The following is a 115343-nucleotide window of genomic DNA, read 5'->3' as shown; positions in this document are numbered from 1 at the left end:
CCAGCAACCGCGCGCCCAGCCGCCCAACCAACCCAACGGCCTGCACCTCAGCCAACCAAACCACCACCGCCAGCATCTGACCGTGATGGCGATGGCGTGGCCGATGCCAACGATCCCTGCCCTGATACCAATGGCCCGAACAATGGCTGCCCGCCGCCACCACCTGATCGCGATGGTGATGGCGTGGTCGATGTCAACGATCCTTGCCCTGATACCAATGGCCCGAATAATGGCTGCCCTGCGCCAGTCGAACCAACTGCACCACCAGCAGTCGCTGATAGCGATGGCGATACAATTCCCGATGATCGTGATGCCTGCCCGAATGAGCCAGGCGATCCCTCGCGCAATGGTTGTCCAAAGCCAGTGGAAGCACCACCAACCAATACGCCACGGCCAACCGAGAGGCCCACCGATGTGCCGAAGCCAACCAAGATTGTTGAAACACCAAAACCAACTGTAAAGCCACCTGTAACGGCTCCATAAACAAGAGGCAAAATACGGTATAATCGTGCGCGTAGCGTTTCGCAACTTCAACCCACCTCGTGCTACGCGCCAAGATTACGCTTTGCTATAATCCTGAAGTCAGATCTCCCACCGCCCTCGCTCGTTGATAGAAGAGGGATCGGGGTGAGGAGCGCTTAAATATCCCAATTAAAAACAACGAGGCAAGCTATGTTTCCAAATGGCATGATGCTAAATGAAACCTATGAAATTCGTGAGCGGATTGGCCATGGCGGCGGTGGCGCGGTCTATGCCGCCTATGATATTAAGTTGCGCAAATTGGTCGCGATTAAATATCTGCACCTTGAGGGCGACCATGCGATCAAGGCGTTTGGCCACGAAGCCAGTTTACTGGCCAATTTGCATCACCCCAGCTTGCCCAAGGTCTATTTGCACTTTAGCACCAACGATGGCCAATTTTTGGTGATGGATTTGATTGATGGCAACGATTTAAGCACCTTGCTTGAGCGCCAAGGCGGCCCGCTGCCGGTCGATCAAGTACTTGGCTGGGCTGATCAACTGTTGAGTGTTTTGACCTATCTGCATAGCTACTATCGCCAGCCAATTGTCCACCGCGATATTAAGCCAGCCAATATTAAAATTACAACCCGTGGCGAATTGAAATTGTTGGATTTTGGCTTGGCAAAGGCCGAAATTTTTACCAATATGCGCAGTGCGATGCATAGCGTTCATGGCTATACCTTGACCTACGCGCCGCCTGAGCAGATTAATCAAGAAGGAACTGACCCACGTAGCGATTTATATTCGTTGGGCGCAACGCTGTATCATTTATTAACAGGGCGCACGCCAACCGATGGCGATGGCAAAACCGCCGATGCTTTGGCGCGAACCTTGGCGCTTGCCAAACGCAAGCCCGACCCAATAATTGCGCCAAAATTGCTTAATCCTGCGATTCCTGCGCATGTCAATCAGGCAATTATGCGCTCGCTGGAAATTGATGCTGATGATCGGTTTGCTTCTGCCGAGGAATTTCGCCAAATCTTGGCCCAACCTTATACGCCAATCAACCCTGCCCAAACCCAAATTTTGCCAACCACTATTGGCTCACGAGCAATCACTGGGCCGCCTAAACAAGCGTCAATTCGCGAAAGTAGCCAGCCGCAAGCACCAATCAGCACGCCAAAAAGCAACTATCCAGCCCAACCAGCACTTGAGCCAAGTGTGCAAGCCCAGCCAAAAGCGAGCGCTAAACGCTTTCTGCCATTGCTGTTGGGATTACTGTTGGTGGCGGCTGGCGGCGGCTGGTGGCTGAGCCGTGATGAGCAAACGCCAATCGTTACGGTTAGTCAGGCTACCAACACGGTTGTGGCAGCCCAACCAAGCCAAAGTCTGGCCACCACAACAACCGGCATAAATGTTGCTGATCAGCCAACTATCACGTTGGGCGTGGCCACAAGCGCGACAACCAGCCTTGCAGAAGATGTGGCAACCGCAACCGAGCCTGCGCAGCTAACCACTGCTGCGGTGCAGCCAACTAACGAGCCAGCAACGGCCCGTCCTGTGGTGCAGCCAACCAATCGGCCTGCGACGGCCCGCCCTGCGCCGACCAATCCGCCAGCGCTGCAACCAACTAACCCACCAGTGGTGATCCAGCCAACTAATGAGCCGATTGTGCAGCCAACCAATCCTCCAGCTCCAAGCGATCGCGATGGCGACGGATTTAATGATGATCTTGATGGCTGTCCCGATGTGGCGGGGCCAAATAATGGCTGCCCAGCTCCAATTGAGCCAACCCAACCACCAGCAGTAACTGATCGCGATGGCGATACGATTCCCGATGATCGCGATGCCTGCCCGAACGAGCCTGGTGATCCCTCGCGGAATGGCTGCCCGAAGCCGGCTGAGCAGCCAACCAATCCACCACGCCCAACAGATGCACCAGTGCAACCTACGAGAGTTCCGCCAACTGTTCAATCGGAGCCAACCAGACCACCACCGCCACCACCACCGCCACCACTTATTCCATAATTGACATAAGCCCAGTAATTTAAATAGATTATTGGGCTTTTTGCTGCATGCAAGGAGCAGAATCAAGTATAATCGCTGCTGGTTGCTTGGCCATGTGGCTTATTCGGTTGTGAAGGAAGCACTATGCAGTTGATTCTTGGTTTGCTGTTAGCCCCAGTTTTGCTTTATCTGCCAGGCTTCGTTTGGGCGCGCTTTGGCCATCGCCCGAGCGATTGGCTTGATCGCCAATTTGAGCGCATGTTGGTCAGTGCGCTATGGACTGGCTGGTGGGGCTTGGTTCTGGCAAGCCTTGGTTGGTATAGTTTGCTGCATTTAGTGCTTGGTACAGCCGTTTTTTGTGGGCTTGGTTGGTGGCTTAGCCGCAAATTTGGCCTTGCTCCGCTAGAACTAAGCAAAGCTCGCCCACGCTGGGAGCGGTGGGTTTTTATTATTCTGTTGGTAATTTTTGCTGCAATCGTCGCCCGACCTTTTGAAACCGTTTTGGGTGGCCGCGATGCAGGCATTTACACAGTTACTGGTTTTGCCATCGAGCGCACTGGCAGTATTGTGCAAGACGAAGCCTTGGTTGCCGAGATCGTGCGAACAATGAACTATAGCAATCGCGATCTCTCTGAGCCAGCCAAACAAGCCTATACCAACCTGCTTGGCAAACAAGAGCCGCAACGATTTTTGAGCACCCGCTTTCATCAACCTAGCTTTTTTATGACCGAGGAATCGGCGGCGGCTGGTAAATCGTATCCCAATAACTTTCACCTTTACCCGACATGGATCGCGATTTGGACGAGCTTATTTGGCTTGTATGGCGGTTTGTTGGCAACTGGCTATTTGGGCTGGTTGGGCGCGTGGAGCGTAGCCATGGTCGGGCGGAGGGTGGTGCAAGGCAAGGCCAGTGCTTGGATGGGGGTTCTAGCGCTGGCCCTAATCAGCCTCAACAGCTTGCAAATTTGGTTTAGCCGCTATTCAACTGCTGAAGCAGGCGCGCAATGGACGGTTTGGAGCGGCTTGGCAATGTGGGCCGCCTATAGTCAAATCGAGCCAGCCCAGCGCAGCAGTCGTCGTGGCCTCTGGTATGCAGCCCTCTGCGGCATTGCGCTTGGCCAATTGGCTTTGATGCGGCTCGAATTCTATTTTGGAGTCTTTCCGGTTGTTTTGTATTTGGGCGCGGCCCTGATTCGGCGACGCTGGGGGCAAGGCGAAATAGCCATGGCCTTGGGCTTGGGCACGATGTTGGTGCACGCTGCAATTCACATCAGCACCATTGGCTGGCTCTATTTTATGAATAATACATGGGGCAAGTTTCAAGATTTTGCGATTATCTCGCGCTTGGCCCACCCTTTTTATCCGCCAATTTTGCAAGATATTCGTAGCAACAACTCAAAAGCCTGGATTTTAGAGAGCAACAGCCGTTTAGCCCTAGAATTAGCGATTGTCGCCATTGGTTTAGTGGCGCTTTGGGCCTTGTGGCGTTTTCCCCGTTTGTTGAATTGGGTTGAAGCCCAAGCCCAACGCTGGCAACACTGGCTATTGGGTGCGCTGGCAATTGGCCTCGTGCTGCTGGCTGGCTATGCCTATTTTATCCGGCCACAGCATCTTTCAAGCGCCGCCCTGTTGCACCCGATTGAGCATGCCAGCACATGGAATAGCTATATTGGTGGCATTTTGCCGATTCCTGATGTTAAGCCCCGTCAAACGGCGATTGCTTATGGTAATATGGTGCGCTTGGGCTGGTATTTTTCGCCCTTGGGCATTGGCTTGGGCATTGCTGGCTTGGCGCTCTGGATTTGGCGCGGCATGAATCGGCGCTCGTGGATGATTTTGCTGCTTGGCATTTTGTATGGCGCATTTAGCGTTAATGATTCGTATGGCACTGCTGAACAAGCCTATATCTATATTGCGCGGCGCTTTTTGCCTGGGGCTGTGCCGATGCTCAGCTTGGGCATTGCATGGCTCGTGGCTAAAGGCTTGGTGCGCTCAAACAAGCTTTGGCAGGTAGCAAGTGGGCTGGCGGCGGCGGCAATGCTGCTATTTTTTATCGCAACTGGTTGGCGCACGATTGCCCATATTGAATATAAAGGGGCCTTGGCGGCACTAACTGAGCTGGCTAGCAAAACCGAGCCCAATGCCATTGTGCTCATGCGCGGCGGCGATCGCGATTCCTCAACTAATATTGCCACGCCCATGCACTATCTATTTGATCGTGATTATTTGGTGGCCTACAGCGACGATCCCACGCCCTACCGCGATTTGTTGGCCCAGCAAGTGCGCAATTGGCAAGCCCAAGGCCGACCGGTTTATTTGATGCTTGGCTCGCGTGGTGGCATGCTCAATTTGCCAGGTTTTCGCTATGAAACTGTCGAGATCTTCGACCTACCATTAAAAGAATGGCAACAATTGCAACTACAAAAGCCCTTTACTGCTGGCGATATTCGCTTCACCTACCGCATCTATCGGCTTGTGCCTGATGCGCAGCCGCTTACTGGCCAGCAAACGATTGCGATTGATGATTATCGCTGGCAGCATAGCGGCATTAACCCAGTCGAAACGAACCCCAAAACCGGCCAGCGCTTTACATGGACTGAGGGGACTGCGCGCTGGATTATGCCCGCAATCAAGACTAGCTCAAATCTCAGCTTTAGTGTAGGATTAGGGTTAGTACCACCATCACTCGTAAACCAACCAGTTGAGCTTTGTTTAAGCGCCAGCTATTTAGTTAAGCAGCCAATGAGCCAAGCATTAGGCTGCCAACGTTTGAGCAGTAGTGAGCCAACCATCCTAACTTGGGAGCTGCCTGCGCTTCCAGAGCACGATTGGTTATTGCAACTTAGCCTAAGCCGCACCTGGACACCCAACGATTATGCTGCCGAATACCCAAGCCCGCCGAACGATGCCCGCAGCCTTGGGATTCAATGGAGTGGCATAGTCTGGCAGATTGATCAATAATAGCGTAAGCGAATTCTTAAACAAAAATTGGTACTATCGCACTATAGGCGAATCGGTATTGAGCTGTGTATACTGACCTGAGACCCAAACGTGGAACGTATGCGCATAACCAACACGGGAGGTACGTATGAAACGAAAGTCGCGAGGGCAAGCCCTTGTTGAGTTTGCCTTGGTTTTTCCCCTTATTATGACGTTCTTATTCGCATCAATTGAGCTGGGTTTTTACGTTTATTCTTGGTCGCAGGCCAACTATGCTGCGCGCCGTGGAGCTGAACAAGCTTCATCAGGCCCACCAGTAAGAGCACGTGCTGATTATCATTTAGATGATGATCCATGTGTGAGCTTGATTCGGGCAGCAGCTATCCGCACCACAATTGGCATCAGAGCCTCGGACGTTAAGATGGGCTATAAGCTTCAAGCTAATGATACTCGGATTATTACTGATGCAAATGATCCAACGATCCATCGCAAAGCTGGCAATATTATGCAGGTGCAGGTTATCTATGACTATGAACCTCTTACCCCAGTTGGCGATTTTTTCTTATCAGGACGGACTATTGATGCAACCTCGCGCCGCACGATTGTCCGCTATGATTTTTCGAGTATCGACCCACTCTCGGTTTGCCACTAATCAATGAGGATACCTGATGATGTTCAAGCTTAAATCAAAGCGCAAACAAGCAGGCCAAGCCTTAGTTGAATTTGCGCTAACTGTGACAGTCTTATTCTTCTTTCTTTCAGCAATTATTGATTTTGGCTTAGCCTTTTTTGCTCATCAGGGCTTGAAGGGTGCCGCCTACGAGGCCGTTTCGTATGGGGCGTTGTTCCCACTTCGAAGCGATGGAACGATCAATACCCAAGAAATTCGCGACCGCCTCCGCTATGAAAGTGGTGCTCGCGCCGATACTTCAGGCGCAAATGGGTTGCGTTTTGTCAACTTATTTGATCTTGATAATAAGAATGGCGATGATCCAGAAAGTGTTCAAGCAGAGCGGATTATCATTAGCTTTGTTAGAAGCCCAATTCCGAATTCTGTACCGATTGATTGTGCGAACCCAGCAACGATGATGCGCCAGTTTTGCGATATTCGGGTTTCGGTAACCTATACCTACGACCCATTTTTTTCCTTTGCTTGGTTGTTGGGTTCAGAGACAATCAACTTGACCGCGACCCAACAACATACCTTACCCTAGCTGATATCTATCACGACAGTGGTATTGAACTTTATTTTTACGGAGGATAGGCTATGAACTTAAGTCGCATCATGCGACGTGTAGCCCAACCAGTCGCAGGACAATCATTAGTATTCTCTGCTATTTTGTTCTTCGTCTTGGTTGGTTTCGCTGCACTAGCCATTGATACAGGCGAGGCGTTTAGTCGCCAACGCCAACAACAAGCAGCCTCGACTGCTGCGAGCATCAGTGGTTTGGAAACGATGGGTGTTGGTGGCGAGGATAAAGACGTTGTGGCTGCAATCAAAGCCGCCTTGGCCTCAAATGGGATTACCAATGCTGAGCCAATCGTCGGTGATTGGCCGCTCCTCGACCCAACTGTAAATTACTATCGAGCCTACTATACCCAACGCGGCTCACGGGTTGAATATCCGGTTGGCTCGTTCACTGGTAGTGTTCCACCGGAATTCAATGGAATTCGGGTTGAAGTTCGCTCGGCACGGAACACGATTTTTGCCCAGGCTTTAGGCGTTGATACCCTCGAAGTTTCAGCCAATAATAAAGCAACTTGGTGCCAATGTGCGACCTATGTCTTCCCAATCGCGGTTTCGACCGATAGAATGCTGGGAACCTTGCCAGGTTCCACTGTTACCCTGACATGGAGAAAAGACAAACTTATCAATCCTGCTGACGAAAAGAATCACTTCGTATGGGCTGAATGGACAACTGGTACCAATGTCAATCAGCGCTTGAAGGATTCCTTGGGCGGTACCGGTGATTTAATCAAAGGGTTTACCGAAACGACCCCCCCATCTGGCTATAGCAATACCAGCAATAATGGGATCATCAACAATAAGGACTGGGTTAAGATTTCGGATAGTACGCTAACGCCAAATTCGGGAGAATTAACCTCGTTGTTGAATGCGCTTAAGACTGGCAAGCCAATTTTGCTGCCAACCTTTACCAAACTCAATTATACAGGTAGCACAAACCCCAAATATACCAGCTTCAGTGTAGGTGGCTTTGTGCGGGTAATCGTGACAAAAGTTAATAACCCTATAGACACCATTGAGCTGCGCTACGTTGATGCAAATGCCAACTGCCCATGTGTCGATGTACCAACACCACCAGTATCAGAAGTCAAGCTAGCGCTTGATCAAAAGCTGATTTGGTATCTGCCAAGTATTAATACGACAAGCTATGATATTAACTTGGTGGTTGACGTTTCTGGTTCGATGAAATGGTGCTGGAATACCAAAACAACCTGTGGCACAAACTCCAACGCTCGCTGGTATCTGGTTAAAGAGTTCTTGAAGAAGTTCTCGTATAAGATGCTTAATGTTTGGAATGCCCCAGCAGGCACGCCCATGAACAATGAACAATTATTCCCAGGCGAAGAATTAATCGGTCAAGGTGGCGATAATCGGATTTCGGTTGTCCGCTTCAGCGACAATGTTAACACTGATAGCCCTTCATTTGGCTTCGTCAATTCACCGACTGGCACTGATCCAAATAGTGTTAAAGCTCGTACCGACCTGATGAAACCCAAGATGGAAACCTTTATCAACTGGATCACCTCTGGTAACATGGGTGGTAGTACTGCTGGTGCAGCAGGGTTGGATAGCGGTATTCGCTACTTTGATAATGTAAATGCTGATGTGCGCAAAGATGCATTGGGTCGCCCAATCAAACTAGTTATAATGATGTTGACCGACGGTTTGACCAACGTGATGTTCGAAGGCAATAAAAAGTATAGCCAAAATACCCAGTATATCGAGCACAAACCTTCGGGTGGCGGTGCATCTAAGTATTGTAAAGATCCGAACGACCCAACCGCTGGTAGTAAGGGAACCCCAGGCCATCGCGATTATCCAGTTACCGACTTGCCTGATGTGCAAGCCAACTGTCCATGGAATGGTGAGGGCCCGAGTGGGGGTTATGCAAGGGCACCGATTGCCTCGTTGATCCAAGTCGCTGATCGCGCACGGACTCGCGTAGCACCCAAGCGGCCAATTAGCATTATTGCCATCTTGGTGGGTGACCAAGAGCGATTTGGGCTTGCAGACTTACGGATCGATCGGATTGCTTCAGCTGGTGGGGCATTCTATGCCAAAGATCCAAATTCGCTGAACAGTGCACTGCGGGCAATTCTTGTAAGCTTAGCCATACCGTGTAATCCGCGTGATGCACTCATTCCAGCAGCTTCCGCCAAGGTTACCGTTCGCGATAGCACTGGCGCAGTTGTTGCTGGGATGGACAATATGCGAGCCGCAACTGATGGTACGTTGATCTTTACCATCCCCGAGCCAGGCAACTATAGCTTCATCGCTGAGCGCAAGGTAACGGCTTGGAGTGAATTCCCATTGGGTGCAAACGAAGTCATTGATCCAGAGCTGTATAAGGCTCCCCGCGACATACGCTTAGAGGGCACAACCTACTTGCCACAACTGTACAATCGTCTGCAAGCACCAGAGGATATTGTGTACCGCAATGCAATTCCATTCAGTATCCCTGAAAATGCTGAAGGCACGATTGATTTGGGCAAATATACGATGATTATCGCTGAGAACGAAGCCTTCAAAGGTATCTGCCCACAATAGGCTAAGTTCTAGTACAATTATTGAGAGGTCATGGAATACGCACAGCCAATGGCTGTGCGTATTCAATACTAAGGAGTTTACTATGGTTCGCAATAGGCAGGGTAAACGAGTACTATCCTCATTTCTTATTATTGTTACCCTCGTAGTTACTTTAGTTTCTTCAGTTTCAGCAATCTCGCTAAGTTCTACCATTTCGCTGAATGCTGGTGATTTTGCTAGTGGCTATTTTGGCTTGACCGGTCTAACCCAACAGGATACAGTCATTGGTGGGGTTAACTATGGCGGGGTTCAGCTTATTCCACAAGGTGCATTGGCACAATGGAGCGAGGCGAATAATACCATCTGCCGTCGGCTAGCTGATATGGGGACTGCTAGCTTTAAGAATCATCTCTATACCATCGGTGGACTTACTGCTTCGTCAGGGGTAATTGCTCCAGTCCGAGATGTTTGCCAAACATCGGTTTTGAGCCTTGGCGGTGAAACAACCGCGTGGACGCAAAGCCCCCAACCTTTGCCGCTGGCTTTAGCCCGGATGAGTACAGTGGCTATCACCCACACGAGTGACCCTACCAAAGGCATTATCTATACCTTTGGTGGTCAAAACGCAGCGGATTTTGATAGCCAGTATGTTGATACGATTTACTCAAGCGTGATTGATGCTAACGGCAACTTAGGCCCCTGGCAAACCCAAGCCCTAACCGTTGGCGAAAAATTGATTAATACGACTGCAACTGCCTATACTACCGAATCTGGTCAGACCTATATTTACCTGATTGGTGGTCGAACCATCGATACCTCGATTTTATTTGCACCAGTTTTTGCGCGGCGCTCGGTGCGTCGAACCTTGGTAGGGCCAAATGGGGTGCTTGGGCCATGGCAATCGATGCCTGACCTGCCAATTACGCCCGATATGTTTACCCCTACCAGTGGCTGTGATAGCAAGGTTGGCTTGCACACCATGGATGCTACCAACTTTGATGCAGTTACAACTGAAAGTATTACGCAAACTGGAGGTATTACGCGAACGGTCGAAAGCACCTATCGCGCCTTGATAGTTGTTGGTGGAACCTTCGAATTAGGAAGCGGCGATCAAGCCAATGGCTGTTCGATCACCCGCGAAGGCTCAGCCCAAGCTTTCCTTGGGCGGCTTAACCGTAATACAGGCATGCTGACTTGGGAATCGCAGCGCTATGTTTTGCCCGAGCCACTTTCAGGCCCACGGGTGATTGGGGTTAACCAAAAAATCTATGTCGTTGGTGGTCGCCAAGGAACGATTGGCGCTCCAACGAATCGGATCTATACCTCCTACATTAATATTAATGCCTTTAGCCTACCAGTATTCGGCCAGAGCAACTTCCGGGTTTCGGAAAATGCCCTTGAACCTGAGCAAGCGCGAGCATCGCATGGGCTTGAATTAATTAGGATTGAAAATCGCCCAATTGCCTATATGTACGGTGGTATTCGGCTTGGAACAACCTATCAGGATGACGTAATTTTTGGTAGGGTTGGGACTGCCGATGACTTTGATTTTAATTCTGGTGGCTACCCATCACCTGGCATCTATCGCTCACCAGCGGTTCAATTACGCGCACCTGCAATTATTGAACAAATGCTTTGGGATGCAACGATTGAAACAGCGCCACCAGAACCAGCGATTAATACCGATATTCAAATGCAATATCGGCTGGCAACAACCCGCGCAGGCCTAGAGTCGGCTCCATGGCAAATTGTCGATGGTTCACCAAGCACTGATAAATATTCAGTTAATGGCCCAAATACGGCAACTGGCTCAGCGGTCGTCCAAGGTCAGTGGTTCCAATATCAGGCCTTGATGACAACCCAAGACCCTTCGTTGGTGAAAGCTACCCCAATTTTACGCCATGTGCGCATCAAATATAAAGTTGATGGCCACCCAAGCTTGTATGTTGATAACGCTTCAATGTCTACGGTTACCCCAGCAGGCATTACCGCATTCAACATGACCTTGAAAAATGGGATTAAGCCTGGCTCAAACGATACCGAAAATGTGCTCGATGCCGATATTGAAAGTTCTGGTACGTTCTATGTCGATATGTACATCTTGCCGCCTGGCTCGGCTGATGTACCACCAAGCCGCAATGCTGAGGGGATTTATCCCTATGGCGTAGTCTTTACCGAGGTCAATCGGGCAAACTTGCCGCAGGACGGTAGCTTTACGCTTGATGGCTTTTCTGATAATACGCTTTGGCGCAGAAGCTGTACGCTGGCAACCGTTGATTGTCCATTAGTCGTTTGGCAAGCGCTGTTCAACCAAGCTGGCGTATGGAAAGTCTATCTGGTTGTTGATAGCGGTAATAATGTTACCGAAGCTGAAACGCCTGCTGGCACCCGCGAGTTTGATAATATCTATTCGTTCAATGTTACCTCAACTGTTGTTGGAAGCACGATTCGCTTACCAGTTGTTGGGGTCAACTTCGCCAATACGCCAACACCATAAGCCACTTAACGTTAAAGCAGGGATTGGGCTTAGCCCAATCCCTGCTTTTTTGTTTAGCTAGCGCTTGAACTTATTTGGTCCAGCGCACGCTATCAAACCAAATCGCCTTCATGCTATCGTCGGCTAAATCGGAGAGGCTCACTGAGCCTGTGCCATCGAAGCGATAGCGCCCGAGTTCAGCCCAATTGCCAGCGTGCTCAGCTTGATTGATCACAACCAAGCTTTCGCCATCGGCGTGCTGCACAACATAGCGGGCTGAGGTTGTGTCGCTCTTGCCGTTGGGGCAATAGGGCACAAACACGCTGACGCTATATTCGCCAGCTTCCAGCGGCGTTGTCCAGCGCGCATTGTTAACAGCTTTGGCTGGATCATTGGTCGAGAACGTCCAGAAGGAATGGCGGTTTTTGCCACACGAAAATTCATACCACTTAACATCTGAGCGGCTGAATTGTTCGCCTTGGTTATCGACCTGAATTGTGCCTGCTGGCAATTCTTCAACTGGGGCTGGCTCTGGTGTGACGCTGCCAACTGGCATTGGCGCAGGGTTATCGCCTGGATCGCGGCCCAGCCACAGGAAGGTAATATCTAATTCTTCTTGTTCATCATTAAATGGAATGCCTAAGGCAGTCCAGGCTCCATCGCCAACATCGGCAGCGGTTGGGAAGCGCACGCGGCCTTTTTCGGCCCAGCCACCGTTGTAGCCATCGAAATAGGCGGCATGGTCTTGCGGCATGCCCACAGGCAGATCACTAAACTTTTCACGCTCAACATTCCAGTAATCATCGTGAATATTCCATGGCCCTACTTCCCAAACTGGCACGACAATCGAAGTGCCTTTATAGGATAAGCGCGCCATATATTCGCCGCCGCCGCGTGATGAAAGCGAGCGGAACGATGGCAATGAAACAAACCAATCATTGGGCTGAATAATATGGCCGTTGGCGGTGCGATCGCCGACCAAGCCCATGCGCGTTGCCCGAATGTGATAAGTTGGGGCCAGCGGCTCAGCATCCATAATGCTGATTGCTTCGCTTTCGGCAAGCATGTTGGGCGCAAGTTGCACAAAATCGACCACTGGCGCTGCATCATTGGCCAGCAACACCAAGCGATATTGAATTTGGCGGGCAATCGTGGCAAAGCCTACAGTTTGGCCTGCTTGCACATCGAGCGTCCAATCGCTCCAGCGCTCGCCATTGAAGCCACGCAGATCAAGCCGTACAGCAGCATTTGCTGGCATAGTTGCGGCCCAATTGACGGTAACTTGATTGGCGGGAGCAATCTGTTGCGGTGCGCTATCGAACATACCAAAGCGCGCAAACGAACCATACACAGCTGCCGCTTGGCTTGCAGTCGGGGCGAGGGTCAGTTGCCCAGAATCGAGAATGAGGGTATCGGTTGATGCAGCAGCAGCCCACAAGGATGCGGTTGGGGTAGCCTGCGCTCGGAGTGGGGTCATGCTGACAGTCAGCAGACAGCCAAGCGCCAATAAACGGGCAATGTGTCGCAACACAAACCTCCGGAGGTACGCGGTGGATGCAAAACATGGCATCAGGAATGCAGCTTGGTGGTAGCAACACTGCTACGCTTCAGGGAGAGATGCCACAACGGCGGCATCGGCATTCCACACCGACTCTCTTGATACAACCCGCCTTCGTGGCGTGAGGACTGCGCTAGAGCTGAGTTTCCAGCATTTAACACAGCGTCAGGATTATATCATAGCTTTTTCAGATGTAAATCAGCAATTTATCAGGTTGCTGTCAGCTTGCGATTCGGCGCTAAAATCCAACTATTGATGGAGTGGTTTCGGCACAAACATCGGCTACCATAGGCGCGAGAGCTACACATCCTCATAACAAATAACCATTTAAGGAGCAGATGATGGGAATGGACTATGAATATGATCCGTGGTTTTTAGATCAAACAGGCAAAGAAGGCTGCAATATTCTCCTTTGGGAAGTCGGGCTGAATGCTGGCCAACTTTTCTTTGCCCAAATTGAAGCGTTTGAAAAGATTTTTAATCAACCCAGCGGCTTTTATACCTATTTATCGGGTGATGTTATTCTCCACCAACCAGCCTACCTAAAAGCTTTGATTGAAGCAATGCTCGATTATTACAACGCAACCCGCCATCCCTTGCGGCCCATCTTATTTGATTCGTCAATTCAGATTTTATTGGTGTTGTATCAACGGGCTATGGGCGAGTGGTTGCCAGCGCCAGCAGCGCTAATGGCTACGATTGAACAGATTGAGATCGCTATGGGTCGAGGTTATCTCAAGCGCAATAATTAATCGAAGGAGCAGATGATGGGAATGCACTATGAATATGATCCATGGTACTTTGCTGAAACCAAGCAACGCAATGCCGCGATTGTGCTATGGCAAGTAACCCAAAATCCAGGCAAACTCTTTTATGCCCAAATTGAAGCGTTTGAAAAGATTTTTCGCCAAGCAAGCGGCTTTTATGATACGAAGGCCGATATAATTCTTTTGACCGAGCCTGCCAACTTAAAGGCTTTAATCGAAGCAATGCTTGCATATTGGGGTTCAGCATATCCACTGACACCACTTATGTTCAATTTGCCGATTCAAATGTTGCTGGTGTTGTATCGACGGGCTATCGGCGAGTGGCTGCCAGCGCCAGCAGCGCTAATGGATACGATTGAAGGGGTTGCAGACGCAATGACTGGCTGGGAGCACGCTTGAGCAGTTCTGGTGAATGGGATAAGAAGGACTTGAATTATGAAATTTCGCTGCCTTTGCGATAATGTTATTTATGATATTAGTGATGAAGATTCGTTTGATACAAAAGGCTGGCTTTTGCCTTACTATGCGTATTGGGCGCTGAATGAAATCTATTTACCGCTGTTTACCCGCTATGTCGAAGCTGTTGAACAAGGGCGCGGTACTGCATGGATTAAAGAGCAGCAGCTTTCTACGATGGAATTATCGATGGAAGATATGGTGCGGCAGATTGCTTGGAATGTTGATCCAATGCCCAAAATCTACGAATGCTCGCAATGTCAGCGTTTATGGATTAGCCATCCGCATGCTGAAGGCTATTTTGCATTTAAACCAGAGTTTCCGGAAACCACGCCCCGCAATTTTTTGCGTGGCCCACAGGCTGAAACTGAGTAATCTACATCTGCTGGGGAATAAACGTAATCTATAGAAGCGATTGAGCAATGCTTCGGAGGAAGAATGCGATTGTATTGTTTATGTGGTACTACATTGGTTGATAGCAGTACTACCGATTTATTTTATAACAAGGGTTGGGTGCTACCACATTATTCAGCATTGGAGTTTGATGAAGCTTATCTGCCTATCGCTGTTGATTATGTTGAGGCTGTAGAGCAAGGTCGCAAAACGGAATGGATCGCCAATCACTATCCGCCTGAACACCTTCCTATCTCACACCATGAAGTGCTTGTTACCTATGCTGCGTGGAATGATGATCAATCATTATTTCTTTATGAATGTGATCGCTGTCAGCGTTTATGGATTAGTCATCCGCATGCTGAAGGTTATTTTGCATTTAAACCTGATTTGCCCGAGCAAACTCCGCGCGATTTTTTGGGTGATCCACGGGCTGACGCTGAGCAATCTACGCCTGCAGATAATGAAGAACGTTAATTTGGGTTTGACTCCAAAGAGGGAGAATTGATGCCAGACTTGAAATGGGATGTGATTGATTTAATCGATGCACTGGAAGTCTTGCCCGAAGAAGACGATTATCAAACGCATTATCGTTTTAGCTTTGAGCGCTTAGGCCTAACTGGAACGCTCGATCTTTGGCCCTTGGAAGCAACCGCGTTAGTCGAACTCCAACAAACTGATTCGACCAACCAAATTATCACGTTTGGCCTGTATATTCGCCAATCAATTCAATTAATCCGTCAAGGCAAAAACTCGTTACTTTGCTTCCACGATTGCATCATTACCCGGAACCGTTTTTGGATGTATGATAGCGCTGGAAATCTTTCAACAGCTCAATTATGGCAAGATCCATTGAATTGTTATCTCCAAGCGAAGCCAACGATTCATTGCTGGTTTGGCTTTGAGCTATAAACCAATCTGAGGAGATTAAGCTGGAAATGCTCGATTATCATACAATTATTCGTTCGCGCTGTGAGGAATTAGGCCTAGATTATCAACATAAGGCTGATATTGTTGGCTTAGCATATCGCTATACCTTTTGGAGAAGGCTAACTCTTGTTGAGCAAAATACGCTTTCTGATTATGAGATTCGATTCACAAATGATGGTGAAAGAATCTGCGAGACTTGGCCAATCAAAATCTATCTGGCTACCGAAGAAGAGCATTGGTATGCAGCCGCCGTTTATCATGAAGGTGGTTTAGGGCTAGGTGATTTTATAACACCATTTGATAGCTTCGAAGCAGCGTTTGCCTGTATTGTTGATCATCAAATGAATTGGCAAGGGCCGCCATTTCGCTTGAAAAAATGATTTTGATGCATGATGAAGCATAATAAATTCTATTTGATAGATTGGTGGTATTAAATTGATAAATATTCTGCTGCAGAACAAATAAATGGCTTATAGGTAATCCGTGATTTTCTAAAGCAAGAAAGGTTAATTGTATGAATTTTGATGAGTATATTATCAATAAGCTCGAAGAAAATGGATTTTTAGCTGAAGTTCTTAGATACCAACCACCTAAATTTCAGTGCTTGATCTTGCGATAGCCACTCGCCATAAATGCTCTGCGCCTCTGTGTTAAGCAAGGCTCTGGGCTTTGGGCTGGTGGCTATTTGTAATAGTTCATTGGATTGGCAACCATGGACATGCCCTCACCCCCAGCCCCTCTCCCACTGGACGCGGGCGAGGGGTGCACCCGTTTTTACCGATACATTGCGCAAGAACCACGGTGTTGAAGCTCCTCGCTCGTTTGACGAGAGCGGGGTTGGGGTGAGGGGCAATCGCTAGTTAACACAATGTACCCAGTACAGCTAGTGGCTATTGGCTTTTCATCTTTCTGACTTTTGATTTTTGACTTGTACCTTCATCCTTTACTATCGATCTCCAATACTTACAATTTCGAAACAAATGTGCTAAAATGAATTAATTCGCGTCATCGCAGGGGAGCCGATGTGCTATACTGCCGATGAAACGTGCAACTAGAGGAGCGACCGCAATGACTGCCCCTGCATCTCGGGCTAAAACAAATGCGACACCGCGCCGCGAAGATGATCATGAACTGCGCAATTATCGCTTGGAAGAGCGAATTGGCCAGGAAGAATTGACGACCATCTATCGCGCTCGCCACCTAACCCTTGATCGCCCGGTTGAGGTGCATGTGTTACGCCGTTCGGATTGGGTTTCGGTTAGCAGGTTTGGGCAGGCCGCCCGTTTGGCTGCTCGGCTCAAACATCCAACGATTGTGCCTGTCGTCGATGCTGGCCACGATGATCGCTTTGGCTACTATTTGGTCACGCCGCCGCTTGGTGGGCGCTTGTTGCAAGAAGTGCTCGAAGATGGCGCGCTCTCGGTCAGCGATGCGGTGCGAATTTTCAGCGATATTGCCAAAGCTCTCGATACCATCCACGCCGAAAACATTGTGCATCGCGATATTCAGCCCGGCACGATTGTCGTCACCGAAACTGTGCATGATCAAGCAGTGAGCCGTCATGGTTTTTTGACCAACTTTAGCTTGGCGTGGAGCAGCGACGGCCCCGATCTCTCGCAGCTGGAAGAGGCCGATTATTTGACGGCCTATGCTGCGCCTGAGCAAGATTTTAAGCAAAATGCCACCGAGCCAAGCCTTGATATTTATGCTTTGGGCGCGGTGCTCTACCATATGCTGACTGGCGAAGTGCCCCCCGCCCCGGGCCAAACCCCCAAATCGTTGGCCGATTTCAATGAAGCGCTTGCGCCTGCTGATCGGGTGTTGCGGCGCTTGCTCTCGCCCCAAGCCTCAGTGCGTTATAGTTCGGCAAATCAAGCGGCGGCGGCCTTGCGCCAAGCGTTGCGCGAAGCCTTGCCTGCTGAAGCCAGCACCAGTTTAGCGCCAGTTGCCGCTAGCAATGTTGAAAGCGAATGGCTAGAAAATCCGGTTGAAACGGTGTTGGTGGGAATTCTCGATGGCGATTTTGTGCAGCGAGGCCGTGATTGGGGTCGGCAGTTGCACGAGCCAAGCAATTTGCGGGCGGTGCTCAATCGCTGGAGCAGCCAAAATATGGTGCGGCGGCGCGATTTGGGCAATGCAATTATGCCTGAGCGCGTGGTCAGCTACAACTTCTATACCTACGAACTGCGCGCTTATTACGAAACCCGCACAACACCAGAGCCGCGCGAAAAGCCCTATCAAGGCAGTCGCATCAGCACCAGCCAAAATCCGCCTGGAGTTTGGCAAGTGATCTTGCCCGATCCTCAGCCATTCGATGAGGTTCGCCCGACCGAGATGGTTATTCCCAACTCCGAGCGGGTTGAAATGTGTATTTATTGCGGCGGTAAGGGCGATTTGCACTGCACCAAATGCCATGGTCGTGGCTTGCTCGAAACCAAGCGCGTCCAGACCAATCCTGATGGCAGCAAAGAGCGGCGCACGATCACCGTCGATTGCCCCGAATGCGAAGGCGAAGGCCAATCGGATTGTGGGCGTTGCCAAGGTTCGGGCCAAGTACTGACCGAAGATGTATTTTATTGGTCGCGTTGGGGCAAGCTCTGGGAAAATACCGACGATGAGGCGGGCTTGCCATTGGCCGATATTCGCGAAAAAGCCCAGCAAGTGTATACCGCGCACATTGACGTTCGTGATACCAAGTGGCATGCGATTGCGCCATTGCACGAGCTATTGCAAGCTGCCGAGAATGTTGATGCAGAGCAACAAACTCGCCTGTTGCACGCCGAATTGACGATTCATGGCACGCCAGTTACCGAGGTTGATTATAGCGAGCGCAATCAAGCCCATACCTTGTATATGATTGGCTTTGAGCCAACGATTGTGCGTGGCAATTTTACCTTGTTTGATCGCGAGCGAATTATGCTGTATAGCGTGATTGGGGTATTGCTGTTGATTGCGGTCGTTGGGGTTTTGATCTTCTAAGCAAACCTGCCGTCCTCAATTTCTTCCTCCTAATTGAGGACGGCTCACCTTCTGCTCAATCCTTCAATCCCACAAGCGTTGCGATTCCTGGCCTTTGTTGCATGGTGGTGTTCCTTTAGCGTTGATATAAACGCATAAAACCAACCCGACTTTGGGGTTGGAGCTGTAATGGTGTATCTAAATTATGGACTGCTACGCCATCAAGCATCAGCCAACAATCGCCAGCGCGAAACGCTGCTTCAGCTTGGCTGCGAACCTGCTCGGCGGCAATCATGCTGCTATGGCTTGGTTTGGCAATCAAATAATTGAGTGCAAGGCTTGGGAGATTGGCTTGATGGCTTTGATTAAGTTCATTGTGCACATGCTCTTGCAGCAATTGGCGCGCTGAAATTTGGCCTTGGGGCAGGGAAATCAGGCTTGGCGGGGTGCGAAGCTCATTGCCAAGGCCCAGTAGGTGGGTGGTCACTGCGACACAGTTCGTACTCATAACACATCCTTCAACACAATTTGCGTGACGATCGAAAGTATAGCTGGTGGTTGTGTCAATGAGTGTCACAATGGTGTAAGTATGAAGGATGAATTATGAAGGCAGAAGGCAAAAAAGGGATGCGGCTATAGGCTATTGGCTATCGGTGATTCATTGGCAATACCAACAGTTGCTCCGAAAGCCAACAGTCAATAGCCAACAGCCTCATGCTTCGTGCAATTCGCGGCTAAAAAATAGTCTATTTTTTAACGCAGAGGCGCAGAGCAAATGATGAACAGTCAGAATAAAATCAAAAAGCAGAAGCCAATAGATGTTGGAACCAACCAGTCCGTGCTCCCCTCGCCCGCGTTCAGTGGGAGAGGGGCTGGGGGTGAGGGAATGCCACCGGTGGCCAATCCAATCTCCCATAGCCAACAGCCTATAGCACCTTCATGCTCTTCGCGTTCTTCGCGGTTTAACATCATGCAGGGAAAATTTGGCCTTGATCGACGTTCATGCGGGTGATTTGGCTCAAAAAGCTGGGCGAAAAATCATCAAGATCGGTTGCTGTGATTAAAATTTGTTGCTGAGGCCGCACAATCGTGGTCAATAAATGCTCGCGCCGCTTTTGATCAAGCTCCGAGAGCAAATCATCAAGCAGTAGCACTGGTCGATCGCCAGTTCGAGCATGCATCAACTCGGCTTCGGCTAGGCGTAAGGCCAAGGTCGAGGCCCGTTGCTGGCCACGCGAGCCAAAACTGCCAACTTCGCGCTCGGCCAATTGAATCGAGAGATCATCGCGATGCGGGCCGATCAAGGTCACGCCGCGCTCACGCTCCTCGCGGCGTAATTCCTTCAACGCTGCCAGAAAACTTGGTAAATCGTGGGCTGGCGTGGTATCCAAATAGGTCAAGCGTAAGGCCAAATCGCTGCCGCTAATGTCTGCATACAAGCGTTGCGCTAGATTATCCAGCTCGGTAACGGCGCGGCGGCGTTCGCGTAACACATACACGCCTGCTTTGGCCAGCTCCTCATCCCAAAATGCCAAATCTTGTTCGCTGGCGGCGCGGCCACGCTCGCGGCTGGAACGTAACAAGCCATTGCGCTGGGTCAACACTTGGTTGTAGCGCGAAAGCGCGCGCACATAACGCCCATCAATCTGCGAAAGCGTGACATCAAGGTAGCGCCGCCGTTCGGCAGGCGCACCAGTGACCAGCTCTAAATCTTGGGGTGCGAACATCACCACCCGCAGTTGACCGATTAAATCGAGTGCGCGACGGGCAATTTTGTTGATGCGAATTGTTTTGCTGGTGGTTGGCAATAAATCGCCATCTGCGCCAAATTTGCGTTGCAGCACAATCTCAATGGTTTGCATTTCGGCCTCTGGTTGGGGTTGCAAGCTGGCTGCCAAACGAGCAAATGGCGCTAAACCAAGGTCGCCGGTTGCTTCAAGCGCAATCAATTCGCGTTCGGCGGAGGCGCGGAGTGAGCGAGTTGTGGCCAAATAGTATAATGCTTCGAGAATTGTGGTTTTGCCCGCTGCATTGGCCCCATAAAACAAGCATACACCAGGTGGTAAGGCTAAAATGAGGCTACGATAAATTCGAAAGTCTTGAAGCTGCAGGCGTGAAACATACATACACGGTCACTCAAACGCTAAAATGCAAACAATAGAGCTATTTTAAACCCAAACCTGATTAATAAAAAGTCAAATATGGGCTTTGTAGGGCAAGGATGCGCAATGGATTCAATTAATCGCTTAATTGCTGGCTTTGCTGGGCGTTGGTCGGTTGATTTTCGCAGCAGCACGGGCGCGCTGTATTATCACTATCAAGCAACGCTGCAACTGCCTTCGGCTAGTTTGATTAAATTATTCTTGGCGTGGCAATGGTATACAACCAATCAGCCTGTTTGCAACGTATTGATTAGTGAGCCAATGATTGTTGATTGGGATGGGTCGCTGGCCCATGATCTTGGCATAATGCTTGCCAGCGATCAGCTCATCCAGCGCATGCTCAATCAATCAGAAAATAACGCCACCAATCTCATTTTGGAACAGCTTGGTGGGATTAATGCTGCAAACATGTGGTTACAGCAACATGGCTATCAGGCAACGAGCTGGGGCCGCATGATGCTCGATTTTCAAGCTCGTCAACATGGTTTTGACAACTATACTAGTGCCCAAGAGGTAACTCGGCTGTTGCATACCATGACCACTACGGTGGGCAAAGGGGGATTAATGGCTAGTACCCTCGTAAAGAGCCTCGTTAACTCAGCAAGTGACGATAAAATAGTAGCAGGCCTCCCCCCAAGCGTCGTTTGTGCCCACAAATCGGGGGAGCTTGACGATGTTGAACATGATGCAGCCTTGATCTATAGCGCTGACACATGGGATAGTTTGGTGATTATGGCCGCAGCTGTGCCCGACCCAAGCCTAGCTCGGCAGCAGATTCGCCAACTTACCAGCGAGCTATGGCACAATAAAAACCTGCTCCACCCAACAGGTGAGGCAGGCATGATGGATAGGTGATCTCGTGGCGATTGGCCTATTGCGGGCCGTAAATATCAAGCGCAATATTATTTCGATTGCTGGGATCAATTTTGATTGGCAAGACTGCACCAGGTTGAAACTGAGGAATTGAAATCATCGGAATAACGGCCTTGGTTTCGGTCTGATATTGGCCTAAAGGCCCACTGATTTCCAAGACTAAGCCAATTTGGGGGTTGCGATTGATTCGCAGACCAGTTTCATAGACATTAATAATCCTTGCTTGGCCAGGCAACCCTTGTTGTAATAATTTTTTATTTGGGCCATAAACCCGTCGGAGGATCGCAAACAACACAATTGCAAACACGAAACTGCCAATCATCCACATTATGGTCGAGTTTATGCTCTCACTAACCACGTTCTGCATACATACCTCCATAATCAAAAAGTACTAATAAGACCAGTACTGTTGTTACGTGTTCATGCTTAATAAAGTCACAGCTAGCTAGCTGGATATTATATGTATGCATAACGAGCAGCTAAGCCACACATTCTTGCAGTTTGCAAGCTGTAACCGAAGCTCTTTACATTGATTTTAGCAATACGGTATACTAATCAGAATCGTATACCTGCGCAGGGACTATTCCATGCTGAATGCGCCGTCTGTTGCATCATCGCTTGATCCTGAAGTTTCTCCACCGATTGTTCGCGTGCCCGGTTTAGTTGGGCTGCCTTTTTTACAGCATGGTTTTTCTACCCGAACCTGTGGAAATTTGGCAACTCGTTATGGCCCACCTGCAGAAGTTGGCGCAGCACGGCGGACGTTTGCGCGAGTTGCTGGGATTGATGCCAGCCGCGTGGCTCACTTTGCGCTAACCCATAGCTCACGGGTTGGCTTAGTTAGCGATCCCGATTGCATGGCGATCGATAGCACGCCGCATCGCATCTCGGTGCGTGGTTTGTTGGCCGATGCCTCGCCGCGTGACCTTAGTTTTATCAATGCACAGGGAATTCCCAATCAACAAGGGGTCGATAGCCTAATTACGACGACGCGCAATTTGGCCTTGTTTATGGTGGTTGGCGATGCAGCGCCGGTGATTATTACCACGCGCCAAGGCAAAGCGGTGGCGCTGGTCAACGTGGGTTTGGTTGGCACAGTTAACAATATTTTAGCCCACACAATTGAGGCGTTGTGCCATTTGGTGGCTTGTCAGCCAAGCGATTTAATTGTTGGCATCGGCCCTACTGTTGGCCCGTGCTGCTATGCTTTGGCCCAATCGCTCACTTGGGCGCAAGTTGTATCGCCTGCCTTTTTTCAACAACACGGCCCCAACGCCCCGGGAATCATCATTCGCGATGAGCAATATTTCTTCGATTTGCCGCGCATGATTGGCTTTTTAGTTGAGCAAGAGGGCGTGCACAGCGCTAATATTCACTCAATTGATCGTTGCACTGCCTGCCCTGATACGGCTTTTTTTGGCCATTATGCTGGTGTAGCTGGGCGCTTTGGAGCTTTAGTCGCTTTGCGTTAGGGCAAATAGGCTGCAAACAAGCCTAAAACCAGTTCTGGCCGAAATAATAGCGGAGCCGGAATAATCGTCCAACTCAGGGTCCAGATAATTTGACGATAGCTTGAACGCCGCAACCAAGCCCGCAAACTGCGCCGACGCTCCAAACTGGTAGCCGCAATTTGAACCACAAAATAGCCAGTTGGCCAGCCCCAACCACCAGCCGCCGGATAGCTTAACAGCAATTCATGCAATAGGCCCGAAACAATAAAAACCATTGCTGCCGCCCAGCGTGAGCCAATGATTGGCTTTAATGGCTGCCAAACCACTACACTCAGCACCTCGTGGACTGCCATATTCCAGCGCTTGCCCCACCACTCGCTTACCGAGCGCGCATAAATTGGGGCTAGAAATAAGGGCTGCATCTGCCAGCCAAAGGCTTGCCAAATAGCCAAATAGAGCCGTGTAACCCCAAAAAATAAGCTGATGACTACGCCAACCAAGGCCAGCCAACAGCGCCATAACAGCCATAAGCCAACCGTTGGCGTTGGCCAAAACCAAGCAACCAACCCAATCACCCCGCCAAACCCCAACCACAATGCGCCGTGGGCCACATTTTTGCGCCAAGCAAGATCAGGCTGGCGTGGCAAGAACCATGGCTCAAGCTGCATGCCCAGCCAAAAAATAAACCCCAAGTTGCGCCAAAAGCCGAGTTGCCTGGTTTGCGAATGCGGGCTATAGAGCAAGCGCCAGCCTTTAAACGCCAGATAGGTTGGAACCCAAATCGCAATAATTCGGCCCCAAATCGGCCAAGGCTGGCTGAGCCAAAGCCCATTACCAATGGCCAAGAGGGCTAAAAACCAAGCTGCCCAGCGTCGTTGCTGAGCATCTCGGAGATACTGGGGCAGGCTCAAAAGTGCCAAACCAGTGCTAATCAAAAGGCTAATTAACCACACAACCCTCATCGAGCGTCGTTGCCTTGTAGTGGCTCAAGCTGAACGATGGCGTGGCGCAATTGGGCCATATAATCCATTTCTTCAAGGTCGAGGTTGGCGCGTTCGACCGCCAATTGGATTAAGCTCACCAAGCCGCGCTCAGGATCGTTGACTTTGCGCTCCCATTGGGCACTGGTCAGGCTACGCAACAAGCCCAAGCTGGTTTCGCGAATATCCATAAAACTGCCAAGCTCCTCGGCTGGGTTGAGCACAAACGCCTTGGGATAGCGATTGAAAATCGTATTCAGCGTGGGATTTTCAGTTTTCAGGGCTTGCTCAACCACGGCGATTAATTCGACTTCGCCGCGGCGTAGGCTAGAAAGGACTTGGGCTAATGAACGCGCAAAACCTTGAGGTCGTTCTTGTTGAACATCAGGCTGTAAGCCAAAAACCCGCAAGCGCACGTTATCGAGCGTGCTGGCCATCACTGATAAAGCCCAGAGTTCGTTATGAACTGGATCGTAAACATCGGAATGTGCCATGATCAAATATCCCCTTAATTGGCAATCGACATGCACTGCTAAGTATAGCAAAGAGTTGCTATTAGGTAGCGGATTTGGATGATTATGCTGGTTCGTTTTGAATGTTTAGAGCGACTTGAATCTTTTCGCCACCCTTCCGTCCCGCCACCGGCGGGAGACACAGGGGGTTTTCAGCCCCTATACCCCCAAATGTTTCTTCGTGGACTGTTATTGCGCTTCAATTGAACCAACCATTGTGCTTGGATAGTTTCTTGATCTGACCGAATGACTTCGCTGAAACTACTTGCCGCGCAGCTTAAAAAACTGTATCATACGCCTAGATTCCACTACAGTGCATTTATGGGAGCCTTCATGCAGGTTTTTGTCCACCTCGATGAGTTATTAACACCAGCCTTGCTGCAACAACATCAACGCCATATCGTTGATTTTTTGGAGATGGAAGGCATCACGCCTGAAGCCGAGGTTGGGCGCACCAAAGTCAGTGAACGCGCCGCCAAAGAGTTACTCGCCGAACTCGCCCATGATCTCGATCAAACACCAGAAGATCAGTAAAACACGCTGATCCTGCGTTCTAGCCACCGATCGTCAATGGCCGTTGCCAGCTGGCAATGATTTAACATCAGCTGTATAGCCCCAATATACTTGCTAACCACAGACGTTGTCGTTCGCCGTTGAATTGTTGCAAAGGTCTATGGAGGTAGCCCATGTCGTTTCGTAACCTTGGTGAGTTGTTTCGCGAGCGTTCCCAAACCTTTGCCCACCTCAATCGCTGGCGAACTAGGCGCAATGGCGAATGGTTGACTTGCACCAACGCCGAACATCAACGCCATGTCTATCAACTCATGGCTGGTTTTCAAGAGCTGGGGCTGCAAAAAGGCGATCGGGTGGGGATTATGGCCAACACCAGTGTCGATTGGCTTGAATCCGATTGGGCACTTGTTTGTTCTGGGGCTGTGCCAGTTTCAATTTATCCCTCGCTGCTGGCCGATACCGTGGCTTTTATTGCCAAAGATGCTGAACTTAAATTCCTGCTGATTGAAAATCGCGAACAATACGATAAATTGCAAGCAGTACGCTCGCAACTTGAGCATATCGAGCGAGTCATTATTTTTGATGGCCGCGACTTGCCCAGCGACGACCCTTGGATTTTATCGCTCACCAGTTTGCGCCGTATGGCAACCAACGATTCAACAGCCCAAGAGGTTTTTGCTGCCACCTGCGCCCAACAGATCGAGCCTGAAGATCTGGCGACGATCGTTTATACCTCGGGCACGACTGGCAATCCCAAGGGTGCAATGTTGGCGCATCGCGCCTTGCTGGGCGAGTTAAATGCCATTCGCACCACCATGGGCATGAAGGTCGGCGAGGATGATGTGTTGTTTTTGCCAGCAGCGCATATTTTTGGCCGCTTGCAGCATATGTGCGGGGTCGATAACGGCCTCAACACGGCAATTATCGAATCGATTAAACAAGTGCTCGACGATGTGCAAGCAATCAAACCAACCTTCTTTTTCAGCGTTCCCCGCATGTATGAGAAGATTTTCAGCACCGCCCAAGCGCGCGCCGAAGCCAGCCCAATTCGCAAGCGGATTTTTGCTTGGGCCATCAAAATTGCGCGCCAACAAAGTAGCTACAAAGCCCAAAAAGCTATTGCGCCTGCCAGTTTCAAGCTAAAATATGGCTTGGCTGATCGCTTGGTGTTTAAAAAGGTTCGTAGTTTGCTTGGCGGTAATATTCGCTATGCGATTACTGGCGGCGCACCGCTCGACATCGAGATTTTGGAATTTTTTAATGGCGCTGGGGTGTTGTTGCTCGAAGGCTGGGGCTTGACCGAAACCTCTGCCGCCGTAACCGCCAATCGCCCAGACGATTATCGGCTTGGCACGGTTGGCAAGGTGTTTCCTGGCAACGAACTCAAAATTGCCGCCGATGGCGAGGTGTTGGTGCGCGGCAATTTGGTGCTGAGTGGTTACTACAACAACCCACAAAAAACTGCCGAAGCGCTGATTGATGGTTGGTTTCACACTGGCGACATCGGCAACATTGATGCTGATGGTTTTTTGAGCATTGTTGATCGCAAAAAAGATTTGCTGATTACTGCATCGGGTAAAAATATTGCGCCGCAAGCAGTCGAAGCTGCTTTCAAAAATAGCCCCTACATCTCGCAATGTGCAGTGTTTGGCGACCGCCGACCGTACTTGGTGGCGCTCTTCACCCTCGATCTGGAAGCAGTGACCGCTTGGGCCAATCGCGAGCATGTGCCGATTGATGCCAATTTACATAAACATCCCAAATTGCTGGCCGCGATTGAGCACGAAGTACAAACGATCAATCCAAGTTTGCCCTCGTTCGAGCAAATTAAGGCCTATGAAATTTTGGCCGAAGATTTTACAATTGAAAACGATTTACTTACGCCAACGCTCAAAATTCGTCGCCGTCAAATCTACGATCGCTTTGCCAAGACTTTTGAGCAATTGTACAAACGCTAGAGGATTGTTGTGATTACGATTCAAACCTTGGCCATCGGCCAGCCCCAAACCTACCACGATGAAAAAGGCGCTTGGTCGTCGGCGATTGGCCGCCATGCCGTTGTTACGCCTGTGCGGCTCGAAAGCTTGGGCCATGTTGGCGATGCAGTTGCCGACACCAAAAATCATGGCGGGCCGGATAAAGCTGTGTGTTGTCAGCCAGCCAGCCATTATCCCTTGTGGCAAGCAGAATATGGGCTGGCAGATGATCATCCGATGTTGCAACCAAGCGGCATCGGCGAAAACTGGACGCTGAGCAATGCCACCGAACATGATGTTTGTATTGGCGATGTGTTTAAGGTTGGCAGCGCACTGGTGCAGGTCTGTGCGCCGCGCTACCCGTGCACCAAACAAGATCGCAAACTAGGGCTTGATGGCTTGCAACAACGCACAATCGCCAGCTTGCGCAGCGGCTTTTATCTGCGGGTATTGCAGCCTGGCGAGGTACAAGTTGGCGATTCATTGGAATTAATCGAGCGTCCGCACCCGAGTATGACGGTGCATAAGGTTAACCAACATTTGCACCACGATCGCAATGAAGCCTTTGGGCGTGAGTTGTTGGCCGTGCCGGAGCTAGCCTCCAGCTGGAAGCGGATTATTCAAATGATTATTCCCAGTTTGGCCTAGCTTCCCTCACCCCCAGCCCCTCTCCCACTGGACGCGGGAGAGGGGTTGGGGTGAGGGGATTTAAATCCTACCGAAGTTGCTCAAGCTCGGCGCGCATGGCTACTCGCGCTTGGGCTGGCAAACCAGCGGCGATATGGCCTTGAGCAATCGTTGTTAATTCAGGGCCACATTCGGTTGCTGCGAGTGCGCGAAACCCCAAGCGCGCATAAAATTCAGCATTCCAAGCAATATCCTTGAAGGTGAGCAAGCTTATGCTGCGATAGCCTTGGGACTTGCCCCACACCGCCACTGCCGCGATCAGTGCGCGGCCCAAGCCACGTTGGCCATGGCTTGGATGCACATCAAGCTCACTAAGATAGACTTCATGATCGACAATTTTGGCCAGGGCAAAGCCAACTGGTGTATCGTGAGCATCGACTGCAACCCAAACTCCATCCCAAGCAAAATAAGCTTGCAAATCTTCAAGCGTTGCTGGCGGCCATGCTGCAATAAAAGCGTGCTGGGTTGGCAAAAACAGCTGGGCAGCAGCAACCTCAATCGCTGGCAACAAGCTTAATTCTGCTTGGCTTGGCCGCCGAATCGTATAATTTAGTTGCATTGCTCTACCTCAAATCGCCATTTACTCTGGAAACTGCCACAATTGAATGTCATCATACATTAACATCGCCAATATTGGTTTCGAAGGATGCCACTCAACAGACTTATTATATTGAAATTTGATCGAAGGATACAGCTCAACTTGTTGAGAGCGATGATTAAACACACTAAACATATCATAAGGTGGATATGAAATAGTATAGTCGCCACGTGGGCTAATTGCTTGTGATCTTCCACTAAATTGGGGTATTTCGAATGTTTTTGTTATGCCATTCTGCCAAATTGTCAATTCTTCGGAATTATTTTCAGTGTTTCCAATAACAAGATTATGATTTAAATCTACATCAATTGAATATTGTTTTTCCTCAAATAAACGTTGCCGTTTTTCGTTGCTTGTATTAAAAGAGTAAACTCCATCAAAATCATTAATAATGATGTTAACCTGATTAATCCATTCCATTTCTCGAACCATATCAAACTTCATTGGAAAGCGTCTGAGGCGTATCCCCTGATCATCGAACAGGACAATTTGATCATACATTTGTTTGTCATAGTAATAATGATCGACAACAGCCAATTCCTGCGTTTGTTGATTCCAGCTGAGGCGCTTAAATGTAGCTGCGAGGTCATTATCAATCCGTTTGATGATCGTGCCATCTGCAGACCACAAAATCAATGTTTCACGATACGAAACCGCCAAAATATCCTTCGTTGGATGCCATTATAGATCATCAATAAAATCGAAACTGTCAATTTTCGCCTCTAGTCGTTGTAGCAGCTTACCATCAATCGAGTAAATCGAAACGATCCCTTTCGCTAACAACGATTCTCTTGTATGGGCAACGGCCAAGCGATCACCACGGGCATTCCATGCCATTGCACGGCCATTCTCAGGGAAGCCAAGCCCGTCTTTTGGTAGCTCAAACGAATGCACAAGTGTTGGCTTATCGACAGGCGCAAGCTGCTCCAGGGTAAATGGCCGATTGGCCCAATAGAAATAGCCAGCAACACTGGCCAGTAAGGCCAGCAAAATGCCAAAACTCAATAGGGTTTGCCAACGAACGCGAGTTTGCATCGCTAATTCCTCTCTCAATTACTCTGGAAGCTGCCACAATTGAATCTCATAGGGGAACAAAATTGCCAAAATGGGCTTTGACGGATGCCACTCAACCGTGGCATATTGCAAATCAACATTGGGGAATGGATAGATCTCAAGCTCTTGAGTACGATGGTTAAACAAATTCAATCTTTCACTTGGATATAAAATCGTATAATCACCACGCGGGCTAATTTTAGGCGTAATTCCACCAAATTCTGTTAATGGGATTGTTTTTACAATTCCATTATTCCACATTTTAAGCTCTTTAACATTATTTCTAGTAGTTCCGATAATAAGATTATGAATTGAATCTACATCAATCGCAGCTTGTTCATCCTCAAATAAGCGTATCCATTCTTCAGTTATTGTATTAAATCTATAAATTATATTAGTAACATTAATAATAATATTAACTCGATCAATCCATTTTATTTCCGTAGAATAACCAAATTTTGTTGGAAATCGTCTAATTTTCATGCCTTCTTCATCAAACAATACAATTTGATTGTAATAGTCGCTATTGTAGGCATAATATTCCATAATGGCTAATTCATCGGTCTGTTGATTCCAACTCAGATTGCGATATATCGACTCAATCCCAGTATCGATGCGTTTGATGATTGTGCCATCTGCAGACCATAAAATCAGTGCTCGGAGATAGGATACCGCTAAAATATCCTTCGTTGGATGCCATTCTAAATCATCAATAAAAGCGAAGCCATCAATTTTCGCCTCCAGCCGCTGAAGGAGCTTACCATCAATCGAGTAAATCGAAACGATCCCTTTCGCTGACAGAGATTCTCTTGTATGGGCAATGGCCAACAAATCACCACGGGCATTCCAAGCAAGCACTTCGCTGCTACTCGCTGGTAATTTAAACGAATGCACAAGCGTCGGCTTATCCACAGGCGCAAGTTGCTCCAGCGTAAATGGCCGATTGGCCCAATAGAAATAGCCAGCAGCACTGGCCAGCAAGGCCAATAAAATGCCAAAACTCAATAGGGTATGCCAACGTGATTTGAGTGGTTTAAGGATTTGCATAGTCTCTCCTGCTCAAGTTAGAGGTGCGCTAATCATACTAGCTTAAACGCGAAAATGTTGCACTATTTGAAGAATAAACGTGCATAGCTCAAGTTTACCCTCGTGTAAATCAAAAAACTGATTATGGAGACTATATCTCAATAATGAGAAATGAACGTTATTATTTCCTACTTTGATAGCTTCACTTATTCTAGAAATCATTACAACTATTGTTTATGCTTGAATAGGCAAGATTATCGCTATCAAATAACAGTAAAAAGCTATACCTTCTGCGATTGACAAAGAGCATCGTGACTGCTATAGTGTTCTCACTCAATGAGATGAGCGAGAGGTTTTTCTATGCCGCAATAGTTTTTTCACGCTAAACCAATTTTGTAAACTACATAACTATGTATTTTGGGGCTAAATGATACATTTAGCTCTTGATCGCAAGATTAAGTATTCTCTTTTGCTTGTTAAATACAAGTGTAGGTGAAATACTTATTTGACGTGGCAATATTTAGCATATGAATGGAATATTTATGCGAATAGTACGCCGATCATTATCCGTCTTAGTCGGTTGTAGCCTTATTTTGGGGCTTACGCCTACGTTTGCCCAACAACCAGCAAATCAAAACCAACCAACCGCGATCAATGTAGTTAACCCAGCTACTCCAACCGAGGTCGCATTGGCAATGGGGATTGATCCTGCTGACCTTGTTTCGGCAAGTTTCCTTGGCAGCGACCCTGTGGCGTTTGGGGTGAGCAATGCGCAGCTTGGTGAGTATTTCCCTAATCATGGAAATGCTTTCTCAATCATGTCAACTGGACGTGCTATCGATGCAACCTTGCCGGATACACCGAACGTTGAATTAGGTTACCATCAAAATGAACTCGTTTCTAATGATCAGGGATTCGATTTGGCCCAACTGCGTTTGCAGCTTCAGGTTCCCGCCGATAAAAATTGTGCCTCATTTGATTTTATATTTTATAGTGAAGAATACCCTGAATTTACTCGAAGTGACCATAACGATGCATTTACCGCAGAATTAGGTGGGACTAACTTATCGACCTCGTTCTATACTGTTGATCCTAACCCTGATGACCCTGATGATGATTTTGAAGCTGCTACTGTAGTTGCACCACTTAATTATGTCTATGATACCAATAATCAATTGATTATGGTTAATTCAGAAAATATATTTAGCCCAAATACAGGAACAACCTATAATGGAGCTTCTTCTATTTTTCGAGCAGAAACCGTTGTTGCTCCTGGGAGTACTGTAACTATTTTCTTATCGGTTCAGGATCTATTCGATAGTGTGGGCGATACTGCCGTATTTCTAGATAACTTTTTCTGGAGCTCTAATACTGCTTGTGGTGGTCCAACCGATATTGATACTGATGGCGACGGCTTGCTTGATTCATGGGAAATCAATGGGGTCAATGGTGTTGATTTGCCAGCAATGGGTGCAGATCCATATCATAAAGATATTTTTGTCGAAGCCGACTATATGTTAACGACGAATGGGAACGTTCCCCATTCGCATAAACCAGACCAAATGAGCATGGATTGGGTGGTTACCGCATTTGCCCTCGCCCCAGTTTCGAACCCTGATGGGATTCAAGGCATCAATTTGCATATTGATAGCGGCCCTGATAGTAAAATGAAGGCTGATGGGACGCTTTGGGGTAGTTTATCGCGAGCCACCAGCGTTTCTCATCAATATGAACTAGGGTTTATGTATCCAGATATTTATGGATATACACAGTATGATTGGACTCAATTCAATCTGTTAATGGATTCGCTTTTTGATGAAGAGCGTCATTCAATATTCCACTATACGATCTTTGCCCACGATATTGATGTTAATTATCTTCCTAGTGGTATATCTGCTGGTTCTGAGGCTGGAGATCCCGAAGGCGATCATTTTATTATCAGTATTGGAGATTTGATTAATCATCCAGATCACAAAATGATCGAAGCTGGAACATTTATGCATGAACTTGGCCATAATTTAGGCTTAGATCACGGTGGCCAAGATAATATCCAAAATAAACCAAATTACCTAAGTGTTATGAATTATTATTTTCAATTTAGTGGTTTGATAACGCGACAAGGTTCACGTAGACTAGATTATTCTCGATTTCATGGAATTCCAGACATTAATGAGAATAATCTTAGTGAAATGAGCACGATCAGTAGCGATCCAGCGATTAATAAATATCGCACCTATAAAGTTTGTTTTGATATAAATACCAACCAACCGGTGGATACGCCAGATAACATTTTGAATCAACCAGGCTGGCTTGATTGGAATTGTAATGACCTCATGGATAATTTTCCTTATCCACAAAGTATCAATGGTGATCCTAACCTAGAAACATTGAAAAGTTTTAATGATTGGGATAACTTAATCTATAATGGTGGGGCGATTGGCGCACCTGGTTCTGATCGCGGTGAAATTGTTACATCGAGGGTCGATGAAGTACCGGCTGAAGAGCTAATTCATGATGATCTGCCGTATATGCTTAGTATCAGTGGTGATTCGTATAAAAATGTTCTGCCAAATACTGCTACGGTAAGCCATACCTTTACGATTACGAATGCTGGCCAATTGGCTGATAGCTATACGATCTCGGCAACTTCAAGTTTGGGTTGGAATGTTAGCTATACTCCGCAGACTATTAGCTTGGCTCCTGGGCAATCAACCCAAATAACAGTCTTCGAAGATATTGTGTCAAATGGCCTAGTTTCTAAAACTGATAACCTAACTATTATCGTTCGAAGCACGCATGATTCCTATACAGCGGCTGAAGCTCATGGCTATACTAAAACAATGGTTACTCCTAAGGTTGCATTTTTCCCTGATTCTTATTCAACAGAAGAAAAGAATGTAACCGTCTTGGTTAAGGTTGTTTTGGATAAACCTGTTACTAGCATGGTGAGTGTCAACTTTAATACGACCAATGGTACGGCTACCGGACTGTTGCCCTGTACCTCACCACGATGTGTAGGCACTGATGGCGATTTCGTGCATACCAGCGGCGTTATCACCTTCCAACCAGGCCAGGTCGAGCAGTTTATTCCTATTCAAATTCAGGGTGACCTGATTAATGATCCAAATGAGGTGTTTTACATAAATCTATCATCACCTCAAAGCGCAGTATTAGGTAAGTTTGCCACAGCCTCTATTCAGATCCAATAGTAATCAATTGGCACTTATCCACCCTCAACTGTTGATCTACGATTAATAGTTGAGGGTGAGTTTAGTTATTCATCACATCAACTGGATATAAACAAAACTCCTTTGGTTGTACGACCAAAGGAGTTGAAACTTGTTTACGATTAGGCGGTTGGCGGGCGAAGATAGGTGCGATCTTGCAGGTTGGCTAGCTCGGTTTCTTCAGTGTCGTCATCGTCGTCTAGCTCGGGCATTGGGGCTTGAAAGCTGTGCAGCGCATCGAGCACCTTGCTGACGTTCTGCATCAGATCGCGAATTTCTTGGCGTAGTTCGTGTTCTTCGTGTAGCGCTTCGCCAAATGGCCACGATTGACGGCCAGTTACTGTGCCAACAAAGGCCATATATTCGCCAGTAAAATGCAATTGCACATCAATATCAAGCGGTTGATAATCGAAGGTTTTATCTTTGGTTGCTGCTTGAATCGCTTGGGTCAATTGTGGAATATTGACCACATTAAAGCGCTGCTCCTCAGTCAGAGGAATTGCATAATTCAAATCAAAATCGAGATCAACGTTGTAGGCACAGCCTTCAATCGCGTGCAAACATGGCTCATCAGTATCGTGATACAAGGCACAGATTGCATCGCTGCCCATAACTGAAATCGCGGTTAGCGCTGCATCCCAAGTAAAACTAATGGTCGCAACCACATGTTCCATCTGGGTGTCGCGCTGCTTGGCCGGCTGGCAACTGATACTCAACGTCCGCGCCAACGAGTGCGGATCTAGCTGTTCTTGCGAAAATTGAATCGCTAACCCTGCTCGCTCCGCCTCGCTAATTAATACCGTAACCACTGCTTCATACGTTAACATCTTCGCTCCTTTCAGCGAGGCTTGTTGTGTCCATGGTCATTATAGCACTCTCACTCATGGCGCAACATTTGCCGCTCGTAGGAGATTGTAAATCGCTTAGGCTAAAACTTCAGCTAAAAAGCGGTCGGTCACATGCTCCCAGCTATATTGTTGCACATGCTGCAAGCCATAATCGCGATAGCGTTGTTGTAGCTCAGGGTTTTGCAGCAGTTCGATAATGGCTTTGGCGATTGCCGCTACGTCGCTTGGCCCAACCAAGGTGCCTGCTTGGCCATGGGGCACAACTTCGGGAATCGCCGCCGCATTGGTGCTGACAATCGGCAAGCCGCTAGCCATTGCCTCTAAAAAGACAATCCCAAAGCCTTCTTGGACGCTGGGCAAGCAAAAAATGCTGCTCCGACCATACCACGCTCGTACTTCAGCATCGTCGGCAAGTGCGCCAAGCATGCGCACCGAGCCTTCGAGGTTGTAGGCGCGCACTACGCCGCGCAGCATGTCGTGATCAGGGCCGTCGCCAATAATTACTAGTTGGGCTTGCGGTACATGCTCAACGACGCTGGCAAAGGCCCGAATCAAATCGATCACATGTTTGCGTGGATACTGGCGCGCTACACATAAAACCGTCCATGGATCGCGCTGGTTGCTCTGGGCCTGCTCCTGCCACAAACTCAAATCGATGCCTTCGGGCACAATCCCAATTGTGCTGGTTGGCACGCCATAATGGGCATGAATCATCTGGCGGCAATATTCGCTGGTTGAAATAACCTTGGGCGCACGCCGTGCATTGAGCATTTCGATGCGCGAGAGCGACCACAGCAAGCCGCGAATAAAGCCCTGTTCATGGCGCTGCTCTTCGGCAATCACGCCTTTGATGCTACAGATATAGGGCACATTTAAACGTTGGGCAACCCGCACCCCATCAATATCGAAGCCAACCACTAAATCATATTGATGATTGGCAAGGCGGCGGGGCAATTGCCAGTTGTAATATAAACGGCGCAGGGTCAAGTTACGCGGCCAATTACCAGTTGGCACAATCCGATCAACAATGTGGCCACGGGCTTGCAAGGTGCGCGCTAAACCGCCGATTGCCGCCGCCGTGCCACTGCCATCAACCACCGTTTGTAACCACGAATCTAAGAATGCAATTCGCAATTGCTGCATAGCACTTTTACCTATTCAAGGCCAACGCGCTTAATCAATGCCACTTTTCAGCGTCAGCATATAACCAATCAGATCGTTAATATCTTGGGTTGATAATTTTTGGGCATAATCGCGCGGCATAATGCCTTCTTGAAAACCGCCAACCAATTCTTTATCTGGCTCGGTCAGCGAGAGCCGCAGATAATCGATGGCGCTGGTGCCATCTGGGCGTTGGGCGGCGCGATTGCCAATATTCGAGAGATTTTGGCCAATGCCCTGACCTGCTTCGCCAACAACGTCGCTATGGCAATCGATGCATGCTTCAAGCTGATCGAGCGTAAGCACCTCTGCTCCTTGAAAAATGCGTTTGCCACGCTCGGCATTGCCGACGCTGGTGCTATCGTTGGCAGCACCACAGCCGAGCAACACCACGCCCAGCGCTAGATAGCACAATGTTCGCATTAACGCGCTCCATTATAGGTGATTCGGTAGATTGCACTCGTGCCAAAATCGGCGATATACATGTTGCCATCGGGGCCAGTAATCACATCGATTGGGTAGAGCATGCCATCGGCAAAGGTGGTTGATTTGGCTAAATAATCGCCGTTGCTGGTTTTGCCAACCTCGATATGCACAACCTCGCCCGTCTGCCAGAGCGTCAAAAAGGCGCTATCGCTGTAGATTTGCGGGTATTGGTTGCCGCTATAGAAGGTCACGCCAGTTGGTACCGAGTGGGCGGGAAAGCTAATCAACGCGCCGCGCGTGCCGCCATCGCTGGGCGGATCGCCAAAATAATAGGGGTAACCATAGTGCTGGCCTTCGACCAAATAATTAAATTCATCTGGTGGATCGTCGCCCTCAACCGAGCTTGGGCCGTTATCGCCACCAAATAGTGCTCCGTCGGCGTTGAAGGCCACATCGAAGACGTTGCCCAAACCACGAGCATACGGGCGCAAATCGGTGCCATCGGGATTGACCGATAAAATGCTGGCGGCTAATTCATTGTCTTCAAATTTGCCATCGGTTGTGCTGCCAACCCCAAAATACAAGCGTCCATCGGGGCCAAACGCCAAGCCATTGTTGGAGTGTGGCTGCAAGACCATCGAAGGCAAATTATCAACCACAATCCGGCGGCTATCGGCCACGCCATCGCCATCGCTATCACGCAGGGCCTCGATTTTGCCCGAACTAGCGCAATACAATTCGCCATCGCGCCAAACCAAGCCAACCAATAATTCAAAATCGCCAGCCCATTTGCTCAAGCTATCGATCTGCTGATCGTTGTTTTGGTCGCGGCCAATCCAGAGATCGCCAGCAATATCGGCGATATATAGCTCATTTTCTGGGCCAAAGGCAATCGCGGTCGGATTATCCATCGTGCCGCTGGCGTAGATGCTCCACTCGAAGCCTTCGGGCAGATTGATCGCGCGCAGTTTAGGATCGCGTTGGCGCTCACGCTCAGGAATGCTGGTTTGCCACATCGTATAAAACGCTGGCGTGGCGATTAAGGGCATACCTAAGAGCAAAAAGAGGGCTAAACCACGGCGGCGCAGTTGCTGGTCGATGCTATAGCGAATCTGGCGTGCTAGCCACCATAAAGCGCTTGCAACAACCGCCAGCGCACCGATCACGACCGCCGCTTGGCGCAGCAAATCCCAAAATTTCACCCGAATTAATGGGTCGCCAATGCCAATTGGATAGGTGCTAAGCAAGCCTTGAAACACCAGCAAGATCAAGCCTTGCACGGCGATGGCGAGGCCGATCCAGCGCCAGCGGCCTTTTTGGCGCAGCAGCGCTAATCCACCGACAATCGCCCCAACCCACAGGGCTAGCAGCACTAAGCTCGCAATATTGAGCAGCATTATGATTAATCCTTTGAGTGTATTTACATAAAACATTGACCTGCGATGCAGGCCAACATCCGTTTTTTCAATTGTTCAGCTGTAGCAGTGCTACTAGGCTCAGTATATCATGGCTGCTGGGGCGGTTTTGGTGAAACATTCGTCCCAAAAGCGTGGCGAATTTGGGCGATTTGGCGCTCGCAATGCTCGTTGCTCAAGCCCGTGACTGCTTGCTCAACCCGTTGCCAACTGCTTTGGGCAAGTTCAAAATCCATGGGTTGACCATGGGCATCCCAAATTGTTTGCGAACGCGGCGTTGTGCCAAACCATGGAATATCGGCTTGCCAAAGCGCTGCTTGCTCTGCTTGCAAGAAATATTTGAGCTGTGGCCGATCAGGAATGCTCAGCCACAAATGATCAAACAAACAATCGCGATCAAGCGCATCGCGTAGCCGATTGGGATGGCTGGCGTGGCGCAGCAAAATGGCGTAGCTATTCGATGGCCGCACAATCACCCGAATGGTGGTATCGGCGCAGGCGGCCAAACCAACGCGCAATAACTCGGCTTTTGAGCGCAGGAGCGCTGCATAGGTGTTGCGAAAACCTTGCTCGACCTCGGCTGCATAGGCCAAGGGATCGATCTTCAGTGTGCTACAGGTTGGCAGGTTGTGGGCTGGCTGCACGGGAATGGGGGCGTAGCGCAAGGCCATATGATCAGTATTCGTCTCATCCCAAACTGGCTGCGGCAAGGGCAAGGTTTGTTCGGCGTTGCCAGCGATGCCACTGAGATCAACGCCTGGATGCTCTGCGGTGGAAAAATGCAGGCGGGGCAATAAGCCAACTTGCTCGGCTTCGATCAAAGCGTTGCTGTTGCTTGATAAAAGTGGGTGGCACAAGCCTTCGAGGTCAATCAAAACGGGATCTTCTCCCACGGCAATGACATTTTCATAGTGTAAATCGCAGGCTTGCAACACCAAAAGCAAGGCCAACAAGGCTCCGTGGCGGTGATAAAAACGCTGGACAGCTGCCGAATCGGCACATGGCGCGGCTTGTAGCCATTCTGTCCAGCCGTAGCTGCCACAATCGAGCACCTGCAAGCCGCGCAGCTTAATGGTTGCTGCCTGTTGGTTGTGCCAAGCCAAAACCTGATTGAAGGCAGCTTCGGCGCTGAGCGAGCGTGGTTTGTAGGCCAAACGCGCGCCACTAGCAAAATCGAGGCGGCAAACGCTTTGGCCTGCGTGGCGGTCACCCAAGCTTTCCAAGCCCGTCCATTCGCCAAGCTCAAGCCCAAAATGGCCTTGCAGTTGCTGCCAATCGTGAGCGAGATGTTGGGCAATTTGGCTGACAAAATTAATAATTGTTTGGCATTCATGAACCAAACTATGCAGCAAAACTGGATAATTGGCGAAAAGATCGAGCAAATCGTTGATGTTGCTATAGCGGTTGATGAAATATTCAAAGCGATCTTGACTGGTTGCGCCGTGCAACTCGCCACGCAAACGCGCCACATTCAGCTCTAAAACCATGGTTTGGGCGGTTAATTGGGCTAAACGTTGGGCCAAGGCCTTGCCAATCGCCGCATGTAATGTTGGCCAATTGTGCTTAACTTGGGCTTGTTGCAAGGCTTGTTCAATCTGCACTAAACAATAATCGACCAGCGGCCAAAGCGGATAGCCCAAGTTGGGCTGATTGAGCCAGCGCGGATGTGGGCTGGCTTGCCATTCGCGCCACGTTGTGAGCAGCGCGGCCCAGCTTGGGGGCGCAAGGGTGATGGCGGGGTCAAGCAGGGCTTGAAATTGCTGCTCATTTAATCCATCAAGCGCCAGCCGCGCCTGCCACCACTGCGTTTGCTCGAAGGGAGCTTGTTTGCGCCAGCGTTGAGCACGTTGGGCTGCGCGCGGGCCGATCTCGCTCAGGCCAAGTTGTTGGCGTTGGCGTAAATTCAGGCTTGCCAACCAATTCATGTGCGTAGCTCATGCAATCGCAGGGCTGGCATTTGGGCGAGCAGCTGTTCGATAATTGGTTCGGTTTGCTCAGGCATTTGGGCTGCTTGCTTGAGGGCTTGCTGCACAAATTGCCAACGGGCTTGTTGGTTGAGCCAACGGCGCAGGCCATATTCGCGGCGTAATTGTTCGACAGTTTCAACGACTGGACCGATTGCACTGCCATAGCCCATGGTTGCCAAGCAAAACGCCAAACTTTCGAGGGCTTGGGTCAGGCCTTCGGGGTTGCCAATGGTGCGATAGCCCTGAATCGCTTGGTTGATTTGCTCGATCGCTGGCGCAAAATGGCCTTGAATACAATCAACCAAGGCCAAACCACGCAAAGCATTGGCAATGCCCACGCCAAATTGCATGCTGCGGCCTAATTCGAGCGCTTGGGTAAATAATTGACGGGCAACCAGATATTGGGCCTGCTCAACGGCCAATTGGGCTTGCACCGCCAACACCATACATAACATATGTTTGCTGCCAAGGTCTTGGCTCATTTGCGCGGCCTTGCTGAGATAGCAGCTTGCTTGCTCCAATTCGCCTGCTGCTAGCGCCGTATAGCCTTGGTACATCAGGGCAAAGCCAATCACAGTTTTGTTGCTCATCTGCTCGGCAATGCTATAGCTCTCGCTAAAACAGCGCTGAGCGGTTGGGTAATCGCCGCGATAGAGCGCCAATTTGCCTTGATGTTGCAAGACCATTGAAATGCGATTTTCGTACTGATGTTCCTGACAGAGCGCCTTGCTTTGCTCAAGCAATTTGGCAGCTTGGCTTAATTCACCACGATCGAGCTGCAACGCGCCTAAATTGCAGATCAGACTGCTGATTGCCATTGGCAGATCGAGGGTGCGCCAGATTTCGAGGCTATCGTTGAGCAAGGCTTGTGATTGCGCATATTGGCCTTGCCAATGAGCAATTAAGCCCAAATTATTGTAAACCCGAGCCATGCCAACTTGATCGTTAGCGGTTTCGATGAGTTGGCGACTTTGCGAGAAACTTTGAGCCGCAGCGCCATAATCGCCTTGATGATAGGCCAAATAACCTGCGGCGTTGAGCGTCTCGATCCAGAGAGTTGGCTCAAGCGTGATTTGGGTAGTTTGGGCTTGATCGATTGCTTGAGCCAGCCAACGCCGACCTTCGCCAGTATAGCCGCGCAAATACCAAAGATCTGCCAAATTCGTGGCCATTTGCACCAGCTGTTCGACCTGCTTCTGGCCAAAGAAAAACTCCAAGGCAGCGCGAAAATTGAACAAATCGCGCTCAAAGCGATCGCCAGCAACGACATGATGGTTATGTTGGCTCAAATCGGCCTGCAAGGTTTGGGCCAATTGCAAATAATAATTGGCGTGGCGTTGCGCTGCTGGAATGAACAAACCAGCTTGTTGCAACATCTCACGAGCATATTCGCGCAAGACATTCAACATCTCAAAGCGAGTTTCATCCTGTTGTTCGGCTTTGGTGTAGAGCAAGCTTTTATCGGCCAAGGTATTGAGGCCGTCAAGCAAATCGAGCGCCCACGGCTGTTCGGCTCCAACTGCGGCCAAGCCATCGAGCGTACAGCTTTGTGGAAATACCCCGACATGCATAAACAGCTGCTGATCGCTCGGCTCAAGCAGATCGACGCTCCAGCGAATTGCTTCGCGCAGCGTGCGTTGGCGTTGCGGATGGTCGGCTGATCTGCTGGTCAAGACAGTTAATTGATGTTCAAGGTGGCGCAGCATCGCTTTGGGCGAGAGCAACATACTGCGCGCGGCAATCAATTCGATACTCAACGGCAAGCCATCGAGCTGACGACAAACGGCGCTAATATCGCCAAGAGTGGTTTGATTAATCTCAAAATCGGGATTGACTGCTTGGGCACGCTCGATAAACAAGGCGACTGCTGGTGGGTGGGTGGTAGGAGTAGCCTCATCAGCGGGCGTAGCCAGTGCCAAGGGTGCCACCGCAAAGCGCCGTTCACGGCGTAAGCGCAAAGCCTCGCGGCTGGTGACCAAAACTTTTAATCCATAACATGCCTGAATCAACTGATCGATTGAGCCAGCAGCGGGCAGCACTTGCTCAAAATTATCGAGCACCAATAAAATTTCACGGTCATACAAAAACTGCTTTAAATCTTCAAAGCTGCGCCGTATGCCAGTTTCCTTGATCCCAAGGGTTTGGGCGATTGTACTGAGCACATCTTGGGGATTGCTCACTGGAGCCAAGGCCACCACAAACACGCCATGACGAAAGCGTTCAAGCTGCTGGGCTGCAACCTGCAACGATAAACGAGTTTTGCCAACGCCAGGTGGGCCGACCAAGGTCAACAAGCGCACATGTTCGCTGGCTAAGCGTTCATTGATCGCCGCAACATCAAGCTCGCGCCCAATCAATGGATTGGGCAGATCGACTAAATTATGCGGTGCTTGATCGACCACAAAATTAACGCGGGGAGCGCCTGGAGTTTGATCCGCCCAGATCGGCCCCGTGGTTGCTTCCGAACGAGCAAAATGCACGAATGCCGTATGTTCAGCTTCGGGAACATTACAACATTGGGCTAAGCGCTGGGCAATCTGGCTCGATGGCTTAAGCGTATTCGCTTCAATTTTACGAATGGTAACCGTGGCACAGCCAACCAAATGAGCCAACTCGTCTTGGGTGAGATCGAGGGTTTTTCGGCGTTGTTTAAGCCACATTCCAAAAGAGGCATCAACCTTTGTCATAACGCTGTCCAATGTGCTGTGGAGATGGTCAGTTAAGCAAGGACATTAGGGTGAATTGGCTGTTGACTTATTGTTGATCGTCGCTGGTATTGACAACGCAGGGAACGAGACTGGTGACTGAGGTCATGGTTGGGATAATGCTGCAATCCAACAGACCGCCTTGAATTTGGCGCAATTCCTCGTCGCTCAATTCGGTCATTCCAGCGGGATTGGCTGGGGTAGACTCGGGGTTGGTGGGTTCGCTCTCAGGATCATTTTCAGCATTATTCCACGCGTTAATCGTTTCTTCATGCGACATGCTGGGTCTCCTTTGATTGTTTAGGGTGGGTTTAATTTTGGGAGGTTGTTAGATGCCCTAGTATACGGTTAAAATACGGTTATTGGCAAGCGTAGTTTGAGCGATAGCGCTATATCGGTTTTTATATCGGTTTTTGGCTAGTTGGCAAACGCCAAGTATGGTTAAATGGGGCCAGCTTTTCAGGAGGACACCCCAATGAACGACCACAGCCAAACCGCTCTGATTCCAAACACCTCATTGTTTCGCTCGGCTGCGCTAACGTCATATGTTGCTCATCATCAAGAGCAGGTTGTCCAAGAGCGAATTTCGCCGTTGTTGCTGCGAAGTTTGTGGTTGCTGGTTGCGTTGCTTTCAGTCAGTTTAGTAGTGATTGGCGCGCCGCTCGTCAGCCTCTAGCCTACGGATAACCTTGCCCAACTAGCAAGGTTTGGCGCGATTGAAACGTTGGTTTGCACGCCTCAAACGGCGGCGGGTTCCGGTTTTACTCCAATTAAGTGCAATTGAATGTGGTGCTGCCTGTTTGGCGATGCTGCTCTCGTATTGGGGCAGGGCAACCAGTGTTGCTGAAGCTCGCGAGGTTTGTCGGCCATCGCGTGATGGCTTGAGTGCCCAAACGATTGCTGCTGCTGGCCGCCACTATGGCCTCGTTGTGCGGGCGTTTGCCCTGCAAAACCTCGATTTTGGCTCACTGCAACTTCCGGCAATTTTGCATTGGAATTTTAATCATTTTGTGGTGCTTGAGCGTTGGTCGCCACGCGGCGCGACGATCGTTGATCCTGCTTTGGGTCGGCGCTTTGTGCAGTTAAGCGAGCTTGATCAACGCTTCACGGGGATTGTGCTGAGTTGCCAGCCCGGCCCCAATTTTGAGCAACGCCAACGCACCAACACCGATCAATGGCGCTTAATTCGCTCGACACTTTGGGCCAAACCCAGTTTATTAATTCAGATTATTGTCGCTTCTGGCTTGTTGCAGTTGGTCGGGCTGGCGCTACCATTGCTGACCAAAAGTTTGGTGCAGCAAGTGACGCTGCCCAGTTTTGAGGTGCTGCTTGGACGGGTGTTAATTGGCTTGGGCTTGATTATTAGCATTCGTTTTTTGATGCAATATATGCGCAGTCTGTTGCTGATTCAATTGCAACTACGTTTTGATACTGATCTGAGCGAGCATTTTCTGAGCCACTTGTTGCGCTTGCCGCTGGCATTTTTCGAACAACGCAGCAGTGGCGATTTATTGCTGCGCCTGACCAGCAATAGCACAATTCGCGAGTTGATTACTAACCAAGTGCTTTCGGTAGTGCTCGATGGCGGGCTGATGCTGGTTTATGGTGGCTTGCTGTTTTGGCAAAGCGGCAGTTTTGGCCTAACGGTCACGATTATTGCGCTGCTGCAAGTGGCGATTATTTGGCTCACCCAAGGCCGTTTGCGCCCGCTCGTCGAGACCGATTTGTTGGAGCAAGGCGAAGCCCAGAGCTACTTGATCGAGTTGCTGAGTGGCATTACCACGATCAAAGCGATGGGCGTTGAGCACTATAGTTTTGGCTATTGGCAAAATCTGGCTCGTCGCCAGCGCAACACCAGCCTGCGCCGTCAACGCCTGAGCGCGGTCGTGGATAGCCTTTTGGGTACGCTCCAAACTGCCACGCCGCTGATTTTACTGTGGGTTGGGTTGCGAGAAGTCCATCAAGGCAGCATGGATTTAAGCACGATGCTGGCATTAAACGCGATTGGCACGTTGGCGCTTGCGCCGTTGGTCACATTAATTAGCCAAGGCCAACGCCTGCAATTATTAACCAGCTACCTTGAACGTTTAAATGATGTGTTGATGGCGCAGCCTGAGCCAGATGGCAACGTTGCGCCCGACCAACGTTTACAAGGTGCAATTCGGCTCGAACAGGTTAGTTTTGGCTACAACCCGCATGCCGCGCCAATTTTGCGCGATATTTCGTTGCAGATTAAGCCTGGCCAAAAAGTGGCCTTGGTTGGGCGCACAGGCTCGGGCAAAAGCACCTTGGCCAAATTATTGTTGGGCCTGTATCAGCCAACTAGCGGCCAAATTTGGATCGACGAGCAACCGATTGAACACTACGACCGCCAAGCGCTGCGCCAACAATTTGGGGTTGTGTTGCAAGATGCATTTTTATTTAGCGGCTCGATTCGCCAAAATATCAACCTACAGCGGGCAACCTTGCCAGCAGCCCAGTTGCTGGCTGCTAGCCAACGTGCGGGCTTGCACAACGATATTGTGAGCATGCCAATGGGCTACGAAACGCGGGTTGGCGAGGCGGCAGGCGGCATCTCCGGCGGGCAGCGCCAACGCATTGCCTTGGCACGGGCCTTGTTGCGCCAGCCAGCAATTTTAATTTTGGATGAAGCCACCAGCCAGCTCGATACGCTGACTGAACAGATTGTTGAGCAGCAACTTACTACATTAAAGTGCACCAGAATTGTGATTGCCCATCGTTTGAGCACGGTCAAAAACGCCGACTTGATTATTGTGCTCGATCGCGGCCAGATTGCCGAGCAAGGCACGCACGCCGAGTTAGTAAGCGCCGATGGCGTGTATGCCAAAATGGTTGCCAACCAACAAGCCAGCTAACATGAGATCCCCTCACCCCTCTCCTATCCAGTGGGCGAGGGGCTTTAGATTCTGTGGTTGTACCATAGTGGGAGAGGGCATCTGGCTTATAAGGGAATGTTTTAAGATCCCCTCACCCCAACCCCTCTCCTATCCAGTGGGCGAGGGGCTTTTCATGGTGTGACTCTTGGACAATTCGTTGGGAAACAAGGTCGGCTCCCCCTCGCCCGCGTTTTCGTGGGAGAGGGGGTTGGGGGGTGAGGGAACGCTCCATTAATGCAACGTTTTGCTTCCAACCAACGTCTATAGAATAGATCTTTTGGCCTAGAACTTGCTCGCCAAAGCGGTTAAACCCAACCCAAAATAAACCCTTTGGTGTATTCCCAAAATCTAGGCCATATGCTATGCTGCATCTTGCAGTGCGGCATGAAGATTTGAATATCGTGCGGCTGTGTGTAGACGAAGCAAAGGAGCCTGTATGTCGCGTCGTAAGGTGCGATTATTTTTTTGCCTGCTTTTAGTAGCAGTATTGGGAGTTCATGGGTTACAGCGTAGGCAAGTGATTGTTGCGGCAGCGCCAATGGTTTTTGACCAATATGCACCGCCCCAAACTCACAGCTATTATGTGCCAAATGCCCCAGCGATCGTCGGTTGGCCAAGTGCAGCTGCCTTATTTTATGCAGCAGGGCGGCCTTACCCAACGGATATTCCAGCGGCCTATTACGACCCAAGCTTTAATTTGACTATGTTACGTTTGCGTTCAAGCATTATTGCTAGCGCCAAACGCCATAATCGCCAAGCCATTACCAAACTTACAGATGATCAATTTGCCGTGATTATTGCGGCCCAACTTTATTTTGAATATAACGGGGCTTTGGCGACGCGTGGTAGTTTTGGGCGGGCAGTAACTCCGGTCTATCAAGAGGCGCAAGGGGTTGCCAACTCGTTGGGGTTGGGCAATTTTAGCGTTTGGCCCGCCAATTTGCGGCCTTCGGTTGGCAAAAGTTTGCTCAATGGCGAGTTGCCCTATGTGAATTCGCTCAATCAGCCAACCAGCCGCCCAGTTGCGCTAACCATTTATGGTAGCAAGCTCCAAGCCCAAATGCAGCGTTATAGCGATTGGCAGCCAAGCGAAACCGAGGTTGCCAATGAAATTAGCGATCCATTTTTGGCGGTCGAATATTTGGCGGCCAACTTTGAGATTGCCAGCTATCGCGCCGAACACGATTGGGTTACGGTCAATTGGATGACCTTTGTGGCCTGGCACAATCAGGGCGTGGTTAGCCCGGGCCATATTACCAGCAATGCCCAATTGGCAAATGTGCTGCCAACCTTTGAGCGCTATATTCCTGGTGCAATGGCCTTAATCTACACGCCGCCCGAGGTTGGGCCAAGCATTGTGCGGCAGCCAATTGCCAAATAAGCCGAGGATGCGATGACCCACGAGGTAGAAACATTAACCGATTTGCCCTATGGCAATGCAGCTGGCTATTTGCTATTTCTCGATCTGTATCGGCCTGAACCAATGCCAGCGCAGCCCTTGCCCGTGATTGTGTATTTGCATGGTGGTATGTGGCGGCGCGGCGATAAAGCCTTGAGCAGCGATCCATTTTTGGTGCAAACTGGCCGCTACATCGTTGCCAGCATCAACTATCGGCGCAGCGATCAGGCGATTTTCCCCGCCCAGCTGCACGATGCCAAAGCTGCCGTGCGTTGGTTGCGGGCCAATGCCCAAAAACTCGGCATCGATCCAACCAGAATTGGAGTTTGGGGCCACGATGCAGGCGGCCATTTGGCAAGTTTGTTGGGCGTAACTGGGCATGTCGCCGATTTAGAAGGTAGCAATGGTAGCGCCGACCAATCAAGCAGCGTGCAAGCGGTGGTGGCGGTGGCTGCACCCAGCGATTTGAGCCAGCTTGGCGATTGGCACGACGAGCCAGATTCGCCCGAATCGTTGTTGGTTGGCGGAGCATTGCCAACCCGCAGCGAGTTGGTGCAACAAGCGAATCCCTTGAACTATCTTGATCAGCCGGCCCCGCCGTTTTTGCTGATTCACGGCGAGCACGATCAGACCGTGCCGATCAGCCAAAGTTTGATTTTGCAGCAAGCTTTGCAGGCTGCCAATGCCGAGGTTGAATTGTTGCGTTTGGCCGAGGCCGAACATAACTTCGGCACTAACAGCCCCTATCTCCAGCAGATAAACCAGCAAATCTTAGCCTTTTTTGATCGGGTTTTGCAAGCATAAAAAAACAGCGCAGCCATGGTGGCTGCGCTGCATTATTTTAGCTACGACTGGTTTCTGGCTCGGCGCGCGGAACCGTAAAGGCAAAGACATTGCCTTTGGCCAAACGCTCGATTGCAACTTTGCCGCCATACAGCTCGACCAACGATTTAACGACTGGTAAATCCAAGCCCAAGCCATGCTGCTCGCGTGAGAGCGGCAAGTTTTGCGGCACAAAGAAGCGGTCGAAAATCCGCGGCAAATCCTCGTCGGTCAGCGGCGCGCCCTCGACCGTAAAGACCACCGCCACGCTATCAGGCATGGTGCGAGTTTGCACCACAACTGCGTCACCAGCGTTGCGTACAAAACGCAAAGCCACGCTCAGCAAACGCTCGATAATGAGGCGCAAATGGTCGGGATTGGCCAAAACTAAGGGCATCGTTTCTGGTAAATCGCTAACGATTTCAACCCCGCGATCATGGCTTTCGGCGCGAACCTCAAGCAAGGCTAAATTGAGCGGTGGTAACACCGAGGTTGGCTGGGCGATTTTCTCCTCGCTCAGCACCCCATACTCACCCTTGGCCAACAAAATATAATCCCGCACAAGCCGATCAATCCGAGTGCCACCCCGGCGGATAATTTGTAAAAAATTGCGTAAATCGGCCTGGCCAATTTGGTCGGCATGCATCAACAAATCGGTACAGGTTTGGATCAAGGTCAGCGAGGTGCGAAGCTCGTGGTAAAACGGGTCGAGTGTGGCTCGTTCAAAGCTGCTGGCGCGGCTCATCGGTAACTCCTTGGGTGCGCCGTGTTTCCCATCTAACACGTCAAAAATAATGCTAAGCGTAACTGGGCATCATAGCAAAAATGGCTTACACAGTGGGGGCTGAGCAAGCAAATGAATTAAGAGGCCATGCTACAAATAACCAACAATTAGCTACGATTTTACGAGGCGGTATCAATCTCTGTCAAGTTGATACTGTCTCACCTGCGCGGTACAATGAGCCACAATGCAAACAGGGGGTTTTATGCCCAGTAGTGGGATTCAATCAGCACGCTATAGTCGCCAAACGCGGTTTGCCGGGCTTGGCCAAACTGGGCAGGAGCGGCTAGCCCAAGCGCGGGTGGCGATTGTGGGCTTGGGCGCAACCGGTAGTACCATCGCGCATAGCTTGCTGCGAGCGGGCATCGGCTATTTGCGCCTGATCGATCGCGATTGGGTTGAAACGCACAATTTGCCGCGCCAAAGTTTTTATACCGAGGCTGATGCTGAACAGTTGCAACCAAAAGTTGTGGCCGCCAAAGCTCATGCTCAGCAAATTAATAGTGCCTGCGAAATCGACGCGCTTGTGCTCGATTTGCACCCTGGCACGATTGACCAAGCGCTGGCTGGGGTTGATTTGGTGATGGATGGCACCGATAGCCTTGAAACCCGTTTATTAATCAATGAGTGGTGTGTGCGTGAGCAAGTGCCATGGATTTATAGCGGCGTGCTTGGTGGCCATGGCATGACCGCGAATTTTCGCCCACAGCAGGCCTGTTGGCGCTGCATTTTTGCAACATCGCCCGAGCCTGGCAGCATGCCCACTTGTGAAACTGCGGGTGTGGTTGGGCCAGTTGTGGGCGTAATTGGCAATTTGGCGGCAACTGAAGCGCTCAAATTGCTGAGTGCTCAAGGCCAAGCCAACCCCGATTTATTTATGCTCGATCTGTGGGCTTGGCAATTTGAGCATGTGCCAATGCCAGCGCCACGGCCCGATTGCCCAGTTTGTGGCTTGCGTCAATTCGATTTGCTTGATCACGCTAGCGAGCCAACCGTCAGTTTATGTGGCCGCAACGCGATTCAAATTCGCCCACAGCAGCCAACGACGATTGGCTTAGCGCGTTTGGCCCAACATCTGCACCACGCTGATGTGCGGGTGGTGCAAACCGACTATCTTTTGCGCTTTGCAGCCGATAGCTTGCAAGCAACTGTATTTCCCGATGGACGGGTGATTGTTAGCGGCACCGATGATCCAGCGGTGGCGCGTGGGTTTTACAATCGCTGGATCAATCATTAAGCTGTTGATCGGTTTATTTTCGGACACTTCTAAGCTGGAGCAGTTATGATTCTGCGATTTGCGCTGGTATTAGCCATTGGTGCCAGCATTACCTTCGTTTTGACTCCCTTGATTCGGGCGTGGGCTATTCGCCGTGGCCTGTATGATATTCCCGAAGCGCGGCGGGTGCATCGGATTCCAACCCCACGGCTTGGCGGCGCGGCCATGTTTGCAGGCTTTATGGCTGCTTTGGGGGCGGCGGTCGTCGTGCCTTGGGGTGTGCCGCAAATGCAGCGCTTTCCAATTGAGAGCTTTCGGCTTGGTCTGCTGGCCGCAGGTGCAACCCTGATGTGGGTTGTGATGACGATCGACGATCTTAAAAAGCTATCGGCGCGTTTTCGTTTAATCATCCAAATTCTGGCGGCATTAATTGCAGTTGGCCCCTATTTATGGGAATGGACGCTGCATCCAGCAGTTAATGGGGTTGATGTTGGGGCGCGCGGGATTATTGCCACAGCATTTAATACGCCTTTTCCAGCACCGTTCAATCAGATCAATTTCCACGAGATTTGGCCGCCATTGGCAATTGGCTTCACGATTTTTTGGATTGTGGGCATGACCAATGCGCTGAATTGGATCGATGGCTTGGATGGCTTGGCTGCTGGCGTGACGTTTATCGCCGCGATTGTGCTGGCGATTCATACCTATTCATTGGGCCAATATTCGCTGGTGTTGGTGCCGTTGGCTTTGGCGGGCGCATGTTTGGGCTTTCTGCCCCACAACTTCCACCCAGCCAAAATCTTTATGGGCGATGGCGGCGCGATGGTCATCGGCTATAGTTTGGCAATTTGCTCGATCATTGGCGGAGCCAAGCTGGCCACAGCGTTGTTGGTGTTGGGCGTGCCGTTGCTCGATGGCGTGTGGATGATCATCTGGCGACGGGTGCGTGGGGCCGGGGCCAGTGTCTCGGATCGGGCGCATTTGCACCATCGCTTGCTGGATTTGGGTTTATCGCAACGCCAAGTTGTGGCCTTCTACTACACCGTAAGCAGCTTATTTGGCAGCCTTGGCTTGTTGTTGCCCAATAGCTGGTGGAAACTGGGCGCGTTGGCAATTTTGACCAGCCTGATGATCGGGCTGTTATTCTATTTGGCGCGCAAACAACCGCAAGCGCAAAAATCAGCTTAAATGCCAAGGCCACAGCAAGCACTGTGGCCTTGATTGGTTTAGCGAGGCTTAATCCTTACTTGAAGGCGACTGGAATATAGAAATGGCGCAGGGCAGTGGTGTACCAAATTCGTGCGCCACAGAATTGAACAGAATTGGTTGGGTTGAGCAACGAGAAACTGATCGAATGATGGATACTGCCTTCCGAAAGATCATAATGCGAGCCAGTATAGTTGACGATCTGCGATGCATAGCCCGTCGTTGTCGGAATTTGGTAGGCAAAGATTGGGTTAAACCAGCCCCTGCCATCATAGGCCCACAAGCGAGCGGTTGCGCCATTGCCAGCTAAATTGCGATAGTAAAAGCGGATTCCGCGAATTGCACTTTTGGCGGGCAATTGGAAGGTATAGGTAATTTCAGAATCAGTCTCAAATGAAACACAACCTGCCGCATCGATTTGCTGCACATAAGCTGTATCGCGGGGAACGAATGAATAGGGAGTTAAAAATTGATATTCATCAGTGATTTGTGGGCTAGCGCTTTCTTCAACCGTGCCAAGCTCCAAGGTTTGCATGGGGCTTGGTTCGTTGGTTGCTTCGCTTAATAACGCCCCTTTTGCATCGCGCTCGCCAACAACAGTTGCACTTGGCTTGCTTGTTGCTGCCATTGAGCGACCCTGAACTGGCAGCGTATAGAACGAGCGAATCCCACACATCTTGGCCGAATCACTGTTGCCCGGGCGAATATACAGCAAATAGCCTTTGAGCAATTCGTTGATGATTTGGACGTTATTATCCAAATTAATATAATCGTTGGCATAGCCCGTTGCTTGGGTTGTACCCTCAAGCGCTACAGTTGAGGTAGAAGAGCCGTTAACATGGACCAGATTGGCATACATGGTTTGGCCGCTTGTGTTGTAGTAGAAGGCGCGATAGCCGCGAAATTGCCTACCATCGGGCATATCGACTTCGGTCGATAAATTGAGGCCTTCGGTCAAAATCATACAACCAGCGCCAGCATAGCTATAGCGACTGCTTGCATCGACCGCGACAAAATCGCTGGCCGCTGTGAAGTTATAGCCGGTAACGCCGCCTTGTAAGGCATCAGGGCGGTTGGCTGGTGGTGTGCTCGCTGGGCGCGCCACTGAAGGCGTATAGGCATATTTTACCCGTACCCCACACAGCGCATGGTTGATGCCGACTCCGCCGCTATACCACACCAACGAGTAGGCATAGTTAAATGAATCATAGGGTGTAGGCGTGAAGCTAGCTGACGTATAACTTGAGCCATAGCCACCATTGCCACTACTCCCTAATGTTGCAACTGTGGCAATTCCGCCAGCGCCGTTGAAGCGATAGATGTAGAGCTGCGAATCATTATTAGCATCGGTATCCCGATATTGAAACTCAACCCCAATAATGGTCGCACCCTCAGGAATAGCTAATTTGGTGCTCAAGGCTTCATTATCACCAACGGTCGCGCCTGGAATCGACTTGATATAGGTACAACCAGCCCCGTAATAGGCGTAGCCAACATTTGAATTGCGTCGATGAAAGGCAATTCCAGGATACGAAGCTGTGGCATACGACGTTCCACCATTGATGCTGTTCAACCCAGCCTCAAAATCCTGTTTGCTGCCTGCTTGCTCTGGGTTTAACAATGGCGCAGCCTGATCGCCAGTCAACGGCGTTTGGGCGCTCATTGGTGCAGGCTTAAGCCATATACTTGCTACAAGACCAAAAAAGACCAACACGAAACACACTCTTCGGGTAATCCACATACACAACCTCCAAGAGTCAACAATGTTCGGTAGATTAACAGTACATTATGAGGACGATCCTGCCACGCTAAAACTTGCCATGCTGTAGGTAGTTTATTGTCTAGCTCGTGGCGTGATCATAGCGTTGGAGCAGAATTTGACTGTAGGCCGACCAATTAAAGTGGCTTTCAATGCGCTGTTGCGCAGCCGAACCCAAGCGCTGACGAAGCTCTGGTTGTTGGAGTAGCCGAATCAGGCCTTGGGCTAAGGCTCCGCTATTGCTTGGTTCTACCAAAATGCCGCTCTGTTGATCGAGATATTCGCCCACTTGCCCAACCGCTGCCGCAACAATCGCCAAGCCTGCTTGCATTTGTTCGGTTAATTTGGCCGAGCATTTGGCCCGATTGAGCACGGTATCATCCATTGGGTACAGCGCTACGTCTGCCGCCGCCAACGCTGCATCAATCGTCTGTTGCTCGCTCCAGCCGCGGTTATCAAGCGCATGGCTGATGCCTGCCTGCTGGGCCAAATTGGTTAATTGGTGTTCTTCGCCATGCTCGCCAGCCCCAATGACCAAAAGCTTGGCCTGCGGAATTTGCGCCAGCACACCAACCATGGCCGCCACCACATCGCTGACTGGAAACTCCCAAAAGCGGCTATACAGCACGATAACTGGTTCTTGGCCGAGGCCAAGCATGGCCCGCGCTGCACTACGCTCAGGCAAGCCGCGCCGTGGCAGATCAACACTATTGGGCAAATACAGCACTCTGTTGGTTGGCAAACCAAATAAAATCACTTGGTTGGCCAAGGTTTGCGAAGCCACCGTCACGCAATCAGCCAATTTGGGTAAATTACGCTCTTGCCAATCGATCAAGGCTTTGATATGGCTTGGATAGTTCAAGCGATCGTTCCAGCCGCCCGTGCCTTCCCAATCGTCAGTATCCACAAAAATTGGCAAATTGGGCCGCAAGCGCCGAATCAATGGCAAGGCCATGCCACCATAGCCCTTGGGCTTAAACAAATGCACTAGATCTGGCTTTAACGCTAAACAGCGCCTAAGCATCCACATTACTGAGCGCAGCATTGCCAGGCTGCCTTGGCCAAACTGCGGGCTATGCTCAACCGTAATTTGCTTAATTACGCTCGTTAGGCCAGCATCGGCAGGGTAGAGATCGCTCGGAGCAAGCACATGCACCGTATCACCACGATCAGCGGCAGCTTGCAGCATGGGCAGGGCGCGGCGGCTTAATGTTGCTTTGGGTCGCAAGCCAAAGGGCGCAAGCGCAACGATCCGCATGCTCAAAACTCCTCGCGCAGCATCGCCCGTTCATGGGGTTTGAGCACATCCAAGCTGCCAAGTTCATCAATTAATGCAGCAGTGGTGGTGAAATGCACGGTCGGCAGGCCAAACGCTCGGGCTGCCTGCACATTGCGCAATTTATCGTCGATAAACACAATCTCACGCATGGACACGCCCAAGGCTTCAACCGCCAATTCAAAGGCTTGGGGATTCGGTTTGGCTACTCCGACCCGCGCCGAATTAATCACCACATCGAATAAGTTGGCAACCTGCCAGCGTTCTAAAATCGTCTCTAGGTCGTCGAGCGCGTTCGAGAGTAAGCCCGTGCGATAGCGGCGCTGCAACATTTGGGCAATGCGCACCATCTGTTGATTGAGCTGCTCGCCAGCAAATAGCTCATTCATAAAACCCGTTAGCTCACCATCAATGCCTAATTTTTGCTGCATGCCCGACCAATAGGCTTGGCTGGTTAGCTGGCCAACCCGCGCTTGTCGCCATTCATCGCCGTTATACAACAAGGCATACAACGATTCGGCAGAATGGTCATAGCGTTGGGCAATGCTCCGATAGCCTTCAAGTGATTCATGTTGTGGATTGAAAACTCCGCCCCAATCGAATAGGATGGCTTGGGTCATAGTTCTTCCTTTGGTCTAGGCATCAGGTGATCCTGTGGCAGGCGTTCGCGCGCAACCAACAACTAAATTGCAATTTGTGCGTCTAAGTTACAGGCTTATGGGCAAACAACGTGGGATAATTGTAGCAGATACCACGCTAATCTAGATGAGAATGCGAAATCGATGACAAGCCGTTTGATTCCACCAATTCGTAGCCAGCAACTGCCAGATAAAAGCCAATGCGCGGTCTGTGGCCAGCGCTTGACCGGCGCATATTATTTTCTGCCCGACCGACCGGAGCGCTATTGCGAAGATTGTATTGAGCATCGCCCTCGCTGTAGCAGTTGTGCCGCGCCTGTCGGCAGCGATGGCTGGACGCTGCACGATGGGCGATCGCAGTGTGGCAGTTGCCATCGCAGCGCAATTTACGATCCGCAGGAAGCCCAAGCCTTGTATGCAGACACGGTTGCTTCGCTGGCCCAACACCCAGGCTTGCAAGTCCAAGTTGGCGCAAGCTTTCGGCTGGTCGATCAGCCAACAATCCAAGATTTGGCTCGTCAAGGCGCGATTGCCACCGAAGGCCAACAAATGCTTGGGTTGTATCTACGCCAAGGCCGGATGCGGGTGGTCTATGCCTTGTATGGCTTGCCGCGCTGGCGCTTTCGGCTGGTTGTGGCCCACGAATTTGCCCACGTTTGGCAGGGCGAACATTGTCCGTTATTAACTGATTACGATTGGGTTGAAGGCTTTGCCGAATGGGTTGCTTACCAACATTTGCTCTTTTTGGGCGCAACCAAGGCCGCTGAAAGATTACGCAATGGCGAGCACCCTTATCGCAAGGGTTTGGAGCAATGCCTCAAACTCGAAGAACAAATTGGCGTTCGTGGGGTTTTGGCAGCAATGCGCACCCTCGAATAAGCAAGCTTTGGAGGAGTTATGCGCTGGTTTGGGGCGTTTTTTCTGGCCTTTATGCTTTCAACTGCTGGTTTTTTTACGCTACTGCCGCTTGCAGCAAAATTAACGACACCGCTGGTTTGTCCTGGCGGCACTATCGATTTGCCCGCACGCATTTCGCGCAAAACCAAATTTTATTGCACTAAACATGGTGAGCAACACGAAATCAATCCATTTTGGCTCATGACCAGCGGGGTTTTGATTTACACGCCGCTTTTTTATCTGCCGTTATGGCTGCTTGGGCGCAATGCCAAAACGCCGCTTGGTAGCCAGCCAAAGCTAACCAAGGCCACCATCGATGCGCAGAATCAAGCCCAATTTGCCCGCTCAATTGCCGCCAGCGCCACCGTGATCGATGCAGAAAAGGGCAAGCATATTTCGAGCAATGGCTTTCGCCGCGATGTTGAAGTTATTTTGAGCCTTGCAGTGCAACGCCCCGATGGATCAAGTTATAACGCCAAAAGCGCGTGGATGGTCGAGGAATTGCAGTTTGCGCGGATCGCGATTGGCCAAACCATCGCTGTGCAGATCGATGCCGACGATCCTCAGGTGATTTATCCCAGCAGCGAGCTACGCCAGATCAAATATTCGCCTTGGTATACCAGCAATTATGCCTAATTGGCGAGCGCTGCAATCAATAAGCCGACCAGAGCGCCTGCCCCAGTGCTAAGCAAATTAACCCAATCGTTGTTGAGCCATGCCAAGCCGCGATAATGGCGGGTTTCATTGCCGCACTTGTGAATTGTGCGCTCGGTTTCGGTTGCGCAATGCTCACACCAGCGCATTTGCTGCACGGTCGCGCCAAGCAAACTATCAGCCAACGATCCGGCAATGCCGCCCACAGTTGCTGCAACCACAAACCAAAACTGTGGTTCTTGGCCATTGCCAAGGCCTAAACCAGTCAAGCCCCAAGAACTAAGTCCAATCAGCAATGCGCCAAGGCTGGTGGCGGCCATGCCCAAGCCTGAAATTGCCCCTGAACGTCCGCGTTCAACTTGCTTGAAGGTTGTGAGCATAAACGGGCGACCCTTGCTGAGCGTGCCAATTTCGGTGGCCCAGGTGTCGGCGGTGGCGGTGGCAATCGCGCCCAAAGCCAAGGCCCACCAACTAAAATGGGGTTGCCACGCATAGCCCAACGCAGTAATCAAGGGAATACCGCCATTGGCCATAGTTTGCCAAATATCGCGGCGATCGTCTTTGCTAAATTTATCGAGCGCAACGACTGCTTTGCGACGTTTGCCAACTTTGGAAAGCAAACTAGAGCTAGCGAAGAACAAAATAATCAGCCAGCCCCAAGCCCAACTGCCAGCGCCCACCGTTAGCGTGCCAATCAAAACTGCGCCGAGCCAGCCGCTCAAACTGAGCGAACGTCGCCAATAACCAAGCCCACCAACCAGCAAACTCAAGCCGAAGCCCGCCACCAAACGCACAAGCATGCCACTGTACCTCAGAATAGACGTTTAAGCTGCCCTCGCCCCAACCCTGTGGTTTTGTTTTGCTGCAATGTGTGCTGAAAACGCATGCTCCCCCTCGCCCGCGTTTGAGTGGGAGAGGGGGTTGGAGGGTGATGGCATCCTTCTCATTATTTAGGCCGATTGACCAGCTTTGATGTAATCGACGGTCGTTTGATCGAGCTTGCGCACAACTGCGGCCAGCAGCGTCACCACCTGATCAAAATCATCGCGATGCAGTAGCGAGGCGTGGGTATGGATGTAGCGCGTTGCTACGCCCAGCGCCAACGATGGCACGCCAACATTATTAATATGAAAACGCCCTGCATCGGTGCTGCCACCAGTCATCGTGTCGAACTGATAGGGAATACCCAATTCTTCAGCGGTATCAACCACTAAATCGCGCAAACGGCGATTGGGAATCATGCTGGTATCAAACAGCAAGAGCACTGGGCCACCGCCCATTTTGGCTTGGGCTTCGTCTTTGCTTACGCCTGGGGTATCGCCAGCAATACAAACATCGATTGCAAAGGCAATATCGGGCTTGACCAGATTGGCGAGGGTTGCCGCGCCGCGCAAGCCGACTTCTTCTTGCACGGTCGCTCCAGCCACAACCGTATTTGGCAGATTCTCGTTGGCCAATTCGTGCAGCACTTCGACCGCTGCCGCACAGCCAAAACGATTATCCCAAGCCTTGGCCATCACGATTTTGGGGTTTTGCAAGGGCGTAAATGGACACATCGGAATAATTGGATCACCTGGGCGCACGCCCCATTCACGGGCTTCAGCAGCTGAGCTGGCCCCAATATCAATAAACATATCTTTCTTTTCGACCAATTTTTTGCGTGCTTCTGGCGAGAGCACATGTGGCGGCTTGGAGCCAACGAGGCCCACGATTGGCCCATTGCGGGTTTCAATTTGCACCCGTTGCGCCAACATCACCATTTCCCACCAGCCACCGAGAGTCTGAAATTTAATAAAGCCATCGTCGGTGATGCGGGTTACCATAAAGCCAACTTCATCAAGGTGCCCAGCCAGCAGAATCGTTGGGCTGCCTTCGGGGCCAGCTTTACGCGCGGCAATGCTCCCAAGATTATCGTTGATTAATTCACCGAAAGGAGCCAAGGCCTCGGCCATTACAGCCCGCACTGGCCCTTCGTTGCCTGGTACGCCCGACGCATCGGTCAAAGCCTGCATAAGTGCTAAGCGTTCATCCACAAGCGTGCTTCCTTTGCAATTAAACGGTTACTGGTTGCATTCTATGCTAATTTGCGCATACCGACAATTGACAATCATCCAAAAGCCGATTATGATCAACAGCTGTGCATAATCATAGCAATGTAGCCGTCGCTGGCGCAAGCTAGAGGCAACTTCCCGACCCTTCCGACCACCCGCGCGGTGGACAAGTTACCCTGTGAAACCGTAAACAGGGGCGCGAGTTCGGGTAACTGGCTCGTGACGCAAGCCGACAACAGCAAATATTCCCGCCAGTGGTCATTTGGCTGCTGGTAAGGGCTGAAACGGTGGTGTAAGAGACCACCAGCATGCCTCAGCAATGAGCGTGGCTAGGTGACTGCGCTAACCCTTGAAGGGCAAGGTGTGTGGGACGGGCTAAACTAGTGAGAGAGGCAACTCGTTTGCATCACGGCGTTCGTTCACATCGCAGCGAAACCGGAACCTTGGGTGACACCCAAGCGCCTAGGGATCGCCCGCAATTGCGGAGATAGATGGCGGCTAATCCAGAATCGGGGGTATTGCAGCGCTGTGGTTATGCACACCATTTGCTTGCACCAGATACACCACCCGTGTCGCTTCCTTTAAATCAACAGGCTCCCCATCACGATTCAACCGCGCAACCACGCTTAATCCAGCTGCTGCCAACAACTCAACAATGTGCTGATCGCTGTAGGCTGCTTGGAGATGGGTTTCGCTGCCGCGTTGCCATGCATCATTGAGGCGCTGAAACCAGACGATCTTGCCAATCCCAATTTGGGATTCTTGGTCAAAATCCAGCGCATTGTAAATATATAAATCATCGCGATCAAGCACAACCTGGTTGTGTTCAGGCCAAGTTGCATACAGCAATGGCGTATTCAAATCAAACACCAACCAGCCATTGGGCGCAAGCGCGGCGGCAATTTGCTGAAATAGGTGGCCTAATTGCGCTGGCTCAAGCAGGTAATTCAGCGTATCAAACAGGCTGATGATTAAATCGTGCTTGGTTGTCGCTTGCCATGTCGTTAAATCAGCCTGTTGCCAAGCCACAGTGGCGTGCTGCAACTCAGCATGCAAGCGAGCTTGGGCCAACATCATTTCCGAGCGATCGATTGCTGTGACCTGATAGCCTTGCAGCGCCAGTGCTACCGCAGCATCGCCCATGCCACAGCCAAGATCAAGCACCGTTTGAGGCCGCAGTTCGTGCTGTTCAAGCCATGGCAAGAGCCAATTCAGCATGTGCAAGCTCAGCCAGCTCTGGCCAGCTTGGCGATAAATTGAGGCATATTCGTTATACATAGCTGCTATTGTACCCCACAAAGAACATAGACCAAAGTATGAAGGATGAGGGATGAAGGATGAAGAGGGATTAGGGTTCAGGGCCAGGGATCAGGGATGAGGCTATAGGCTATTGGCTTCGGCCTAACGGAAAATTGGTGAAATTCGTGGAATTCGTGGCTAAAACGTATCCTTCGTGCGCTTCGTGCGCTTCGTGGATCAAACTTTTAACGCAGAGAAGGTATGGCTATAGGCTATAGGCTATTGGCTTTGGGCTAACGGAGAATTTGGTGTAATTCGTGGAATTCGTGGCTAAAAAACAAATCTTCGTGTTCTTCGCGCCCTTCGCGGTTTCAGGCTTTTGCCTTTTGATTTTTGACTTCTGACTTTTGCCCTTTGACTTTCCTCATCCCTCATAATTCATCCTTCATAATTTACTATCCCGTGGCACAGCATTTGCTTTTATAAACAAGCAGATGACAGAATCAATTTGAATAGCAAACCTAGGAGGAAATACCATGGAATTCTCAGTGATTGGCTTATTGCTTATGTTGTTGATCGCCGCAGTCTGTGGGGCCGCAGGCCAAGCAATTGCCGGCTATAGCATGGGTGGTTTGTTGGCTTCAATCGGCGTTGGCTTTATCGGCGCATTATTGGGCACCTGGATCGCAGGCAACACCGGTTTGCCAGAACTGCTGACGATCGATATTGAAGGCAAGCCCTTCCCAATTATCTGGTCGATTATTGGCGCAACCTTGTTTGCTTTGATTATTTCGTTTGTGCGCGCACCACGTCGCCGCCGCGTCTAAGCTCAACGCACAGCTAAAACAAACAGCAAGCGTTCTGTCGTCATACGACAGGACGCTTTTTTGATTGAAATCGGAATGAGCGTTTGATTAACTTCAGCTGTGCAGCTGCCAATAGTAGCTAAAATGTTTGCTTTATGTCATGCCAAAAGTTGTCAAAAGCAGACGAGACCGCTATACTGCCGTATACGATGTTTGCTGTGGATGCCGCAAATATCAGCTTTTCGGCGGAGGTTCTGGATGGCTGGCCCGTTGGTTTTGCAAGTTGGTGATTGTACGGTTGCTTGTTCCTACGCTTTGCCGCATCAGCGCGGCGATGCCTTGCTTCAAAGCCGCTTGCGCAGCATCTTTGGCGATGAAACGCTGGTTTGCAACGAAGGCTTGGATGGCGAAGCAACCGAGGATTTTCTCAAACGCTATGATCGAACAATGGCTCGGTATCCCGAAATCGATTTGATTATCGTGCGCTATGGCGTAAACGATCGCAAGCGCTATGGCATTGGGCCATTCGAAGCCAAGTTAATCGAGCTTTGCGATTTATTCGAGCGTGATTATCCGCAAGCTAACATCATGTTGGAAACCGGTATTTACGTCGATTATCCTGCGCACTATGCGTTCGATCGGAACTCCAAGCTTGAGCCTGTGTATCGCATGATTAGCAAGCTAGCGCGCCAGCGCGGCTATACAGTCGTCGATATTTTCGAGCGCATGAAACGCGAAACCCAACAAGGCAATTGGGATCTGCGGGCGCGCGGCTTTGGCTCGGTCGATGAGGATTTTCCGGTATTGGGGCCAGCACTTGATCACATTCATGGCCATGATGTGCGCTGGTTTACCAATATCCACCCAAATATTCAAGGCATCCAAACAATTGTTGATGAAGAAATCTCCGTAATTACCCAAACCTGGCCAACTGGTTTGCGGGCAATAGCGTGAGGAGTATTATGCAGCAGGTACCTTCGGCGCATGTGCGTCATCCAATGTGGCCCATTTATCTTTGTGTTGCAGTCACTGCGCTTGGCATTGGCATTATCAATCCGTTGATTCCGCATTTGCTTGAAGATAATGGCGCTGATGAATTTATCGTGGGCTTGAGCACCAGTGTGATGTTTGCCAGCCTTGTGCTGACCGGCATGCCAATTGGCCGCACGATTGATAAATTTGGCATTCGGCTCTTTTTAATTGTGGGATTAATTTCCTACACCGTTGCCATGCTGGCAATGCCTTGGACGAGTAGCATTCCGCTGTTTTTTATGTGGCGGATCTTCGAAGGGATTGGCTGGTCGTGTGTTTGGACTGCCGCCGAAACCTATGTGAGCCGCGTCAGTTCGCCCGAACAGCGTGGCCATAATACAGCGGTGTATGGTATGTCGCTGGCCAGCGGTACAGCGGCAGGCCCCATTATTGGCACGGCGGTTTTGCAATTTACTGGTAGCCATATCATGCCATTTTTTGTGGCGGTTGGCGCGGCAATTCTCGCAACCGTGATTGTCGTGTTGGTTGTGCCTGAGCCACATGTGGCCCATACCGAGCATGAAAGTGGCGGCGTAAGCTTCAAAATCACTAGACCATTGATTTTGCCTTTGGCAATTGCCTTCCTTTATGGCTATGGCACGTTGTCGCTGGTTTCGTTGCTGCCAACCCTCAACTATACTAATTGGCAGCTTGGGACGCTGATTTCGGTCACAGTGATTGCCAATATTGTGGCGCAAGTGCCAATTGGCCGCATGCTCGATCGCTATGGCTATCGGCCTTTGCTGATTGGCTCGTTGTCGTTGCTTTCTGGCGCGGCGCTCTTTGCTACCTTCCACCCACCATTTTTGCTAACCCTCTTTTTGGGCATGTTGCTCGGCGCGTTTGCTGGCACGCTCTACCCAATTGGGCTAGCGGTGTTGGCTGCCCGCGTACCACCAGCCAAGTTGGGCGGCGCAAGTGGTATGTTTACCGTCTGTTATGGCCTTGGCAGTTTTGTGGGGCCAGCACTAACCGGTGGCGTAATGGCCTGGGTTGGCGATAAACATAGTGATCAAGCGCTGTTTGGCACGATTGGTTGTTTGGTATTGGCGCTCTTGGTCTTGATTATGACTGGGATCGATCGAATCAACGTTAAAGAGGAACATCCGGTGAGCGTTGCTTCGACGGGTATCAAACCCCCAATGTAAAACAATCGATTTGATGACTCAAGGCTGGCACAATGCCAGCCTTTTTAATATGTCCAAAAGCAAGTTAAACAAAAAACTCAGCACTACTGCTGAGTTTTGTTGGCTGGCGGACCAGGATTCGAACCTAGATAAACAGTGCCAAAAACTGTTGTCCTACCTTTAGACGATCCGCCATCACCGAGTTATCTTCAACGTTTCCGTCGACATTGATAGTATAGCATAGACTGTTTTTTTTTGCAAATCCGCCGAAAGTCGTAACGTATAAACCAGCTCAGCGCGCCAAAACTCCTGCCCAAATTGCTCATTCAGCCATGCCAAAAAACGCCAATTTGTGTATCTAGTGATTGCTATTGGTGCTTCAATCGGGGGTGGCTATGAAACAGTCTTTCTGGTTATGGCTGCTGTTAGTGTGGCTCTGGCCACTACCAACGCAAGCCCAAACTCAGCCAGCGCAGGTTGTGCTCAACGAATTTTTGGCGCTTCCCAGCACTGGTAGTGAGTTTGTCGAGCTATACAATCCAACCTCAATTGCCATTGATCTCAGCGGTTGGGCGGTTGATGATATAGAAGGTGGCAGTAGCCCCAAAATCTTGCCCACCCCAACCATTCTTGCGCCCAATGCTTGGTTGGTGGTGTCGCTGAGCAATGTGTTGAATAATAGCGGCGATCAGGTGCGCTTGCTCAATCCTGCTGGCCAGGTGATCGACCAATATAGTTATTCGAATGCAAGCCTTGGCCTTTCGTGGAGCCGCATGCCCGATGGCATTGGCGCTTGGCAAGCATCCACCCATCCAACCCCAGGCATGGCGAATGCCAGCCAAAGCCCAGCTACAGCAACCCCAACCACTAGTATTGATCCAACGAGCACAAATTTACCAACCAGCACTGCCACTGCAATGCCAAGCCCAACCAACATGCCAACCGTGGTTCCATCGCCAAGCCCAATTCCAAGTGCAACCCCACTCCCAAGCCCAGCCTTGATTCGGCTCAACGAATTAATGGCTGCGCCGAGCGCTGGCAAAGAGTGGGTCGAGTTGTATAACGCTGGCGAACAAATCGTCAATTTGCATGGTTGGCAGCTCGATGATGCCGCCGATGGAGCAAGCCCAATTCTGCTGGAAGCAAGCATCTTGCCTGCAAGTTGGCTGGTAATTTCAATGACCAATATGTATAACAATAGTGGCGATGAGCTGCGTTTATTTGATTCAGCTGGGCGCTTGATCGATGCTTTCAGCTATAGCGCCACCACCAGCAACCGCACATGGGCCAGAATTCCCGATGGCAACGGTGCTTGGCTGACCGATCGCGCACCCAGCCTTGGCCAAAGTAATCCTGCTGATCCGCCAATTGTGCCAACCCAAGCTCGAATTTTAATCAACGAAGTGATGAGCCAACCAATCAGTGGGACTGATTGGGTTGAACTCTACAATCTCGGCCCCGATGCGCTTGATCTCAAAGGCTGGAAAATTGACGATCAGCTTGCTGCTGGTGGCGCAGCCCACACAATTCAAACGTCAACAATTATCAGCCCAAGTTCATGGCTGCTGATTCCAGTTGGTTCATTGTTGAATGCTGAGCTTGATAGCGTGCATTTAATTACTGATCAAGGCGTGGTGACTGATACATTCGATTACGCTAGCAGTGTGTTCGAACGCACATGGAGCCGCATGCCTGATGGCGCAGCAACTTGGCAAGCAGCTTCGCGAGCCAGCCCTGCAATGGCCAATCGCCAAAATTCTAGCCCTGAACCAAACCAATTGCTGATCAACGAAGTGTTGGCTTGGCCGACAAGCGGCGAGGAATTTGTCGAATTGTATAACGCTGGAGCTACACCAATCGATTTAAGTGGCTGGTGGCTTGATGATCAAGCGAATACTGGTGGCGCAGCGCTGCGTATTCCCGACGATACGATTATCGCGCCACGTAGTTGGTATAGCATCTCCAGTAGTGGTTTGTTGAACGATAACGGTGATCTTGTGCGCTTGCTCGATTATCGTTTGCAAGAATATGCGGTCTGGAACTATAGCTCGGCATTGCAGGGCTTATCTGCTGGGCGCTGGCCCGATGGTGGCCTCAATTGGTACAGTGGCATGCGCGCTAGCCCCAATAATCGCAATCACGCGCTCGCTGCAATTCCTTCAGGTGTCGTGATTAATGAAATTTCGCCGCTTGGCCAAGAATGGATCGAACTGTATTCAACCAATATGAATGTGATTGATTTAACTGGCTGGAGCATTAGCGATAGTTCAGGCACAACAATTAGGCTTGCAGCCAAAACCCAGCTTCAGCACGGCCAATTTCTCACCATAACCTTGAGTAGCTTGCTCAACGACAGCGGCGATAGCGTGCAACTGGCCATGGCTGATGGCCGAATCGTTGACCAATTAAGCTATACCAAGCCTTTGGCCAATACGACTTGGAGCCGGATTCCTGACGCTGGTAGTTGGCAGAATAATGCGCCAGCTACGCCGAATCAGCCGAATCGAGCGCCACAGCCAACCGCCGTACCAGCCACCAAAACACCAAAACCAACCGCGACCAAGAAACCAACTTCAACCCCAAGAGCAACTGCCAAACCAAAAGCTTCCAAGCCTAAAGCGACTGCTCAGCCGACGCTTGCAGCAAATGCCAAATATCCGCAGATTCAAATTAACGAAGTTGTGCCTGCCCCGCGCGCGATCGATTGGAACGCTGATGGTGAAAGCAATAGTAACGACGAATGGATTGAACTCTACAATCCCAATAGCTATCAGGTCGATTTAACGGGCTGGCAATTGGATGATCAGGCTGATGGAGGCTCACGGCCATGGCGCTTGCCCGCAGGCATGAGCATTGCGGCCAATGGCTATTTGGTGATTTTTGCCAGCCAAAGCAAATTAAGCCTCACCAACTCCGGCGAAGAGCTGCGTTTGCTCCAGCCAAATGCAGTAGTTGCCGATCAGGTTCGCTATGCCAAATTGGATTATGACTACAGCTGGGGTCGCCACCCAAGCAACCAACAATGGCAAAGCTTTGCCCAACCAAGCCCCAAGCAAGCCAATAATCCAGCCCCAAGCGAATCAGCCACTAAGAAAATCAGTTTGCGCGAGGCTCAACAAGCAGCAATCGATAGTCACGTATTGGTTGAAGGCGTGGTCAGTGCTGAGCTGAATCTATTTCGCCAACGTGCTTTCTATTTGCAAGATTCGACAGCAGGTATCTTGGTTTTTATCAGCAATAACGTCACCTTGCCAAGCCTAAAACAAGGCATGGTCGTTCAGCTTAAGGCAACAGTTGGTAGTTACCATCAAGAGCCACAGTTGATTATTGAAGCTGCTGCTGATCTCAAAATCATCAAACAGCAAGCAGATTTAGTGATTCACAGCCCAAATAGGCTTGACCAAGCGTCGCTTGGTCAGTTGGTAAAACTGAAATTGCGCTTCAAGCAACGCAACGCCGATAGTTTAGTGGTCGAGTTTGGCTCGCAACAGTTGCAAGTGCGTTTGGCGCAGGGCCAAAGCTTGCCCCAACTGCCAAGCGCAATCCAGCTCAATGCAACGGGCATCGTTAGCCGCTACGATGATGTGTGGCGTTTACAGGTGCGCCATGTGGCCGATTTGGGCCTGCCGCAACGCTTGCCTGCGACCAGCCAACCAAACCTACCCATGCTGTGGGCTTGGGTGCTTGGCTTGCTTGGGCTTGGCTGGCTGGTTCGCTACTATGGATTTACTGGCGGAACAATTCCCAAACGAGGTGTTTTAGCTCAGGCAAAATTAACGATTCTAAGGCCAAGCGTACCGCGCCCGACGAACCTGGCATACAAAAAACTAAGGTTCGGCCTGCGATTCCGGCGGTTGCGCGTGAAAGCATGGCTCCAGCACCGATGTCGTTGTAGGAGAGCATGCGGAAAATCTCGCCAAAACCAGGTAATTTTTTATCGAGCAATGGCTCAATGGCCTCGATTGTGGCATCGCGGCGGGCAATGCCAGTGCCACCATTGGTCAATACTGCGTCGCAATCGCTACGCTCAATACATTGCTGCACAAACTCGGCCACTTGATCTGGCTCGTCGGGAATAATGCGATATTCGACAATTTCAAAGCCTGCGGCGGCTAATAATTCTTGGGCAAGCGCTCCGCTCTTATCGGTTTCGATACTGCGCGTATCGCTAATCGTAATAATTGCACAACGGACTGGGGCTTGGTGCTGTGCCGCTGCCTCGGCATGATCTTCGTAGCCCATATGGCCTCCTTCACTAAATTGGGCATTCTGCCTATCGTAGCGCATTTGCTCAAAGCTGGCTATAGGGTGATAATCAAGCCAAGTATGCCCAAGGAGTCGTCATGGATCAGATAGGTCGTCGAACATTAACGAGTTTATCGGTGGGCTTGGTCGCCATTGTGATTTTGCTGGTCGCAATTGGCCAACAACCGACTACCAGCCAAGGTTCTAACAACCCTACCAATCAACAACAAGTTAGTGGGATTTTATTTTTGCGCAACCCCTCGCAGCAAGCAGAGTTGTGGCGTTCTGATGCCAATGGTCAGGGCCAACAATTGCTTGTGCCCCAAATTAGTGATTACAGCCTTAGCCCCGATGGGCGCAAGGTTGCCTATGCCACTCAATCCGAAGCCCAACCAAGCAGGATCGAGATTTTCGATCTGACCCAGAATCAGGTGATTACCAGCACTGGCGCTGCCGATTGGACGGGCTATACGCCAAATTGGTCGCCTGCTGATAACGCAATTGTCTACGAACGGCGCACGATTGGTACTGGTGGCGTTGGCTCGCCCAAACTTTGGTTGATGCAGCCCGATGGAACTCAGGTCAGTCCTGTTGTCAAAGGCGGCGATGTGGTTACCTTTGGCGCACATTGGTCGAACGCTGGGCAGATGTTGGGTTTTACCGACCCGCTGCGCAACGAATTGGTGCTGTTTGATTTTAGTGATGTGCTGCGGCGGATTCCATTTAGCGGCGATTTCGATTGGTCACCTGATGATCAACGCTTGGTGATTAGTGTGCTGCGCGAAACTCAAGCTGGTTTTCGCAATGAGTTGGTGTTGTTTGATTTGGCGAGTGAGCAGCAAACGCCCTTGGCCAGCCAAACTGACACCGATGATTTTACGCCAAGTTGGTCGCCTGATGGCAAGCGAATCGCGTTTGTGCGGCGGACGCGCGAAGTGCCACGCGGCGAGATTTGGGTGGTGAATGCTGATGGTAGCGAGCCACGGGCAATAACTGCTGGCGGCGGCTATGATAATGTCGATCCCCAATGGACACCAGATAGCCGGCAATTGCTTTGGACGCGCTTAACCGTTGGTTCGGCCAACGTGCCTTCGGCCATTTGGACGGCTAATCTGGCCGATAATGCGGAGCCACGGGTGCTGATTGAAAATGCCACCCAAGCCCGTTGGATAGTTGAGTAAGTATATGCAAACAACAATTCATTTTCTCTCTGCAGATGGCAGCACCTTGTTGGAAGGCAAGTGGTTGGCTCCGGCGCAACACCCTGAACGAGTTGCTGTGTTGGCGCATCATTTTCCGCCAATGTCGAATATGGATCAGCGGGCGATTTTCGCCACCTTCAAAATGCTGCGCGACCGTGGTTGGGGCGTTTTGCGCTACAACTCGCGCGGCGTTGGTCAGAGCCAAGGCGAATTTAGCGGCGGCGAAGGCGAAGATCTCGATTTGCAAGCAGCCTTGGCCGAAGCGCGCCAACGCGCTCCCCAAGCCCAAATCTGCCTGATCGGCTGGTCGTTTGGGGCGCAATTGGTGTTGCGGGTGATGGCCAATGATGCCGCGATTCGAGCAACCGTGGCGGTTACGCCCAACCCAATTGGCTTGCAGGAAAGTGCCCAAGGCCAGCACGGGCCGCTGTTGGCAATTGTGGCCGAGCGCGACCAATTTTTCGATTTGATTGAAACTCGTACTGCCTTTGAGCAAGCCACTGAGCCAAAAACTTGGCATCTGCTGAAATGGGCTGATCACTATTATCTGACTCGCGAGGATGAAGTGGCGCAATTGACGGTGGATTGGCTCGAACAGGCGGTTAAATGAAAACAGGGAGCAGTTTGCACCGCTCCCTATTATTCAGAAAACTTAGGCTAATTTGCGCCAGCGTTCGACATAGGGGCTGCGCTCGATCCAAAGTGCGCCAGCCCAGACAATGCCAAGCAGAATTGCCGCAATTGGCATGGTCGTCGTATAAGGAATTTCTGGCATCAAGGTATAGCGATCGCTAATCCATGCGCCAGCGTAGAACATCATTAATGTTCCAAATGCGGCAACAAAGGGATTAATGCGATAAGTAATGCCAATATCAATCGCCAATGCCGTACCAATGATAAACAATGGCACAAACGATGGTGGAAACTCAATGCCGCGCAGAATGTAGAACGACACAACCCGATAGAGCAAATAGGTTCCGGCAACCAAGGTTGCAGTCCAGCGTCCGCGCATAATTAGGCGGGCAGCCAAGAGCACCAAAACCACCGAGGTGATCAACCACAGCGGGTAGAGCCAATCGGGCACGGGAATTGCAAAACGCTCTGGGTTGGCTCCTGCCTCGATCATCAATTCGGCATCGGCGTAGGGCTTGCCAAGGCGCATGGCTTCGATTGCGGTTACACCATATTCTTGTTGACCTAAGGGAAATAAGAAATCTTCGAGCAAAAAGGCCCAAAAGCCAATCCCGAAGACCGTTTTGATGCGGCTATCGGGCGCTAACAGCAACCAACCACGCAACACCCCCAAGAGCATCACCGCTGTGCCAAGGTAAAGCAAGGCGTGGGTCGGGCTCCAACTGGTAATATCAAGCCCAAACAAACGGTGATTGATTAAATCTAAAGGAATTGCAATCAGGAAGATCGAAATCCCCGCCTGCATGAGCCGCAAGGTTAGCCGATCGACTCCATAGCCAGTCCAGGTATGGAACATAACGAGCAACACGACGATGACCGTGCCGACCGTGTTGATCATATGCGGTGGCGCTAAATCGTCGCGCAAAAAGCGGAAGTGCCAAGCCACATCCCAGCCTGAACCCATCAATTTGAGCACAAATGCAAACAACCAAATACCGTAGATGGTGTGCAGCGCCCGCGTATTTGTCGGGCGTAGTGGTTGCCCTGGTGAACTGTACGTTTGCCAAAGTGGCATCACATAGCGGTCAAGATACTGGCGCATACGTGCAACCCTTTCTGAATTAAAACGTGTTGAAGTTCTCTCTGATCGACGTTTACCACGGTGGGGTTGTTGCAGTTTCAACAACCTAACTTTCGATGCTGATTGGAATTAAACGTTGATTGGCACATTCTATGGATGGCATCAATCCTTGTCAATCCCTTGCAACGCAAGGTGTCATGAATCGCGTTCATAATCGTGTTTTGGGTTTCATGGCACGCCATCTGCAATATCGTGTATTAGAAAATCCTAGTTTCAAGGAGCATGCGTGCAATGGATAAACGCTTAAAAACCCCAACTGATTTAGATTCTAAAGCAACTGGCCCAGTAATTGAAGCACTCAATCGCAGTTTGGCCAATTCGTTTGCCTTATACATGAAATACAAAAATTTCCACTGGCATTTGACTGGTCGCCATTTCCGCGATTTACATTTGATGTTTGATGAGCATGCCAACCAGATTTTTGCTACGACCGATATTTTGGCCGAACGCGCTCGCCGCATTGGTGGCACCTCGCTGCGCTCGATCGGCCATATCAGCGAGTTGCAAACGATCGAAGATAATAATGCTGAGTTTGTCGAGCCAGCCAATATGCTGACTGAGCTGGTGAGCGATAACCAGACCTTAGTTAAAAACTTGCGCAAAGCTCACGATGTTGCCGATGAAGCCAACGATGTGGCCACCGCGAGCGAGCTTGAACCAATGATTGACCAAGCAGAAAATCGAGTTTGGTTTCTATTTGAACTTTCTCAAGAAACCAAAGGTTAAGTAAGCGAGCGAAGACATACAGATGTCTAATCAAGAATGGGCTGGGGCTATTTTCCCCGACCCATTTTGATTTAACCCCAATGTTTGGCCAAGGCCAGATACATTTTTAACTCATACCAACCCATCACCAAGGCCAAAAGCATTCCCAACAAGCCATCACGATAGCCGCCCCAGGTGACATAACGTCGCCAAATTGCGCGCAACGGTTGCAAAACGTAATTTTGGGGCTTGACCTGCACGCCATTGCGATAGAGCGTGGCGGCCTCTGCTTGGGCATAACGCTGCTGTTTTTCGCGTAATTCGGCCCACGATTCAATATTGATATGCTCAAGATGCTGGGTTAATTGGCCTTCGCTGCCAGCTAAAATAACCAATTCATGCACCAAGCGGCTGGGATCGTAGTGGGCTTTGCTGCGTTGCAACAAGCGCAATTGACGGTCGGGATACCAACCGCCGCCACGCAAGGCCCGCCCCCAATAGCGGTTGAAGCGCGGAATCCAGTAGCCCGCGTGGCTTGGGTGGCTTGGCAAAAGCTGGCGAATTTCATGCTGCAAGCTGGGAGTTACCCGCTCGTCAGCATCCAAAAACAATACCCACTGGCCCTTGCATTCGGCCAAAGCCCGATTGCGCTGGGCAGGAAACGACTCAAACGGCGCATCGATCACCCGCGCGCCAGCATGGGTGCAAAGCTCGGCGGTGCGGTCGCGGGTGCGAGGGTCGAGCAAGACCACAATTTCATCGGCTAAATTGGCGATTGAGGCCAAGGCGGCTCCAATGTGGCGCTCTTCATCGCGAGCAATAATGGCAACAGATAACAGCATATTAACGTGGTTGCTTCTTTCGAATCAAAAAGGCAATTGTGACAATCAAGGATAATCCTGCGCTGACCGTCATCATGATCAAGCCAATGCCAGCTTGATCAATCTCGTCGCTGACTGCCGCACCAATCAATAATAGCCCAGTAATGCCCAAAACAAATAAACTTGGCACAATATTCAAACCAGCCCAAAGATTGCGCCGTTTGAGATAGGCCATAACACTGAGCATTAAACTAATCACTGCGCCGCTTGGAATGCCATAAATAAACAAGGCCGCGCCTTCATCCATCACATTTTTGGCATATTGTGGGTCGATCATCTCAAACAAGCTAATGCTCGTGCCACTGAGCACAATTAACGGCAAAACCATGCCAATCAAGATGCCCAAGGCACTGAGAATCATCAAAATTGCTGGAATGCTGCCATTGGCTGCGGGAATCGCACCATAACCGGTGTGATTAGGAACGACATACCCTGGCGCATAGTTTGGTTGCGGCGTTTGGCCATAGTTTTGGGGTTGGCCATAGTTTGGTTGTTGATAGTGGTTGGGTTGAGCTGGTTGGCCATAATTGGCAGCTGGCGGCCCATAATTTGGCTGGGCTGGCTGGCCATAATTGGCTGGTGGCAGTTGGGTTGGGTTAATCGCTTGGGTTTTATCAACCGGATTCGACATTGGCGGCAGATTAGACAAGACTTGGGTTTTATCCATGGCTGCTGGTTGGGTAATTGTTGCGCCGCACGAAGGGCAAAACTTACTGTTATCGGCGATAGTTGCCGAACATTGCAAACATTGCATTGCGCTTCCTTTCATTTACGGGATACCACTTGAAATAGTGTACTTGTGGTGGTCAAGGTGAAACTACCAAATAAACCGAGCCATAAACCAAAAGTAGGGCTGTAACCTGAATCGTTGAATAGGATGTCAGCGCCAAAGATTGCAAGAATTACCACACCAGCGATGCCTGCCAGCATTGCACCTCGTGCCAAGTTGCGGTTTTGGCTAATCAGGCACCCAATAGTGCATAAAAATGCCAGCAAGGCCACAATTAAATAACCATAACTCAGGTTTGTCCATAAAGCTGGCCATTCGCTGCTAGGGTTATTGACGATCGTAAGCATGCGAAAAAATTCGCCATCGCTATCGCGTTGAGCTACGCCTAATTGGATTGCACCCAACATTAGGAGCGCATCCACGAACATTGAAGCACCAAAAGCTAGCAGATTGGCGCGGCTTTTGGGCTGATTCAGTTGTTTGCCACAGTAAGGGCAATTAGCGCTAGCCGTTGCTAGGGTCATGGCACAAGCTGGACATTGCATCGTAGGCTCCTCGATTGAGATAGCTTGATCTTGAGCATTCACTCATCACTCGATCCAAAAGTATTTATTGGGTATTCGAATCTATTGGTGCTCACCACCCTTCCGTCCCGCCTTGAGGCGGGAGACGCAGGGGGGGGGCATCCCCCTGCACCCCCTAAATGACATTTGGTGGTAGGTAAAGGGCAATAGCTTAAACCAAATGAATCACAGAACAACCACTTTGTTTAGCCCCTCGCTCGCAACGTGGGAGAGGGGTTGGGGTGAGGGAATGTTAACTTCTAGGCTTGAAAATATTCCCAAATTACCCGATGCGTCACTGCGCGAAAGCGACCCCAATCTTGCCAATTGCCAGCAATTTCGTGGTCTTCGCTGCCGCTTAGGCTTTCGAGTTGGTCTGCTAGCGTTGGTAGATCGGCCACCTGTGGAAAGCCAAAGGCTGCGACTTGCTCCGATTCGTCAACTGCGCCCAATGTGCCGCCCAATTCGCGGAGCAAAAAGCCAAAAGTATAAAATTTTGGGCTGGGGCTGTTGGTTGGGCGATAGCTGACCGCCGCCAAAAAACGCTCGACTTGGACATCCAACCCGGTTTCTTCGGCGGTTTCGCGCAACAAGGCCTCGTACACTGGCTCATCGTAATTGATGCCGCCAGTTAATAAGCGAAAGCATGTGGCAGGATAGTAGGCTTTGCGGGCGCTGATCAGGCTTCCATCAGGCCGCTGCACCACCATACAAACCTCGCCGTAGCGGTCGGATTTGCCAAACGGCGCAAACAAACCTTTGACGTTAATCGCTTGTTCAGCTGGGCTAGCAGGATACTGACCATCGGGCAAAACTAAGGCCACTTGATGCACATGCGGCACGCCAAAGCGCGTGACTAAATCGGCTAATTCAGCACCAACATGGTTGGGAAGTTGAAATTGCTCAAACATACAAACGATCTCCAGCACAACAAAAAACCTGCTTCAGTATAGAAGATAAAGCAAGCCATGCGAATAGGCGCAAAGCGCTTCTTGCCAACAATCTCAACTCGCAGTATAGTGCGCGCTATGACACGAGCATTAATTACTGGCGCGACTGGCTTTGTTGGCCAACATCTTGTTCGCTATTTGCAGCAAGCAACCACATGGGAACTATGGGCCTTAGGGCGCACGGCGCACCCAGAACTCCCAACGGTGCTGGCTGATCTGCTTGATCGTTCGGCGGTAGAAACGGCGGTGGCAAATGCGGCTCCCGATCTGGTGGTGCATTTAGCTGCCCAATCGGCGATACCGCAATCGTTTCGCGACCCTGCTGGCACATTCAATAGCAATGTGCTTGGCCAATTACACCTGTTTGAAGCGATCAAGGCTGCTCAGCTCGACCCGCTGGTGCTGGTGGTTGGCTCGAATGCGATGTATGGCATGGCCCATCGTTCGGGCTTGCCAGCCGATGAAAACACCATGCTCTGCCCAGCCGATCCGTATGCTGTTTCCAAGGCAGCCCAAGATTTGCTGGCTGGCCAATGGTGGTATAGCCATGGGCTGAAGGTGATTCGTGCTCGGCCATTTAACCACACTGGCCCGGGCCAACGCGCCGATTTTGTGGTGCCAGCGTTTGCCCAGCAAATTGCGCGCATTGAAGCAGGCTTGCAGCCGCCAGTGATTCAGGTTGGCAACCTCTCACCACTACGTGATTTTAGCGATGTGCGCGATGTTGTGCGTGCCTATCACTTGCTGCTCGAACGAGCGCAGCCTGGCGAGATTTATAATATTGGTGTCGGTCAGAGTGTCTCAATTCAGTCAATTCTTGATAGCCTCATTGCACTCAGTGGCCAAACGATAACGATCGAAGTTGATCCTCAACGCTTGCGTCCGGTTGATGTGCCAATTGTGGCCTGCGACGCGACCCGTTTGCGCAACCAAATCGGCTGGGAGCCGCACTATCGGCTTGAAGATACCCTGCGCGATATTCTGAATGAATGGCGCAGCCACGTTGCGAGCGAGGTCGAGAGAGTTGGCTCCCACAATAACGAAACATAGAGGATTAACGATATGGATATTTTAGTGCTTGCCGGTGGGACTGGCTCGCGCTTGTGGCCACGCTCACGGCGCACCAAGCCCAAGCAGTTTTTACCCTTGCTTTCAAATCGCACCATGCTCCAAGAAACTGTCGATCGCGTGCGACCGTTGATGGAAGAAGGTCGCGTTTTCGTGGTAACTGGCTCGGATTACGAGGAATTAATTCGCGAGCAGTTGAACGATGTGCCCCGCAATAACGTCATTTTAGAGCCAAGTGGCCGTGGCACGGCTTCGGCAATTGGCTTGGCAGCGATCCACATGCGGCGCTCGGCTCCCGATGCTGTGATGGCGGTGCTTAGTGCTGATCACTTGATTCTGCGCAACGAAGCCTTTCGCCAAGCCTTGCAAGCCGCCGAAGTTGCCGCCCGCGAAGGCTATTTGGTGACCTTAGGCGTAAAACCATCGTTTGCTAACACCGGCTATGGCTATATTCAATGTGGCGACTTGATCACCGAAGCCCATAATCACAAAATTCATCGTGTGCAGCGCTTTGCCGAAAAGCCCGACCATGATACCGCCGAGCGCTATTTGGCTCAAGGCAATTATTTTTGGAACGCTGGGATTTTCGTTTGGCAAACCAAAACCTTTCTTGATGCAATTAGCAAACATATGCCAGAATTGCGCAACCAGCTGAATCAAGTGCAAGCTTCGTTTGGCAAATCGCGCTACCACGACACCTTGGCTCAAGTTTGGGATAATGTCGAAAATATCACTGTTGATTATGGCATTATGGAGCGTGCGCCAAATGTGGCGGTCGTGCCAGTTGATATTGGCTGGAGCGACGTTGGCGATTGGCATACCCTCACAACCTTGATGAGCGACGACGATTCGGCGAATGTCGTAATTGGCCCGCACGTCGAGGTTGATACCAAATCGACCTTGATTTACAGCGATTCAGGCCGCATGATCGCCACGATTGGGCTGGATGGCTTTTTGGTTGTCGATACTGGCGATGCCTTGCTGATCGCGCCGCGCGAACGTGCCCAAGATGTCAAGAAAATTGTTGATCAGTTGCGGACTGAAGGCCGCAATGATGTGTTATAAGCTATAATTGAGCGTGCACGGCAGCAGGTGGTTAGCGATAACCAAACCACTGCCGTGCTTTTATTGAAAGCAGATCTATGCGTGCAGTTATTTTAGTTGGCGGATTGGGTACTCGGCTGCGGCCATTGACCAACCAGCTCCCCAAGCCGTTAGTGCCGATTGCTGGCGAAGCCCTGATGAGCCGCACCTTGCGCCGTTTGCAGCGCCAAGGTGTGCGCCATGTCATTTTGGCGGTGCAATATTTGGCCGAGCAATTTTTGGCGGCCTATGGCGATGGCTCGGCGTTTGGGCTAAATTTGCAAATTGTGCAAGAACCAGAGCCATTAGGTACGGCTGGCGCAGTGCGCTATGCGTTAGCCCAAACCAAGTTGCTTGATGCTGGGCCGATTTTAGTGCTGAATGGCGATGAATTAACCGATTTTGATGTGGCTCAGCTGTGGCAAGCCCACGCCCAAACTGCTGGCGTGGCGACAATTGCAGTGCGCGAGGTTGCCGATACCTCAGCGTTTGGCGTGGTAGCCAGCGACGAGCAGCAACGGGTCTATGCCTTTCAAGAAAAGCCTGCGCCAGGCACGGCCCTCGCCAACACGATTAATAGCGGAGCCTATGTATTTGCGCCAGCAGCCTTGGCTCAGATTCCAGTTCAAGGCTTTGCAATGCTCGAACGCGATCTCTTCCCCAGTTTGTTGGCGGCCCAAGCGCCAATTTATGCCTACCAACACAGCGCCTATAGCCAAGATATTGGGACGTTGGCGGGCTATTTAGCGGCCAACGAAGCAGTCTTGATGGGTCGTCTGCCCCAAGAACCAGTGCATGGCATACAATATGCAGCAGGAGTGTGGGCTGCGGCTGATGCTCAAATCAGCCCTAGTGCCCAATTAATCGCCCCGATTATGCTTGGAAGCGGCTGTGTGGTTGGTGAGAACGCTCGGCTTGAACGGGTAGTCGCTTGGGAACGTGTTACAATTGAGGCCGCTGCAAGCTTAACCAATGTCGCTCTTGCCAGTGATGTGCTCATTGCCCACCATGCAACTGTTGAAGGTCTTGCCCTTGGTTAACACCATTCCAATCAACTCATCCAATTCGCTATTTCATTTGGCATGACGAGCGATCGTCAGCAATCTCTTTTCGTGGAAACCCAATTTCAATCGCAAGCTCAGGAGCGTGTATGGCATCAGCAATCAAATTTGGCACCGACGGTTGGCGAGCAGCAATCGCTGAAGAGTATACCTTTGACAATGTGCGCATTGTTACCCAAGCCGTTGCAGATTATCTGCATGAGTCGGGCTTAGCCCCGCGTGGGTTGGTGGTTGGTTATGATACTCGTTTCGGTTCCGAGCGCTTCGCCGCCGCCACCGCCGAGGTGCTGGCTGCCAATGGGATTCACGTTTATCTAACCGAAAAAGCTACCCCAACTCCCGTTGTTTGTTGGAGCATTCTTAGCAAAAAAGCTGGTGGTGCTTCAATCATCACTGCTTCACATAATCCACCAAGCGATAATGGCTATAAATATAAGCCCGAATATGCTGGCTCAGCCTCGCCCGACGTGATCGCTCGCTTGGAAGATCGTTTAGAAAAAGCTCCAGTCAAGCGCATGACCTTGCGCGAAGCCGAAAAACAGGGCTTGGTCGAACGCATCAACGGCACGCCCGATTATGTGGCCCAAATCAAGCAAATGGTTGATCTCGAAGCGATCAAACGCGAAGGCTGGACGATTATCAACGATGCGATGTATGGCGCTGGTGCTGGTTTCTTGCCATTATTGCTTGATGGCGGCCAAACCAAAGTTGTGCCAATCAACGATACCCGCAACCCATTGTTCCCTGGCATGCGTTCGCCCGAACCAATCGACGACAATTTAACCAAGCTCAAAAATGTGGTTAAACAAAGCGGCGCGTTTGCAGGCTTGGCCTACGATGGCGATGCTGATCGAGTTGGTTTGGTTGATGAAAAAGGCAAATTCGTCGATCAGCTGCGGGTGTTTGGCTTGCTGACCTATTATTTATTGGAAGTTAAAGGCTGGCGCGGTCCAATCGTTAAGTCGCTTTCGACCACCTCGATGGTCAATCGCTTGGCCGAGCTATACAATGTGCCAATCTACGAAACACCGGTTGGCTTCAAGCACATCGGCCCCAAGATGATCGAATCGAATGCGATTATTGGCGGCGAAGAATCAGGCGGTTTTGCGTTTGCCAAGCACTTGCCAGAACGTGATGGCATTTTGTCGTCGCTACTGTTGCTCGATTTGTTCTTGAAGCGCGGTAAAACGCCCAGCGAAACCATGGAAGAATTGCTTAACAAAGTTGGCCCGCACTTCTACGACCGAATTGACATTAACTATCCTGCCGAGCAGCGCGATACGATTCTCAAACGGGTTGATGCAGCACGGCCTGATGCCTTGGCTGGCCTAACCGTCAATTCGATCAATACCCAAGGTGGCTACAAATATTATCTGCAAGATGGTAGCTGGCTCTTGATTCGCTTCTCGGGCACCGAGCCATTGTTGCGGATTTACACCGAAACCCGTTCGCCAGAGTTGGTCGAAAAACTCTTGGCTGAAGGTCGGGTCATCGCTGGGGCATAGATTTGAATGAAACCGCGAAGGACACGAAGCGCACGAAGGGGTGAGGCTCTGGGCTATCGGAACAATTATTGGTGTTTGCAGCCATTGGCCGATAGTCAAGAGCCTTCAGCCCATAGCCTTAAATCTCTGCGCCTCTGCGTTAAAGCCCAAGCCTAATTTATAACCACGAAGCTCATGGTTTGGCTTTGCACATTTCATTAAACATCAAAAAAGGCCACAAAGATCAAGCAGATCTTCGTGGCCTTCGTGTTCTTCGTGGATCAAACCAAACTTAGTCGATGAATTGGGTAATTTTTTCGACTTCGTGGCGGTGGTGTGGGTAGCCTTCTTCGGCGGCAACGCCCAACGATACCAAGCCAGCCAATTGAACGTGTTCTGGCAAGCCCAAGATTTCTTTGACTTGGGCTGGATCAAAGCCCAACATCAATGAGGTGTCGTAGCCTAATGAGCGAGCGACCAATGAGAGATAGCCAAGGGCGATGTTGGTTTGGCCCAAGCCCCAAGCTTCTTTTTGTTCTTGGCTGCGGTGAGCAAAGGCACCCAAAACGCCATCGATTGCGCCTTGGCGTTGTTCTGCTGGCACGCCTGGGTGAATCACATCGGCGAGGTTGGCCAAGGCATCGGTGGTGTCGCTATAGACTGCAATCACAACTGGAGCGCTGCCAACTTGGCCTTGGCCATAGGCTGCTGCTTGCAATTTGTTTTTGACTTCTTGGTTGCGCACGGCAACGAAGCGCCATGGTTGAATGTTCCACGCTGAAGGAGCTTTGCCGGTCAATTCCAAAATGGTTTTGAGGTCGGCTTGGCTCACTTGATCATTGGTATATTTACGAACTGAGCGGCGGCTGTTGATGGCATCGGCGACGCTCAAAACATTGTTTACGGCTGGCTGAGTCATTGGTCTAAGCTCCTAGAAAATAGTGCAGCACCATCGTTTGGGCTGCGGCTGCTGTATCTGTAACTATCATAATTACATATTGTCCTTGGATTTATCTATTGGTGCGTCCTTTGGCTCGTCCCAAGCGCGGTTCATGCTGTCCTAATTGTGGGTAATTTCGAGCAATTTGCTGGTTTTGGGGTACAATCCTTGCGATATGCATTGGTTCTAAGGAGGAATTATGAGCGATATTAAACAACTGTTGAGCAATGCCAAAACGATTGCCGTGGTAGGCCTGAGCAACAAACCAGATCGGGCGAGCTATGGCGTTGCCGAATATATGCAACGGGCTGGCTATCGGATTATTCCAGTCAATCCGGTGTTGACTGAGCCTGTGCTTGGCGAGCAGCCAGTTGCTTCATTGAGCGACATCAAAGAGCCAATCGATATTGTTGATATTTTCCGCCGCGCCGAAGATGTGCCACCAGTCGTTGAAGAAGCGATCGCGGTTGGCGCTAAGGCGGTGTGGATGCAACTTGGCATCGTCAATCAAGAAGCCGCCGCCGCTGCCGAAGCTGCTGGCTTAGAGGTTGTGATGGATAAATGCATTAAAGTCGAGCATATGCAGCAATAGAACAAAGAACATGGAACATAGAGCAGAGAGAGGTGAAGTCAAAAATCAAAAGAGGGGTCAGGGGCCAGCGATCAGGGGCCAGGATTTAACGCAGCGGCGCAGAGCACCGAAGGATGAAGGATGAGGGATGAGGGATGAAGTTAAGAACATAGAACAGAGAGCATAGAACATCTGTGGCTCAAAGAACTTAATCTTCGCGATCTTCGTGCCCTTTGCGGTTTCTCGTCCTTCGTGCCCTTCGTGGATCAAAATTCCCCATTGCTACTTGTATGTTCTATGTTCTTTGCTCTATGTTTTTGTATCCCCAAAATATCAAGTTTGCGGTACAATAAACTATCGTGTTCTTCACTTATGTCTTGTTGAGCTATGCTAAATTTAACTTATGATGTGGTCGTTGTTGGCGGTGGGCATGCGGGTTGTGAAGCGGCTTTGGCTGCTGCACGCATGGGTTCGCAAACCCTCTTGCTAACGATCGATCTCGATAAATTGGCGCACATGTCGTGCAATCCATCAATTGGTGGCCCCGCAAAAGGCAACTTGGTGCGCGAAATTGATGCACTTGGTGGCGCGATGGGGGTCATCACCGACCGCACCTTGATTCAAATTCGGCTGCTGAATGAAACCAAAGGCCCTGCTGTGCAAGCCTTACGCGCCCAAAGCGATAAGCGTTTGTATGCCAAGGCGATGAAAGAGTTTCTGGAAGCCCAACCAAATTTAGCGCTCAAACAAGCCATGGTTGAGCGCATTATCCCCTTGGCTGATCAAGCTGATGGGGCCAATTTTGCCGTCGAAACTCAAACTGGCTGGCAATATCGGGCTAAAGCTTTGGTCTTGACGACGGGCACGTTCTTGCGTGGCCGCGCCATCACCGGCGAAGCGATTGTGCCTGCTGGCCGGATGGGTGAGCAACCAGCGGTTAATCTTTCGAGCGATTTGAGCCAGTTGGGCTTTCCGTTGGTGCGCCTGAAAACGGGCACGCCGCCACGGATCGACGCGCGAACGATTGATTTTACGGGGCTAGAAGTGCAGCCAGGCTCCAGCACGCCGCTCTATTTTTCGTTTAATTACGCTGGGCAGCGGCCCGAAAGCTTGGTGCATGGCCCGCCCAACCCAATTTACCCAGAACCAATGCTTGATGGCTGGCGACCACAATTGCCTTGCTATCACATTTACACCACGCCCGAATTCCACCAACATATTCGCGACAATTTGCATCGTGCACCGATGTTTAGCGGCGTGATTGAGGGCGTTGGGCCACGCTACTGCCCATCAATTGAAGATAAAATTGTGCGCTTTGCCGATAAAGAATCGCATGGCTTTTTCCTCGAGCCAGAGGGCTGGGAAACGCTCGAAATCTATGTGCAAGGCTGCAATACTTCGCTGCCAGAAGATGTGCAATGGGCTATGTTGCGTTCGATTCCGGCGTTGCGCAAGGTCGAAATGATGAGGGTTGGCTATGCAATTGAGTATGATGCGGTCGCAACAGGCGAAATTACGGCCTCGCTCGAAGCCAAACGCTTGCCACATCTCTTTTTTGCTGGCCAAATCAACGGCACAACTGGCTATGAAGAAGCTGGCGCGCAAGGCTTGATGGCGGGGATTAACGCTGCATTGAAGGTTGCTGGGCGTGCGCCATTTATTTTGCGCCGCGACCAAGCCTACATTGGCGTGATGATCGACGATTTGGTGACCAAGGAAATTCGCGAGCCATATCGCATGTTTACCTCGCGGGCTGAACATCGCTTGTTGCTGCGCGGCGATAACGCTGATCTGCGGCTCACACCATTGGCTGCTGAGCTTGGCTTGGTCAGTGTCGAACGCGCCGAGAAAGTCGAACGCAAACAATGGGCGATCGATCAAACCACCCAACAATTGCGTGGTTTGCGCTACACGCCGAGCGCCGAAACCAATGGCCGCCTGCAAAACGCGGGCATTGATCCTTTGTTGCAGCCAGCTTCAGGCGAAGATATTCTGCGGCGGGTTGGGGTCAAGTACGCGCAGTTGGCCGAAGTCCAGCCTGATCTGCCAGCGGTTGAGGCCGATGTTGCCGAGCAAGTTGAGCTTAGCGCCAAATATGCGGTTTACATTGCCAAAGAGCAAGCTTCGGTTGAACGGGTGCGCAAAATGGAAGATCGGCGTTTGCCTGCCGATTTGGATATTGAGGCAATTCCTAGCTTGCGGATTGAAGCGCGCCAAGTGCTCAAACGCTTCCGCCCAGCGACCTTGGGCCAAGCCTCGCGCTTGTCGGGCATCAACCCCGCCGATATTGCCCACCTGCTGATTCACCTCGAACGCCGCGAACGGACGACGGTGGAGTAGGCGATAAGGGCGAGGGGTCTGGCAGTTTTTAACCACGAAGGACGCTAAGCGGAATGAGGGCTATGGACTGAAGGCTATAGGCTATCGGAACATTGTATGAAATTTCAAACAATCTCCCATAGCCAAAAGCCTATAGCCAAAAGCCCCTTCCCCATTCGTGTCCTTCGTGCTCTTCGTGGATCAATTTAACTCAACCTTCGCGATCTTCGCGATCTTCGTGGTTTCGTTCTACGTTTTGTAGATTAATCGATTAACTGCGGTCGGAATTTATAGCCATACACCAGCAGATCGTCCTCGCCGACCTTGCCCCAGCTGCGGGTTACTGCTTCCACTGCCATGCCAATTTGCAACTCGCTTGGCTCGCAATCAGTCAATTGGGCGGTGATTAAACAGCCATCGGCCAGCTTGATGATGCCAACAATGACGATTGGCTCGTGGTCAAATTCGCTGCGATTGCTGCGCTGCGCCGTCCACGAAAAAAGTTCGCCAGTGGTGGCCAATTGATAGGGCTGCCAAGCATCTTGCGCCTCGCCTAATTTGGCTGGTTGAGCAGGAAAGCGCACCCGGCCATCGTTGTGGCGCTGGCCTTCGAGGCGATAGCGTTGGCCTTTGAGCCGCCATTGTTTTGGTAAATTCATCGCTTAAACCTCGGCTACTTGCAAAATATGGGTCACGGCAGTTGCGCCAACGCCGCCCAAACATTGGGCTAGGGCGGTTTTGGCTTTGGCAACTTGGTTGGCTCCTGCTTGGCCGCGCAATTGAGCCACTAATTCGACCACTTGATAGACTCCGGTTGCGCCGCCAACATCGCCACGCGCTTTATAGCCGCCAGCGGTTGCGAGTGGCAATGAACCATCTTTGGCAATTACACCTTCGGCAGCTAATTGCGTGGCTTGGCCGCGTTCTGCGTAGCCCAAGGCTTCCAAACTGAGCGCTGCGGCAATTCCATGGGGGTCGCTTAATTCGATTAAATCAATTGCATCGCGATCGAGTTTGGCTTGTTGCAAAGCCTTTGTACCACTAGTTGCGGCGGCTTCAAGCCATAGCAGATCAGGGCGTTGGGCCAAAGCCACGGTGCTGCTGCTGCTGGCGCTACCCACAATTACGATTGGCTGGGCTACTTCGCGGGCGTAGCGTTCGCTGACCAACACCACTGCTGCTGCGCCATCGGCAACTGTCGAGCAATCGAGCATATTCAATGGCTCGGCAATTTGGCCTGCATTGGCCCATTTTTGAGCATTAATGGCAAAGCGATAGAGCGCATTGCGATTGCCAGCGCCATTGGCATGGGCATTGATCGCAAATGGCGCTAAGGCTGTCGCTGGCAGTTGATATTGATATAAATAGCGTTGCATCAATAAGGCCCAGCCGCCAGTTAATGTTAGGCCAACGGCGCGTTCTAGCTCGCCATCCAAGCCCAAGGCTAAGGCTGATTGCACATCGGCATCTAGCTTGTCGGTGGCTTTTTCGACACCAAGCACCACGACAACATCTGCTTGGCCGCTGGCAATTGCCAAATAGCCTTGGCGCAAGGCCAACGCGCCGCTGGCTCCGGCTGCTTCAACGCGCACAGCTTCGCAATTCAAGCCAGCTGCGCCAGCGATATACGCGCCAAGTTGGCTTTGCTCGCTGAGCGTATCGCCAAGCGCATTGCCAACATACAAGGCTTCAATCAGGCTAGGATCAAACGAGCCAACCGCGCCCCGCAGCGCGTCTAAGGCCAAATCGAGCAACGAACGATCGTAATGTTCGCGAACGGCGGTACAGGCTGTGCCTGCAATAAAAACCTGTTGCATTGCACCTACCCCTTTACTCAACAATTTTGCCGCGCCACTTGGCATAGGTGGCATAATCGATTAATTGGCGGCGCTTGAGATAGGCGCTGGTGCGGGGCGCTAAATTGCGCGCTGCCACCAAGGCCTCTGTTACCACCAACGAATAGGCATCGCTGCCAGCGCCGCTACCATATGAGGCCAGCAAAATGCGGTCGCCAGCTTGGGCCACATCGAGCACAGCGCATAAGCCAATCATCGAAGCTGCCGAATAGCTATTGCCAATTTCGCCCGCCAACAAGCCTGCTTGGCATTGCTCAGGCGTAAAGCCCACTTGTTTCGCCACAGTTTGGGGAAACTTAACATTGGGCTGATGAAAAACAGCATAGTGATAATCGGCGGCAGTGCGGCCTAATTCGGCCAATAATTGCTTGGCAGCAGTGCTAACGTGGTGAAAATAGGCTGGCTCGCCGGTGAAGCGATTGCCATGCATCGGGTAGGGCCGATCGGCGCGGCGAAAGAAATCGGGGGTGTCGGAAACATACGATACGGTTGCTTCAATCGTAGCGAGCGCTTGCTGGGCTGGGCCGACGATTAACGCTCCAGCAGCGGCGGCAGCGGTATATTCCAAGGCATCGCCTGGGCGACCTTGGGCGGTATCAGCGCCAATCGCCAGCACATAATCGGCCATGCCACTGCCAACCAAGCCCATGCCTGCGCTCAAGGCTTCGGTGCCAGCTTTGCAGGCAAATTCCCAGTCGGCGGCGCTGATCCAGCGCGAGGTGCCGAGCGCTTCGGCCACAATTGTGCCACTTGGCTTGACGCTATAGGGATGGCTTTCGCTGCCAACCCAGACGGCGGCTAATTGTTGAGGGTCGATTTGGGCACGCTTGAGGGCATTGCGGCCAGCTTCAATCGCCATCGTAATCGTATCTTCATCGGGGCCGGGCACGCTTTTTGATGTAATTGGCAATGCTCCTTCGCTAGCGGCCCAGACGCGGGCAATTTCTTGGGCTGCAATGCGATAGCGCGGAACATATGCTCCATACCCAACGATCCCAACCGGACGTTCAGGTTGACGCATGAGTTTTTCCTTTCAACAATGGTTGGTGGTGCAGCGTTGCAACCGCTAGCGGCATTGCCAGCTCAATTTCTGCTAGCACTCTAGCACGCTGAAGCTGCCAAAACCTGTCAATCCAGCCATAAAAGCTTGATGAAAACTCTCAACTTGCGCCAAGCTGTGGTATGCTGCGCAACATTACGAGCTGCAATTGCCCAATTAGTGCGAGCTGTTGTATGTATTACGAATATCAACATGAGCAAAATCTGATTGTTCTGACCGCCGAAATGGAGCTTGGTTTTTCAACTTCAACCGGAATGCTGACGCTGCTGCGTCGCCCCAACCAAGCCAACATTCTGAATATTGGTAGCGTGGGCATGTCGGTCGATGTGCAACTGGCCGATGGTTGGGTCAGCGAGTCGCATTTTCCGCGCTATCTCAGCCATCATGGCCGCGAAGTGGCGGGCGTAACCGAGTTGACGATCAACATTGGTTTGGGCTTTTTGCGCATCAGCGATACCTTGCAAATTACCGGAACTTTGATTCGGCGTTCGGTCGCGGTGACCAACAGCGGCGGCAATGAGGCTCGCGTGCATTGGGTGCGGCTCAGTTGGCCGTATGCGCGGGTTGGCAGCTATAGCGAAGCCCGTTTTGAAGCGCCGAGCAATAGTTTTCGCCCGCGCTTGGATATTGCTGCGGTTTCAAAATTACGCCGCGGACGTTTGCCAGGCCAAGCAATTGCTCCAGCTATTCGGCGCGGACGCTTATTTGAAAATGCGCCTGATCGCGGGCCTGGCTTGTTGGCCTTGCACAGCACCAGCGAAAGCGATAATTTGCTATGTTGGTATTGGAGCAAAGATCAATCGGCATGGCCTGATATTGATGGCAATGATTTGGGATTAACTGTTGGCCACGAGTTGGAAATTGCTGGCTGGCTGGCTCCCGATGCCACGCTGAGCGGCGGAACCCAATATTGTATGTTGGTGCAGGGCAATTGGTACGATGCGATGCATGCTTTTCACAACACATGGCCTGTGCTGGGCGTACGCAGCTTGGCCGATGTGCCCGATTGGGTCTGTGCAGCCAATATCTTCGAAACCCACGTTGGCCTGTGGGGTGGCTTTGCCCAATTTACCCAAGAGCTAGCGCGGTTGCGCGATTTGGGCTTCGATACGATCAACCTCATGCCAATTTGGCGCTATAACAATCTTTCGGGCAAGCCATGGGATATGAATTGGCAGGCGGCTGGCTCGCCGTATGCAATCGAAGATTTTGAGCAACTTGAGCCAACGTTGGGCACAGAAGCAGAATTCAAGGCGCTAGTTGATCAAGCCCATGCCTTGGGCATGCGCGTGCTCTGCGATTTGGTGGTACAGGGCTGTTCGCGCACCGCCCGCTATGTTCAAGAGCGACCAGGCTGGTTTTGCCGCGATGAGCGCGGGCGCTTGGTTTCGTCGCACGGCTGGAACGATACCTACAGCTTCGATTGGGCCAATCCTGAGGTGCAAGATTTTTATGTGGATTGGACGACGCGCTTCGCCCAAACCTATCAGATTGATGGCTGGCGGGTTGATGCGCCGCATCGCAAGGAGCCAAATTGGGATCGCCGCTTGGAGCGCATGGCTGCAAGCACCTCATTTGGCGTGTTGACGATTGTTGAGCGCATGCGTCAGGCTTTGCGCCAAATCAATCCCCAAGCTGCCTTGTTGTGCGAATTGTATGGCCCGCTATTCCCAACCAACCACGATTTTGCCTATGATTATTTGGCCCACTTGATGTTTTTCCATGCTGGCTTGGGTGTGCTCTCCCCGTATGAGCTTGGCGAGTGGCTCGAAGATCACTTTTTGGCCTTGCCCAAGGGCGCAATTCGGGTTTGTTTTACTGAAACCCACGATACCCGCGATGTCAACCCGATTGCCGATGCAGTGCGTGGCTCACGGCTCGCACGGTTGCTGATGATCGGGATTATTGGCTGTGGCTTTGTGCCAATGCTCTGGACGGGCCAAGAGGTTGGCCAAGAAGCGTGGATCAAACAAGTGTTCAGGATTCGTGCCAACTACCCAATTTTGCGCCATGGCAAGCAATTATTTAATGTGATGCCCTGCGATGTGCCTTCGGTTTGGAGCGTGCTGCGGGTTTGGCATGAAGAACGCTTGGCAGTGGTTTTGAATATGGGGCCGCATCGGCGCACTGCAACCCTGAGCATGCCCGTTGATCGTATGCATATGGCCGAGGGCGAGTATCATTTGTTCGATTTAGTGCGCGAGCAAGTGCTGGAATATGCTGGGCGACGCAGCTGGCGACGTGATGATCTGCTGAATTTGACCTTGATTTTAGAGCCATTCGATAGCTTGATGCTGCATATTCGGCCTGGTTCGCCGCCCGATCCTGCTGCTGCCAAGGCTGAGCCAGCCGCAGCCCCGCCAACCACCACGCGACGGAAAAAAGCATAGCGCAAAGAGCATAGAACAAAGAGCATAGCACAGAGCGATTGATGAATTGAAACCGCGAAGAGCGCGAAGAACGCAAATGGGGATTTTTAACGCAGAGGCGCAGAGGGATGAGGGCTATGGGCGATAGGCTATGGGCTATCGGAACGTTTTGTGGTCGATCAAGAATTCCCGCGAGCCAAAAGCCAATAGCCTGTAGACCCTTCCCCTTCGTGTTCTTCGTGCTCTTCGTGGTTAAAAATAATTAGGTCTCGTTTTTAGCCACATATTGATATTCCCGATAACCAATAGCCCAAAGCCAAAAGCCACTTCCCATTCGTGGTTAATAAAACTCTGCGCCTCTGCGTTAAATGGTTGATGATGTATTTTCCAACTGATCCCCGATAGCCAATAGCCAATAGCCCTCCTTCATAATTCATCCTTCATACCTCATACCTTTAAGCTTGTATGGTAAGATAAGGCAAGATTTGATTTTACTTCACGGAGGACAACGATGTCGGATCATAAGGTGTACTATAACTACATTGGCGGCGAGTGGGTGCCAGCGCGTTCGGGCAAGACCTACGAGAACCGCAACCCCGCCGATACCCGCGATGTGATTGGCATCTTCCCCGACTCTGGTGCTGAGGATATTGCCGCTGCGGTTGCTGCCGCCAAGGAAGCCTACAATGCATGGCGGCTCGTGCCAGCGCCCAAGCGCGGCGAGTTGCTCTATCGGGCTTCGCAAATTCTTCAAGAACGCAAAGAGCAATATGCCAACGATATGACCCGTGAAATGGGCAAGGTTTTGGCTGAAACTCGTGGCGATGTGCAAGAAGCTATCGACATGGGCTATTTTATGGCTGGCGAAGGCCGCCGTTTGTATGGCGTAACCACACCCTCGGAATTGCCTAATAAATTCCAGATGAGCGTGCGCCAACCCTTGGGCGTGTGTGGCTTGATTACGCCTTGGAACTTCCCAATGGCCATCCCATCGTGGAAAATCTTCCCAGCCTTGATCTGCGGTAACACTGTGGTGATTAAGCCTGCTGAAGATACTCCGCTCTCAACCTACAACTTTGTGCAAGCCTTGGTTGATGCAGGCGTGCCAAAAGGTGTGGTCAATATCGTTTCGGGCCATGGCCCAACTGCTGGCGAGCCATTGGTGCAACATCCAGATGTCAAGGTGATTTCGTTCACCGGCTCAACCGAAGTTGGTCGCCACGTCTCAACCTTGTGCGCCCAACAAGGCAAGCATGTTTCGCTCGAAATGGGCGGCAAAAACCCCATGATCATAATGGACGATGCTGACCTTGATTTGGTCTTGGCTGGCGCGGTTTGGGGTGCGTTTGGCACCACCGGCCAACGCTGTACCGCCACCTCGCGGATTATCGCCCATCGCTCGATTGTCGATGAACTGACCAGCCGCATTCAAGCAGAAGCCAAAACCATTCAAGTGGGCAATGGCTTGCTCGATGGCATGCAAATGGGGCCATCAATTAACGAAGGCCAATTGAACGTGGTTGAAAAATACGTCAAAATTGGCCGCGAAGAAGGCGCTGAATTGGTGTTGGGCGGCGAACGCTTGACCGATGGCGATTTGGGCCATGGCTTCTTCCACCAGCCAACCATTTTTGGCAATGTCAAACGCAATATGCGGATCGCGCAAGAGGAAATTTTCGGGCCTGTGGTTTCGATCATTCCCGTTGATAGCCTTGAAGAAGCGATTGATGTTGCCAACGACGTGCCATACGGCTTGTCATCATCAATTTATACCCGCAATGTCAACAATGCCTTCATTGCCATGCGCGATCTCTACACCGGGATTGTCTATGTGAATGCGCCAACCATCGGGGCCGAAATTCACCTGCCCTTCGGTGGCACCAAAGGCACGGGCAACGGCAAGCGCGAAGGCGGCACGCAGGTGCTCGATACCTACAGCGAATGGAAATCGTTGTATGTCGATTACAGCGGTGGCTTGCAACGCGCCCAAATCGATAACGCCGAATAATACTAATTTCAAGCGTGAGCCAGCTCTTTGGTTGGCTCGCGCTTGGATGTTTGAGCGCGTTAAGACTTTGTTTCTTGTCACTCCCCCCTCGTTCGAGTACAATACCAAAAAATTCTGGCACATTTCGTTGTCTCAATGAGCAGTGCTGCTCCAACCCCTTTGCAACGACACAGAGAACACATACTTATGATCGCAACATCTTCACGACAGGTAGCCGTGCCACGCACACAACGTCGCCGCTTCACGGTTGAACATCTGGCCTATATTGGCCTTGGCTTGCTCTCGGTGCTTATGCATCTGTGGGCGCTTGGCGGTCGCTCGTTGCACCACGATGAAACGATTCATGCGTACTACTCGTGGTTGCTCTATCGCGGCGATGGCTATTTGCACGATCCGTTGACCCACGGGCCGTTTTTGTATTATTGGACAGCCTTGCAATACTTTTTGTTTGGCGACAATGAGTTTACTGCCCGTTTGGCCGCCGCGACCTTTGGCATAGCCCTCACATTAACGCCGTGGCTGCTGCGCAAAAATATTGGGCGTGGTACGGCCTTGATGATGGCAGGCTACCTGTTAATTTCGCCAGTAACCTTGTATGTTGGGCGCTTTATTCGCCACGATATTTTTGCAGTTACCCAAGAAATTATCTGTCTGATTGCGATCGTTCGCTATATCTCCACCCGCCATGTGCGTTGGATTTATATTTTCTTTGCCTCGTTTGCTTTAATGTTTGTCACGATTGAGACCTCGTATCTGTTTACCTTGACCCTTGGCAGCTTTATTGTCTTGGTCACGCTCTGGCAGGTCAATCGCAAGCTCTTAATTCTGTTTGGGGTTTATGGCTTGTTGGCGGTGGCCTGTCTCAAGGGCATTCCTGATCATCGCGGCCTTGTGGTTTCGGGCAGTGGCAACCCTGCTCCGGTGCTCGATGCCAATGGTAAAGAGCAATGGCTGCCACTGCCGTTGGTGACCGAAAGCCAAGCCTTGATTGTGCGTAACCAAGGCGATGATCTGTTTTTCGACGATACGGCGAATGGTGGCTTGCGCCAAGGCTACTTCTCGAAATTACGCGAAACCTTGTTTGGCATTAGCGATGCAGAAGCTCAAGCCAACCAAAGCCGGCTCTATCACCAAGTCAAAAATCAAACCCTATATGGCAATAATGGCGTGTTTATGCACATGCCAATTACGGCCTTGACCATTCTCACGGTGGTCTTTTTGATCGCAGTGATTGTGATTATTTGGTTTTACAAGGGCAAAGATCAAACCCAAACGATGTGGAAACGCGCCGTTAGCCAAGCGCCAGAACGCAGTTTGTTGCCAGCCTTGGATTCGCTCTGGGGCATGCATGGCGCTTTGGCCGTGGTCTTTGGCTTGGTGATTTACGCCGCCTTCTTCACCTCGTTTGGAGTGCATCCAGTTGGCGTGGTTTCGGGGATTGCTGGCTCGCTGCTGTATTGGGTGGCGCAACACGACGTTGAGCGTGGCGGTCAGCCCAGCCATTATTACTTTGTGCAATTGCTGGTGTATGAGCCATTGTTGCTGTTTGCTGGCTTTGCGGCCACCATCGCAGGCATTGGCCACTTGGCCTTGCAAATCAAGCGCGGCGCTGCCTTGACGGCGCAGCGCATGGCTCCTGGCTTGTTGGCATGGTGGGCGGCTGGCTCGTTTGCCCTCTATAGCTGGGCGGGCGAGAAAATGCCATGGATTACTTTGCACGTTGCCGTGCCCTTGATTTTTATTGCGGCTTGGGGCATCGGGCGCGTGTTTGCTTGGGGTTTTCAGCCAATTCAACGGGCGTGGCTGAGCAAGGAATTGCCAACCCGCCGCACCGAATGGCTTGGCCTAGTGAGCTATTTGGCGGTGATTGGCTTGGTTGCAAGCTACGCTGTGATGCAATTAACCAGAATGGTGCGCATTCAGCCGAATATTGCGCCAACTGGCAGCCCAGCTACGCCAATGTTCCTTGGTAGCATGATTTTGATTGTGCTGGCAATTACCGGCTTTTATAGCATGTTCCACGGCTGGCGACGGGCAGTAACTGGCCTAACCTTGGCATTAACCATCATCTGGAGCATGTATTCATTCCGTTCGGCGTGGCGTTTGAATTACCAAAACGGCGATATTCCGGTTGAAATGCTGGTGTATGTGCAAAGCTCGCCCGATGTTGGCCGCGTGATGGACGATTTGCGCAAGGTTTCAATCGCCGAAACAGGCCGCATGGAATTGCCGATTATGTACGATAATGAGCAAATCTGGAAGTGGTATGTGCGCGAATATACCAAAGCAACGGGCTTTTCTGGCTCGATGAACAGCCCTGCCACCCCAGAAACAGCGGCAATTTTGATGATCGATAGCAACTGGACGACCAACCAAGCCAATGTCGAAGGCTTTCTTGAAGGCCGCTTCCCGTTACGCTGGTGGTTCCCTGAATCGCAATTCTATCGCTTTGCCGAGGTGCCTGAGCTTGATGCCAATGGCCAAACCATGCGCGATAGCAGCGGCGAACAAATGATGCAGCCAGCGCCATACGATCAAGATTCGACGATTGGTCGCCTGATTCGTAACCCATTTGATGCCAAAACCCAAAATGAGCTTTGGCGCTATTTGCTGTTCCGTCAGCCGCCAGCTCAGCTATCGTCGGTCGATTTCAAAGTCTATGTTCGCCCACGCTATGCCCATGTGTTGGGCGTGCAAACCCAAAATATGAATGGCCAATCGCAGGTGCGTTAGGCCGGTCTGTGTTTCCACTTTGTAACGAGATGATTTGTTGCTTATGACCACACCTGACTTAACCAAAAAGCGTCTGCGTCGCGCTCAGCCACTGCAAGTACGCCGTCGGCAGAGTTCATCATGGTTAGATCGTTCAATTGCCTTTGGCTGGCTGAATAGCGAGTTAATTGGCTATCTTGTGTTAATTGCGCTGAGTGTGTTTATGCACTTGTGGCAATTGGGCAATATGGCGATGCACCACGATGAATCAATTCATGCCAAATATAGCTGGCAGTTTTATATGGGCAAGGGCGGTTTTCAATGTGGCATCAACAATGCCGCCTCGGATACCTACTGCTATAACCCAGTGTTTCACGGCCCAACCCTGTATCTCAGCACCTATCTGAGCTACTTTTTGTTTGGCGCAAGCGATGCGACAGCGCGTTTGCCCATGGCCGTAGCTGGCATTGCCCTCGTTGCATCGTGCTGGATGCTGCGACCCTTGATTGGCAAACGTGCAGCCTTGCTTAGCGCAGGCTTGATGGTGATTTCGCCAACCTTGCTCTATTTTACGCGCTTTGCCCGCCACGATGCCTTGGCAATTCTGTTTACCTTCTGGCTGATGGTCGGCTTGTTCCGCTTTTGGCAATCAGGCCGCAGCCGCTGGCTGAATTTGGCGATGGCAAGCTTGGCATTGCTCTGGGCAACCCACGAATTGGTCTTTATCATTGGCTTTATCATCATCAGCTTTTTGGTTCAGCGCCTGCTTTGGGAAGCGCTTGGCTCGAAAAAATTTGTGATTGCTTCAGGCATTCTGATGGCAATCACCGGGGTCTTGATGATCTTCCAGCCCCATATTTCGTTGCCAACCGCTGTGAACCAAACCGCTAATGAATTGAATTTTGGCGGCTTGGGCTTGATTGGCTTTTCAACGCTGCTGTTTGGTCAATTGGTCAGCTTGCGTTGGAGCGAAGCGCCGTTGTTTCGCCAAGGCTTGCGCTACGTGAGCAAACGGGTGTTTTGGCAGGCCTTTGCTGCCTTTGCCGTAACCTTTGTTGTGCTGTTTAGCACCTTCTTTACCTATCCACGCGGGATTGTCGATGGCCTGTTTGCTGGCATCAGCTATTGGTTTGGTACCCAGCAAACCTATGCCCGTGGCGACCAACCGTGGTTCTATTATTTCATGCAATTGGGCATATACGAGTTGCTGCCCGTGAGTTTGACCTTGGTTGGTTTAGGCGGGTGGCTGGCCAAAATTGGTTGGCGCAAGGCTGTTACCAATTCGAGCATTTGGGATGAAGCTGGCGATGAATCCACCAAGCCTGCTGCTGACGCAACGATTGCTGAAGCCGCAACTGAGCCAGCAGCTGTCACAATTGAGCCAATCAGCGATGGCGTGCCAGTTGGCGAAAATCCAGTTGTGGTTGCTGGCCAAACCTCGTATATGGCCCAAGCTGAGGCCGAAATTCGTGAAACCACGTTTGAAGAAACTGTGCCAGCAATTTGGCTGGGCTTTTTGTTCTACTGGTTCTTGATGGCGCTGACCCTGTTTTCGTGGGCTGGCGAAAAGATGCCTTGGCTGACGATTCACATGACCTTGCCAGCAGTTTTGGCCGGCGCATGGGCACTCGATAAAATTGTTGAGCGCACCAATTGGGCCGAAACTAAACGCAGTATTGCCTGGTTGGCAATTCCCTTGGGCAGTATCGCCTTTGCCCTGATTATTGCAATTATGGGGGCGATTGGCGCGGCAACCGGTGCCAGCCAACAAGTGATGAGCACCCGCGTTAGCGCTTTCTTGCTCGTGGTTTTGTTGCTGATTGTTGGCGTATTGCTGTGGATGTTGATCCAACGGGCACGCTTAAGGGTGATTGCCGCCTTCGCCACGTTGGGGATTTTGGCCTTGCTGGGGCTGTATAGCCTGCGCTCAAGCGTAGTCGCTGCCTATATTCAACCAGATGTGCCAGTTGAATTTTTGGTCTATACCCAAACTGCGCCGGATATGCCAGTGATTGTGCGCGAAGCTGAGCGCTTGGCAATTAGCCAAACCCGCAACAGCCGCTCAATCGAAGACCCCACTGGCGGCCATACCATGAAAATCCTGATTAGTTCAGGCGATGAATCAAGCGCAAGCCGCGAAGGTGGCTTGAATCAGCCGCTCGATTGGTATTTCCGCGATTGGACAAATATTCAGTGGGTCAGCAAGGGCCAAATCGCTACCCTCGACCAAACCATGCTCGACGCACCAATGGCGATTTTCTCCAAATCGAACTTGGCTACCGATACCACCCAACGCATGGAACAAGCAGGCTATGTGCAGCTCTACGATACCTACCATAACTGGTGGTTCCCTGAGAGCAGCAGCGATGGCCTATCGAGCTACAAAGATAAACTCTACGATCCTGCCTATGGTTGTGATCCGGCCATGAAAGGCCAGCAGGATGTCAATGGGCGCTCGAAGTTTAATTGTACCCTCGGCGGCGCTTTCATTCTGACATGGCCATTGCGGCCATCAAATTGGGTGACAATGCGTGAATATATGCTTTCGCGCGAGTTGCCCTCGACCGTTTCTTTGGGTGGTCGTGAGATTGTGGTCTTCGTCAAGCGCGATTTAGCCAACTTGCCAGTTGGCGAAGGTGGCGCTGTTGCCGGCACGGGCAGCACGCTCAAATTAGTTTCCGAAGGCCAATTGTTGGGCGACGAGCCAGCCGAGCCACGCGGCATTACGACTGGCCCAGATGGCTCGGTCTATATCGCCGATGCGCCCAATAATCGGATTTTGATCTATCAAACCGATAGCCAAACCAAGATTATTAGCGGCACCAATACTGGCGCATTGCTCGAACCATCAGGCGTAGCCGTCGATGAAGAAGGCTTTGTCTATGTTGCTGATACTTGGAATGCACGGATTGCCAAATTCGATGCTCAAGGTAACTTCGTTACCAGTTGGGGCAGCGGCAGCGAAGAGCTACAACCTGGCTCCGGCAAGCGCCTCACGCGCACTGGTGGCACGGCGGAAGGCAATGCTGCCAATCCATTGGGCTTCTTTGGCCCGCGCAACTTGGTCGTCAGTGGTGGGCGGGTCTATATCGCCGACACTGGCAATAAACGGGTCGTCGTGACCGACACCGAGGGCAATTACCTCGGCCAAGTTGGCACTGCTGGCGCAGGCATCGGCCAATTCAACGAGCCAATTGGCTTGGGTACTGCCAACAACAGTTTGTATGTTGGCGATACCTGGAATGGCCGGATTCAGGTCTTCCCACTTGATGCGAATGGCGTGCCTCAAGCAACGCCAAGCGTGCAATGGTCGGTTGCTGGCTGGCAAACCGATACCTATCTCGACCCATTTATTGCGGTTGATACCCAAGGGCGGGTTGCGGCTGCGATTCCAAGCAAAAACCAAGTTGCCTTGTATGGAGCAACTGGCCAATTGTTACTGGTTTGGGGTGGCCAAGGCAATGATGATGCCTCAACAGGCCAACCAAGCGGCATGGCATTTGCCCCTGATGGCAGTGTCTATGTTAGCGAAAAAGCCAATCGGCGGATTCAGCGCTGGGTCTTGCCCAAAGTTCGCTAAGTTAATCTGATTGGTATAAGCCCATGGTTTTGGCCATGGGCTTGTACGTTTAAGCCATATGGCTATGCTACAATGGCGCTCGATCCTCGTTTTGTTGATCTACTAGCGCTTTTCGTAGGTGAAGGTGTGTTATGACCCAGCCGCAAACCACATATGATCCCGACACTGATAGCCTGTTGTTACGCTTGGCCTATGGTGATGAATGGTTGCAGTTCAATTTAAACGAATATGTGCAAGTAGAGACCGATCCCGAGTTGCAAATCTGCTATGCGCTGATGCTTAACGATTATTCTTTGTTGATTGCTCAAACCAAATATGGCCAGCGCTTTTTCCCCCTCGATGGCTTGCAAGCACTGCACCAAGAGCAACAAGAACGACTGTTAGCATTACTTTTGAGCCAAGGTTTGCAACCATTTTTGAGCGTTGCAGCCTACACGCCCTCGTTGGTCGATACCGTACCCATGATCAGCATCCACGATTCAATTAGTTTCAATCAGGTTGAATGGCAATCGCGCTTCGAGCAATATCCTTAAATCAGCCCAGTTTAATTAACTAGAATAGAGAGAATGTAGTATGACAACTGATCTGTTTCAGGCTGCCCAACAGGCGTTGAATCAACAAAATTATCAGCTTGCCCAACAACATTTAATCACGCTGGTGCGTGCTAATCCCAGCCATGGCGAGGCTTGGTGGCAGCTTGCCCAAACCTTTGATGACCCCCAGAAACGCCAAGATTGTTTGGATCGGGCGCAACGTCATGGCTATCAACCAGCAGCGCAAGCTATCGAGCCAGAATCAGTGCTCCTACCGTGGGAGCAAGCTGATGCTTGGGTTAGTCCACCAGCACCAAATTCTCCGGCAGCGGTAGTTGCTATGCCACCACTGGCGAGTGCTCAGACTCCCAATCCAAGTGCTTCAGGTGCATCACATGCATTTCAATTGCCAGCAGCACCACCCTACCCACAGTTAAAGCCCGCTGATCTCAATCAGATCGTCAAGCTGTTAAAAAGCAACGCTGATCGTTCGCAGCAAATTCAAGCAGTTATGGGCATCTTTCATTGTTCGGCAGAGCATGCCGATCTGTTGCTCCAAGGCGTTGCTTATCACTATCCGCAGCTATTGCGCCCAGTCAAAATTGACATGAGCCGCTTTGCACTTGAACTGATTAGCGTGATCATTGGGCTTGGCCTCGCCTTGATTGGCGGATTTTTGCTTTTTAATCCTGATACCGTTCGGCGCAGATGGCCATTACGGCTTTTTTTCATCGGCCTATTTATCGCTGTCAGCGCTGGTTTGCGCATGATTATGCTCACTCGGAATCCTAGCTAAACTATCGTGGCACGGCATTTGCTTTTATACAACCATATGAAAGCCTGATAGTAGTTAGTTTATGATAACAAAGGAGTTAGCAATGGGTAACTTAGGCGAACGGATTAAAGGTAAAGCCGAAGAAGTATATGGCGATGCCAAAGAACGTCTTGGCGATGCTTTAGATAACGAACAAATGCAAGCCGAAGGCCGCGCAACCGAACTCAAGGGCGAAGCCCGTCAAGAGGCCGCTAAAGCAGCAGAACGCCTCGGCGGTATGGCCGACGAAGCCAAAGGCAACCTCAAACAAGTTGCTGGCGATTTGCTCAACAACGAGCAAATGCAAGCAGAAGGCGTAGCCGAAGAACTCAAAGGCGAAGCCCGCCGCAAAGCTAACCAATAGACCTATTGTTTTTCCCCTCATAGCAATAGCTCACCTAACACCGTCAATTTATGGCGGTGTTAGGCTTTTAGGGTGATTTTTTGCCTAGTACCTGCTGATTTTGCCCAACTTGTGGCTCTAGCGCACGTAGAGTTTTACAAATGGAGGCATATATGCAGCGTTTAATTGCCCGTTTAATGGTGTTACTGATAGCAATCTGGCTACTCCCAACAGCTTCACAGGCAAGCCCAAGTGTGCCACCTACGCGCTTTATTGATCAGCCATGGCAGAAATTGTATTATACAAACTTGGTATGGGAAACGAGCGGCCAATGTGCTGGTATGTTTCGGGTTCAAACCACCAATTTATGTACCCACGGCCCCGATCCTATCGAGCCACAGCAGCCCCAAAGCTGGGATGATGAATTTATTAATCCTAACAATAAAATACATGTTTCAATGGCTCAATCATCCCAACCTTGCCTTGATGATAGTACCAACCACTATCGAACTCAAGTCTTGTATGTTCGGGCGAGCGATACCCAAGACAATAGCTCAATTATCGCGCCAGTCTTGCGCAAGCAATTAGTCGGTGTGGATAGTATTTATAACCAAAGTGCGCAACTAACTGGTGGCCAACGCCATATTCGCTGGCAACTCGATCAGGCTTGCCAAATTGATGTTCAGCATGTGGTTATTGCGCCGAGTGCTGATAACGATTTTGGCTCAACGATTGCCGCTGTGGCAGCCCAAGGGTTTAATCGCGCTGATCGCAAATATTTAATGTTTGTTGAGGCCCGTTATTACTGTGGAATTGCCACCGTGCAGCACGATACCCAAGCCAGTAGCGCGAATACCAATAATCATACAGTGGCGTATGCGCGAATTGATGCAGGCTGTTGGAATGCGCGGGTTGTTGCCCACGAACATATGCATATGATTGGCGGCGTTCAGCCAAATGCCCCGAATACAAGCAGCAGTTGGCATTGCACCGATGAATGGGACATTATGTGCTACTCCGATGCGCCATCGTACCCACAATTAGTTATTGCTTGCCCCGAGCATAGCATTCGCGATATTTTCGATTGTGGGCATGATGATTATTTTCATACCAATCCACCAGCCCAAAGCTACCTTGCTAGCCATTGGAATAGCGCCAATAGCCTGTTTTTGAGCCAACAAAGCCAATTTTGGCAGGTTTATCTACCAGTTGCCGTCCATTGATAGGCACGATTATATGTGCCAGTCCTTGTTTGGTATAGAAGTAGTATCCAGCTGTGGATTGTTTTGAAATACCGATGGAATATACCTTTCGGGCTATAGGCAGTTTACCGCTTAAGCCGTAACCTTAGGGCATCAATTTGCTTTCCCTATGTAGTCCCTATGCTGCCAATGTGTTATAGCATTGCGCTTTGTAGCACCAGCCATGCGAACTTCAACAATTGAGATGAAAGCTGGATTGTTTCGATTTAGGAGCGCGTGAAAACCTTTCCAAGAACGGACGAATTGTCTATCGATAGGTCATAGCGAACCGCTATGGATCACGTTTTACCTAGCAGAATAGCCTTAGAAGGAGCCGTCCATGTCAGCCAACCCAACCACCGAATGGCGTTTCAAAATTTTGGTCGCTGGCCTTGTCATTATGTTTATGTTTGCAGGTTTGAGCCAAGCCAGCGGTAAAAGTGGCCCTATCGAAGGTGGCTATCCTGCGCCAATAACTGCCCCAATTGTCTTTGTTACGCGCACGACGAAGCCAACGCTCGTGCCAATTACCCGTACGCCAAAGCCAACGCCGCGCAGTCCATATCCAACGCCAATCGTAAGCCGCACACCAGAAGCGACGCGTACCGCAACTCGCACACCAGAAGCAACGCGTACCGCAACTCGCACACCAGAAGCCACGCGCACCGCAACTCGTACACCAGAAGCAACGCGCACCGCAACTCGCACGCCAGAAGCAACGCGTACCGCAACCCCAACGCGGATGCCTGCACCAACTCGCACACCAGAAGCCACGCGCACCGCAACCCCAACGCGGATGCCTGCACCAACCCGCACGCCGACCCCTTAATCGGCTTAAATACAAAGCGTGGGCGATCAAGCTTGATCGCCCACGCTTTTGATTAACTTAAAGTTGTTCGAGGACGGCGCTTTCTTGGCCAAGCATTGAGTAAAGGTTGCTGAGCAAGCCTTCTTGTGGGTTGATGCGGTAGCTTGGCTCCAACATCACTTGGCCCATGGGGTTGGGCAGATAGATCGTAATTGGTTGATCGCCTTCGTAGCCCCGCAACACCCGATCGATCTCTTGCATGCGCCGAATGTCGGTTTCGTTGTTGCCTGAACGGGGCAAGTAAATATGCAAATGGAAGCGTGGCCCGCTGGCAATCGCAACGCTGCTCGTATCTTCATGGCTGGCTGCTGGGGCGACGCTTACTTTGCGCCGAGGTCGTGGCACAATCGTAACTGCCGCTGGAGCTGCGGCTTCACTTTGGCCATTGCTATGACCATTGCCGTTGCCGTTGACATAATGACCATTGCCATTACCGTTACTATGTCCATTGCCGTTGCCGTTGACATTACTGTGTCCATTGCTGGCAGCATAGCCATTGCCATTGGTCGGTGCAGAAACGCTTGCAGTGCTCATCGCTGGACGTACCTCAACATATACATCATCATTGAAGGCTTCCTCTGGCAGTGGTGCGCCATCATCAAGATAGGCGGGCATTTCGTCGATTGCGCCAACTGAGCGCCGAACTGCCACGCTTGGCGCAGCAGGCTTAGCAACATTTTTTTGCTCAACAGTGAAGGCACTCACCGATTCAATCATCAATTGCATTTCGTCGCGGCGATTATCGACTTTGGCGGTAATTTGGACAATTGCATCATCAACCAAGAATTCAGCATATTGCTCTAAGGTGCGAGGGAAGGCCACAAATTCGATTTCGCTTTCCAAATCCTCGACCTTGCCGACCAGCATCGAATCGCCTTTTTTGGTTTGAATACGTTTGGTATTCTTAATCATGCCAATTAGGCGGATGGCTGTACCAATGTGTTTTTTCGTGATCATTCCAAGGCTAATGCGGCCAGGATCGTGCGGGGCACTCTCTAAGGCTTGAGCCATCGGATGCTCAGAAATATACATGCCCAAAAGTTCTTTTTCCCAGTTGAGCAATTCGCGCTGCATTTCGAGGCCGGTTGCGATTGGCGGGAAGGGAATTGGTGCAATGGTTGGGGTACTCGATTGTTCGCCGCCGCCAAGCATATCAAACAGGCTATTTTGGCCTGCTTCACGGGCTTTTTGAGTTTCATGGCCCGCACTAATCGCCCGATCAAGAATCGCAAGTTTCTGGTGACGTGTGCCTGGCAACGAATCCATTGCGCCACATTTGATCAAGCTTTCCATCACCCGCTTGTTGAGCACGCCGCGATCAACCCGCGCACAAAAATCTTCGATGCTGCTGAAAGGGCCGCTTTCATCGCGCACTTTCAAAATTGCTTGAATTGGGCCAATCCCAACGTTGCGAATTGCACTCAGCCCAAAGCGAATGCCGCGATTGTATTTGATGCCCTCAGGCAAGGTTCCATTGATGTCAACAATCGTAAAGCCTTCTTTACTACTGTTGACATCGGGCGGCGAGACGGCCACGCCCAAGCGTGAGGCTTCGGCCACACTCTTGGCAACTTCGTCAATTTCGCCCGACGCTGCCGACAGCGTGGCGGTCATATACTCAGTGGGATAATTATTTTTGAGCCAAGCCGTCTGATAGGAGAGCAATCCATAGAGCGTCGAGTGCGGGCGGTTGAACGAATAGCCTGCAAAGGGCAGAATCAGTTCCCACAGCTCATCTGCTTGAGCTTGGGTCAAACCTTTGCGAATACAACCCTCTTTGAAACGCACCGAGTTTTCGGCCATCAGCTCTTTGTTCTTCTTGCTGATGGCTTTGATCACGATATAAGCTTCACCAAGCGTATATTCGGCAACTGCTTGCAGCAATTGCATAATTTGTTCTTGGTAAACGATAACCCCGTAGGTATCTTCAAGAATTGGTTTGAGAATCGGGTGAATATATTTAATCGCGTGGGGATTATTTTTGTTGTGAATGTAAACTGGAATTTGTTCCAGCGGGCCAGGCCGATACAGCGCCACCATACCGTACAAATCATCAACCCGCGTGGGTTTGAGCTGCACAAGGTAACGGGTCATGCCCGCCGATTCGAGCTGGAACACGTCGACCGTTTCGCCACGGCCTAAGGCTTCGAAAGTTTTCTTATCTTCCAGCGGAATATCCGAGAGCCACAGCGTTTTGCCAGTGGTTTGCTCGATTAGTTGCAAAGCTTCGGCGGCCACCGAAAGGTTGGTCAAGCCCAAAATATCCATTTTGAGCAAGCCCATTTTGGCGAGAGTTGGCCCTTCAAAGGCTGCCATGATGCCATGTTCATCTTTGGTGGGGCGCTGCAATGGCACCATATTTTCAAGCGGATGGCGGCTAACGACGACCCCACAAGCATGGGTTCCGACGCTCTTCATCCGACCCTCGACCTTTTGCGCCCAATCCATCAATTCACGCAATTTGGGGTCGCTATCATAAATTTGCTTGAGTTCAGGCACTTTATCCAACGATTTGGCAATCGTCATGCCCACGGGCAAGGTGGGAATTAATTTTGCAACCCGATCGACCTCGCTGAGCGGAATATCCAGCACGCGACCCATATCGCGCAGCGCTGCTTTGGCTCCCAGCGTGCCATAGGTGATAATTTGGGCTACGTTCTCGCGGCCATATTTGGTGGCAATATAATCGAGAATTTCGCCACGCCGCGAATCAGCAAAGTCGGTGTCAATATCGGGCATTTCCAAGCGTTCGGGCGAGAGAAAGCGCTCGAAGAGCAGCTTGTTTTGCACTGGATCAACGTCGGTAATGCCCAAACAGTAGAGCACCAACGAGGCTCCAGCCGAACCCCGCGGCAGACATGGAATCCCATTCGAGCGCGCGAATTTGACATAATCCCAAACGATCAACATATAATCGGGAAAGCCCGTTTGGTTGATCACATCAAGCTCGTAGCTGAGCCGTTGCACATATTCCTCGGTTGGATTGCCATTGCAGCGCTTGATCAAGCCTTCTTCACAAATCAGGCGCAAATAAGAAGCAGCATCGTGGCCTTCGGGAATATCAAACTCTGGTAATTCAACCCGCCCAAAATCTAATTTCAAATTGCACATGTCGGCGATGCGGCGGGTGTTTTCCATCGGCGCAGTGCCATACATCTTGTAGCGATCCCACATTTCGTCGCCAGACATAATGTGGTAGGTTTCATCCATTTGATAATTTTTCGAGCACAACTCTTGCAGCGTGAGGTTAAAGCCCATCGCCATCACCCGTGAGTGGGCTTCAAGGTCTTCGCGGCGCACAAAGTGAGTATCGTTGGTTGCGACCAAGGGCACATGCATTTCCTTCGAGATGCGCACCAGTTCTTCATTAATTTCTACCAGTTCAGGCGTATTGTTATGCAGTTGCAATTCGAGGAAGTAATTCTCAGGCCCAAATAAATCGCGGAACCAAGCCACGGTTTCGACAGCTTTTTGGCGTTGCTTGGATTGAACATTTTGAATCACTTCGCCAGCGATACACGATGAAGTAACGATCAAGCCTTCGTGATATTGCTCAAGCAACTGGCGATCGATGCGTGGGCGAGCGAAAATACCTTTGCCCATGCCATCGAGGTGTGAGCGCGAAGTCAATTTGACCAAGTTGCGATAGCCGACCTCATTTTGGGCGATCAGCAGCAGGTGATAATAATTTTTACCGCCCTTGACCATTGGATCTTTATTCGAGTTAGGGGCGATATAGGCTTCCATGCCAATAATTGGCTTGACGTTGGCTTTTTTGGCGTTGGCATAAAACTCCATCGCGCCATACATCACGCCGTGGTCGGTTATGGCGATGCTATCCATCTGAAGCTCAGCAGCACGTTCGGCGATGGCTTTGGTTGTGGCATAGCCATCAAGCAAGCTATACTCCGAGTGAACGTGAAGATGGACAAAATCTTTCATAACAAACCTCTTTTATAGCTAGGGTTGCCCATAGCGAAAGCCGCCCAAAACTGGCGGTTAAAAAAGCAGAAAATGCTTTACACAATTGAAGCACGAAAGGTGGTTTTTAGGCCATCGCTATGGTAGAGAAAGCGCTTATTCTCAGCTTGGTGTGTCAAGGGAGCATGTAGTTTACTCAGAATTTGAGGTAAAAAAGCCCGTTTTGCTGGCTCCCGCTTCGTCTTTGCATTATACCATAGCTGCTTGTGGATAACTACGTGAATAAGCTGTGGATTAAAGGTGTAAAACATTATGTCGAGGTTTCTGCATAATCGCAGCTAGTAGGTTAAACGCCAAGCGGGCTTGATCAAGTGACATCAATCAAACCCACTTGGGCAGCATCAACAGCTATTAATCAAAGCCTTATTTAGCGTACAACCTGTGGCAAATAGAACAGATATGTTTCAACTTCGCTCGGGCCAAAACGCAGGGCCGCCACGCCCAACGAGGGCGTTGCCCCAACATGGGTAAATTTGCCTGCAATATACAAATGCTGATCGTTGGCACTAATTTGGGTAATTTCGCCATTCGCAGGTTGGTTGAGGCCTTGCCAGGTTGTGCCATCCCAACGGGCTAGCGTGCCAGTAGCAACATTATCGACATGCTCGAATGGCCCACCAACATATAAAAAGGTATCATCATCGGCAACCAACACATTGGGAACCTGATCGAAGGTTGCAACCACTTGACAGTCTGTTCCATTGAAGCGGCATAATTTATCGTGGTTTAGGAAGTAGAGCGAGCCGCGCCAACCAACAATTTGCAAGCTCTTTTGGCTATCGGCAATTCCCAAAATGGCAATTTGTTGCCAACTTGTGCCATTCCAGCGCTTAAAATAGGTGTGCCAATAGCCGCGTTCGCCACTTGGCTCAACCGCATACAATTGATTATCGGTCATCAACACCTTATCAAACCAGCCCAAGCTGCCGCCATTATGGGCTAGGTTGCTCATGTTGCCTTGATCAAGCTTGATCACGCCTTCCAATGAACCACCATAGAGATTACCCAGAAGCTGAGTGCCAGAAATAGACCACGTGCTAATTGTCGCACTCTGGCTGAGCGGATCACTGAATGAAACGTCTGGCTGAATTTGCCAAAGATTTCGCGCAATGCTGGTGGTCGTGGTGATGGCTCGCTCAGCAGCAAAATAGCTGGTTTGGTCATCAACCGATAGCACTTCGAACGACGATCGGGTTATTTTGCGCAGCAACGGTTGCCAACTCTGGTTATGCCAACTAAAAAGTTTTTGATCAGACCATGAAGTTAATGGGTTGAAGTCGCTCGTAAGGGCAATTGGCCGACCTTGCTGGCCGCCAAGGCTCGCAACATTGGCATAGCGTATAGTTGTGGCCAGCGATTCAAGCTGGGTTCCATCCCAACGGACTAAGCTGCTTGGCTCGCCATTGAGCGTAAAATCGCCTGCAAGATACAGGATATTGTTATGGTTGGCGAGGGTCTTAATCTGCCGAATTTGCATCGGCAAATTGACCAATTGCCAAGCATCGGAGGTAAGTTGATACAGTTGTTGGCTATCGCTGACATACATTTGCTGGTTGGCGAGTTGGGTCAAGCTCATATAATTCAAATTGAGCGACGTTGTAATACCATTCGTCCAATCATCGGTTTGCCAAAATTGTAATTGACTGATCGTGCGGTTTGAATCAGCATACATTGGGCGATAGAAGCCATTGTTGCCTGCAAAAATCCAATCAAAATTATAGCGTTGGGTTGGCCCAAGCCAAGGCGGATTAATCCATTCATTATTTTGCAACAAAGCATAGCTCAGCGAATATTGCTCCTTGCCTGGATAGACATGGGTGATCATCATGCGATTATCAACAAACGCCATTTGGCGTACCTCGGCAATCGGATGGCTGGGTAAGTTTATAACTTGCTGATTGCGCCAGCCAAGGATTCCTTGGGTTAGTTGATTATTGAAGTAATTAAAATTACCTGCTAAATAGAGCGTATCGCTCATAACCCCTAATTGATTAATGCCCGCTGGGCCACCATGCTCGTAACTAACCCCCGTGCCCACTTGCTCAAAACTTGTCCCATTCCAACGGGCAATTCCGTTCAGTGGAGTTCCGGCCAAGTGCTTAAACCGACCACCAACATACAGCTGATTGTGATAGTAGGCTGCTGTCGCAACCGTACCACTTTCCTGCGCATGCAGCCCGTAGCTTTGCCAAACTCCTTGCTGATTCAGGGTGGCTAGCCCATTCACGAATTGACCATTGAGATAGTTAAACTCGCCCATAATGGTTAATCGGCCATCATCGGCAAATACTAAATCGGTGATCGTCCCCGGAATATTGAGCTTGTTGGCCAACTCGCTATCCCATGTTCCAGTGATCGATTGGCCATTTGGGATCGGTCTCATACCAGAGTTAAAGTGATGCGAAGCACTGGGAACCGCAGGTGATTGAGCCGCAACCACTGGCGATCGCCGCATAAGGCCCAAAATTGCTAACTGCAGAATAACGAATAACAACAGCATCCGCCAGAATGATGAACGGGTTGGCAGCATTGACATACTCCTTAATCATTGTTGAGCAAAACAACTAACTATATATTGGTATATATCAGGTTTTTGATTATTTGTAAACATTGTAAAGCGAATGAAAAAACCCTGCTCCAACTATGGAACAGGGCTATCAGAGTAGTTGCTCAGCCAAGTTGTTAGAGCCAAGCCGCCAGCAGATAATAGACCAAGGGCGCGGTAAACAGCAGCGAATCGACCCGATCAAGCAAACCACCATGGCCTGGAATCAGGTTGCCTGAATCTTTGACCCCTGCTTGGCGCTTTAACAATGATTCGGCCAAATCGCCCAACGTGCCGCCGCCAGCGCCAATCACGCCTAGAACAATCATTTGAACGATGGTTAGTTGCATGCCTAAAAGCGCGACAATCCCAATGCCAGCAGCGATTGAGGCGATTGTGCCACCAACAAAGCCTTCCCAGGTTTTTTTGGGGCTAAGCAAGGGAGCCATTTTGTGCTTGCCAAAAGCGCGACCTGCAAAATACGCGCCGGTATCCGAGGCCCAGGTTACGGCAAAGGTTGCGTAGATCCAGGCTGCGCCAGTTTCGATATTGAGTGAGCTTAACGGGCCGCCACTCAGGGTTGGGCTAGAATCAGCACGGAGCAAGACGAAATGGCTGAGCATCGCTCCCGCATAAATTGCGCTGCCCAAACTGGCAGCCCATGCATCGAGCGCGCCCGTGCGATCCTTGCGACTAATTTCGTAGATCAAACTAGCCATTGCGCCAAGCGCCACAACCGCGCCAGTTAAATTGACGTTGGTGCGTGGTTGAGCGACCGTTGCCGCAACAAAGGCCAAGCCAAGGCCAACCGCTAATGGCAAACGTGGATGATAGCCACCAGCTCGCAAAATCCGTTGAATTTCATAGATGCCGATGACGACTGCGATGGCAATCAGCGCGGTTGTCCACCAACCACCTAACCACACAATGATCAACACGACCGGAGCTAATACCAAAGCGCTTGCAATTCGCGTGCCCAACGTGGCCTCCTCTATGCGTTTAAAGGCTGAGAACGTTGGTTAGCATACCACGAATTAACGACCCCAAAAATGCTCTACAATATCCTGATCGAAGGTTTTTTGGCCATAATCGTGCAAGATGCGCAAGATTTGAGCCCGATGGTCGGTAGCATGATTGGTAATTTGGATTAAAACATGCCAGCGTGCCAATGGTATATTTGGCCATGCATCGTCCAATTGCTCATCACGCAGCTGATCGACATAGCTGATTACGTTGCCACGCATCTCATTAAAAAGATCACGCACTTGAACAATCGTCGTATATTCCATTGGGTCGAAATGCTTTGGGCGCTCGCCTGTTTGCAAAGCGGTGAGCCATGCGCGTTCGACGCTGGCAATATGCACCAAATGGTTGCGCAATGAGCCATGCGAATAAGGGTAATCGGCACAAAATTGCTCGTCGCTCAAACCCTCGATGCTTTGCCAAATCCGTTGATCAAAATCGGCGTTATAGGCCAGCAAACTTTTGATAATCGTGAGCGCTTCCATCGTATACCTCAACACAAAATCAATGAGCCACATGATAACATAATTCATTTCAATTGTGAACATTTGTGCGGAAGTGTAACTCCTGCATGAGACTGATGGAAACGTTCTCGGAAGGCTTATAATGCGCATATGGACATATCATAGTTTTTGCAAACAAGGCTAGGCAGGTTATGGAACAGCAGGAAATTGACGCGCACGTTCGGCATAATGTGGTGGTTAATGTCGCCGATGGCGCATTTTTTGGGGCCGCAACTGGCATTGCCTCGTTTGTGACGGTTATTCCATTGTTCATGCACACCTTGACCGATTCGGCGCTTTTACTTGGTTTGATTTTGGCAATTCGCTCGGTTGGTTGGCAGTTACCCCAATTATTAACGGCGCGGCGCGTAGCTTCGTTGCGGCGCTACAAGCCAATGGTGCTGCTCATGACCATCAACGAGCGCATGCCATTTTTTGGCTTGGGCTTAATTGCTTGGTTTGCTGCTGATTTGGGCCGCGAATTAGCGTTATGGCTAGCCTATATGCTCTTGATTTGGCAGGGCTTGGGTGGCGGCTTAACGGCTACCGCTTGGCAAACCATGATCGGCAAAATTATGCCGCAACGCTGGCGCGGCACATTCTTTGGGGTGCAATCTGCTGCTGCCAATCTTTTGGCGAGTATCGGCGCGGTCGGCGCTGGCATTATTTTGGATAAACTGCCGTCGCCACTTGATTTTGCGCTGTGTTTTGGCATTTCAGGCATCGCGATGGTTATCTCGTGGTCGTTTTTGGCGACAACCAAAGAGCCAAGCCGCGAGCCAGAATACACGCATGGCAGCCAACGTGATTTTTGGGCTAGCATTGCCACTATTCTCAAACGCGACCACAATTTTCGCTGGTTTCTGGCGGCGCGCATTATCTCGCAGCTTGGTTTGATGGCAACAGCCTTCTTTACGGTTTATGCGGTAAAACGCTTTGGGTTGGATGATCAAACTGCTGGAATTATGACCGCGATTTACTTGGTTACCCAAACCATTGCCAACCCGATTATGGGCTGGCTCGGCGATCGCATTGGCTATCGGCGGGTGATGGAAGTCGGCGCACTGTTGGCCTTGGCTGCTGGCGTGGGTGCGTGGTTAGCTCCAGCCTTGGGTTGGTTTTATCTGATTTTTGCCCTAGCTGGCATGGCAAACGTAGCCTTGTGGACGATAACTATGTCCATGACCTTGGAATTTGGCAGCCCTGCCGAGCGCCCAAGCTACATTGGTTTGGCTAATACCTTGGTTGCTCCGGCAACCTTGCTTGCGCCCTTGCTTGGAGGTTGGCTGGCCGATTCGGCTGGCTACACCTATACCTTTGCGGTGGCTGCTGCTGGCGGTTTGCTGACGTGGTTGATTCTGCGTTTTGGCGTGCGCGACCCCCAAACTGCCCAAGCAACCAACGAACCACAGATCGAGCAACAGGCTGTGGCGGTTTCGTAATGTTGATCCACGAAGCGCACGAAGAAGGTTGGCTATGGGCTGTTGGCTATAGGCTATGTTGAATCAAATTTAACGCAGAGGCGCACAGGAATGATGGATAGGCTTTTGATGTTAATTCCATTAATTGTTCCGAAAGCCTATAGCCTTCTTTACGACTCTGCGTTAAACACAAACTTCATCCTTCATCCCTCCTCCTTCATCCTTTGTTGCTCATCCACGGCGGGCTAGTTCGGTGGCAATTGGCAAGGTGACCCAGAAGGTTGTGCCACGGCCAAGCATGCTGGTGGCCCAGATGCGCCCGCCATGCAGTTCGATCAAGGCTTTGGTGATCGATAAACCTAAGCCTGTGCCGCCAATTTTGCGGGTTGTTGAGTTGTCGACGCGGAAAAAGCGCGTGAAAAGCTTGGGTAAATCATCTTCGGAGATGCCCATGCCTTGGTCGCGCACTGCGATAATGACCGAGCGCTCGTTGGGCAGCGGCGGCGCACCAGGCGGCACTTTGCGCAATTCGCGCACAATCAGCGCCACTTGGCCGCCATTGGGCGAATATTTGATCGCGTTCGAAAGCAGATTGGTCAAAATCTGGCGCACTTTATCTTTATCAGCAAAGATCGGCGGAATACCTTCGGGAATATCAATTAACAAACGATGCTTCTCGGAAATTGTTTCGTTGAGCTGCTTGGTAATTTCGCGAATAATTTGGTGCAGCGAAACCACCCAGCGATTCAGTTTAATCTGGCCAGCATCTAAACGCGAAAGATTGAGCAAATCATCGACCATTTTCGAGAGTTGATTGGCCTGATCATACACAGTTTGGATAAACTCTTGGCGCTCGATAGGCTTGAATTCACGGGCCAGCAGCAATTCGGTATAGCCCAAAATCGAGGTCAGCGGCGTGCGCAATTCATGCGATACCACCGAGACAAATTCGTTTTTCATCTTGTCGATTTCGCGCTCGCGGGTCACGTCTTCAATCACCACCAAACGGCCAGTAATTTGATGTTGAGCATCTTTGACTGGCGTTGAGCGCAATTTCAAATCTTGCAGCGGCTCGCTCAAGCGCAAAGCCAATTCGAGGGTTTCATCGGGGTGGGCTTGGCATTCGGCAAAGAAATCGGTCAATTCCAATGGGTGCGAAAGCCGCTTCAGCAGCAAGGGCAAAATATCCCATGGCAGATACAGCGCAGTTTCATCGGCTGGCTGCTCAATTTGCCAAAGCTGATACCACGCCGGATTGGTGCGTAAAATCTTGCCTTCGCTATCGGTTAAGGCCAAGCCCAAAGGCAAACTAGCCAAGGTTTGCTGCAATTGCATGCGCGCTTCGAGCAATTCGCTATAGCTGGTAGCGCGTTGTAATGGCCGCGCCGCCACATCGGCCAAGGCTTGGATAAAATACAGATCGCGGGTGCTAAACAGTGGCTCGCGATTGGTTGAAAGCACAAGCACCGCCCAAGCCTCGCCCTCGACCCGTACCGGCACAACGATTTCAGCTCGCACATCGGGGGTTGAAAGTTGCCATTCGCTGTCGTGGGCAATATCGGTTAATAATGCAGCCTTGCCAGTGCGAGCTACGCGCCCAACTACGCCAACATTCCATGGCCACGAGGCACGCTCGCTAATGCCTGAGGCAGCAGGATACCCCTGTGATGCCACGAGTTGATATTCGCCATGCTCGCGATCGACCAGATTGATTGCGCCAGCGCTGGCCTTCACGCCGTGGATGGCTCGCTGCAAAAGTGTGGTTAACAGGCTAATTACATCGGGCGCAATCTCTAAATCGTGGGTTAATGCCCGCACATCAAGTTGTTGTTCGCTGTTGGTCGGATGAATCGGTCGGCCCCAGTGTGATTCGCCGATTGCGGTGGCGAGCAATGGCAACAAATTGCTCAATAATGTGCGTTCGCTGGCGCTGAATGTGCCGTTGCGCCGCGCCTCCAAAACGCCCCACAAGCGGCCTTCCCACTGAATTGGCAGCCCCAAATAGCATTGCATATCTGCTTGCCATTCGCTGGCCACGATTGAGCTGGTGGTAAATGGGCTGGGTGGCAAGGCTGGTGCTGTATGCTGATCAATCACGACTGGTTGTCGCCGCCGCACCACCTGCAGCATGCGGGTGTTATCCCACACGGCGCTGGTACGATGCAACGGCAAGACAACGTGGGGGCGAGCATCTGGCTCATTAAATAAGGTTAAGCGTAAATCGAGCTGAGGATAGCTATCCGCCAACATGCCAAAACAATGTTGCAGGCGTTGCTCGAAGGGTGTGGTTGCCAGCAACGTTTGAGCCAAGCTACTAAATAAAGCAAGCGTCGACATAGAATCCTCAAAGGTGTAGCGGTAGCCAAAAACTAGTGGGCGTTGGGAATGTGGTGGCCTTGTTCAAAGAGTTCGCTTGCGGCCAAGGCTGCGCCGATAATGCCAGCGTTATTTTGCAGCGTAGCGGGAACCAAGGGAGCGTTGGTTTGCAAAAATTGGCCAAATTTATCGAAGCGTTTGCTCACGCCACCACCCATAATCAACAAATCGGGCGAGAATAAGGCTTCGATGCGGGCCAAAACTTCGTTGACTTTCTCGGCCCATTTTGGCCAATCCCAACCTTTTTCTTCGCGCACCCGATCCGAGGCCCGATGTTCAGCGTCTTTGCCGCGAATTTCCAAATGGCCAAGCTCGGTGTTGGGAACCAGCAAGCCTTGCACAAACAAGGCGCTGCCAATGCCAGTACCAAAGGTCAGCATCATTACAACCCCATGATGATCTTTGCCTGCGCCATATTTCATTTCGGCCAAGCCAGCAGCATCAGCATCGTTGAGCATATGAAACGGGCAGCCAGTCGCTTGCTCGAACAATTGGTCGGCATTTGCGCCAACCCACGCTTGGTCAACATTCGCAGCACTGAGCGTATGCCCATTTTTGACGATTGCTGGAAAAGTACAGCCAATCGGGCCATGCCAATTTAATTGTTGAACTAATTGCTGCACCGTTTGGGCCACAGCCTCGGGGGTTGCTGGTTGGGGCGTGCTAATCCGCAAGCGTTCGCTAATCATCGTGCCTTGAGCGATTTCAACAATTGCCCCTTTGATGCCTGAGCCACCAATATCAATGCCCAAAATTGCCATTGCCCTACCTCACTACACTACAAGCCAAGAATTGCTCTATTGTACTACGCTTACAGGCCAAAATCAGCCGCGCTGGATTACCAAATGCCAACAATCGGGAGTTGGGGGTCAGGGGCTGAGGGTCGGGGGGCCAGGAGGAAAATCAAAAGGCAAAAGTCAAAAGTCAAAAAGCAGAACATAGAGCAAAGAACATAGAACATAGGGTTTGGGATTAGTGGCATTGCGTTAGTAGAATATCATCAAATCTGTGGCGAAAACAGCCTTCGCGCTCTTCGCGTTCTTCGCGGTTTCGGTCTTCGTGTGCTTCGTGGATCATAGCTTAACCCCAAGGATTAACCAACTTCTCACCAAAACAGGACGATTAGCCAACATTTTTTGCTCAAGCCTTTGTTACAATAGATAACACGATTATTGTCAAGATTCATGAAGGGTAGCCCATGGCTTCATCAAGCAGTTTTATCATCGTTCTTTTAGTAGTGGCATTGATTGGCTGGTTAGCAACTGTCCAGTGGATTCGTACTCACGAACGTTTCTCCGATCGGATCAAGCGCCTGTTGGTGCTGCCTGCCTGGTTTCCATGGATGGGCGCAGCACTTGGCGTTCCGGTGATGCGTGGCGATATGCCGCTTGGTGATTTCGGCAAGGCTATTGCCAGTTTTGTGGTTGGCTTAGGCGTATTCTGGCTCACTCGCCGCGAAGCCTAAAGCATTTTTCCTCCTCTCTGCACTTCAATCCACTAGAGCATTCAGCTATTTTTTGCGCAGCATGCCGCTGCCTGCTTAAACCCATGGTTGCATTATTGCATCCATGGGTTTGGGCATGGCTAGTCCCTGAATAGGAACAATGGGGCGATAGTCATTCCTTAGTTGTATGCAAAAATTAGCATATCGTGATATGATTAACCTATTGCTGCTTAGACAGGAATCGTGCAGATGCTTGAAAAACGAACTTTAGCTCAAAGCCTACATCTTCCACGGCAATGGCCGTATATGTTTCGGGCGTTAAATCATCGCAATTTTCGCCTCTTTTGGTTTGGCCAACTGATTTCGCTGATTGGCTCATGGATGCAATCGCTGGCCTTGCAATGGTTGGTCTACCAAATAACCGGCTCGGCATTTGCCATGGGCACGGTTGCTGCCTTCACCGCCTTGCCAGTTTTGTTGCTTTCGCCCTTCACTGGGGTCTTAGTTGATCGCTATTCCAAGCGCTGGGTGGTGTTTTGGGCGCAGATGGCTGCCATGATTTCATCGTTGACCTTGGCAATGTTGACCTTTAGCGATAGCGTGGTCTATTGGCATGTCTTGGCTTTAGCCTTGGTCAATGGGATGGTTAATGCAGTGGATATGCCAGCGCGCCAAGCATTCACCTCAGAAATGATCGGCGATCGCGATGATCTGATGAATGCGATTGGCCTGAATGCCTCGATTTTCAATGGCGCACGGGCGATTGGCCCAGCAGTTGCCGCGATGTTGGTGAGCGCTGTGGGCTTGGCTTGGGCCTTTTTGCTCAATGGCTTGAGCTTTATCGCAGTGCTGATTGGCTTAACGATGATGACAGGCTTGATTGCGCCAGCGCCGCGCAAAAGCAATAGCTCATCGGTTAATGATTTTATGGATGGCGCGCGCTATGCCTTGCAAACGCCCTTAATTCGGATCATTTTGGTGCTTGTGCTGGTGCCAAGTATTTTGGGCTTTGGCTATACCTCGTTGCTGCCGATTTTTGCCGACCAAATTTTGGTTACGCCGCTGATTCCTGAAGGCTCGGCCCGTTTGGGCGCGATGATGGTAGCAAATGGGATTGGGGCTTTGCTGGCGGCGCTGCGGGTAGCCCGCACCAATGCCCAAACTGATCGTCGCAAGTTGTTGCTGAATGGCGCATTAGGCTTTGGCGTAGGCATCTGTTTGCTGGCGCTCAATCGCTCGTTTTGGCTGGCTTTGCCAATTATGACCTTCACCGGCTTTTCGATGGTCAGTTTTTTGGCAACCGCCAACACAATTCTGCAAACGACCGCTGTCGATAGCTTGCGCGGGCGAGTGATGGGCTTTTATGTGATGACATTGGTTGGTTTGGGCTTGGTTGGTAGCTTGCAAGCAGGCTTTGTGGCCGAACATTGGGGCACGCCAATCGCAACTGGGATTGGTGGCTTTGCCTGTGTGATTTCGGCCTTGCTTGGGTTGCGCTCCAAAGCCTTGTTGAGCTTGGTTCCACGCCGCGAACAAGCCTGATTGGGGGTACGCAATGGCGCGTGCGAAAGCGCAGTGATCGTTTAGCGATCACTGCGTTCTTAATTTAACGACAGATAAACAAGCCAACTGCTTTTTGAATTGGAAACAGGCCTTGGTTGGCGGCTAATTGCTCGCTGACCAGCTCGCGACACAGATCCAATGATTCCTCGCTTATGCGTTGGGTTGAGCGCACATACGCCACAATTGGCTCAACTTCGGTGACGGCCAAATTATTCTCAAAATCGATTCGTTCGACCTGAGCAAATTGCGTTTGTAATAATTCAGCCCCATTTTCGAGAGTAAAACTTAGGCTAAATGGCGTAACATCGGCGCTAGGATCGACTGCTTGAATGAGTTCTTTGATTTCGTGCATATGCTGATTGCCGTTGGTGGCGGCAAAAAACGTGCCATGTGGCTTGAGCACGCGCCGAATTTCGGCCAAGGCTAAGGCTTGGTCGGCAACGTGATAGAGCATATGGTTGGCAATTACTCCATCAAACGAAGCGTCGGCAAATGGCAAATAATGGGCATCGATTTGGCTAAAATTAAGCTGATCAAGCGCGCTAAGTTGCGCTTTGGCCGTGTGCAGCATGCCCAGCGAATGATCGCTAAAGCTAATCTGTAACTGGCCTAAATGGTTGCGCTGCTCGTGCCATAAGCGTCCAGTGCCACCGCCAAGTTCCAACACTCGCCCTTGCTTGGGCAATTGCATGGTTTCCCATAGCCAATCGACCCAATCTTGTTGGTTGGTGCTAAACCGCTCGTGAATTGCAATGCGGGCTTGGAGATTATTGCTGGTGCCATATTGCTGGGCTAATTGCTGGCGCATAGTCATAATCATGCTCTCCCAATAATTAATCCTAGCCTTGGAAAATATGCTGATTGTGATAGCGCAAAAAGGCTGGATCGGGCTGAAACCTCGCAGGCAGTTCGATCTGCCGTTGATCGTAGGCCAATAATAGATCGTTTGTGGCCGAATTAGCTGAGGATTTGATGAGGGTTGCGGCAATGGATGAGAATTTTCCCTCGCCCTCATCTCGCTCCCATTCGCTTGCGTCTAGTGGCAGAGGGGGTTCTTACAAGGGTAGGATTTAAGATCCCCTCACCCCAACCCCTCTCCCGTGGCGCGGGCGAGGGGCTTTAACCCTGTGGTTTTCGCATGATTGGTGGTGAAAATTGATGCTCCCCCTCGCCCGCGTTTTCGTGGGAGAGGGGGCTGGGGGGTGAGGGAATGTTTGACCACCACACTCTTTATTAACAACCTACCCTTGAAAGGAGGTGGCTGGGGGTGAGGGAACTAAATTCTAAACCTGCTCGCTGCCAGTGGCAAGGTAGTAGAACAAGGCCATGCGCATGGCTACGCCGTTGGTAATTTGGGTTTCAATGACTGAGTGCGGGCCGGTCGCTACGTCGGGCATAATTTCAACGCCTTCGTTCATCGGGCCTGGG

The 115343-nt window shown here is 50.8% G+C and carries 94 protein-coding genes, 1 tRNA gene and 1 pseudogene (2 of these 96 only partly in view); 53 read left to right on the top strand and 43 right to left on the bottom strand.

Going from position 1 to position 115343, the window contains the following annotated elements; translation table 11 throughout:
- The 7 genes from JOD20_RS01040 to JOD20_RS01010 form a co-directional block, all read left to right on the top strand.
- Positions 1 to 483, top strand: the 3' portion of a protein-coding gene (locus tag JOD20_RS01040; protein ID WP_204753499.1) for a serine/threonine protein kinase. Its footprint begins 1395 nt before the window's first position; 483 of the gene's 1878 nt are visible here — the last part of the coding sequence; its start codon lies off the left edge, out of view; it ends in the stop codon at positions 481 to 483.
- A 189-nt stretch (positions 484 to 672) separates the two neighbouring features.
- On the top strand, positions 673 to 2490 hold the full coding sequence (locus tag JOD20_RS26665; protein WP_204753498.1) for a serine/threonine protein kinase: 1818 nt from the start codon (positions 673 to 675) through the stop codon (positions 2488 to 2490).
- A gap of 123 nt (positions 2491 to 2613) precedes the next feature.
- Positions 2614 to 5430: a hypothetical protein gene (locus JOD20_RS01030; protein ID WP_204753497.1), complete on the top strand. Its 2817-nt coding sequence runs from the start codon at positions 2614 to 2616 to the stop codon at positions 5428 to 5430.
- A 127-nt stretch (positions 5431 to 5557) separates the two neighbouring features.
- Positions 5558 to 6061: a TadE family protein gene (locus JOD20_RS01025; protein WP_204753496.1), complete on the top strand. Its 504-nt coding sequence runs from the start codon at positions 5558 to 5560 to the stop codon at positions 6059 to 6061.
- A 16-nt stretch (positions 6062 to 6077) separates the two neighbouring features.
- Positions 6078 to 6623, top strand: coding sequence for a TadE/TadG family type IV pilus assembly protein (locus tag JOD20_RS01020; RefSeq protein ID WP_204753495.1), 546 nt, complete (start codon positions 6078 to 6080; stop codon positions 6621 to 6623).
- Positions 6624 to 6676: 53 nt separating this feature from the next.
- Positions 6677 to 9202 carry a VWA domain-containing protein gene (locus JOD20_RS01015; RefSeq protein WP_204753494.1) on the top strand — a complete coding sequence of 842 codons (2526 nt, stop codon included), beginning with the start codon at positions 6677 to 6679 and terminating at the stop codon, positions 9200 to 9202.
- Between the two features lie 82 nt (positions 9203 to 9284).
- Complete coding sequence (locus JOD20_RS01010) at positions 9285 to 11678, top strand: Kelch repeat-containing protein (protein ID WP_204753493.1); 2394 nt, start codon at positions 9285 to 9287, stop codon at positions 11676 to 11678.
- Positions 11679 to 11748: 70 nt separating this feature from the next.
- On the opposite strand, the gene JOD20_RS01005 is transcribed toward JOD20_RS01010, so the two are convergent.
- Entirely contained in the window at positions 11749 to 13188 is a 1440-nt protein-coding gene (locus JOD20_RS01005; RefSeq protein WP_204753492.1) for a golvesin C-terminal-like domain-containing protein, read from the bottom strand.
- A gap of 374 nt (positions 13189 to 13562) precedes the next feature.
- Between JOD20_RS01005 and JOD20_RS01000 the strand changes: the two genes are divergently transcribed.
- From JOD20_RS01000 to JOD20_RS00970, 7 genes are all read left to right on the top strand, one after another.
- Entirely contained in the window at positions 13563 to 13967 is a 405-nt protein-coding gene (locus tag JOD20_RS01000) for a DUF6086 family protein (protein ID WP_204753491.1), read from the top strand.
- Between the two features lie 21 nt (positions 13968 to 13988).
- Positions 13989 to 14381 (top strand): hypothetical protein, encoded by a 393-nt coding sequence (locus JOD20_RS00995; protein ID WP_204753490.1) that lies wholly within the window; start codon positions 13989 to 13991, stop codon positions 14379 to 14381.
- A gap of 36 nt (positions 14382 to 14417) precedes the next feature.
- Complete coding sequence (locus JOD20_RS00990; protein ID WP_204753489.1) at positions 14418 to 14813, top strand: hypothetical protein; 396 nt, start codon at positions 14418 to 14420, stop codon at positions 14811 to 14813.
- Positions 14814 to 14876: 63 nt separating this feature from the next.
- Positions 14877 to 15308, top strand: a complete 432-nt coding sequence (locus tag JOD20_RS00985; protein WP_204753488.1) for a hypothetical protein — start codon at positions 14877 to 14879, stop codon at positions 15306 to 15308.
- Between the two features lie 30 nt (positions 15309 to 15338).
- Positions 15339 to 15743: a hypothetical protein gene (locus JOD20_RS00980; RefSeq protein WP_204753487.1), complete on the top strand. Its 405-nt coding sequence runs from the start codon at positions 15339 to 15341 to the stop codon at positions 15741 to 15743.
- 26 nt (positions 15744 to 15769) lie between these two features.
- Entirely contained in the window at positions 15770 to 16141 is a 372-nt protein-coding gene (locus tag JOD20_RS00975) for a hypothetical protein (RefSeq protein WP_204753486.1), read from the top strand.
- Positions 16142 to 16829: 688 nt separating this feature from the next.
- The gene (locus tag JOD20_RS00970; protein ID WP_204753485.1) at positions 16830 to 18740 is read left to right on the top strand and encodes a serine/threonine-protein kinase; all 1911 of its coding nucleotides are present in this window, start codon (positions 16830 to 16832) and stop codon (positions 18738 to 18740) included.
- A 115-nt stretch (positions 18741 to 18855) separates the two neighbouring features.
- On the opposite strand, the gene JOD20_RS00965 is transcribed toward JOD20_RS00970, so the two are convergent.
- Together JOD20_RS00965 and recF are read right to left on the bottom strand one after the other, a co-directional pair.
- Positions 18856 to 19227 carry a hypothetical protein gene (locus JOD20_RS00965; protein WP_204753484.1) on the bottom strand — a complete coding sequence of 124 codons (372 nt, stop codon included), beginning with the start codon at positions 19225 to 19227 and terminating at the stop codon, positions 18856 to 18858.
- A gap of 460 nt (positions 19228 to 19687) precedes the next feature.
- Positions 19688 to 20845 (bottom strand): DNA replication/repair protein RecF, encoded by a 1158-nt coding sequence (gene recF, locus JOD20_RS00960; RefSeq protein ID WP_204753483.1) that lies wholly within the window; start codon positions 20843 to 20845, stop codon positions 19688 to 19690.
- 102 nt (positions 20846 to 20947) lie between these two features.
- Here recF and JOD20_RS00955 point away from each other — a divergent pair, with 102 nt between their 5' ends.
- Positions 20948 to 21736, top strand: a complete 789-nt coding sequence (locus tag JOD20_RS00955; protein ID WP_204753482.1) for a serine hydrolase — start codon at positions 20948 to 20950, stop codon at positions 21734 to 21736.
- 16 nt (positions 21737 to 21752) lie between these two features.
- Here JOD20_RS00955 and JOD20_RS00950 read toward each other — a convergent pair whose 3' ends face one another.
- Positions 21753 to 22121 (bottom strand): hypothetical protein, encoded by a 369-nt coding sequence (locus JOD20_RS00950; protein WP_204753481.1) that lies wholly within the window; start codon positions 22119 to 22121, stop codon positions 21753 to 21755.
- 346 nt (positions 22122 to 22467) lie between these two features.
- Here JOD20_RS00950 and JOD20_RS00945 point away from each other — a divergent pair, with 346 nt between their 5' ends.
- Positions 22468 to 23226 carry a laccase domain-containing protein gene (locus JOD20_RS00945; protein WP_204753480.1) on the top strand — a complete coding sequence of 253 codons (759 nt, stop codon included), beginning with the start codon at positions 22468 to 22470 and terminating at the stop codon, positions 23224 to 23226.
- Here the strand turns inward: JOD20_RS00945 and JOD20_RS26815 are convergent.
- Together JOD20_RS26815 and JOD20_RS00935 are read right to left on the bottom strand one after the other, a co-directional pair.
- Positions 23223 to 24158, bottom strand: a complete 936-nt coding sequence (locus JOD20_RS26815; protein ID WP_204753479.1) for an MBOAT family protein — start codon at positions 24156 to 24158, stop codon at positions 23223 to 23225. The two genes, JOD20_RS00945 and JOD20_RS26815, sit on opposite strands and share 4 nt — an antisense overlap.
- A 5-nt stretch (positions 24159 to 24163) precedes the next feature.
- Positions 24164 to 24679: a hypothetical protein gene (locus JOD20_RS00935; RefSeq protein WP_204753478.1), complete on the bottom strand. Its 516-nt coding sequence runs from the start codon at positions 24677 to 24679 to the stop codon at positions 24164 to 24166.
- A gap of 351 nt (positions 24680 to 25030) precedes the next feature.
- Between JOD20_RS00935 and JOD20_RS00930 the strand changes: the two genes are divergently transcribed.
- The 3 genes from JOD20_RS00930 to JOD20_RS00920 all read left to right on the top strand — a co-directional run bounded on the left by JOD20_RS00930 (position 25031) and on the right by JOD20_RS00920 (position 27834).
- On the top strand, positions 25031 to 25231 hold the full coding sequence (locus JOD20_RS00930) for a hypothetical protein (protein ID WP_204753477.1): 201 nt from the start codon (positions 25031 to 25033) through the stop codon (positions 25229 to 25231).
- A 152-nt stretch (positions 25232 to 25383) separates the two neighbouring features.
- Entirely contained in the window at positions 25384 to 27168 is a 1785-nt protein-coding gene (locus JOD20_RS00925; RefSeq protein WP_204753476.1) for an AMP-dependent synthetase/ligase, read from the top strand.
- A 9-nt stretch (positions 27169 to 27177) separates the two neighbouring features.
- Positions 27178 to 27834, top strand: a complete 657-nt coding sequence (locus JOD20_RS00920; protein ID WP_204753475.1) for an MOSC domain-containing protein — start codon at positions 27178 to 27180, stop codon at positions 27832 to 27834.
- A 67-nt stretch (positions 27835 to 27901) separates the two neighbouring features.
- On the opposite strand, the gene JOD20_RS00915 is transcribed toward JOD20_RS00920, so the two are convergent.
- From JOD20_RS00915 to JOD20_RS00900, 4 genes are read right to left on the bottom strand one after another with little or no spacing between them, the layout of a single operon-like run.
- On the bottom strand, positions 27902 to 28432 hold the full coding sequence (locus JOD20_RS00915; RefSeq protein WP_204753474.1) for a GNAT family N-acetyltransferase: 531 nt from the start codon (positions 28430 to 28432) through the stop codon (positions 27902 to 27904).
- Positions 28433 to 28453: 21 nt separating this feature from the next.
- Complete coding sequence (locus tag JOD20_RS00910) at positions 28454 to 29131, bottom strand: hypothetical protein (protein ID WP_204753473.1); 678 nt, start codon at positions 29129 to 29131, stop codon at positions 28454 to 28456.
- A gap of 21 nt (positions 29132 to 29152) precedes the next feature.
- Positions 29153 to 29506: a hypothetical protein gene (locus tag JOD20_RS00905; protein ID WP_204753472.1), complete on the bottom strand. Its 354-nt coding sequence runs from the start codon at positions 29504 to 29506 to the stop codon at positions 29153 to 29155.
- An 18-nt stretch (positions 29507 to 29524) separates the two neighbouring features.
- A complete protein-coding gene (locus JOD20_RS00900; RefSeq protein ID WP_204753471.1) occupies positions 29525 to 30571 on the bottom strand; it encodes a hypothetical protein in 1047 nt (348 codons plus the stop codon).
- A 521-nt stretch (positions 30572 to 31092) separates the two neighbouring features.
- On the opposite strand from JOD20_RS00900, the gene JOD20_RS00895 reads away from it, so the two are divergent.
- Positions 31093 to 33759 (top strand): choice-of-anchor L domain-containing protein, encoded by a 2667-nt coding sequence (locus JOD20_RS00895; RefSeq protein ID WP_204753470.1) that lies wholly within the window; start codon positions 31093 to 31095, stop codon positions 33757 to 33759.
- 140 nt (positions 33760 to 33899) lie between these two features.
- Here JOD20_RS00895 and JOD20_RS00890 read toward each other — a convergent pair whose 3' ends face one another.
- The 7 genes from JOD20_RS00890 to JOD20_RS00860 form a co-directional block, all read right to left on the bottom strand.
- Positions 33900 to 34604 (bottom strand): hypothetical protein, encoded by a 705-nt coding sequence (locus JOD20_RS00890; RefSeq protein ID WP_204753469.1) that lies wholly within the window; start codon positions 34602 to 34604, stop codon positions 33900 to 33902.
- 96 nt (positions 34605 to 34700) lie between these two features.
- Positions 34701 to 35768 (bottom strand): glycosyltransferase family 4 protein, encoded by a 1068-nt coding sequence (locus JOD20_RS00885; RefSeq protein ID WP_204753468.1) that lies wholly within the window; start codon positions 35766 to 35768, stop codon positions 34701 to 34703.
- A gap of 30 nt (positions 35769 to 35798) precedes the next feature.
- Positions 35799 to 36209 carry a c-type cytochrome gene (locus JOD20_RS00880; protein WP_204753467.1) on the bottom strand — a complete coding sequence of 137 codons (411 nt, stop codon included), beginning with the start codon at positions 36207 to 36209 and terminating at the stop codon, positions 35799 to 35801.
- A complete protein-coding gene (locus JOD20_RS00875; protein ID WP_204753466.1) occupies positions 36209 to 37609 on the bottom strand; it encodes a DUF7133 domain-containing protein in 1401 nt (466 codons plus the stop codon). The genes JOD20_RS00880 and JOD20_RS00875 overlap by 1 nt, the downstream gene beginning before the upstream one ends.
- A gap of 107 nt (positions 37610 to 37716) precedes the next feature.
- A complete protein-coding gene (locus JOD20_RS00870; protein WP_204753465.1) occupies positions 37717 to 39552 on the bottom strand; it encodes a type 2 lanthipeptide synthetase LanM family protein in 1836 nt (611 codons plus the stop codon).
- Complete coding sequence (locus JOD20_RS00865; RefSeq protein WP_204753464.1) at positions 39549 to 42281, bottom strand: tetratricopeptide repeat protein; 2733 nt, start codon at positions 42279 to 42281, stop codon at positions 39549 to 39551. The genes JOD20_RS00870 and JOD20_RS00865 overlap by 4 nt, the downstream gene beginning before the upstream one ends.
- Positions 42282 to 42348: 67 nt before the next feature.
- Positions 42349 to 42579 (bottom strand): mersacidin/lichenicidin family type 2 lantibiotic, encoded by a 231-nt coding sequence (locus tag JOD20_RS00860; RefSeq protein WP_204753463.1) that lies wholly within the window; start codon positions 42577 to 42579, stop codon positions 42349 to 42351.
- Between the two features lie 195 nt (positions 42580 to 42774).
- Here JOD20_RS00860 and JOD20_RS00855 point away from each other — a divergent pair, with 195 nt between their 5' ends.
- The 4 genes from JOD20_RS00855 (at position 42775) to JOD20_RS00840 (ending at position 47399) form a co-directional block, all read left to right on the top strand.
- Positions 42775 to 42975, top strand: a complete 201-nt coding sequence (locus JOD20_RS00855; protein WP_110513876.1) for a hypothetical protein — start codon at positions 42775 to 42777, stop codon at positions 42973 to 42975.
- 40 nt (positions 42976 to 43015) lie between these two features.
- Positions 43016 to 45175 (top strand): peptidase domain-containing ABC transporter, encoded by a 2160-nt coding sequence (locus JOD20_RS00850; protein WP_204753462.1) that lies wholly within the window; start codon positions 43016 to 43018, stop codon positions 45173 to 45175.
- A gap of 457 nt (positions 45176 to 45632) precedes the next feature.
- The gene (locus tag JOD20_RS00845; RefSeq protein WP_204753461.1) at positions 45633 to 46577 is read left to right on the top strand and encodes a hypothetical protein; all 945 of its coding nucleotides are present in this window, start codon (positions 45633 to 45635) and stop codon (positions 46575 to 46577) included.
- Between the two features lie 12 nt (positions 46578 to 46589).
- Entirely contained in the window at positions 46590 to 47399 is an 810-nt protein-coding gene (locus tag JOD20_RS00840) for an alpha/beta hydrolase (RefSeq protein ID WP_204753460.1), read from the top strand.
- A 37-nt stretch (positions 47400 to 47436) separates the two neighbouring features.
- On the opposite strand, the gene JOD20_RS00835 is transcribed toward JOD20_RS00840, so the two are convergent.
- Positions 47437 to 48162 carry a sensor histidine kinase gene (locus JOD20_RS00835; protein ID WP_164689222.1) on the bottom strand — a complete coding sequence of 242 codons (726 nt, stop codon included), beginning with the start codon at positions 48160 to 48162 and terminating at the stop codon, positions 47437 to 47439.
- 223 nt (positions 48163 to 48385) lie between these two features.
- On the opposite strand from JOD20_RS00835, the gene JOD20_RS00830 reads away from it, so the two are divergent.
- Positions 48386 to 49435, top strand: coding sequence for a ThiF family adenylyltransferase (locus JOD20_RS00830; RefSeq protein WP_204753459.1), 1050 nt, complete (start codon positions 48386 to 48388; stop codon positions 49433 to 49435).
- A gap of 45 nt (positions 49436 to 49480) precedes the next feature.
- The gene (locus tag JOD20_RS00825) at positions 49481 to 50602 is read left to right on the top strand and encodes an MraY family glycosyltransferase (protein WP_204753458.1); all 1122 of its coding nucleotides are present in this window, start codon (positions 49481 to 49483) and stop codon (positions 50600 to 50602) included.
- Between the two features lie 55 nt (positions 50603 to 50657).
- Here the strand turns inward: JOD20_RS00825 and JOD20_RS00820 are convergent, their stop codons facing one another.
- The 3 genes from JOD20_RS00820 to JOD20_RS00810 all read right to left on the bottom strand — a co-directional run bounded on the left by JOD20_RS00820 (position 50658) and on the right by JOD20_RS00810 (position 54275).
- Positions 50658 to 52361, bottom strand: a complete 1704-nt coding sequence (locus JOD20_RS00820) for a hypothetical protein (RefSeq protein WP_204753457.1) — start codon at positions 52359 to 52361, stop codon at positions 50658 to 50660.
- Positions 52362 to 52461: 100 nt separating this feature from the next.
- A complete protein-coding gene (locus JOD20_RS00815; protein ID WP_204753456.1) occupies positions 52462 to 53637 on the bottom strand; it encodes a glycosyltransferase family 4 protein in 1176 nt (391 codons plus the stop codon).
- 2 nt (positions 53638 to 53639) lie between these two features.
- Positions 53640 to 54275, bottom strand: coding sequence for an HAD family hydrolase (locus JOD20_RS00810; RefSeq protein ID WP_204753455.1), 636 nt, complete (start codon positions 54273 to 54275; stop codon positions 53640 to 53642).
- A gap of 162 nt (positions 54276 to 54437) precedes the next feature.
- Here JOD20_RS00810 and JOD20_RS00805 point away from each other — a divergent pair, with 162 nt between their 5' ends.
- Complete coding sequence (locus tag JOD20_RS00805) at positions 54438 to 55172, top strand: zinc-binding protein (protein ID WP_204753454.1); 735 nt, start codon at positions 54438 to 54440, stop codon at positions 55170 to 55172.
- Positions 55173 to 55190: 18 nt separating this feature from the next.
- Entirely contained in the window at positions 55191 to 55826 is a 636-nt protein-coding gene (locus JOD20_RS00800) for a hypothetical protein (RefSeq protein ID WP_204753453.1), read from the top strand.
- On the opposite strand, the gene JOD20_RS00795 is transcribed toward JOD20_RS00800, so the two are convergent.
- The 3 genes from JOD20_RS00795 to JOD20_RS00785 form a co-directional block, all read right to left on the bottom strand.
- Positions 55823 to 56644: a DUF92 domain-containing protein gene (locus JOD20_RS00795; RefSeq protein WP_204753452.1), complete on the bottom strand. Its 822-nt coding sequence runs from the start codon at positions 56642 to 56644 to the stop codon at positions 55823 to 55825. The two genes, JOD20_RS00800 and JOD20_RS00795, sit on opposite strands and share 4 nt — an antisense overlap.
- A gap of 150 nt (positions 56645 to 56794) precedes the next feature.
- Positions 56795 to 57856, bottom strand: a complete 1062-nt coding sequence (locus JOD20_RS00790; protein ID WP_239583672.1) for a M42 family metallopeptidase — start codon at positions 57854 to 57856, stop codon at positions 56795 to 56797.
- A 537-nt stretch (positions 57857 to 58393) separates the two neighbouring features.
- Complete coding sequence (locus JOD20_RS00785) at positions 58394 to 59173, bottom strand: class I SAM-dependent methyltransferase (protein ID WP_204753450.1); 780 nt, start codon at positions 59171 to 59173, stop codon at positions 58394 to 58396.
- A 497-nt stretch (positions 59174 to 59670) separates the two neighbouring features.
- Between JOD20_RS00785 and JOD20_RS00780 the strand changes: the two genes are divergently transcribed.
- The 3 genes from JOD20_RS00780 to JOD20_RS00770 all read left to right on the top strand — a co-directional run bounded on the left by JOD20_RS00780 (position 59671) and on the right by JOD20_RS00770 (position 62120).
- Entirely contained in the window at positions 59671 to 59961 is a 291-nt protein-coding gene (locus tag JOD20_RS00780) for a GlsB/YeaQ/YmgE family stress response membrane protein (protein ID WP_054535782.1), read from the top strand.
- Between the two features lie 237 nt (positions 59962 to 60198).
- Positions 60199 to 60894: an SGNH/GDSL hydrolase family protein gene (locus tag JOD20_RS00775; protein WP_204753449.1), complete on the top strand. Its 696-nt coding sequence runs from the start codon at positions 60199 to 60201 to the stop codon at positions 60892 to 60894.
- A gap of 8 nt (positions 60895 to 60902) precedes the next feature.
- Positions 60903 to 62120, top strand: coding sequence for an MFS transporter (locus tag JOD20_RS00770; protein ID WP_204753448.1), 1218 nt, complete (start codon positions 60903 to 60905; stop codon positions 62118 to 62120).
- A 100-nt stretch (positions 62121 to 62220) separates the two neighbouring features.
- Here the strand turns inward: JOD20_RS00770 and JOD20_RS00765 are convergent.
- Positions 62221 to 62294 (bottom strand) — tRNA-Gln (locus tag JOD20_RS00765).
- 200 nt (positions 62295 to 62494) lie between these two features.
- On the opposite strand from JOD20_RS00765, the pseudogene JOD20_RS00760 reads away from it, so the two are divergent.
- Positions 62495 to 65062, top strand: a pseudogene (locus JOD20_RS00760) (lamin tail domain-containing protein); the annotation flags it as partial.
- 763 nt (positions 65063 to 65825) lie between these two features.
- On the opposite strand, the gene JOD20_RS26310 reads toward JOD20_RS00760, so the two are convergent.
- Positions 65826 to 66341, bottom strand: a complete 516-nt coding sequence (locus tag JOD20_RS26310; protein ID WP_239583659.1) for a MogA/MoaB family molybdenum cofactor biosynthesis protein — start codon at positions 66339 to 66341, stop codon at positions 65826 to 65828.
- 101 nt (positions 66342 to 66442) lie between these two features.
- Here JOD20_RS26310 and JOD20_RS00755 point away from each other — a divergent pair, with 101 nt between their 5' ends.
- Positions 66443 to 67525 carry a TolB family protein gene (locus JOD20_RS00755; RefSeq protein WP_204753446.1) on the top strand — a complete coding sequence of 361 codons (1083 nt, stop codon included), beginning with the start codon at positions 66443 to 66445 and terminating at the stop codon, positions 67523 to 67525.
- Between the two features lie 4 nt (positions 67526 to 67529).
- Positions 67530 to 68156, top strand: a complete 627-nt coding sequence (locus JOD20_RS00750) for an alpha/beta hydrolase (protein ID WP_204753445.1) — start codon at positions 67530 to 67532, stop codon at positions 68154 to 68156.
- A 42-nt stretch (positions 68157 to 68198) separates the two neighbouring features.
- Here JOD20_RS00750 and JOD20_RS00745 read toward each other — a convergent pair whose 3' ends face one another.
- Positions 68199 to 69281 carry a hypothetical protein gene (locus tag JOD20_RS00745; RefSeq protein ID WP_204753444.1) on the bottom strand — a complete coding sequence of 361 codons (1083 nt, stop codon included), beginning with the start codon at positions 69279 to 69281 and terminating at the stop codon, positions 68199 to 68201.
- Between the two features lie 270 nt (positions 69282 to 69551).
- Between JOD20_RS00745 and JOD20_RS00740 the strand changes: the two genes are divergently transcribed.
- Positions 69552 to 70046: a Dps family protein gene (locus JOD20_RS00740; protein WP_204753443.1), complete on the top strand. Its 495-nt coding sequence runs from the start codon at positions 69552 to 69554 to the stop codon at positions 70044 to 70046.
- A gap of 71 nt (positions 70047 to 70117) precedes the next feature.
- Here JOD20_RS00740 and JOD20_RS00735 read toward each other — a convergent pair whose 3' ends face one another.
- The 4 genes from JOD20_RS00735 to JOD20_RS00720 form a co-directional block, all read right to left on the bottom strand.
- Positions 70118 to 70867 carry a glycosyltransferase family 2 protein gene (locus JOD20_RS00735; protein ID WP_204753442.1) on the bottom strand — a complete coding sequence of 250 codons (750 nt, stop codon included), beginning with the start codon at positions 70865 to 70867 and terminating at the stop codon, positions 70118 to 70120.
- A 1-nt stretch (position 70868) separates the two neighbouring features.
- Entirely contained in the window at positions 70869 to 71660 is a 792-nt protein-coding gene (locus JOD20_RS00730; RefSeq protein WP_204753441.1) for a zinc ribbon domain-containing protein, read from the bottom strand.
- 11 nt (positions 71661 to 71671) lie between these two features.
- The gene (locus tag JOD20_RS00725; RefSeq protein WP_204753440.1) at positions 71672 to 72181 is read right to left on the bottom strand and encodes a hypothetical protein; all 510 of its coding nucleotides are present in this window, start codon (positions 72179 to 72181) and stop codon (positions 71672 to 71674) included.
- Positions 72182 to 72459: 278 nt separating this feature from the next.
- Positions 72460 to 73110, bottom strand: a complete 651-nt coding sequence (locus JOD20_RS00720) for an NUDIX hydrolase (RefSeq protein WP_204753439.1) — start codon at positions 73108 to 73110, stop codon at positions 72460 to 72462.
- A gap of 117 nt (positions 73111 to 73227) precedes the next feature.
- On the opposite strand from JOD20_RS00720, the gene JOD20_RS00715 reads away from it, so the two are divergent.
- The 4 genes from JOD20_RS00715 (at position 73228) to JOD20_RS00700 (ending at position 77866) form a co-directional block, all read left to right on the top strand.
- The gene (locus tag JOD20_RS00715; protein ID WP_204753438.1) at positions 73228 to 74199 is read left to right on the top strand and encodes a GDP-mannose 4,6-dehydratase; all 972 of its coding nucleotides are present in this window, start codon (positions 73228 to 73230) and stop codon (positions 74197 to 74199) included.
- A gap of 12 nt (positions 74200 to 74211) precedes the next feature.
- Positions 74212 to 75282, top strand: coding sequence for a mannose-1-phosphate guanylyltransferase (locus JOD20_RS00710; protein WP_204753437.1), 1071 nt, complete (start codon positions 74212 to 74214; stop codon positions 75280 to 75282).
- A gap of 77 nt (positions 75283 to 75359) precedes the next feature.
- Positions 75360 to 76340 (top strand): nucleotidyltransferase family protein, encoded by a 981-nt coding sequence (locus JOD20_RS00705; RefSeq protein ID WP_204753436.1) that lies wholly within the window; start codon positions 75360 to 75362, stop codon positions 76338 to 76340.
- 110 nt (positions 76341 to 76450) lie between these two features.
- Positions 76451 to 77866, top strand: a complete 1416-nt coding sequence (locus tag JOD20_RS00700; protein ID WP_204753435.1) for a phosphoglucomutase/phosphomannomutase family protein — start codon at positions 76451 to 76453, stop codon at positions 77864 to 77866.
- A 271-nt stretch (positions 77867 to 78137) separates the two neighbouring features.
- On the opposite strand, the gene JOD20_RS00695 is transcribed toward JOD20_RS00700, so the two are convergent.
- The gene (locus JOD20_RS00695) at positions 78138 to 78764 is read right to left on the bottom strand and encodes a nitroreductase family protein (RefSeq protein WP_204753434.1); all 627 of its coding nucleotides are present in this window, start codon (positions 78762 to 78764) and stop codon (positions 78138 to 78140) included.
- Positions 78765 to 78984: 220 nt separating this feature from the next.
- Between JOD20_RS00695 and JOD20_RS00690 the strand changes: the two genes are divergently transcribed.
- Complete coding sequence (locus JOD20_RS00690; protein ID WP_204753433.1) at positions 78985 to 79377, top strand: CoA-binding protein; 393 nt, start codon at positions 78985 to 78987, stop codon at positions 79375 to 79377.
- 366 nt (positions 79378 to 79743) lie between these two features.
- Positions 79744 to 81696 carry a tRNA uridine-5-carboxymethylaminomethyl(34) synthesis enzyme MnmG gene (gene mnmG, locus JOD20_RS00685; protein WP_204753432.1) on the top strand — a complete coding sequence of 651 codons (1953 nt, stop codon included), beginning with the start codon at positions 79744 to 79746 and terminating at the stop codon, positions 81694 to 81696.
- Between the two features lie 242 nt (positions 81697 to 81938).
- Here mnmG and JOD20_RS00680 read toward each other — a convergent pair whose 3' ends face one another.
- From JOD20_RS00680 to JOD20_RS00670, 3 genes are read right to left on the bottom strand one after another with little or no spacing between them, the layout of a single operon-like run.
- The gene (locus JOD20_RS00680) at positions 81939 to 82334 is read right to left on the bottom strand and encodes a Zn-ribbon domain-containing OB-fold protein (RefSeq protein ID WP_204753431.1); all 396 of its coding nucleotides are present in this window, start codon (positions 82332 to 82334) and stop codon (positions 81939 to 81941) included.
- A 3-nt stretch (positions 82335 to 82337) separates the two neighbouring features.
- Entirely contained in the window at positions 82338 to 83492 is a 1155-nt protein-coding gene (locus JOD20_RS00675; protein ID WP_204753430.1) for a thiolase C-terminal domain-containing protein, read from the bottom strand.
- Between the two features lie 13 nt (positions 83493 to 83505).
- Positions 83506 to 84552 (bottom strand): hydroxymethylglutaryl-CoA synthase, encoded by a 1047-nt coding sequence (locus JOD20_RS00670; protein WP_204753429.1) that lies wholly within the window; start codon positions 84550 to 84552, stop codon positions 83506 to 83508.
- Positions 84553 to 84764: 212 nt separating this feature from the next.
- Between JOD20_RS00670 and JOD20_RS00665 the strand changes: the two genes are divergently transcribed.
- The 9 genes from JOD20_RS00665 to JOD20_RS00625 all read left to right on the top strand — a co-directional run bounded on the left by JOD20_RS00665 (position 84765) and on the right by JOD20_RS00625 (position 99020).
- Positions 84765 to 86981 carry an alpha-amylase family glycosyl hydrolase gene (locus JOD20_RS00665; RefSeq protein WP_204753428.1) on the top strand — a complete coding sequence of 739 codons (2217 nt, stop codon included), beginning with the start codon at positions 84765 to 84767 and terminating at the stop codon, positions 86979 to 86981.
- 490 nt (positions 86982 to 87471) lie between these two features.
- Positions 87472 to 88968, top strand: coding sequence for an aldehyde dehydrogenase family protein (locus tag JOD20_RS00660; protein ID WP_204753427.1), 1497 nt, complete (start codon positions 87472 to 87474; stop codon positions 88966 to 88968).
- Positions 88969 to 89184: 216 nt separating this feature from the next.
- The gene (locus JOD20_RS00655) at positions 89185 to 91701 is read left to right on the top strand and encodes a flippase activity-associated protein Agl23 (RefSeq protein ID WP_204753426.1); all 2517 of its coding nucleotides are present in this window, start codon (positions 89185 to 89187) and stop codon (positions 91699 to 91701) included.
- Positions 91702 to 91744: 43 nt separating this feature from the next.
- Entirely contained in the window at positions 91745 to 95260 is a 3516-nt protein-coding gene (locus JOD20_RS00650; protein WP_204753425.1) for a flippase activity-associated protein Agl23, read from the top strand.
- A 131-nt stretch (positions 95261 to 95391) separates the two neighbouring features.
- On the top strand, positions 95392 to 95793 hold the full coding sequence (locus JOD20_RS00645) for a hypothetical protein (RefSeq protein ID WP_204753424.1): 402 nt from the start codon (positions 95392 to 95394) through the stop codon (positions 95791 to 95793).
- A gap of 40 nt (positions 95794 to 95833) precedes the next feature.
- The gene (locus tag JOD20_RS00640; RefSeq protein ID WP_204753423.1) at positions 95834 to 96589 is read left to right on the top strand and encodes a hypothetical protein; all 756 of its coding nucleotides are present in this window, start codon (positions 95834 to 95836) and stop codon (positions 96587 to 96589) included.
- An 82-nt stretch (positions 96590 to 96671) separates the two neighbouring features.
- On the top strand, positions 96672 to 96971 hold the full coding sequence (locus tag JOD20_RS00635) for a CsbD family protein (protein WP_054535810.1): 300 nt from the start codon (positions 96672 to 96674) through the stop codon (positions 96969 to 96971).
- Between the two features lie 152 nt (positions 96972 to 97123).
- Positions 97124 to 98173, top strand: coding sequence for a hypothetical protein (locus JOD20_RS00630; protein ID WP_204753422.1), 1050 nt, complete (start codon positions 97124 to 97126; stop codon positions 98171 to 98173).
- A gap of 358 nt (positions 98174 to 98531) precedes the next feature.
- The gene (locus JOD20_RS00625; protein ID WP_204753421.1) at positions 98532 to 99020 is read left to right on the top strand and encodes a hypothetical protein; all 489 of its coding nucleotides are present in this window, start codon (positions 98532 to 98534) and stop codon (positions 99018 to 99020) included.
- 57 nt (positions 99021 to 99077) lie between these two features.
- On the opposite strand, the gene dnaE is transcribed toward JOD20_RS00625, so the two are convergent.
- From dnaE to JOD20_RS00605, 4 genes are all read right to left on the bottom strand, one after another.
- Positions 99078 to 103001, bottom strand: a complete 3924-nt coding sequence (dnaE, locus tag JOD20_RS00620; protein ID WP_204753420.1) for a DNA polymerase III subunit alpha — start codon at positions 102999 to 103001, stop codon at positions 99078 to 99080.
- A 406-nt stretch (positions 103002 to 103407) separates the two neighbouring features.
- The gene (locus JOD20_RS00615) at positions 103408 to 105570 is read right to left on the bottom strand and encodes a hypothetical protein (protein WP_204753419.1); all 2163 of its coding nucleotides are present in this window, start codon (positions 105568 to 105570) and stop codon (positions 103408 to 103410) included.
- Positions 105571 to 105722: 152 nt separating this feature from the next.
- On the bottom strand, positions 105723 to 106565 hold the full coding sequence (locus JOD20_RS00610) for a phosphatidate cytidylyltransferase (protein ID WP_204753418.1): 843 nt from the start codon (positions 106563 to 106565) through the stop codon (positions 105723 to 105725).
- Positions 106566 to 106619: 54 nt separating this feature from the next.
- Positions 106620 to 107126 (bottom strand): DinB family protein, encoded by a 507-nt coding sequence (locus tag JOD20_RS00605; RefSeq protein WP_204753417.1) that lies wholly within the window; start codon positions 107124 to 107126, stop codon positions 106620 to 106622.
- Between the two features lie 137 nt (positions 107127 to 107263).
- Here JOD20_RS00605 and JOD20_RS00600 point away from each other — a divergent pair, with 137 nt between their 5' ends.
- The gene (locus JOD20_RS00600; RefSeq protein WP_204753416.1) at positions 107264 to 108553 is read left to right on the top strand and encodes an MFS transporter; all 1290 of its coding nucleotides are present in this window, start codon (positions 107264 to 107266) and stop codon (positions 108551 to 108553) included.
- A gap of 210 nt (positions 108554 to 108763) precedes the next feature.
- Here the strand turns inward: JOD20_RS00600 and JOD20_RS00595 are convergent, their stop codons facing one another.
- Together JOD20_RS00595 and ppgK are read right to left on the bottom strand one after the other, a co-directional pair.
- A complete protein-coding gene (locus JOD20_RS00595) occupies positions 108764 to 110869 on the bottom strand; it encodes an ATP-binding protein (RefSeq protein WP_204753415.1) in 2106 nt (701 codons plus the stop codon).
- Between the two features lie 32 nt (positions 110870 to 110901).
- The gene (gene ppgK / locus JOD20_RS00590) at positions 110902 to 111669 is read right to left on the bottom strand and encodes a polyphosphate--glucose phosphotransferase (RefSeq protein ID WP_204753414.1); all 768 of its coding nucleotides are present in this window, start codon (positions 111667 to 111669) and stop codon (positions 110902 to 110904) included.
- Positions 111670 to 112106: 437 nt separating this feature from the next.
- Between ppgK and JOD20_RS00585 the strand changes: the two genes are divergently transcribed.
- Together JOD20_RS00585 and JOD20_RS00580 are read left to right on the top strand one after the other, a co-directional pair.
- Positions 112107 to 112373 carry a hypothetical protein gene (locus tag JOD20_RS00585; RefSeq protein ID WP_054535819.1) on the top strand — a complete coding sequence of 89 codons (267 nt, stop codon included), beginning with the start codon at positions 112107 to 112109 and terminating at the stop codon, positions 112371 to 112373.
- 228 nt (positions 112374 to 112601) lie between these two features.
- Positions 112602 to 113894, top strand: coding sequence for an MFS transporter (locus JOD20_RS00580; protein ID WP_204753413.1), 1293 nt, complete (start codon positions 112602 to 112604; stop codon positions 113892 to 113894).
- A 64-nt stretch (positions 113895 to 113958) separates the two neighbouring features.
- Here JOD20_RS00580 and JOD20_RS00575 read toward each other — a convergent pair whose 3' ends face one another.
- Both JOD20_RS00575 and JOD20_RS00570 read right to left on the bottom strand, forming a co-directional pair.
- A complete protein-coding gene (locus JOD20_RS00575; RefSeq protein WP_204753412.1) occupies positions 113959 to 114729 on the bottom strand; it encodes a class I SAM-dependent methyltransferase in 771 nt (256 codons plus the stop codon).
- A gap of 469 nt (positions 114730 to 115198) precedes the next feature.
- Positions 115199 to 115343 carry the end of an aspartate carbamoyltransferase catalytic subunit gene (locus tag JOD20_RS00570; protein WP_204753411.1) on the bottom strand. 812 nt of this gene lie beyond the right edge of the window, so 145 of the gene's 957 nt are visible here — the last part of the coding sequence; its start codon lies beyond the right edge, outside the window; its stop codon occupies positions 115199 to 115201.

This window comes from Herpetosiphon giganteus, assembly GCF_016907925.1.
In the GTDB taxonomy this organism is placed as follows: domain Bacteria; phylum Chloroflexota; class Chloroflexia; order Chloroflexales; family Herpetosiphonaceae; genus Herpetosiphon; species Herpetosiphon giganteus.
This window is presented reverse-complemented; position numbering and strand designations above follow the sequence as displayed.

Coding starts and splice junctions, on each gene's coding strand:
- JOD20_RS00700 (WP_204753435.1), top strand. CDS start 76,451: ATGGCATCAGCAATCAAATTTGGCACCGACGGTTGGCGAGCAGCAATC.
- JOD20_RS00670 (WP_204753429.1), bottom strand. CDS start 84,552: ATGCGTCAACCTGAACGTCCGGTTGGGATCGTTGGGTATGGAGCATAT.
- JOD20_RS00640 (WP_204753423.1), top strand. CDS start 95,834: ATGACAACTGATCTGTTTCAGGCTGCCCAACAGGCGTTGAATCAACAA.
- mnmG (WP_204753432.1), top strand. CDS start 79,744: ATGCTAAATTTAACTTATGATGTGGTCGTTGTTGGCGGTGGGCATGCG.
- JOD20_RS00800 (WP_204753453.1), top strand. CDS start 55,191: ATGCGCTGGTTTGGGGCGTTTTTTCTGGCCTTTATGCTTTCAACTGCT.
- JOD20_RS00650 (WP_204753425.1), top strand. CDS start 91,745: ATGACCACACCTGACTTAACCAAAAAGCGTCTGCGTCGCGCTCAGCCA.
- JOD20_RS00780 (WP_054535782.1), top strand. CDS start 59,671: ATGGAATTCTCAGTGATTGGCTTATTGCTTATGTTGTTGATCGCCGCA.
- JOD20_RS00755 (WP_204753446.1), top strand. CDS start 66,443: ATGGATCAGATAGGTCGTCGAACATTAACGAGTTTATCGGTGGGCTTG.
- JOD20_RS00625 (WP_204753421.1), top strand. CDS start 98,532: ATGTCAGCCAACCCAACCACCGAATGGCGTTTCAAAATTTTGGTCGCT.
- JOD20_RS00580 (WP_204753413.1), top strand. CDS start 112,602: ATGCTTGAAAAACGAACTTTAGCTCAAAGCCTACATCTTCCACGGCAA.
- JOD20_RS00980 (WP_204753487.1), top strand. CDS start 15,339: ATGCCAGACTTGAAATGGGATGTGATTGATTTAATCGATGCACTGGAA.
- JOD20_RS00930 (WP_204753477.1), top strand. CDS start 25,031: ATGCAGGTTTTTGTCCACCTCGATGAGTTATTAACACCAGCCTTGCTG.
- JOD20_RS00915 (WP_204753474.1), bottom strand. CDS start 28,432: ATGCAACTAAATTATACGATTCGGCGGCCAAGCCAAGCAGAATTAAGC.
- JOD20_RS00615 (WP_204753419.1), bottom strand. CDS start 105,570: ATGCTGCCAACCCGTTCATCATTCTGGCGGATGCTGTTGTTATTCGTT.
- JOD20_RS00890 (WP_204753469.1), bottom strand. CDS start 34,604: ATGTTAACGTATGAAGCAGTGGTTACGGTATTAATTAGCGAGGCGGAG.
- JOD20_RS00955 (WP_204753482.1), top strand. CDS start 20,948: ATGGATTCAATTAATCGCTTAATTGCTGGCTTTGCTGGGCGTTGGTCG.
- ppgK (WP_204753414.1), bottom strand. CDS start 111,669: ATGGCAATTTTGGGCATTGATATTGGTGGCTCAGGCATCAAAGGGGCA.
- JOD20_RS00865 (WP_204753464.1), bottom strand. CDS start 42,281: ATGACAAAGGTTGATGCCTCTTTTGGAATGTGGCTTAAACAACGCCGA.
- JOD20_RS00935 (WP_204753478.1), bottom strand. CDS start 24,679: ATGGCACATTCCGATGTTTACGATCCAGTTCATAACGAACTCTGGGCT.
- JOD20_RS00810 (WP_204753455.1), bottom strand. CDS start 54,275: ATGACCCAAGCCATCCTATTCGATTGGGGCGGAGTTTTCAATCCACAA.
- JOD20_RS26665 (WP_204753498.1), top strand. CDS start 673: ATGTTTCCAAATGGCATGATGCTAAATGAAACCTATGAAATTCGTGAG.
- JOD20_RS00900 (WP_204753471.1), bottom strand. CDS start 30,571: ATGCAAATCCTTAAACCACTCAAATCACGTTGGCATACCCTATTGAGT.
- JOD20_RS01000 (WP_204753491.1), top strand. CDS start 13,563: ATGGACTATGAATATGATCCGTGGTTTTTAGATCAAACAGGCAAAGAA.
- JOD20_RS00600 (WP_204753416.1), top strand. CDS start 107,264: ATGGAACAGCAGGAAATTGACGCGCACGTTCGGCATAATGTGGTGGTT.
- JOD20_RS00820 (WP_204753457.1), bottom strand. CDS start 52,361: ATGTGGATTACCCGAAGAGTGTGTTTCGTGTTGGTCTTTTTTGGTCTT.
- JOD20_RS00725 (WP_204753440.1), bottom strand. CDS start 72,181: ATGCAATGTCCAGCTTGTGCCATGACCCTAGCAACGGCTAGCGCTAAT.
- JOD20_RS00985 (WP_204753488.1), top strand. CDS start 14,877: ATGCGATTGTATTGTTTATGTGGTACTACATTGGTTGATAGCAGTACT.
- recF (WP_204753483.1), bottom strand. CDS start 20,845: ATGTATGTTTCACGCCTGCAGCTTCAAGACTTTCGAATTTATCGTAGC.
- JOD20_RS00795 (WP_204753452.1), bottom strand. CDS start 56,644: ATGCTTGTGCGTTTGGTGGCGGGCTTCGGCTTGAGTTTGCTGGTTGGT.
- JOD20_RS00635 (WP_054535810.1), top strand. CDS start 96,672: ATGGGTAACTTAGGCGAACGGATTAAAGGTAAAGCCGAAGAAGTATAT.
- JOD20_RS00735 (WP_204753442.1), bottom strand. CDS start 70,867: ATGCTGTTATCTGTTGCCATTATTGCTCGCGATGAAGAGCGCCACATT.
- JOD20_RS00925 (WP_204753476.1), top strand. CDS start 25,384: ATGTCGTTTCGTAACCTTGGTGAGTTGTTTCGCGAGCGTTCCCAAACC.
- JOD20_RS00690 (WP_204753433.1), top strand. CDS start 78,985: ATGAGCGATATTAAACAACTGTTGAGCAATGCCAAAACGATTGCCGTG.
- JOD20_RS00680 (WP_204753431.1), bottom strand. CDS start 82,334: ATGAATTTACCAAAACAATGGCGGCTCAAAGGCCAACGCTATCGCCTC.
- JOD20_RS00835 (WP_164689222.1), bottom strand. CDS start 48,162: ATGAGCCGCGCCAGCAGCTTTGAACGAGCCACACTCGACCCGTTTTAC.
- JOD20_RS00660 (WP_204753427.1), top strand. CDS start 87,472: ATGTCGGATCATAAGGTGTACTATAACTACATTGGCGGCGAGTGGGTG.
- JOD20_RS00840 (WP_204753460.1), top strand. CDS start 46,590: ATGACCCACGAGGTAGAAACATTAACCGATTTGCCCTATGGCAATGCA.
- JOD20_RS00745 (WP_204753444.1), bottom strand. CDS start 69,281: ATGCGCCAGTATCTTGACCGCTATGTGATGCCACTTTGGCAAACGTAC.
- JOD20_RS00720 (WP_204753439.1), bottom strand. CDS start 73,110: ATGTTTGAGCAATTTCAACTTCCCAACCATGTTGGTGCTGAATTAGCC.
- JOD20_RS00630 (WP_204753422.1), top strand. CDS start 97,124: ATGCAGCGTTTAATTGCCCGTTTAATGGTGTTACTGATAGCAATCTGG.
- JOD20_RS00790 (WP_239583672.1), bottom strand. CDS start 57,856: ATGCAGGCTTTGACCGATGCGTCGGGCGTACCAGGCAACGAAGGGCCA.
- JOD20_RS00905 (WP_204753472.1), bottom strand. CDS start 29,506: ATGCAAACTCGCGTTCGTTGGCAAACCCTATTGAGTTTTGGCATTTTG.
- JOD20_RS00605 (WP_204753417.1), bottom strand. CDS start 107,126: ATGTGGCTCATTGATTTTGTGTTGAGGTATACGATGGAAGCGCTCACG.
- JOD20_RS00750 (WP_204753445.1), top strand. CDS start 67,530: ATGCAAACAACAATTCATTTTCTCTCTGCAGATGGCAGCACCTTGTTG.
- JOD20_RS26310 (WP_239583659.1), bottom strand. CDS start 66,341: ATGGGCTACGAAGATCATGCCGAGGCAGCGGCACAGCACCAAGCCCCA.
- JOD20_RS00715 (WP_204753438.1), top strand. CDS start 73,228: ATGACACGAGCATTAATTACTGGCGCGACTGGCTTTGTTGGCCAACAT.
- JOD20_RS00990 (WP_204753489.1), top strand. CDS start 14,418: ATGAAATTTCGCTGCCTTTGCGATAATGTTATTTATGATATTAGTGAT.
- JOD20_RS00740 (WP_204753443.1), top strand. CDS start 69,552: ATGGATAAACGCTTAAAAACCCCAACTGATTTAGATTCTAAAGCAACT.
- JOD20_RS01015 (WP_204753494.1), top strand. CDS start 6,677: ATGAACTTAAGTCGCATCATGCGACGTGTAGCCCAACCAGTCGCAGGA.
- JOD20_RS00695 (WP_204753434.1), bottom strand. CDS start 78,764: ATGACTCAGCCAGCCGTAAACAATGTTTTGAGCGTCGCCGATGCCATC.
- JOD20_RS00860 (WP_204753463.1), bottom strand. CDS start 42,579: ATGTCGCATGAAGAAACGATTAACGCGTGGAATAATGCTGAAAATGAT.
- JOD20_RS00645 (WP_204753424.1), top strand. CDS start 95,392: ATGACCCAGCCGCAAACCACATATGATCCCGACACTGATAGCCTGTTG.
- JOD20_RS00830 (WP_204753459.1), top strand. CDS start 48,386: ATGCAAACAGGGGGTTTTATGCCCAGTAGTGGGATTCAATCAGCACGC.
- JOD20_RS00825 (WP_204753458.1), top strand. CDS start 49,481: ATGATTCTGCGATTTGCGCTGGTATTAGCCATTGGTGCCAGCATTACC.
- JOD20_RS00595 (WP_204753415.1), bottom strand. CDS start 110,869: ATGTCGACGCTTGCTTTATTTAGTAGCTTGGCTCAAACGTTGCTGGCA.
- JOD20_RS00875 (WP_204753466.1), bottom strand. CDS start 37,609: ATGCTGCTCAATATTGCGAGCTTAGTGCTGCTAGCCCTGTGGGTTGGG.
- JOD20_RS00895 (WP_204753470.1), top strand. CDS start 31,093: ATGCGAATAGTACGCCGATCATTATCCGTCTTAGTCGGTTGTAGCCTT.
- JOD20_RS00675 (WP_204753430.1), bottom strand. CDS start 83,492: ATGCAACAGGTTTTTATTGCAGGCACAGCCTGTACCGCCGTTCGCGAA.
- JOD20_RS00950 (WP_204753481.1), bottom strand. CDS start 22,121: ATGCAGAACGTGGTTAGTGAGAGCATAAACTCGACCATAATGTGGATG.
- JOD20_RS00815 (WP_204753456.1), bottom strand. CDS start 53,637: ATGCGGATCGTTGCGCTTGCGCCCTTTGGCTTGCGACCCAAAGCAACA.
- JOD20_RS00995 (WP_204753490.1), top strand. CDS start 13,989: ATGCACTATGAATATGATCCATGGTACTTTGCTGAAACCAAGCAACGC.
- JOD20_RS00770 (WP_204753448.1), top strand. CDS start 60,903: ATGCAGCAGGTACCTTCGGCGCATGTGCGTCATCCAATGTGGCCCATT.
- JOD20_RS00855 (WP_110513876.1), top strand. CDS start 42,775: ATGAACGACCACAGCCAAACCGCTCTGATTCCAAACACCTCATTGTTT.
- JOD20_RS00965 (WP_204753484.1), bottom strand. CDS start 19,227: ATGAGTACGAACTGTGTCGCAGTGACCACCCACCTACTGGGCCTTGGC.
- JOD20_RS00730 (WP_204753441.1), bottom strand. CDS start 71,660: ATGCAATGTTTGCAATGTTCGGCAACTATCGCCGATAACAGTAAGTTT.
- dnaE (WP_204753420.1), bottom strand. CDS start 103,001: ATGAAAGATTTTGTCCATCTTCACGTTCACTCGGAGTATAGCTTGCTT.
- JOD20_RS00575 (WP_204753412.1), bottom strand. CDS start 114,729: ATGACTATGCGCCAGCAATTAGCCCAGCAATATGGCACCAGCAATAAT.
- JOD20_RS00665 (WP_204753428.1), top strand. CDS start 84,765: ATGTATTACGAATATCAACATGAGCAAAATCTGATTGTTCTGACCGCC.
- JOD20_RS00710 (WP_204753437.1), top strand. CDS start 74,212: ATGGATATTTTAGTGCTTGCCGGTGGGACTGGCTCGCGCTTGTGGCCA.
- JOD20_RS00870 (WP_204753465.1), bottom strand. CDS start 39,552: ATGAATTGGTTGGCAAGCCTGAATTTACGCCAACGCCAACAACTTGGC.
- JOD20_RS00970 (WP_204753485.1), top strand. CDS start 16,830: ATGACTGCCCCTGCATCTCGGGCTAAAACAAATGCGACACCGCGCCGC.
- JOD20_RS01030 (WP_204753497.1), top strand. CDS start 2,614: ATGCAGTTGATTCTTGGTTTGCTGTTAGCCCCAGTTTTGCTTTATCTG.
- JOD20_RS01010 (WP_204753493.1), top strand. CDS start 9,285: ATGGTTCGCAATAGGCAGGGTAAACGAGTACTATCCTCATTTCTTATT.
- JOD20_RS00585 (WP_054535819.1), top strand. CDS start 112,107: ATGGCTTCATCAAGCAGTTTTATCATCGTTCTTTTAGTAGTGGCATTG.
- JOD20_RS00705 (WP_204753436.1), top strand. CDS start 75,360: ATGCGTGCAGTTATTTTAGTTGGCGGATTGGGTACTCGGCTGCGGCCA.
- JOD20_RS00880 (WP_204753467.1), bottom strand. CDS start 36,209: ATGCGAACATTGTGCTATCTAGCGCTGGGCGTGGTGTTGCTCGGCTGT.
- JOD20_RS00785 (WP_204753450.1), bottom strand. CDS start 59,173: ATGTATAACGAATATGCCTCAATTTATCGCCAAGCTGGCCAGAGCTGG.
- JOD20_RS01020 (WP_204753495.1), top strand. CDS start 6,078: ATGATGTTCAAGCTTAAATCAAAGCGCAAACAAGCAGGCCAAGCCTTA.
- JOD20_RS00975 (WP_204753486.1), top strand. CDS start 15,770: ATGCTCGATTATCATACAATTATTCGTTCGCGCTGTGAGGAATTAGGC.
- JOD20_RS01025 (WP_204753496.1), top strand. CDS start 5,558: ATGAAACGAAAGTCGCGAGGGCAAGCCCTTGTTGAGTTTGCCTTGGTT.
- JOD20_RS00885 (WP_204753468.1), bottom strand. CDS start 35,768: ATGCAGCAATTGCGAATTGCATTCTTAGATTCGTGGTTACAAACGGTG.
- JOD20_RS00805 (WP_204753454.1), top strand. CDS start 54,438: ATGACAAGCCGTTTGATTCCACCAATTCGTAGCCAGCAACTGCCAGAT.
- JOD20_RS00845 (WP_204753461.1), top strand. CDS start 45,633: ATGTCGCGTCGTAAGGTGCGATTATTTTTTTGCCTGCTTTTAGTAGCA.
- JOD20_RS00775 (WP_204753449.1), top strand. CDS start 60,199: ATGGCTGGCCCGTTGGTTTTGCAAGTTGGTGATTGTACGGTTGCTTGT.